General features: G+C 50.5%; 102 protein-coding genes and 2 tRNA genes (2 of these 104 running past the window's edge). 35 read left to right on the forward strand and 69 right to left on the reverse strand.

The window, feature by feature from the left end:
- Window positions 1–1559 carry the 5' portion of a TonB-dependent receptor gene (locus QWI17_RS07510; RefSeq protein WP_302721902.1) on the reverse strand. 766 nt of this gene lie to the left of the window's left edge, so the window shows 1559 of its 2325 coding nt (coding positions 1–1559); its start codon is at window positions 1557–1559; its stop codon lies off the left edge, out of view.
- 298 nt (window positions 1560–1857) lie between these two features.
- Complete coding sequence (thrH, locus tag QWI17_RS07515; RefSeq protein WP_302721903.1) at window positions 1858–2475, reverse strand: bifunctional phosphoserine phosphatase/homoserine phosphotransferase ThrH; 618 nt, start codon at window positions 2473–2475, stop codon at window positions 1858–1860.
- Window positions 2476–2884: 409 nt separating this feature from the next.
- Between thrH and QWI17_RS07520 the strand changes: the two genes are divergently transcribed.
- Entirely contained in the window at window positions 2885–3610 is a 726-nt protein-coding gene (locus QWI17_RS07520) for a phosphoadenylyl-sulfate reductase (protein WP_302721904.1), read from the forward strand.
- Window positions 3611–3620: 10 nt separating this feature from the next.
- Window positions 3621–3893 (forward strand): hypothetical protein, encoded by a 273-nt coding sequence (locus QWI17_RS07525; protein WP_302721905.1) that lies wholly within the window; start codon window positions 3621–3623, stop codon window positions 3891–3893.
- A gap of 22 nt (window positions 3894–3915) precedes the next feature.
- On the opposite strand, the gene msrA is transcribed toward QWI17_RS07525, so the two are convergent.
- From msrA to QWI17_RS07570, 9 genes are all read right to left on the reverse strand, one after another.
- Window positions 3916–4560: a peptide-methionine (S)-S-oxide reductase MsrA gene (msrA, locus tag QWI17_RS07530; protein WP_302721906.1), complete on the reverse strand. Its 645-nt coding sequence runs from the start codon at window positions 4558–4560 to the stop codon at window positions 3916–3918.
- Entirely contained in the window at window positions 4560–5558 is a 999-nt protein-coding gene (locus tag QWI17_RS07535; RefSeq protein ID WP_302721907.1) for a YhdH/YhfP family quinone oxidoreductase, read from the reverse strand. The genes msrA and QWI17_RS07535 overlap by 1 nt, the downstream gene beginning before the upstream one ends.
- 20 nt (window positions 5559–5578) lie before the next feature.
- Window positions 5579–6628, reverse strand: coding sequence for a protease SohB (gene sohB / locus QWI17_RS07540; RefSeq protein ID WP_302721908.1), 1050 nt, complete (start codon window positions 6626–6628; stop codon window positions 5579–5581).
- A 23-nt stretch (window positions 6629–6651) separates the two neighbouring features.
- Window positions 6652–7305, reverse strand: a complete 654-nt coding sequence (locus tag QWI17_RS07545; RefSeq protein WP_302721909.1) for a cation/multidrug efflux pump — start codon at window positions 7303–7305, stop codon at window positions 6652–6654.
- On the reverse strand, window positions 7295–8122 hold the full coding sequence (gene nudC, locus QWI17_RS07550) for an NAD(+) diphosphatase (protein ID WP_302721910.1): 828 nt from the start codon (window positions 8120–8122) through the stop codon (window positions 7295–7297). Before nudC ends, QWI17_RS07545 begins: the two co-directional genes overlap by 11 nt.
- Window positions 8123–8137: 15 nt before the next feature.
- Window positions 8138–9853, reverse strand: a complete 1716-nt coding sequence (locus tag QWI17_RS07555) for a FimL-related protein (protein WP_302721911.1) — start codon at window positions 9851–9853, stop codon at window positions 8138–8140.
- 147 nt (window positions 9854–10000) lie between these two features.
- Entirely contained in the window at window positions 10001–10738 is a 738-nt protein-coding gene (gene dnaQ / locus QWI17_RS07560) for a DNA polymerase III subunit epsilon (protein WP_302721912.1), read from the reverse strand.
- 29 nt (window positions 10739–10767) lie between these two features.
- The gene (gene rnhA, locus QWI17_RS07565; RefSeq protein ID WP_302721913.1) at window positions 10768–11199 is read right to left on the reverse strand and encodes a ribonuclease HI; all 432 of its coding nucleotides are present in this window, start codon (window positions 11197–11199) and stop codon (window positions 10768–10770) included.
- Between the two features lie 22 nt (window positions 11200–11221).
- Window positions 11222–12025, reverse strand: a complete 804-nt coding sequence (locus QWI17_RS07570) for a methyltransferase domain-containing protein (protein ID WP_302721914.1) — start codon at window positions 12023–12025, stop codon at window positions 11222–11224.
- 238 nt (window positions 12026–12263) lie between these two features.
- Here QWI17_RS07570 and QWI17_RS07575 point away from each other — a divergent pair, with 238 nt between their 5' ends.
- A complete protein-coding gene (locus QWI17_RS07575; RefSeq protein WP_302721915.1) occupies window positions 12264–13853 on the forward strand; it encodes a lytic transglycosylase in 1590 nt (529 codons plus the stop codon).
- On the opposite strand, the gene QWI17_RS07580 is transcribed toward QWI17_RS07575, so the two are convergent.
- The 4 genes from QWI17_RS07580 to QWI17_RS07595 all read right to left on the reverse strand — a co-directional run bounded on the left by QWI17_RS07580 (window position 13837) and on the right by QWI17_RS07595 (window position 19408).
- Window positions 13837–15444, reverse strand: a complete 1608-nt coding sequence (locus QWI17_RS07580; protein ID WP_302722039.1) for an ABC transporter ATP-binding protein — start codon at window positions 15442–15444, stop codon at window positions 13837–13839. The genes QWI17_RS07575 and QWI17_RS07580 overlap by 17 nt on opposite strands.
- A 6-nt stretch (window positions 15445–15450) precedes the next feature.
- Complete coding sequence (locus QWI17_RS07585; RefSeq protein ID WP_302721916.1) at window positions 15451–16467, reverse strand: ABC transporter permease; 1017 nt, start codon at window positions 16465–16467, stop codon at window positions 15451–15453.
- Window positions 16468–16470: 3 nt separating this feature from the next.
- A complete protein-coding gene (locus QWI17_RS07590; protein ID WP_441294586.1) occupies window positions 16471–17490 on the reverse strand; it encodes a microcin C ABC transporter permease YejB in 1020 nt (339 codons plus the stop codon).
- Between the two features lie 64 nt (window positions 17491–17554).
- Entirely contained in the window at window positions 17555–19408 is a 1854-nt protein-coding gene (locus tag QWI17_RS07595) for an extracellular solute-binding protein (RefSeq protein WP_302721918.1), read from the reverse strand.
- A gap of 261 nt (window positions 19409–19669) precedes the next feature.
- Here QWI17_RS07595 and QWI17_RS07600 point away from each other — a divergent pair, with 261 nt between their 5' ends.
- The gene (locus QWI17_RS07600; protein ID WP_302721919.1) at window positions 19670–20284 is read left to right on the forward strand and encodes a histidine kinase; all 615 of its coding nucleotides are present in this window, start codon (window positions 19670–19672) and stop codon (window positions 20282–20284) included.
- 16 nt (window positions 20285–20300) lie between these two features.
- Window positions 20301–21266, forward strand: a complete 966-nt coding sequence (locus tag QWI17_RS07605) for a GGDEF domain-containing protein (RefSeq protein ID WP_302721920.1) — start codon at window positions 20301–20303, stop codon at window positions 21264–21266.
- 67 nt (window positions 21267–21333) lie between these two features.
- Here the strand turns inward: QWI17_RS07605 and QWI17_RS07610 are convergent, their stop codons facing one another.
- The 14 genes from QWI17_RS07610 to ffh form a co-directional block, all read right to left on the reverse strand.
- Window positions 21334–23193, reverse strand: coding sequence for a SurA N-terminal domain-containing protein (locus tag QWI17_RS07610; protein ID WP_302721921.1), 1860 nt, complete (start codon window positions 23191–23193; stop codon window positions 21334–21336).
- A gap of 128 nt (window positions 23194–23321) precedes the next feature.
- The gene (gene hupB / locus QWI17_RS07615) at window positions 23322–23594 is read right to left on the reverse strand and encodes a nucleoid-associated protein HU-beta (protein WP_020209663.1); all 273 of its coding nucleotides are present in this window, start codon (window positions 23592–23594) and stop codon (window positions 23322–23324) included.
- Window positions 23595–23982: 388 nt separating this feature from the next.
- Window positions 23983–26397 (reverse strand): endopeptidase La, encoded by a 2415-nt coding sequence (gene lon / locus QWI17_RS07620; protein ID WP_302721922.1) that lies wholly within the window; start codon window positions 26395–26397, stop codon window positions 23983–23985.
- 148 nt (window positions 26398–26545) lie between these two features.
- Entirely contained in the window at window positions 26546–27844 is a 1299-nt protein-coding gene (gene clpX, locus QWI17_RS07625; RefSeq protein ID WP_302721923.1) for an ATP-dependent Clp protease ATP-binding subunit ClpX, read from the reverse strand.
- Between the two features lie 101 nt (window positions 27845–27945).
- Window positions 27946–28581 (reverse strand): ATP-dependent Clp endopeptidase proteolytic subunit ClpP, encoded by a 636-nt coding sequence (clpP, locus tag QWI17_RS07630; protein WP_302721924.1) that lies wholly within the window; start codon window positions 28579–28581, stop codon window positions 27946–27948.
- Window positions 28582–28750: 169 nt separating this feature from the next.
- On the reverse strand, window positions 28751–30067 hold the full coding sequence (gene tig / locus QWI17_RS07635) for a trigger factor (protein ID WP_302721925.1): 1317 nt from the start codon (window positions 30065–30067) through the stop codon (window positions 28751–28753).
- Between the two features lie 85 nt (window positions 30068–30152).
- Window positions 30153–30237 (reverse strand) — tRNA-Leu (locus tag QWI17_RS07640).
- A 136-nt stretch (window positions 30238–30373) separates the two neighbouring features.
- Window positions 30374–31717, reverse strand: coding sequence for a hypothetical protein (locus tag QWI17_RS07645; RefSeq protein WP_302721926.1), 1344 nt, complete (start codon window positions 31715–31717; stop codon window positions 30374–30376).
- Between the two features lie 68 nt (window positions 31718–31785).
- Window positions 31786–32961 (reverse strand): acetyl-CoA C-acyltransferase FadA, encoded by a 1176-nt coding sequence (gene fadA / locus QWI17_RS07650; RefSeq protein WP_302721927.1) that lies wholly within the window; start codon window positions 32959–32961, stop codon window positions 31786–31788.
- A gap of 4 nt (window positions 32962–32965) precedes the next feature.
- Window positions 32966–35122, reverse strand: a complete 2157-nt coding sequence (gene fadB, locus QWI17_RS07655; protein ID WP_302721928.1) for a fatty acid oxidation complex subunit alpha FadB — start codon at window positions 35120–35122, stop codon at window positions 32966–32968.
- A gap of 17 nt (window positions 35123–35139) precedes the next feature.
- Window positions 35140–35703: a helix-turn-helix domain-containing protein gene (locus tag QWI17_RS23630; RefSeq protein WP_319835077.1), complete on the reverse strand. Its 564-nt coding sequence runs from the start codon at window positions 35701–35703 to the stop codon at window positions 35140–35142.
- A gap of 12 nt (window positions 35704–35715) precedes the next feature.
- Window positions 35716–37401 carry an NAD-dependent malic enzyme gene (locus QWI17_RS07665; protein ID WP_302721929.1) on the reverse strand — a complete coding sequence of 562 codons (1686 nt, stop codon included), beginning with the start codon at window positions 37399–37401 and terminating at the stop codon, window positions 35716–35718.
- A gap of 32 nt (window positions 37402–37433) precedes the next feature.
- Entirely contained in the window at window positions 37434–37910 is a 477-nt protein-coding gene (locus tag QWI17_RS07670) for an META domain-containing protein (RefSeq protein ID WP_302721930.1), read from the reverse strand.
- Between the two features lie 97 nt (window positions 37911–38007).
- Window positions 38008–39396, reverse strand: coding sequence for a signal recognition particle protein (gene ffh, locus QWI17_RS07675; protein ID WP_302721931.1), 1389 nt, complete (start codon window positions 39394–39396; stop codon window positions 38008–38010).
- A gap of 184 nt (window positions 39397–39580) precedes the next feature.
- Between ffh and QWI17_RS07680 the strand changes: the two genes are divergently transcribed.
- On the forward strand, window positions 39581–40381 hold the full coding sequence (locus QWI17_RS07680; RefSeq protein WP_302721932.1) for a cytochrome C assembly family protein: 801 nt from the start codon (window positions 39581–39583) through the stop codon (window positions 40379–40381).
- Between the two features lie 109 nt (window positions 40382–40490).
- Complete coding sequence (locus QWI17_RS07685) at window positions 40491–41768, forward strand: HlyC/CorC family transporter (protein ID WP_302721933.1); 1278 nt, start codon at window positions 40491–40493, stop codon at window positions 41766–41768.
- Between the two features lie 29 nt (window positions 41769–41797).
- On the opposite strand, the gene QWI17_RS07690 is transcribed toward QWI17_RS07685, so the two are convergent.
- The 13 genes from QWI17_RS07690 to QWI17_RS07750 form a co-directional block, all read right to left on the reverse strand.
- On the reverse strand, window positions 41798–42001 hold the full coding sequence (locus QWI17_RS07690; RefSeq protein WP_302721934.1) for a hypothetical protein: 204 nt from the start codon (window positions 41999–42001) through the stop codon (window positions 41798–41800).
- Between the two features lie 21 nt (window positions 42002–42022).
- Window positions 42023–42370, reverse strand: a complete 348-nt coding sequence (locus tag QWI17_RS07695) for a rhodanese-like domain-containing protein (protein WP_302721935.1) — start codon at window positions 42368–42370, stop codon at window positions 42023–42025.
- A 33-nt stretch (window positions 42371–42403) separates the two neighbouring features.
- Window positions 42404–43795: a cysteine--tRNA ligase gene (gene cysS, locus QWI17_RS07700; RefSeq protein WP_302721936.1), complete on the reverse strand. Its 1392-nt coding sequence runs from the start codon at window positions 43793–43795 to the stop codon at window positions 42404–42406.
- A gap of 31 nt (window positions 43796–43826) precedes the next feature.
- Complete coding sequence (locus tag QWI17_RS07705; protein WP_302721937.1) at window positions 43827–45527, reverse strand: glutamine--tRNA ligase/YqeY domain fusion protein; 1701 nt, start codon at window positions 45525–45527, stop codon at window positions 43827–43829.
- 83 nt (window positions 45528–45610) lie between these two features.
- On the reverse strand, window positions 45611–46672 hold the full coding sequence (gene mltG / locus QWI17_RS07710; RefSeq protein ID WP_302721938.1) for an endolytic transglycosylase MltG: 1062 nt from the start codon (window positions 46670–46672) through the stop codon (window positions 45611–45613).
- Window positions 46665–47546 carry an aminodeoxychorismate lyase gene (gene pabC, locus QWI17_RS07715; RefSeq protein ID WP_302721939.1) on the reverse strand — a complete coding sequence of 294 codons (882 nt, stop codon included), beginning with the start codon at window positions 47544–47546 and terminating at the stop codon, window positions 46665–46667. The genes mltG and pabC overlap by 8 nt, the downstream gene beginning before the upstream one ends.
- A 23-nt stretch (window positions 47547–47569) precedes the next feature.
- Window positions 47570–48811 carry a beta-ketoacyl-ACP synthase II gene (fabF, locus tag QWI17_RS07720; RefSeq protein ID WP_302721940.1) on the reverse strand — a complete coding sequence of 414 codons (1242 nt, stop codon included), beginning with the start codon at window positions 48809–48811 and terminating at the stop codon, window positions 47570–47572.
- Between the two features lie 135 nt (window positions 48812–48946).
- Entirely contained in the window at window positions 48947–49183 is a 237-nt protein-coding gene (acpP, locus tag QWI17_RS07725) for an acyl carrier protein (protein ID WP_020209685.1), read from the reverse strand.
- Window positions 49184–49374: 191 nt separating this feature from the next.
- The gene (fabG, locus tag QWI17_RS07730; protein ID WP_302721941.1) at window positions 49375–50118 is read right to left on the reverse strand and encodes a 3-oxoacyl-ACP reductase FabG; all 744 of its coding nucleotides are present in this window, start codon (window positions 50116–50118) and stop codon (window positions 49375–49377) included.
- A gap of 22 nt (window positions 50119–50140) precedes the next feature.
- Window positions 50141–51082 (reverse strand): ACP S-malonyltransferase, encoded by a 942-nt coding sequence (gene fabD, locus QWI17_RS07735; protein WP_302721942.1) that lies wholly within the window; start codon window positions 51080–51082, stop codon window positions 50141–50143.
- Window positions 51083–51176: 94 nt separating this feature from the next.
- The gene (gene plsX, locus QWI17_RS07740) at window positions 51177–52169 is read right to left on the reverse strand and encodes a phosphate acyltransferase PlsX (protein WP_302721943.1); all 993 of its coding nucleotides are present in this window, start codon (window positions 52167–52169) and stop codon (window positions 51177–51179) included.
- A gap of 29 nt (window positions 52170–52198) precedes the next feature.
- A complete protein-coding gene (gene rpmF / locus QWI17_RS07745; RefSeq protein ID WP_302721944.1) occupies window positions 52199–52381 on the reverse strand; it encodes a 50S ribosomal protein L32 in 183 nt (60 codons plus the stop codon).
- A gap of 53 nt (window positions 52382–52434) precedes the next feature.
- The gene (locus QWI17_RS07750; RefSeq protein ID WP_302721945.1) at window positions 52435–52977 is read right to left on the reverse strand and encodes a YceD family protein; all 543 of its coding nucleotides are present in this window, start codon (window positions 52975–52977) and stop codon (window positions 52435–52437) included.
- 194 nt (window positions 52978–53171) lie between these two features.
- Between QWI17_RS07750 and QWI17_RS07755 the strand changes: the two genes are divergently transcribed.
- Entirely contained in the window at window positions 53172–53774 is a 603-nt protein-coding gene (locus QWI17_RS07755; protein WP_302721946.1) for a Maf family protein, read from the forward strand.
- On the opposite strand, the gene QWI17_RS07760 is transcribed toward QWI17_RS07755, so the two are convergent.
- Together QWI17_RS07760 and rluC are read right to left on the reverse strand one after the other, a co-directional pair.
- Window positions 53771–54412, reverse strand: coding sequence for an HAD-IIIA family hydrolase (locus QWI17_RS07760; RefSeq protein ID WP_302721947.1), 642 nt, complete (start codon window positions 54410–54412; stop codon window positions 53771–53773). The genes QWI17_RS07755 and QWI17_RS07760 overlap by 4 nt on opposite strands.
- A gap of 3 nt (window positions 54413–54415) precedes the next feature.
- Window positions 54416–55411, reverse strand: a complete 996-nt coding sequence (gene rluC / locus QWI17_RS07765) for a 23S rRNA pseudouridine(955/2504/2580) synthase RluC (RefSeq protein WP_302721948.1) — start codon at window positions 55409–55411, stop codon at window positions 54416–54418.
- Window positions 55412–56064: 653 nt separating this feature from the next.
- Here rluC and rne point away from each other — a divergent pair.
- The 7 genes from rne to QWI17_RS07800 all read left to right on the forward strand — a co-directional run bounded on the left by rne (window position 56065) and on the right by QWI17_RS07800 (window position 61700).
- A complete protein-coding gene (rne, locus tag QWI17_RS07770; protein ID WP_302721949.1) occupies window positions 56065–59160 on the forward strand; it encodes a ribonuclease E in 3096 nt (1031 codons plus the stop codon).
- A 146-nt stretch (window positions 59161–59306) separates the two neighbouring features.
- Window positions 59307–59397, forward strand: a tRNA-Ser gene (locus QWI17_RS07775).
- Window positions 59398–59591: 194 nt separating this feature from the next.
- Complete coding sequence (locus QWI17_RS07780; RefSeq protein WP_302721950.1) at window positions 59592–60269, forward strand: Bax inhibitor-1/YccA family protein; 678 nt, start codon at window positions 59592–59594, stop codon at window positions 60267–60269.
- Window positions 60270–60318: 49 nt separating this feature from the next.
- Complete coding sequence (gene tusD, locus QWI17_RS07785) at window positions 60319–60711, forward strand: sulfurtransferase complex subunit TusD (RefSeq protein WP_302721951.1); 393 nt, start codon at window positions 60319–60321, stop codon at window positions 60709–60711.
- 2 nt (window positions 60712–60713) lie between these two features.
- Window positions 60714–61073, forward strand: a complete 360-nt coding sequence (tusC, locus tag QWI17_RS07790; protein WP_302721952.1) for a sulfurtransferase complex subunit TusC — start codon at window positions 60714–60716, stop codon at window positions 61071–61073.
- The gene (tusB, locus tag QWI17_RS07795) at window positions 61073–61378 is read left to right on the forward strand and encodes a sulfurtransferase complex subunit TusB (protein WP_302721953.1); all 306 of its coding nucleotides are present in this window, start codon (window positions 61073–61075) and stop codon (window positions 61376–61378) included. The genes tusC and tusB overlap by 1 nt, the downstream gene beginning before the upstream one ends.
- A gap of 1 nt (window position 61379) precedes the next feature.
- Complete coding sequence (locus QWI17_RS07800) at window positions 61380–61700, forward strand: TusE/DsrC/DsvC family sulfur relay protein (RefSeq protein WP_302721954.1); 321 nt, start codon at window positions 61380–61382, stop codon at window positions 61698–61700.
- Window positions 61701–61723: 23 nt separating this feature from the next.
- Here the strand turns inward: QWI17_RS07800 and QWI17_RS07805 are convergent, their stop codons facing one another.
- The 10 genes from QWI17_RS07805 to QWI17_RS07850 form a co-directional block, all read right to left on the reverse strand.
- Window positions 61724–63058, reverse strand: coding sequence for an alanine/glycine:cation symporter family protein (locus QWI17_RS07805; protein ID WP_302721955.1), 1335 nt, complete (start codon window positions 63056–63058; stop codon window positions 61724–61726).
- 14 nt (window positions 63059–63072) lie between these two features.
- On the reverse strand, window positions 63073–64062 hold the full coding sequence (locus tag QWI17_RS07810; RefSeq protein ID WP_302721956.1) for a 1-aminocyclopropane-1-carboxylate deaminase/D-cysteine desulfhydrase: 990 nt from the start codon (window positions 64060–64062) through the stop codon (window positions 63073–63075).
- Window positions 64063–64121: 59 nt separating this feature from the next.
- Complete coding sequence (gene yajC / locus QWI17_RS07815) at window positions 64122–64454, reverse strand: preprotein translocase subunit YajC (protein ID WP_302721957.1); 333 nt, start codon at window positions 64452–64454, stop codon at window positions 64122–64124.
- Window positions 64455–64878: 424 nt separating this feature from the next.
- Window positions 64879–65316, reverse strand: a complete 438-nt coding sequence (locus QWI17_RS07820; RefSeq protein WP_302721958.1) for a helix-turn-helix domain-containing protein — start codon at window positions 65314–65316, stop codon at window positions 64879–64881.
- A gap of 353 nt (window positions 65317–65669) precedes the next feature.
- Window positions 65670–66143, reverse strand: a complete 474-nt coding sequence (gene bcp, locus QWI17_RS07825; RefSeq protein WP_302721959.1) for a thioredoxin-dependent thiol peroxidase — start codon at window positions 66141–66143, stop codon at window positions 65670–65672.
- Between the two features lie 3 nt (window positions 66144–66146).
- Window positions 66147–66851, reverse strand: a complete 705-nt coding sequence (locus QWI17_RS07830; protein WP_302721960.1) for a GGDEF domain-containing protein — start codon at window positions 66849–66851, stop codon at window positions 66147–66149.
- Window positions 66852–66857: 6 nt separating this feature from the next.
- Window positions 66858–67736: a carbon-nitrogen hydrolase gene (locus tag QWI17_RS07835; protein ID WP_319835080.1), complete on the reverse strand. Its 879-nt coding sequence runs from the start codon at window positions 67734–67736 to the stop codon at window positions 66858–66860.
- Complete coding sequence (locus QWI17_RS07840) at window positions 67723–68766, reverse strand: agmatine deiminase family protein (protein ID WP_302721961.1); 1044 nt, start codon at window positions 68764–68766, stop codon at window positions 67723–67725. Before QWI17_RS07840 ends, QWI17_RS07835 begins: the two co-directional genes overlap by 14 nt.
- A gap of 76 nt (window positions 68767–68842) precedes the next feature.
- Window positions 68843–69271 (reverse strand): hypothetical protein, encoded by a 429-nt coding sequence (locus QWI17_RS07845; protein ID WP_302721962.1) that lies wholly within the window; start codon window positions 69269–69271, stop codon window positions 68843–68845.
- A gap of 130 nt (window positions 69272–69401) precedes the next feature.
- The gene (locus QWI17_RS07850; protein WP_302721963.1) at window positions 69402–71267 is read right to left on the reverse strand and encodes a hypothetical protein; all 1866 of its coding nucleotides are present in this window, start codon (window positions 71265–71267) and stop codon (window positions 69402–69404) included.
- A gap of 217 nt (window positions 71268–71484) precedes the next feature.
- Between QWI17_RS07850 and QWI17_RS07855 the strand changes: the two genes are divergently transcribed.
- Window positions 71485–71961, forward strand: a complete 477-nt coding sequence (locus QWI17_RS07855; protein ID WP_302721964.1) for a J domain-containing protein — start codon at window positions 71485–71487, stop codon at window positions 71959–71961.
- A 3-nt stretch (window positions 71962–71964) separates the two neighbouring features.
- On the opposite strand, the gene QWI17_RS07860 is transcribed toward QWI17_RS07855, so the two are convergent.
- Window positions 71965–72765, reverse strand: a complete 801-nt coding sequence (locus tag QWI17_RS07860) for a methyltransferase domain-containing protein (protein ID WP_302721965.1) — start codon at window positions 72763–72765, stop codon at window positions 71965–71967.
- Between the two features lie 79 nt (window positions 72766–72844).
- Between QWI17_RS07860 and QWI17_RS07865 the strand changes: the two genes are divergently transcribed.
- The 5 genes from QWI17_RS07865 (at window position 72845) to QWI17_RS07885 (ending at window position 80244) form a co-directional block, all read left to right on the forward strand.
- A complete protein-coding gene (locus QWI17_RS07865) occupies window positions 72845–73147 on the forward strand; it encodes a GIY-YIG nuclease family protein (RefSeq protein ID WP_302721966.1) in 303 nt (100 codons plus the stop codon).
- Window positions 73144–73725 carry a tRNA-uridine aminocarboxypropyltransferase gene (locus tag QWI17_RS07870; protein WP_302721967.1) on the forward strand — a complete coding sequence of 194 codons (582 nt, stop codon included), beginning with the start codon at window positions 73144–73146 and terminating at the stop codon, window positions 73723–73725. The genes QWI17_RS07865 and QWI17_RS07870 overlap by 4 nt, the downstream gene beginning before the upstream one ends.
- 23 nt (window positions 73726–73748) lie before the next feature.
- Window positions 73749–76667, forward strand: a complete 2919-nt coding sequence (locus tag QWI17_RS07875; protein ID WP_302721968.1) for an insulinase family protein — start codon at window positions 73749–73751, stop codon at window positions 76665–76667.
- Between the two features lie 137 nt (window positions 76668–76804).
- On the forward strand, window positions 76805–77641 hold the full coding sequence (locus tag QWI17_RS07880; protein WP_302721969.1) for a PP2C family protein-serine/threonine phosphatase: 837 nt from the start codon (window positions 76805–76807) through the stop codon (window positions 77639–77641).
- Window positions 77642–77649: 8 nt separating this feature from the next.
- A complete protein-coding gene (locus QWI17_RS07885; RefSeq protein WP_302721970.1) occupies window positions 77650–80244 on the forward strand; it encodes a bifunctional serine/threonine-protein kinase/formylglycine-generating enzyme family protein in 2595 nt (864 codons plus the stop codon).
- A gap of 27 nt (window positions 80245–80271) precedes the next feature.
- Here QWI17_RS07885 and uvrB read toward each other — a convergent pair whose 3' ends face one another.
- Window positions 80272–82275, reverse strand: a complete 2004-nt coding sequence (gene uvrB / locus QWI17_RS07890) for an excinuclease ABC subunit UvrB (RefSeq protein ID WP_302721971.1) — start codon at window positions 82273–82275, stop codon at window positions 80272–80274.
- A 174-nt stretch (window positions 82276–82449) separates the two neighbouring features.
- The gene (locus tag QWI17_RS07895; protein ID WP_302721972.1) at window positions 82450–83340 is read right to left on the reverse strand and encodes a LysR family transcriptional regulator; all 891 of its coding nucleotides are present in this window, start codon (window positions 83338–83340) and stop codon (window positions 82450–82452) included.
- 120 nt (window positions 83341–83460) lie between these two features.
- On the opposite strand from QWI17_RS07895, the gene QWI17_RS07900 reads away from it, so the two are divergent.
- Together QWI17_RS07900 and QWI17_RS07905 are read left to right on the forward strand one after the other, a co-directional pair.
- Complete coding sequence (locus tag QWI17_RS07900) at window positions 83461–84066, forward strand: FMN-dependent NADH-azoreductase (RefSeq protein ID WP_302721973.1); 606 nt, start codon at window positions 83461–83463, stop codon at window positions 84064–84066.
- 32 nt (window positions 84067–84098) lie between these two features.
- Window positions 84099–84953, forward strand: coding sequence for a pirin family protein (locus QWI17_RS07905; RefSeq protein WP_302721974.1), 855 nt, complete (start codon window positions 84099–84101; stop codon window positions 84951–84953).
- 82 nt (window positions 84954–85035) lie between these two features.
- Here QWI17_RS07905 and QWI17_RS07910 read toward each other — a convergent pair whose 3' ends face one another.
- Together QWI17_RS07910 and QWI17_RS07915 are read right to left on the reverse strand one after the other, a co-directional pair.
- Complete coding sequence (locus QWI17_RS07910; protein ID WP_302721975.1) at window positions 85036–85566, reverse strand: hypothetical protein; 531 nt, start codon at window positions 85564–85566, stop codon at window positions 85036–85038.
- A gap of 31 nt (window positions 85567–85597) precedes the next feature.
- Window positions 85598–85987 carry a hypothetical protein gene (locus tag QWI17_RS07915; protein ID WP_302721976.1) on the reverse strand — a complete coding sequence of 130 codons (390 nt, stop codon included), beginning with the start codon at window positions 85985–85987 and terminating at the stop codon, window positions 85598–85600.
- Window positions 85988–86151: 164 nt separating this feature from the next.
- Between QWI17_RS07915 and QWI17_RS07920 the strand changes: the two genes are divergently transcribed.
- Window positions 86152–87981 carry an ABC transporter ATP-binding protein gene (locus QWI17_RS07920; protein ID WP_302721977.1) on the forward strand — a complete coding sequence of 610 codons (1830 nt, stop codon included), beginning with the start codon at window positions 86152–86154 and terminating at the stop codon, window positions 87979–87981.
- A gap of 302 nt (window positions 87982–88283) precedes the next feature.
- Here the strand turns inward: QWI17_RS07920 and rlmKL are convergent, their stop codons facing one another.
- Window positions 88284–90512: a bifunctional 23S rRNA (guanine(2069)-N(7))-methyltransferase RlmK/23S rRNA (guanine(2445)-N(2))-methyltransferase RlmL gene (gene rlmKL / locus QWI17_RS07925; RefSeq protein ID WP_302721978.1), complete on the reverse strand. Its 2229-nt coding sequence runs from the start codon at window positions 90510–90512 to the stop codon at window positions 88284–88286.
- Window positions 90513–90953: 441 nt separating this feature from the next.
- Between rlmKL and rmf the strand changes: the two genes are divergently transcribed.
- Window positions 90954–91175 carry a ribosome modulation factor gene (rmf, locus tag QWI17_RS07930; RefSeq protein WP_302722041.1) on the forward strand — a complete coding sequence of 74 codons (222 nt, stop codon included), beginning with the start codon at window positions 90954–90956 and terminating at the stop codon, window positions 91173–91175.
- 430 nt (window positions 91176–91605) lie between these two features.
- On the opposite strand, the gene QWI17_RS07935 is transcribed toward rmf, so the two are convergent.
- The 4 genes from QWI17_RS07935 to QWI17_RS07950 form a co-directional block, all read right to left on the reverse strand.
- Window positions 91606–92625 (reverse strand): quinone-dependent dihydroorotate dehydrogenase, encoded by a 1020-nt coding sequence (locus QWI17_RS07935; protein WP_302721979.1) that lies wholly within the window; start codon window positions 92623–92625, stop codon window positions 91606–91608.
- Window positions 92626–92682: 57 nt separating this feature from the next.
- Window positions 92683–92907, reverse strand: a complete 225-nt coding sequence (locus QWI17_RS07940; RefSeq protein ID WP_302721980.1) for a DUF2835 domain-containing protein — start codon at window positions 92905–92907, stop codon at window positions 92683–92685.
- 63 nt (window positions 92908–92970) lie between these two features.
- Window positions 92971–94428 (reverse strand): NAD-dependent succinate-semialdehyde dehydrogenase, encoded by a 1458-nt coding sequence (locus QWI17_RS07945; RefSeq protein WP_302721981.1) that lies wholly within the window; start codon window positions 94426–94428, stop codon window positions 92971–92973.
- 30 nt (window positions 94429–94458) lie between these two features.
- On the reverse strand, window positions 94459–99261 hold the full coding sequence (locus tag QWI17_RS07950) for an NAD-glutamate dehydrogenase (RefSeq protein WP_302721982.1): 4803 nt from the start codon (window positions 99259–99261) through the stop codon (window positions 94459–94461).
- A gap of 177 nt (window positions 99262–99438) precedes the next feature.
- Here QWI17_RS07950 and QWI17_RS07955 point away from each other — a divergent pair, with 177 nt between their 5' ends.
- From QWI17_RS07955 to QWI17_RS07980, 6 genes are read left to right on the forward strand one after another with little or no spacing between them, the layout of a single operon-like run.
- On the forward strand, window positions 99439–100398 hold the full coding sequence (locus QWI17_RS07955) for an AAA family ATPase (protein ID WP_302721983.1): 960 nt from the start codon (window positions 99439–99441) through the stop codon (window positions 100396–100398).
- Complete coding sequence (locus tag QWI17_RS07960; RefSeq protein WP_302721984.1) at window positions 100398–101354, forward strand: DUF58 domain-containing protein; 957 nt, start codon at window positions 100398–100400, stop codon at window positions 101352–101354. Before QWI17_RS07955 ends, QWI17_RS07960 begins: the two co-directional genes overlap by 1 nt.
- Before the next feature lie 3 nt (window positions 101355–101357).
- Window positions 101358–101834 carry a DUF4381 domain-containing protein gene (locus QWI17_RS07965; RefSeq protein WP_302721985.1) on the forward strand — a complete coding sequence of 159 codons (477 nt, stop codon included), beginning with the start codon at window positions 101358–101360 and terminating at the stop codon, window positions 101832–101834.
- The gene (locus tag QWI17_RS07970) at window positions 101827–102849 is read left to right on the forward strand and encodes a vWA domain-containing protein (protein ID WP_302721986.1); all 1023 of its coding nucleotides are present in this window, start codon (window positions 101827–101829) and stop codon (window positions 102847–102849) included. The genes QWI17_RS07965 and QWI17_RS07970 overlap by 8 nt, the downstream gene beginning before the upstream one ends.
- Window positions 102846–104777: a VWA domain-containing protein gene (locus tag QWI17_RS07975; protein ID WP_302721987.1), complete on the forward strand. Its 1932-nt coding sequence runs from the start codon at window positions 102846–102848 to the stop codon at window positions 104775–104777. The genes QWI17_RS07970 and QWI17_RS07975 overlap by 4 nt, the downstream gene beginning before the upstream one ends.
- A gap of 4 nt (window positions 104778–104781) precedes the next feature.
- Entirely contained in the window at window positions 104782–106494 is a 1713-nt protein-coding gene (locus QWI17_RS07980) for a BatD family protein (protein WP_302721988.1), read from the forward strand.
- Window positions 106495–106898: 404 nt separating this feature from the next.
- Here the strand turns inward: QWI17_RS07980 and QWI17_RS07985 are convergent, their stop codons facing one another.
- Complete coding sequence (locus tag QWI17_RS07985; RefSeq protein WP_302721989.1) at window positions 106899–107654, reverse strand: DUF748 domain-containing protein; 756 nt, start codon at window positions 107652–107654, stop codon at window positions 106899–106901.
- Window positions 107655–107730: 76 nt separating this feature from the next.
- Window positions 107731–108054 (reverse strand): hypothetical protein, encoded by a 324-nt coding sequence (locus tag QWI17_RS07990; protein WP_302721990.1) that lies wholly within the window; start codon window positions 108052–108054, stop codon window positions 107731–107733.
- Window positions 108055–108142: 88 nt separating this feature from the next.
- Between QWI17_RS07990 and QWI17_RS07995 the strand changes: the two genes are divergently transcribed.
- From QWI17_RS07995 to QWI17_RS08005, 3 genes are read left to right on the forward strand one after another with little or no spacing between them, the layout of a single operon-like run.
- Window positions 108143–109693, forward strand: a complete 1551-nt coding sequence (locus QWI17_RS07995) for an FMN-binding glutamate synthase family protein (RefSeq protein ID WP_302721991.1) — start codon at window positions 108143–108145, stop codon at window positions 109691–109693.
- Window positions 109686–110219, forward strand: coding sequence for a DUF3806 domain-containing protein (locus tag QWI17_RS08000; RefSeq protein ID WP_302721992.1), 534 nt, complete (start codon window positions 109686–109688; stop codon window positions 110217–110219). The genes QWI17_RS07995 and QWI17_RS08000 overlap by 8 nt, the downstream gene beginning before the upstream one ends.
- A 19-nt stretch (window positions 110220–110238) precedes the next feature.
- The gene (locus QWI17_RS08005; RefSeq protein WP_302721993.1) at window positions 110239–110811 is read left to right on the forward strand and encodes a TMEM165/GDT1 family protein; all 573 of its coding nucleotides are present in this window, start codon (window positions 110239–110241) and stop codon (window positions 110809–110811) included.
- A gap of 84 nt (window positions 110812–110895) precedes the next feature.
- Here QWI17_RS08005 and QWI17_RS08010 read toward each other — a convergent pair whose 3' ends face one another.
- Both QWI17_RS08010 and QWI17_RS08015 read right to left on the reverse strand, forming a co-directional pair.
- On the reverse strand, window positions 110896–111285 hold the full coding sequence (locus QWI17_RS08010; protein ID WP_302721994.1) for an HIT family protein: 390 nt from the start codon (window positions 111283–111285) through the stop codon (window positions 110896–110898).
- 55 nt (window positions 111286–111340) lie between these two features.
- Window positions 111341–112183, reverse strand: coding sequence for a 4-alpha-glucanotransferase (locus QWI17_RS08015; protein WP_302721995.1), 843 nt, complete (start codon window positions 112181–112183; stop codon window positions 111341–111343).
- A gap of 370 nt (window positions 112184–112553) precedes the next feature.
- Between QWI17_RS08015 and QWI17_RS08020 the strand changes: the two genes are divergently transcribed.
- Window positions 112554–114275, forward strand: a complete 1722-nt coding sequence (locus QWI17_RS08020) for a DEAD/DEAH box helicase (RefSeq protein WP_302721996.1) — start codon at window positions 112554–112556, stop codon at window positions 114273–114275.
- 178 nt (window positions 114276–114453) lie between these two features.
- On the opposite strand, the gene dnaE is transcribed toward QWI17_RS08020, so the two are convergent.
- Window positions 114454–115343: the end of a DNA polymerase III subunit alpha gene (gene dnaE, locus QWI17_RS08025; RefSeq protein WP_302721997.1), read on the reverse strand. The gene runs 2614 nt beyond the window's last position; only the last 890 of its 3504 coding nucleotides appear in the window; its start codon lies beyond the right edge, outside the window — the gene reads right to left on this strand; its stop codon occupies window positions 114454–114456.

Here is a 115343-nt window from a genome sequence, read left to right on the forward strand (position 1 = left end):
CCAATACGCCCGGAAAAGTTGTCTTCAGATATGGAGTCGTCAACAAACGTCGGAGTGTCTGTTGTTGGTGAGTTGTAGTAGCTGCGATAGCGCTCGTAACTAAAATCTCGATTTTCATCGGTATAACGGGCGCCCAATACCAGCGTCATCGTGTCGGAAAAATGCCAGTCATACTGACCAAAGACACCCATTGACTGCGTATCCAGCAACACATCTTCGCGGTGTGCAAAAGCAAATTCATCAGCCGCTTCAAACTCCACTTCGGTTGGGTTTTGCGTGCTCATATCGCGCTCGTCGTCGTAAAGATACAAGCCGGCCACCCAGCTTGACTGATCGGTGTCCTGACTTAAGCGAAACTCTTGAGTCAGCTGATCAGAGTCTGATGTGTATTGCTCATCGAAAAAAACGTCGAAAGCCGGGCCGCTGCCAACCCCGTCCCCGTCATCTTGCAGGTATTTATCCAGTGTCTCCATTGCGGTAATGGAGGTGAGTATCATATCGTTGGCGAACGTCCAGTTGAAGGTTGCGGAAACGCCGAATGTGTCAATGCGCGTGTCTAGCCCACCACTGACACTGGATGAAACATCTTCCGGGTTAAAGTCGCCACCCGCTTGCTCAATACCGGTCGTCAAAAATGTAGCGCTGGTACACTCACCGCGATGAATGCGTGCAATCGAGCAGGTCGCGCCCCCGGGGGTTTCCTGGTAGCCCATGTGGGCAAAACCGACGCTGGCCTGGTCTGCTTCGCTGCCGTGCACATCCAACAGCAGCTCACCGTCCGAACCGACATCAATTGCTAATTTAGCCCGATAGCCGAGCGAGTCGGTTTCATTTAGTTTTTGATCGAGGTTGACGTCATAGCCGTAATCGTTAACCGGGTCGGCATTATTGTTCTGCCAACCATCCGCCTGGTTAACTTTAACCGCCAGCCGGCCACGAACGCTGTCGCTGAATGGTCCGCTAACCATACCCTCGAAAATACGTTCTGAATAGCTGCCAATTTGCAAGCTGGTGGAGGCTTCAAACTCATCGGTTGGGTCGCGGGAAATGTAATTCACCAAGCCACCGGTCGCGTTTCGGCCATAGAGTGTCCCCTGGGGACCTCGCAATACTTCCACTCGCTCCAGATCAAACAATTGAATAGCAGAACCGGCCGGGTTGCCGCGATAGACGTCATCCACGTACATCGCCACCGGCGCCTCCCAGGAGTCTGAATAGTTCACCAAGCTTATGCCGCGCAAACTAATCGAGGGGCTTGAGGCCTCGCCAAAAATGGCAAAGAAGTTCATGTTGGGAACTTGCTGAGTGATGTCCAATCCCTCTTCGAAGCCCATTTTCTCCATGGCTTCGCCGGAAAAGGCGCTCACAGTCACTGATGTATCTTGAATACTTTGTTCGCGCTTTTGAGCGGTGACTAGCACCTCTTCAATGACGGATTGACTTGCCCAGGTTGGCGCCGCGGAGCAAGCCAAGATCACCGGCGACACCCCCGCAATCACCCCTAGGGTACGGCGCAGCGAAAAACGCGCGCTTGTGCGTTTACTCTTTTTTTGCAGCATTTCAGACTCCTTTCGAGTTGTGGCTGGCCTTCTCATGACTATCTCCAAGCCTGAGAAAGCTTATTTGGGATGCCAGAGAACCTGACACCCGCTTTGTTGATTAAGCGCCAAACCGACGCGCATTCAAGGCTATCACTTTGAACTCTATGCAATCTAGAGCGTCGAAGCAATTTGGCGCAATTCGCCTTAAATTACTGAATTTTATATGATTATTAACCAATATGGCGCATACAAAAAAGGGCTGTCGCACTGTTAATGTGCGGCAGCCCTTTCGGTACTCACGAATATTGTGCGTAGGTTACAACGTCAGCTCGCGGTTGCTCGCTTTAAGAAAGGCGTGTTTAAGTTCTTCATAGGTATGAGCGGCAGGAAATTGCGGGAACTCATCGATCACATTTTGCGGAGCATGGAATAAAATGCCTGCGTCGGCCTCCCCCAGCATCGTCGTGTCATTATAGGAATCCCCGGCCGCAATAATACGGTAGTACAGGGTTTTCAATGCCAGGACAGACTGACGCTTAGGGTCTTTCTGACGTAAGTGATAGTTTATAACCCGCCCTTTTTCGTCAGTTTCAAGGCGATGGCAAAACAGGGTAGGAAACCCTAATTGTTTCATCAGAGGCTGAGAGAACTCGTAGAATGTATCGGAAAGAATAATCACCTGAAAGCGTTCGCGCAGCCAGTCGATAAATTCGACAGCGCCATCGAGCGGCTCCAGTGTGGCAATCACTTCCTGAATTTCGTTTAGGCCAAGATTATTTTCTTCCAGTATTCGCAAGCGCTGACGCATCAGTACATCGTAATCTGGAATATCACGCGTGGTTGCTTTCAATTCTTCAATGCCAGTTTTTTCGGCAAATTTTATCCAAATCTCCGGTACCAGAACCCCTTCCAGGTCCAAACATGCCAGCTCCACGTCAGCCTCCAAAATTATATATAGGTGGGAAAAGACGGGAATCTTACCTGACCGGGTTAGAAAAGCAATCAGAAAGCGCTCGTTTTCACGTGGAACATATAATTATATTGGCATGATCTACCCAGCGTATAAGCCATATAGGTATAATGAATATTCCGCCAACACACTGGAGACCCGCAACAAGCGCGGACCTCTTTAGCATATCTAGTGTAAACTGATTGCATCACACACAGCATGTGTACATTATCCACCCTTTTTGAATATTTTTAGCTCAGTGTTTCACGGCTCTTTGTGTTTGGTTATAACCTAAGTGGTGAGTGTTATTGGGAACCCAAACCTCGCTCTGGTATCCTTGCGCCCATCTACGATGTTAAGCCCGCAGGCTACCCAGTGAATTAAGGAACAACGAATGAACGACGCAATCTCACTTGTGGATGTCGAACAACAACTTCAGGGCCAGAGCCCGCATCGCATTATGCGACACGCACTTGAAAACCATGATCGTATCGCTATTTCATTCAGCGGTGCCGAGGATGTCGCTTTAATCGACATGGCCAGCCGGATACGACCGGATGTAGAGGTGTTCTCGCTTGATACGGGACGTCTGCATGCCGAGACCTATCAATTCATTGAGGCGGTAAGAAAACACTACGGTATTAAGATCGATGTCATCTCAGCGGATGGAGAGGCTGTGCGCCAGCTCGTGCGCGAGAAGGGTTTATACAGCTTCTATGAAGATACGCATAAAGAGTGCTGTGGTATTCGCAAGATTGCCCCATTGCGAAAAAAGTTATTGGAGGTCGACGCATGGATAACCGGCCAGCGCAAAGACCAAAGCCCTGGCACGCGCGCCGATATTCCGGTAATTCAGGACGATAAGGGCTTTGCTCGAACAGGAGAAACCCTTACCAAGTACAACCCCCTCGCAAACTGGAGCTCAGAAGAGGTATGGGCCTATATTCGCGCCTATGAAGTTCCTTACAACTCGTTACACGACCGCGGTTTCGTCTCCATTGGTTGTGAACCTTGCACCCGCCCCATAGGCCCAGGACAGCACGAGCGCGAAGGTCGCTGGTGGTGGGAAGAGGCAACCAAAAAAGAGTGCGGCTTACACGCAAGCAATATAGACACCTAAGGCAGTGGGCATGAAAATTACACTTGTTAAAAAAGTTTTAAGCAACGGCTCACCCTGCCGCAAGTGTGCCGATGTCCTGTCAAAGCTAGAGCACGCCAACTATATGCAGCGCATCGACAAGATTATCGATGCAGACGAAGCAGACCCTACTAGTGCCGGGATGCTTCTGGCTAAAGAGTATGGTGTTGATCGGGCGCCTTTTTTTATTGTGGAATACGAAGATGGCCATGTCGACGTGTATACGGTGTACTTAAAATTTGTTATGGAAGTACTTGAAGCTTAGCCGTGCGCACCCCAAACAAGTGCTAAAGATTCACCGGCGGGCACACCACACCTGTCCCACCCAGCCCACAATAACCCCCAGGGTTTTTGGCTAAATATTGCTGGTGGTAGGTTTCGGCATAGTAAAAATCAGGGGCGGCAATAACTTCTGTGGTTATCTCAGTAAATCCTGCGCGATGCATTTCCAATTGGTAGAGGTCTTTGCTTTTAGTGGCGAGCCTGCCCTGCTCTTGCGTGGAATAATAGATACCCGAGCGGTACTGAGTGCCACGGTCATTTCCCTGACGCATTCCTTGGGTTGGATTATGCGCCTGCCAAAATACCTGCAGCAGTTGCGTAAATTCGATACGCTTCGGATCAAAAACGACCAAGACTACTTCATTGTGTCCCGTTAAACCCGTACACACTTCTTCGTAAGTTGGGTTGCGGGTATAGCCTCCCGCATAACCTACGGCGGTCGTGATAACCCCTTGTTGCTGCCAGAAAACACGTTCGGCACCCCAAAAACAACCGAGGCCAACATAGAACCACTCGCTGTGCGCAGGATAAGGCGGCTTTATGGAATTTTTATTGACAAAATGAGTAGCTTCAACCTGCAGCGGCGTTTCTCGCCCGGGCAGAGCTTCCTCCGGGGTAGGCATTTTATTCTTGTTTTCTTCAAAAAACATTAGCTCTCCTCCTCGGCGATACGCACGACCTTTCTGCCACGGCCTTTGCCAACCTGCATATCGCGCAACAATGCGGGCACTTGCCTGAGAGAAACTTGTTCGGCGACATCGTCAAATTTGAGGTTGAGATCCGCCAGAGACTGCCAAAGCGAAGCTTTCTCAGACAAAGCAATTTCAGCGGAATCAACGCCCAATAATGACACGCCACGCAAAATAAAAGGAAAAACCGTGGAGCAAAAATTAGCAGACAGCGCCATTCCGCAACAAGCTAAAGCGCCTTCGGGGGCAATAGCTTTTAGCAAATTTACAAGAACGGGACCACCCACCGTGTCGAGCCCTGCCGTGAACTCTGGCTTGAGCAGTGGCTTTTCACTGTTGCTCGACCATTCACTTGCCAAAACACACTGCCGGGCGCCAAGCTTTTGCAATCGCTGAAATTCATTCTCACGGGACGTGATAGCCGTTACAGAATAGCCATGAGCACTAGCAATTTTTATGGCCATACTTCCAACACCACCGGAGGCCCCGGATACGACGAATTTTGTATTATCACAATTTATTGGTAATTGACGGTCTATTTTCTGCAATGCTAAAGCTACCGTAATGCCCGCGGTACCCAGAGCCATGCTGTCATAAAAAGACAAGTTGTCGGGACATGGGCAAACCCACTCAACGGGAGCTTTGCAGTATTCCGCCAAACCTCCGTCGCTATTCATCCCGAAGTCGAAGCCGCTCACAATCACACGGGCACCGGGTTCAAAGCGACCGCTTAAATCTTCAACGACAATACCTGCTGCGTCTATCCCAGGCGTATGTGGCAGAGCACGGGTTACCCCCTTATGCCCAGAGGCACTGAGCGCATCCTTGTAGTTTAGTGACGAACACACAACTTTGATCAGCACTTGCGAAGCTGGTAGTTGGTCACTATTTATAGTTTCCAACTGGCATTTAATGTCTGTGCCGTCAGTTGCAACTCGAATGGCTCTAAACTCTTTCATCACTTCACCCCGCAAGCCTATTAAAACCAGCGGCTAGCCTGCAGCCGCCCGAGCCAACGCAAGGCCAAACGATCGATCGTTGACTCAGCGGCAAACCCCAGCTTTTCTGGCAGGGATTTTTTGTGGGTAAATTCAACAGAAAACACATCAGCCTCTTGGGCTTGTTCGAGCAAGTAGCCATCACTGGTTTTTAGCTCATCGATAAGCTTCTCTTCCAGAGCTCGGCGCCCATACCAAACCTCGCCCGTAGCAACCTTGGCGATGTCTACGACAGGGCGGTGCTCCTGCACATAATCTTTAAACAAGTCATGAGTTTGCTCAATATCTTCGAGAAACTTGGCGCGACCTTTATCGGTGTTCTCGCCAAACATCGTCACGGTGCGCTTAAACTCACCGGCCGTATAAAGCTCAAAGTCAATATCGTTCTTTTTTAGCAAACGATGGAAATTCGGAAGCTGTGCGACGACACCGATGGAACCCACAATAGCAAACGGAGCCGCAACAATTTTATTTGCCACACATGCCATCATATACCCGCCACTGGCTGCCACCTTGTCGACACAAACGGTCAAAGGAATACTTTTCTCCGTGATTCGGGTCAATTGACTCGCCGCAAGACCGTAGCCATGCACCATTCCACCGCCACTTTCGAGCCTAACAACGACTTCATCCTGCGGCTCTGCCAAACCTAACACAGCGGTAATCTCCTCCCTGAGACTACCGTTAGCGCTTGCCTTAATATCACCATCAAAATTCAGTACATATACGCGCTTGCGCCTTGCCTTATCGCCCTGCTCTTGTGCTTTTTTCTGCGCTTTACGCTCCAGTTTTTGTTGTTTTTTTTCATCTTTTTGCTGCTGTTTAAGGTCGCTGTCATCAAATACGACCTCTTTCAGAGTATCGGTGTATTCGTCGTAGGTTTCGTTTAGTTTTTTTACTTCAATATGACCTTTATTTTGGTTGTTGACTCGTTGCTTGGAGCTCGCAATTAACGCGAGTATTACAGCGATGACCACTAAAATGGTTACCGCTTTAGCAAAGAACAGTCCGTACTCAACTAGAAATTCCAAAGAAAACTCCTGATTATTTTATATTATTCCCAAAGACCAACTGCATCTCGGGCAAAATCGTTCAAGGGGCGCGTCACTAATCCGGTGCCAGACAAGCTTACTTCAAATAGTGCGCCATCAGCCATAGGTAGGTAGGTGGCCGAGCCATAGATGGCATCAATGATGGGTAAAGTTTCTTTTATCTGACGCAGCCACTGCCACACATCAACCCCAAATTTACTTTCGTTAAAAGAATAAATGGAGCGCTCAGATTGCCGTTCCTTTTCCAGAGAGAAATAGCGCCCTGAAATGCGGTCCAGCCGGTAGCCGGGTTGTACCCCTAACTTTGTCACAGGCCCCTTCCATTTAATAATACGGGCATCAAGTTGCCACTGATCGCCCCGCAGTCGGTATTCTTGCTCGTTCCCTGCGTTGTCGGCAAGCACAGCTTTAAATTCTTGTTCGGCAATTTTTTCAAAGCTGATTGTTGCGATAACCTGTTCTTTGACAATTTGTCGATAACTGAAAATATCAAGCGCAACAAATGCAAAAATGACGGCAAGTGCCAACAACGCCAAACCAAACATGCCACGCAACCATCCTAGAATCCAACTGTTCTTAAACAACAATTTGGCTGACATATAGGCGACGATCAGACACAAACCAGCCGCTGCGAGGGCTAATGCACTATAAAGCACGGTGGCGTCTCTCCTTATCTTCAATTGCGGTCTGCTTGGAGACCTGTTTGTCTATAAATCCATCGATCAACTTGCGTGCTATCGTGCCTTTAGGTGGCACCTTCGGAAGATGTTCGGCTCTATACCAGCCAGCATCTTGTATTTCATCTTGCTGTAGCGCGAGCTCCCCGGAGCTGTAGTCTGCATAAAACCCAAGCATAAGCTGGCCTGGAAATGGCCAACTTTGACTGCACTGATAAGCCAGATTAGTCACCTCAATGCCAACCTCTTCTGCCACTTCCCGGTGTACCGCCGATTCAATACTTTCGCCCGGTTCAACAAAGCCTGCAAGAGTTGTATAAGTCGCAGTTTTGGATCGTGTATGCTTAGCCAGTAGACAGAGTTCACCGCGCGTGACCAAAACTATAATACAGGGGTTTATGCGAGGATAGTACGGCACATTGCATACACCACAGAATCGTTGAAACTCTAAAGCTAATACCTGATCATCGGTTGGCCCTGACAGCGCCGTGGCACAGCGCGAACAAAACTGATGCGACTCCCACCAATGTGCAACCTGCAAAGCAACACCGGCCCTGGTAAATTCTGACTCGGAAAAGGAGCTCATGCACTGCCGGAGGTTTAACCATTCATAGCCATCGGGCAAATCAACATCACGATGAATACACAGCCGATCATTGTTATTGCCGGGCAGAGGCAAGCAAATGGCGCTTGCGCAATGAGCGTGTAAATCTTGAGTTGTCGCGGCTTTACTTGAGCTATGCTCGACAGCTACTCGCTCGCCGCAAACATGCCAAGTGTAACTTAAGCTAGCCACATTAAACCGCCACGACTATGATGCTGCGGGAAAACCAAGTGCCTGCAAACTCTCTTCAGCTACCAATAGCACGTTGGTGTCAGCGTTTTTGTCCGACTTAAGCGCGTCTAAATAGTACTCCAGACTAATAATCGCATCGGCAAATGTCTCTAATAAATGTTGCACTGCCGCCAGTGGCTCCGACCCCAAAAGCGCTTCATTCACAAAGCGTTCACTCGCGGCCACAACCGCGGCGGCTCTGGGCAGGTTAAGAACGAGCATGCCGCCTCTGACGGAAGTCAGAGTAGAGGCGACGTTTTTAATATGACCAATGTCGTAATTTGATTCAGCATAGGAGCTTAGGCCTCGCTTAATGAGTGCCAGCCCTGCCTCAGCTTCTTCAATAACCAGGGCTTCGGCCTCCATGATCTGACTGGAAGACAGAGCCTCTTCACGCGACAGCGCATTCAGTGCAGCCAGCTTTTCTTCTGATAAGCTCATTTTCGACAAGCCTGACACTGTGCTTTCTATGTAGAGCATTGTGTCCGCCACACCCAATAGGTCATCGGTATTGGCTTCTACTTCGCCCTTTTGCCAGCTGACTATACGGTCAATTTCCTCTTTAAGTGACTTGCTCGGTGCCGCTAAACCAACCACCGCCAGTATGTCCGAGACTTTCTTAAGAGTCTCCACAAGTTCAGGGCTATCTCTCAGTAACTCGATCCCCCCTTGTGCAGCTCGCTCCAGAATATTTTTAGTACTGCGCAACTCGTCCTGAAGGACGGCTGTCATTGAACTGACTGTATTGGCACTGGGGCCTTTTAAGTACTCTTGTTCACGCACAAGCTCCATTTCGTTGTACGGCAACACAGGCGCCGAAAACGCCTCTATAATAGCCTGCGATCGCGCACTCTGTGTACGTGCCAGCACAACCTGAAACACCAACTCCTTTAGGACTTCGGGTGCTGGCGCTCTATTGAGGGCCTCCTCTCCTTCGAACATAAGCCGCTTTAGCTCGCGGTCTAAGACGCTAAACATCAGTTTACGTTCTTTCGTTAACAGCAACTGTTCGGATTGCAAAGATGACATAAACTCCGCGGCAACCCACCAAAGCACACCAAGCGGCCTATTTGCCGACAGTTTGTCGAGCCGTTGCATTGAACGCTCCATCATGCCGAGCGAAGGCTTGACTTGTTTACCCTGCAGTACATTCAACATGGCGACTTGATACATGTGTCGCAATCTTTTGATGACCTGACGTAAATCTTCGGGAATTTCCACCTCTTCAATTTCAGGGCGCTGGTGCTGATTGGCATCGAGGGGGTAATAATGCCCTAGAGTGATAGGTTTGGCTCGGCGTGCAATGCGTAAATCATTAATGTGTGGAATGAGTAACACGGCCATACTGCGGCCTGTCTGAGTACAATATTCCAGGTACCGGGGCAAAATAAAGAAGACGGATGTGATTTTTTCCAGTTTGGGAATACAGGTTGAGGCTTCTCCCAGCGGTATGTCGGTAATATGCTCTACCAATTCGTCCGCCAGCAAATCGACCCCACGCAGTTGCAACAGACTCAATGTGCCGCGAATCTGTTTGATATCGTCAATACAGTGCTGGAGCAGTTCGCCGTTATTCAGGTCCGCCGCGAACTGTTCCAAACGGCCAGCGGCGCTTTCGATTGTGGCGACTAATTCGTCGTGTACCAGCTTTAGTGATGACGGATTAAAACGCTCAGCCGTTTCAGTTGTCACAATAGTGTCCTGTGTCCGGTCACTGCCCTACCAAGCTCGCTATGGTTTATTTTGGCTTTGCTGGCAATGAGTTATTGGTGAATCTTAGAATCAACATTAAACCGCTTTAGTCGCCCTGTTGGCAAGCCTAAGCATATGAACTGGCTCTCATTGTAGCCACAGGCAATTCCCACCACTGGCTTTATTGATTGACTCCATTTTTTCCGAATGCTTGGCCATCTCTTGCGCATTTGCCCGCAACACTGGCAGCGGCTTGCGATCGCGGGGCAAGCGTTGAATCTCCGCCGATTGATTGGAGTCTCCTTCACTACCGGTGCCAGAACTGCCTAAACTGAGTGCCGTTTGCCCACCTGTCATCAACAGATAGACATCGGCTAAAATCTCTGCGTCGAGTAATGCGCCATGCAGTTCACGCTGAGAGTTATCGACGCCATATCGCTTACAGAGCGCATCAAGGTTATTCTTTTGCCCTGGATGCTTTCCGCGTGCTAAGAGCAGCGAATCGACAATGCTATTATTGAGTGCAATGGTCTGGTGACGACTATCGAGAAGGCGTAACTCGTGGTCAATAAAACCCACGTCAAACGGCGCATTGTGAATGACCAGTTCTGCCCCTGCGATAAAAGCCATAAACTCGGCGCGGATTTGGTCAAATGTGGGCTTGTTATCCAACATTTCATTGGTAATGCCATGCACTTCCATTGCACCGGCATCAATCTCACGCAGCGGATTAATATATTGGTGATAGTGATTACCGGTCAATTTGCGATTAATTAACTCAACGCAACCAATCTCAATGATTTTATGCCCCTGCTGCGGATCAAGACCCGTAGTCTCGGTATCTAAAACGATTTGGCGGTGTTCGGTTATATTGGGTTGCGACATAGCTAAATTCTTAACAGTAATGGGCTGAGTTAAAGTGAATCGATACCTAAATTGGCCAGTTGATCGGCGCGCTCGTTTTCTGGGTGACCGCTGTGCCCTTTGACCCAGCGCCACGATACCTGATGCCTGGCATTTTGTTCATCCAGCTGACGCCAAAGGTCATCATTTTTTACGGGCTTTTTGGCGGCTGTTTTCCAGCCATTACGTTTCCAGCCGGCCAGCCAGTCGGTGATCCCCTGGCGCACGTATTGTGAGTCGGTGGTTAAGACAACATCACAGGGCTCACTCAACGCTTTTAGAGCCTCGATCGCTGCGAGTAATTCCATCCGGTTATTGGTGGTGTGCTCCTCCCCGCCATAGAGCTCTTTCTCGTGATCATTGTAGCGCAGTAGAGCGCCCCAACCACCGGGGCCAGGGTTGCCACGGCACGCCCCATCCGTATAAATTTCGATCGATTTCAACGTAATATTCCAACCAATAAATTCACTGTTTTTTCGACTCGCTGCAACTGGCTTGCCGCCCGCTGAGTTCACGCGAAACACCAGCCAGCGGGACAAGTTTAGCTTCGTGCCATTGAGGTTTAAGCGGTATGGCGCCCAAAACATCTTTGCGTACAGTCACAATATAATAATCGCCCCAAGGGGCCTGATATCGCCGCATCATTCGCTCAAGCTTGCCCGACGTTGCGGTTGCAGGACTTTCTTGAGTGAACGGCCAAAAATGCCCCCGCTTGACGTCGACTACATCCAGCTCAAGCAGTGCAAACCAATCGTACAAACGTCCTAAACGCAGGTGCTGCTGCCGCCAAAGTACTTTGCCGCTAAAGACTCTTTTTAGTGCCCGCCAAGCGCCGCCAATACTCCAGGGGTTAAACCCAACAATTATGATATGACCCCGGGGAATGGTTGCTTTCACAGCCTCTACAAGCAGTTGATGCGGTGTCGAGCTGTAATCCAGCGTGTGATGCAATAAAAACACGTCCACGGATTCCGGCGCCAGCGGCAGACGGTGAAAATCGCAACACGCTGCATCTTTGCTGTCGGGGCCACAGGCATTGGGGTTTAACGAAAATGCGTGGGCAATACGACTGGTCTGGGTCAGGTCCATATCCCTACAGATGCTGATCTGACACAGATGGTAGCCGAAAAGGCAATTGAGCGCTTCCTCAATATCGTGCCTTTCACGCTCTAGCAGTATCCGGCCATGCCCCTGACGAAACCACTCAGATGCAGCCGTTACGCAGGCGCTAAGCTCTACTTTTCGCTTTACCCGTCGCCCTACCTTCACACAGTGCCCTCAACCAATAGACTCAGCCAAATTCTACACCCGAAAGGCACATTGCTACAGCGATTTGATATCACCGGGCCCATCACAGCATGATACGCCGTGTTTTGGTCGATCTGTGTACGGCACCAGAATAAAACACAACCGCGGTCACAACGGGGGCGGCAAGGTTTGACCCCTAGTTGGCAAACCCATAGAATCGACGCCTCTTTGTCTTAATATCCGCCAAGTTGAAGGTTTCATGAAGCCAGTTTTTCTCGTTAGCGCCTCTGTTTTACTCCTATCCACGTATGGTTGTGCCAGCTTAACATCGTCTACGGACAGTCAAACTGCAGTGTCTGAAGACCCGATCCAGCCGCCGCCAGTAGTGGCCGTGCCGCTGCCGCAAAAGCCAAAAACAGCGGAAACCCCACAAGAACCGGTGCTTGAGGCTGACCTTTGGCACAGAATACGGGCCGGTTTTGAGCTACAAGATTACGCGCATCCTAAAATGGACCAATATGTGCGCTGGTACAGTTCACACCCTGAATATATTGAGCGAGTATTCAATCGGGGCGAGCGCTATCTTTACCATATTGTCGGGCGCATAGAAGCCGAAGGATTACCACTGGAAATTGCGTTAATGCCTGTTGTTGAGAGTGCATTTGACCCGTTCGCATACTCGCACGCCACCGCGACCGGCATGTGGCAATTCATGGCGGGCACAGGTTCAGATTACGGGCTAAAGCAAAATTGGTGGTATGACGGACGCCGGGATGTCATAGATTCCACAGATGCCGCCATTACACACCTCAAAAGGCTACATGCTTTGTTTGATGGTGACTGGCTTCTCGCTTTGGCGGCTTACAACACGGGCCAAGGCCGTTTAATGCGCTCAATAAAACGCAATAAACGAGCGGGAAAACCCACGGACTTCTGGTCGCTGGAGTTACCGCGTGAAACAAGAGCCTACGTTCCTCAGCTTCTGGCGCTGTCTAAGGTTATCAATGAGCCCTCGGCCTACAACATTGCCCTTCCTGAATTGGCAAATGCCCCCTACTTCGTATCCGTCGATATCGATTCCCAGCTAGACTTGGCTCAAGCCGCTGAGCTGGCTGGCATCAGCATGGACGAACTGTATTTACTGAACCCCGGCTTTAATCGTTGGGCTACAGACCCTGAGGGTCCCCACCGCTTAAACATCCCTGTAGCGAAACAAGCGGACTTCAACCAAGGTTTAGCGGCAATTCCCACGGAAAGTCGAATTAGCTGGCAACGCTACACCATACGCTCCGGAGACTCACTTATTAAAATAGCGCGACAATTTAATACCAGTGCCGAAGCCTTGCAGACGGCAAATAATCTTCGAAGCAGTCGTATTCGCGCCGGCGACACGTTGCTAATCCCCAAGGCCAGTGCAAATGGAGCTCACTACGCATTCAGCGCTCCGCAGCGGCTGGCAAAAACACAAGAAAAGTCAAAAGGTGCAGCGGGCAGCCAAAAAATCATGTACACCGTGCGCAAAGGCGACAGCTTTTGGCGCATTGCCAATCAGCATAAGGTAAGTGTAAGTTCGCTCACTCGCTGGAATGGAATGGCACCAAGAGAAACGTTAAAGCCCGGGCAGCAACTGGTCATTTGGACCAAAACCGCAAAGGCTCAAACGACCAATCAAGGCGTCACTCGAAAACTGTCATACCGTGTTCGCCAGGGTGATTCATTGGCACGTATCGCCGACAAGTTTAATATCAGCATTCGAGATATTACGCGCTGGAACTCGGTTTCAACTAACCAATATATCCATCCGGGGCAGTCATTAACGCTGTTTGTTGATGTTACAAAGGCGAATTAACCGACGCCAGCAGCGTTTTTGTATACTCGTGCGTCGGGCGGGTGAACAAGTCCTCGGCTGAGCCGGCTTCGACCACGACACCGCGGTACATTACGAGTATTTTATGACTCATGGCCCGCACCACCTCAAGGTCGTGACTGATAAAAATATAAGCGAGCCCATATTCGCTCTGCAAACTCTTTAGCAGTTCAATAACATCCTTTTGTACGGAGCGATCGAGCGCCGAGGTGGGCTCATCTAGCACCAGTAGTTTCGGTTTTAAGATGAGCGCTCGGGCAATCGCTATACGCTGGCGCTGCCCGCCGGAAAATTCGTTCGGGTAACGGTGCCTTGCGTCCGGGTCAATCCGAACCTTTTCTAACACCGCCACAACACGTTCGTCAATTTCACTGGCAGTGAGCCGCTCATGTACGCGCAAACCCTCGGCAACAATGTCTGACACTGACATACGCGGACTCAGACTTCCGTATGGATCCTGAAAAATTATCTGAATTTCACGCCGCAATGTTTTGAGTGCTTTTCGGTCTAGCTCAAACAGATTGCTCTGCTCTCTACCATAGCCAGCGAAGCCCCGGCTTTCAATTAATCGTAAAATAGATCGACCCAGTGTCGTTTTGCCTGAACCGCTCTCTCCCACAACGCCCAACGTTTCGCCGTGCCTGAGCTCGAAGGCAACGTTATTCACCGCTTTAACATGATCAACTGTACGCTTAAAAATACCGGCTTTAATTGGAAACCAGGTGTTAAGCTCCTCAACCTTGAGTAGAACGTCACTTTGGTCACTGATATGTGGCGGCGGCTCGCCGGGACTTGAGCTCAACAGCATGCCTGTGTAGTCATGTTGGGGGGATGCAAAAACTTGCGTTTGATCACCTACTTCGAGTAATTTTCCGCTCTGCATTATGGCTACGCGGTCAGCCAAACTCCTAACAATGTTAAGGTCGTGCGTAATGAACAAAACCGTCATATTAAAATCGTGCTGCAATTGTTTGAGAAGCCGCAAAATTTGGGCTTGAACCGTCACATCAAGAGCGGTAGTCGGCTCATCGGCAATCAGCACATCGGGCTCGTTAACCAACGCCATCGCGATCATGACTCGTTGACGCTCCCCGCCACTCAACTCGTGAGGCAAAGATGACAAGCGCCGTTGCGGATCTTGAATGCCGACTCTTTGCAGCCACTGTACAATTTTGGGGCGAGCTCGCTCGCGCTGCGTTGCTTTGCCGTGCAGCATCAAAGATTCGAACAGTTGCTTTTCAATGGTTTGCAGGGGGTTGAGCGATGTCATTGGCTCCTGAAAGATCATTGAGATTTTGTTGCCACGTACCCTTTGTAAGGCACGTTCGCTACTGGCAAGGAGGTTCTCCCCGCCAAACTCGATGCTACCGCTTTGATACACCGCAGAGTGCTCAGGCAACAATTTAAGAATAGACTGAGCCGTGACTGACTTTCCAGAGCCACTTTCACCCACCAGAGCCAGCGTCTCACCTCGCAATAAGTCAAAGCTCAGGTCTTCGACAACCGTTCGCAAGGCTTGCTCTTGCCGAAACGCTACACTTAGGTTTTTTATGGATAGCACAACATCTGACATAGACAATTAACGAGTCCGGTTGGGGTCGACAGCATCGCGCACAGCTTCACCTATAAAGACTAATAAACTCAGCAGTAACGCCAGAGCCACAAAGACGGAAATGCCAATCCAGGGGGCATACAAGTTGTTTTTCCCTTGACTCACCATCTCTCCCAGTGAGGCTGATCCGGGTGGCAAACCAAATCCAAGAAAGTCCAGTGCGGTCAAACTTGTAATCGCGCTCACCATAACAAAAGGCACAAAGGTAATTGTCGCGACCATAGCGTTGGGCAACAAATGCCGAAATATAAGTGTGCGATCAGCGACACCGAGTGCCCTGGCCGCCATAACATAGTCCAGGTTTCGTGCGCGCAAAAATTCGGCACGAACCACACCGACCAATGCCATCCAGCCAAACAGCAGCAGAATCACGAGTAGAATCCAAAAAGATGGGGTGACCATACTGGCAATAATAATAAGGACAAACAAAGTGGGGACACTAGACCATACTTCCAACAACCTTTGCCCGATAAGATCGATTTTCCCGCCGTAAAAGCCTTGCACCGCTCCGGCCGCCACGCCAATTATCGAGGTGGCAATGGTTAACATTAAGCCAAACAGGACCGATACCCGAAAACCGTATATCAACCTGGCCAGAACGTCCCGACCCTGATCATCCGTACCCAGCCAATTAACATCGCTGGGGGGGCTGGGCGCCGGCTGTGTCAAATTGCTATTTCTAGTGCTGTAATCAAAGGGTATCGGCGGCCACAGCATCCAACCTTTTTCATTAATTAGGCCGGCCAAATAGGGGTCGGTATACTCTGCTGAAATATCAAAATCTCCACCAAATTCCAACTCTGAATATTCCTTTACAACAGGGAAATAAAAATCTCCATCATAGCGAATCATCAAAGGTGCATCATTGGCGAGAAACTCCGCCGGAAGCGTCATCAAGAACAAGCACAGGAATAGCCAGAGGCTAATGTAGCCTCGGCGATTCTTCTTAAATCGATGCCAGCGTTCTTTGTTGAGTGGGCTCATTACTTATCGGCTCGCAAAATCAATTCTCGGATCCACCCAGCTATAGGCCAAATCGCTCACAATACCAATCAGCAACCCCATCAAACCAAAAATATAGAGTGTGCCAAACATGACGGGGTAGTCTCTTTGTACCGTCGCCTCAAACCCCAAAAGGCCGAGCCCTTCAAGAGAAAAAATTACCTCGATTAATAATGAGCCGGTAAAAAACAAACTAATAAAGGTTGCCGGGAAGCCGGCGATTATAATCAACATGGCGTTGCGAAATACATGTTTGTACAAAACGCGCGCTTCAGTCGCCCCCTTGGCTTTTGCCGTCATGACATACTGTTTGTTTATTTCATCTAAAAAGGAATTTTTAGTAAGCATAGTTAGGGTGGCAAAACCTCCAACAACCATTGCGGTAACGGGCAGCACCATATGCCACGCATAATCTTTAATTTTACCAAACCAACTCAATGTGTCGAATTCATCAGACACTAAACCACGCAACGGGAACACATCAAAATACGAGCCGCCGGCAAAAAGGATAATCAGTAAAATAGCAAACAAAAATGCAGGAATAGCGTTGCCGATTATAACCACCCAACTGGTCCAGACATCGAACGTACTGTGATGGCGAACGGCTTTGCGTATACCTAAAGGAATCGACACCAAGTAGATGATTAATGTGCTCCAAAGCCCTAATGATATGGACACTGGCATACGATCAACAATAAGACCGGTAACACTGTTTGCTTTAAACAGGCTATCGCCAAAATCAAATGTTGTGTAATCGTACAGCATACTAAAATAGCGCTCATGCACAGGCCTATCAAAGCCAAACTGTTCTTTGATTTGCTGAATCACCTCTGGATCCAAACCTCGACTTGCCTGCGACCCTTGCTGCGTGGTGGCCACACCGTCGCCACCAGAGGCTCCTACTTGTATATTGGCCATTCCCTGCATACGGGCAATAGCCTGGTCGACAGGGCCGCCGGGAGCGGCCTGCACGATAAAAAAATTTAGGGTAATGATTGCCAGCATGGTAGGCACCACGAGCAACAATCGCCTAAAGGTATAAGCGAGCAAAGGCAATACCTCTTAATGTCTACTTGGCAATAGTGCTGGCTTTAGCTGTGTCATACCACCAGGTATCCATCCCAATTTCAAGAATCGGGGCTTTCTCAGGGCGCGAAAACTTATTCCAATGAGCAATGCGGTAATAAGGTGAATGCCACAGTGGAATGCCGTAAAAATTCCAAAGCGCAACCCGATCAAAAGCACGACCTAATGCCAATAATCGCTCTTCATTTCCTTGACTTGCAAGTATGTCCTCTACCAGTGCATCAATGACCGGGTTGTCAATGTTGGCTGTATTCCAGCTCGATTCGACATTCTTGGAATGCCAGGTGAGTTCCATATCTGTGGATGGATAGGGTATTTCCGTAAAGTACAGAGAGAGCATCTGGTAATCACCTTCTTGCATTCTTTTAGAATACTGCGAGGTGTCCACTTTGCGGATGTTCAAGGTAACACCTATACGCTCCAAGTTCTTTTTGAAGCTATTGGCATACTTCTCAGTACTTGAGTCGTAGATAAGCAACTCGAATTCCATAGGCTCGCCGGTGTTTGCATTCACCAGCTGACGGTCTTTCAATTCCCAACCGGCCTCTTTAAGTAACGACAGTGCCTGTCGCATAGCACCGCGGATATTGCCTGAACCATCCGTTTTACTGGGGCGCCAAACGGGGCCAAATACTTCCGCTGGTAGCTGATCTTTGTACTGATTCAAAATTTCAAGCTCTAAACCTTTTGGTTCGCCTTGTGCTTTATACGGCGTATTTTCCATAAAGCTCTCATGACGGGTATAAGCGCCGTAGAACAATGTTTTATTCAACGACTCGAAATCCAATAGATAGCTTAACGCCTGGCGAACCAGTCTGTCGGTAAAAGGAGCCGCCTGGGTGTTGTACATCAAAGCGGTGAGAGGTTTAGGTGCACGATTGGGGATTTCCGCTTTAATAATATCACCTCGCTCTACCGCGGGAATATCGTATGCCTCTTTCCAGTTGGCAATTTGCGATTCTGGACGCAAATCATACTCGCCTGCTTTGAACGCCTCCAGAGTTACTGAGCGGTCAAGGAAATACTCGAACGTCACCTTGTCGAAGTTAAAATGTCCTTTACGACTCGGCAGATCTTTAGCCCAGTAGTCCTTTACCCGCTCATAGGTCACATAGCTGCCCATTTTGTAGTCGCCCACCACATAAGGCCCCCCACCAACAACTGGCTCGCTTAAAGGCTCTGATAAATCTTTATCTTTCCAGATATGCTCCGGCAAAATCGTTAGTCCGGCCAGGTCGGTGATAAAGGTTTTTTTGGGCACGCTAAATTCAAACCGAACCTTGTGGGAATTTACCGCAATCGCCTTACTGACATCTTTATAAAGGACGCCTATCTGGGCCAGCCCCTCTTCGATAAATTTATTGAAACTAAAAACTACATCCGATGCGGTGACAGGCTTGCCATCATTAAAGCGTGCCTTTGGGTTTAAGTTATATTCAACCCACATATAATTATCGGGATAGGTCACAGATTCAGCCACCAATGGGTAAAGAACACCGTATTCCTCATCGTTGCTTACCATCAATTGGTCATAAATAAATCGTTGGTAAGGCTTTAAACCCTCTGTTACGGAATCGCCACGTCGCGCGTAGCGGTTAAAGCTGTCAAATGTGCCCAGTGCCGCCAGTCGAATCTCTCCCCCCTTTGGCGCATCGGGATTGACATAATCAAAATGCGGGAAGTCTTTTGGGTATTTGGGAGTCAGGTGGGAAGAAACAGCAAAAACTGTATGAATTTTAACCTCTTCAGGCTCAGGGCTCGCGTCGGATACCACTCCAACGCTTAGCAATCCGATAAATATGATCATCTGGCGACCAAATTTCCCCATCAAACTCATACAAAACTCCCGTTAATGGATAAAAACTAAGGTGGGTAGCGCACAGCTAAAGCAAACCCCCTTAGAGCGACACATCTTTTGAAGATTCAATTATCAGACTATTTAGCCCAGAAACAAGCCCTAAGTGTCGACCTAGACAGTTTTTTCCTCTAAATCCAGACAACTCCAGACGACAGTGCTAGTATAAAGACGTACGCCATAGGTTCGATTTGAACACTTTAAATTACCCACTGATCAAGAGCACAAGCCAAGATAACAGCAATGACGGCCCTCCTTCTCAACGAAGACCAGCGAGACTGCCTACAGGAAATAGCCAACGTCGCTATGGGGCAATCCGCCGACCGCCTAGCCCGGCTGCTTGATGTATTTGTCGTGCTGTCGATTCCCAACGTCAGTATTTTAAACCCCAACGATATTGTCATGACCCTACAGTCATTGCAAAGTCTGGATGAAGGGCAAGACAAGCTCACCGGTGTATGCCAGGGCTTTATCGGGGACGGGATCGCCGGTGAGGCCCTGCTCATCTTTAATGGCACCGATTACCGCGATTTAGCACAGCTGCTGAAATACGATGACACCAAAGAAAATCGCAGTGAAATCCTGATGGACACCACCAATGTTCTGGGTGGGGCTTGCCTGCATAGCCTGGCGCAACAATTGGATACGCATTTTAGTTTAGGGCCCCCAACATTACTGGGGGAACACTACGACATACCGGAATTGCTGAAAAAGCGGGAAATTAGTTGGAATAGCGCACTTGTCGTCGAAATCAACTACACTATTGAGGATCACAGGGTAAACTGTGACTTGCTGCTGGTCATCAGTGAAAACTGTATTAACGGGCTCGTGCAGAAACTCAATTACCTACTGGACTGATTCGCATTCCTACGCTATGTCGCAAGACTCTGATTTAACCCACTTTCTAAAAGATGTCCATTGGCTAATGGACATCCTGCAGAATATTGACGTTGGGCTTGTTGTGCTCGACCACAACTACCAGGTTTCCCTGTGGAACCAATTTATGCAGAACCACAGCGGCAAAGCGCCCGAGCGAGTGCTCAACCAAAGCTTGTTTGAGGTGTTTCCCGACCTTGCCGAAGACTGGTTTCGTCGTAAGGCCGAGCCCGCATTTATCTTGAAAAGTGCCGCCTTCACCACCTGGGAACAGCGCCCCTACCTTTTTCACTTTCCGCACTACCGGCCCATTACCGGCACGGCCCGGTTTATGTATCAAAACACCACAATTATTCCGCTGATTGATACAAAGAATGAGGTATCACACATCTGCTTAATTGTTTACGATGTGACCGATACGGCAATGAATAAGCTCGCCCAAATTGAGGCCAATGACCGCCTTAAGAGCTTGAGTCGCGTCGACCACCTCACTCAACTGTACAATCGTGGACATTGGGAGCACTGCCTGGATCAAGAGTTTAAACGGTTTGCCCGCTACCAGACCCCCTGCTCTCTCATAATGTTTGATATTGATCATTTTAAGGCCGTCAATGATACCCACGGCCATCCTGCAGGTGATGAAGTGATTAGGATGGTCAGCCAGAGTTTACGCCAGCAACTGCGCGATACCGATATTGGTGGCCGTTATGGAGGCGAGGAGTTTGGCGTCATATTAACCAACACAGACTCATCCGGCGCGCTCGAGTTTGCGGAACGCTTACGACAGCAGGTAGAAGCTACCGAAGTGCCTAATGGGAGTGAGTCGATTAAGGTTACGATCAGTCTAGGTGTCTGTGAGTTAAGCGCGCTTATCACCAATTACCACGAATGGCTGGCAGCGGCTGATACGGCGCTTTATCACTGCAAAGAGAACGGGCGCAATCAAAGCTTCGCCTGTACTTAGACCAACCTTGTGATTACAAAAAAGCCCGCTTTTAGTACAGCGGGCTTTTTTGTGGATTGAGTGAAAGCTACTCGATCTCAGCGGTTTCTCGCAAGAAACGAGAGTAGGATTCAAAGTCTGAGGCACCGAACATGCCAGCCAGAGCCTGCTGCATTGACGCTTTTTGCTCTTGCTCCATTTCCCCAGCAGGAACGTCCACCTCCGTTAACTGAACGATCATATACTCGCCGGAACGGCCTTTACCGGACACAATAGGCTGATCGGAACTTGGCACAGGCAGCGAGAAAGCAAATTCAACCACACCGCGTGGCTGATCCATGTTGCTGCGTTGAACGAGGTTGGCACTGTTTGCCTCAAGGTCAAACTCCGCAGCCAAATCGGCGAAACTGGTACCGCCTCGGATACGCTCCACCATTGATTGCCCGCGCTCAGCCAGCAGTGCCATAGCTTGCTCTTGTTTGAGCTTGGCAACGATGTCGTCGCGCACTTCCGCAAGTTCTTTCACAAAGCTCGATTGATGATCGATTTTTTTAACAACGACCACTCGCTCAGCTGTCAACTCAATCAGTTCGCTGGCGTTGCCGTACTCTAAAACTTCCTCACCAAACGCCGCGCGAGCCACTTGTCCAGAAGCCGCAATACCCTGCCCCCCCTCACGTGAGAACAGATCGGTTCTACCCACCTCCAGATCCAGCTCGGTCGCTACATTCGCAAGACTTTCAGCGTTGTAAGACAGATCTTCTAAGCTCGAAAGTAACTCAACGAAGCGGGCTTCTGCTTGTGCTCGTTTTAGCTGGTTAGCGATCTTATCTTTTTGTTCCGAGAAGGGCGCAGGCTCTCCGCCGCTCACCGATAGTAGCTTGATGAAATGCGTACCAGCATCGGTTTCAACAGGTCCCGACACCTCTCCTTCAGCCATCGCCGCAATAGCTTCCTCAAACTCATCGGGAAAGGCACCTTCGGTCGTAATGCCGAGGTCGCCACCCATATCTTTAGAGCCTAGATCATCGGAGTACTCTGCGGCAATCGTTGCGAAATCATCGCCACCATCAATCGCAGCGCGCACTTCGGTGAGTTCTTCGGGAGTGGGTTCTTCTAGCAATATGTGCGCAACATGACGCTCAACACTCGGAGTGAAGCTGTCGATATTCTGCTCGTACTGGCGCTTTAAAGCCTCCTCAGTCACCTCTTGCGATTCTTGCAGTTTTTCAACGCTCAGCTCAATGTACTCTACAGCTACTTTTTCCGGCACTGTGAACTCATCAGTATTACTCGCATAATACTCTGAAATCTGCTCTTCTTTCGGCTCCACCTCGTCGAGAAGACCGTTCACATCCATCGTCAAATAATCGAAGCTGCGCAATTGATTGTTTAACTCTGCAACGTACTTCACTTCTGTTGCCGTGGCGAAATTTGACTGACGCAAACCCGTTACAAGCTGGTTGACTGACATGTCGCGAATAAGCTCGGCTTTGTAGTTTGCCGGTGTATAGGCCAAACGAGCGAGCGACATCCTGTATTGCTCAGGATCAAATTGACCCGCAGCGTTTTGGAACGCGGGGATAGACGCAATCGTACTGGCAATACGCTCTGGTGCAATCGTCATATCGCCCTCCTCTGCCACTTGCGATAACAAGATACGGTCGATCAGTTGATCTAACGCTGGAGAGCGTAAATTCTCGTCACTGAGAAAGTCTTCGGGCACGGCCTCGCCAAAACGATTTCGCATTTGCGCACGCTGTTGCTCGATCGCCCGTAAAACTTCGGTCTCTGAAATTTCTTCGCCGTTAACCTCTGCCGCTACATCCGCCTGATTGCGGGTATTGAACAGCGCTTCCGCCCCTGAAAGTGCGAAAATAATGACCAACAGGCCCACTAATATACCGGCAACAAGTCCTTTGGAATTGTCCCGCATGGATTGCAACATGATTGGCTCCTGCAACCTGAAAGTTGATCGCTATAAATTTTGAATTACACAAAAAAGGCGCATCCGGGATGCGCCTTTCGTTCATCGCATGGGGTAAGCCATCGATGACTTTTGCAAGCTAAGAGGGCTTAGTTTACGGCGTCTTTCAGCGCCTTACCAGCTTTAAAGCTTGGCACATTGGCCGCTGCAATTTGAATCTCAGCACCAGTTTGTGGATTGCGTCCGGTACGGGCGGCGCGTTCTTTTACAGAGAAAGTACCAAAACCAACGAGTACTACTTGGTCCCCTTTCTTCAAAGAATCGGTGATACCGTCGACAACGGCGTCCAGTGCACGTCCAGCAGCAGCTTTGGATATATCCGCAGATGCGGCGATGGCTTCGATCAGCTCAGTTTTGTTCACGTTTAACCCCTTAAAAATAGATTTACCAGAACACGTTTTATAGTTGTGCAGTGTTTTTATTGATTCGGTGACATCAACGGCCAACCTTGCGAGGTCCAGCACCACCACTCACTATTGAACTGCGATTTATACCAAGCGGCTGGTTGCGGGTCAAGGCTGGCGTGACTAAATACTGAATTGGATTCGCTTTTGGATAGTAAATGTACGATCAAGCGCAACCCCAGTGTTGCCGCCGCTGTTACGGTAACACATGCCGGTAACAAATCACCCTAAAAATGAGTAACAGCTCGGCGCAGTTGACAGCAAAAATATGGATTGATCAACCCACAGGTAATTTAATTCGGGCCACGGACTCGTGATGATCTATCCGAGTGTGACCCGCCTTACTTTAATGTGTGTTGATTCTGGCCGCAGCATCTTCAGCTTTAGAGTTTTTTTCCAGTGCCTGAAACTCTTCATCAGTCAGTGGTTTGGGTGTATGTTGCAGGGCAACCTCTAAAACCTCATCTACCCAGCGTACCGGGCGAATATCCAGATCGGCCCGAATGTTTTCCGGAATTTCTTTCAGGTCGCGCTCATTGTCTGCAGGGATTAGCACCGTTTTTATACCCCCACGGTGTGCAGCCAACAGCTTCTCCTTAAGCCCGCCAATTTTTAATACCTCACCACGCAACGTGATTTCACCCGTCATAGCGACTTCAGCTTTCACTGGAATACCGGTCAACACAGACACCAATGCCGTGCACATGGCAATACCGGCACTGGGACCATCTTTTGGGGTCGCACCTTCGGGCACATGAATATGAACATCAACCTGCTCGTGATAATCAGGTGCAATACCAAGCACTTGCGCGCGGGATCGAACGACGGTCAATGCCGCCTGAATTGATTCCTGCATAACATCGCCCAGTGAACCGGTCTTTACGATCCGCCCTTTACCTTTAACCGCGGACGATTCGATGGTGAGCAGCTCGCCCCCTACCTGGGTCCATGCAAGCCCTGTCACTTGACCTATTTGATCGTCATTCTCTGCCCGACCAAAGTCAAATTTTCGCACGCCGAGAAGATCCTCTAACTGTTCCGGTCCGATATTATCGGTTGCGGTTGTTTTATTGCGTATATGCTTGGTTACAACCTTGCGTGAGAGCTTGGCTATTTCGCGGTCAAGTCCTCGCACACCCGCCTCACGCGAGTAGTATCGAATAATATCCCGGATGGCATCATCATCCAGTGCAAGCTCAGATTCTTTCAGTCCGTTCGCCTTTATTTGCTTTGGAATCAAATACTTGCGCGCAATATTAACTTTTTCGTCCTCAGTGTAACCCGGAATTCTAATGACCTCCAAACGATCCAACAAAGGACCGGGTATGTTCATCGAATTTGAGGTACAAACGAACATTACATCGGATAGGTCATAATCCACTTCGAGATAGTGGTCGTTAAAATTTTTGTTCTGTTCCGGATCGAGGACCTCAAGCAACGCACTGGCAGGATCACCGCGATTATCCATGCCCATTTTGTCGACTTCATCAAGTAAAAACAGTGGGTTTTTTACTCCAGCCTTGGCCATCTTTTGCACGAGTTTACCGGGCAGCGAACCGATATAGGTACGCCGGTGTCCGCGAATTTCGGCCTCATCGCGCACCCCGCCCAACGCCATGCGAACAAATTTGCGGTTCGTGGCTCGTGCGATGGACTCCCCCAAAGATGTTTTACCGACACCCGGAGGGCCGACCAAACACAGAATGGGACCGCGCACTTTTTTAACGCGTTTTTGTACCGCCAGGTACTCCAGAATACGTTCTTTTACCTCTTCAAGGCCATAGTGGTCTTTTTCGAGAACCTTTTCAGCTCTTTCGAGGTCATGACGGACTTTGCTCCGTTTCTTCCAGGGCACCTTGACCATCCAGTCGATATAGGCGCGCAAAACCGATGCCTCTGCTGACATCGGTGACATCATTTTCAGCTTTGCGAGCTCGGCCTGCGTTTTTTCCATCGCCTCTTCGGGCATACCACAGTCCGCAATTTTCTGCTCGAGCTCGTCAATCTCATTGACCTCTTCGCCCATATCGCCGAGTTCTTTTTGAATGGCTTTCATTTGCTCATTCAGGTAGTACTCGCGCTGGCTTTTTTCCATTTGCTTTTTAACGCGGCCACGAATCTTTTTCTCAACTTGCAGGAGGTCCATTTGACCATCCATCAAGCCCAGCAACGTCTGGATCCGCTCGCGGATACTGGTCAGCTCCAGAACGGCCTGCTTCTGATCCAATTCCAGCGCCATATGAGCGGCAATGGTATCGGCAAGCCGACCAGGTTCATCAATCCCGCTGAGCGAGCTCATCACCTCAGAGGCAACTTTACGCGACAGACTGACGTACTGTTCAAACTGGTCTCTGGCTGATTTTACGAGCTTCTCGGCCTCTTCGTCTTCAATCTGCTCCTCTTCGAACACCCGAACGGCCACTCGATAGTGACCATCGACTTCGTCGCTACTTTCGATAAAGACGCGCTCCCCGCCTTCTACCAACACTTTTACCGTACCGTCAGGTAACTTCAGCAGCTGGAGAATCGTTGCCAGAGTGCCAATTTCGTAGAGGTCATCAGCTCTGGGGTCGTCATCCGCAGGGTTCTTTTGCGCCACCAATACAATTTGCTTGTCGGCGCGCATCGCACTCTCAAGAGCCTCTATCGACTTCTGACGGCCGACAAATAGGGGAATGACCATATGGGGATACACGACTACATCGCGCAATGGGAGAAGCGGTAAATCTGTATTCATTAAATCTTGCTCGTCTTGTTGCATGTGTGACCCCTCTCAGGTCATGGGTGTCGGCGACACCGCCCGATACTGTTAGATTGGGGACTGTCTTAAGAAATTACAAGATAGTCACATTAAAAAACGCAAAAAGGGTGCCAGAGGCACCCTTTTCATCAGCAAAAGCCAGAAAGTATCAGTCTTCTTTAGCAACTTTACTCTGCGCGGGCTCAGCATTTTCATAGACGAGAATCGGGTCGGACTCGCCTTTAACGACGGTGTCATCCACCACCACTTTTTTGACGTTTTCCTCGGATGGGATTTTATACATGGTATCAAGCAACATGGATTCCATGATTGAGCGTAACCCCCTGGCTCCGGTTTTGCGCTCCATAGCCTTCTGCGCTACCGCTTCGAGGGCATCCCGGCGGAAATCAAGTTCCACACCTTCCATATCAAACAAACGCTGATACTGCTTGGTTAAGGCGTTTTTAGGCTCTGCAAGAATTTCGACCAATGCATCCTGATCGAGCTCGTCGAGCGTAGCGATAACCGGCAGGCGCCCAACAAATTCGGGGATCAAGCCGTAACGTACCAAGTCTTCCGGCTCAAGCTCATGCAACGTGTCGCCAAAGCTCTTATCTTCTTCCTTACTTTTTACTTGCGCCGAAAAGCCTATACCGCCTTTTTCTGAGCGCTCGCGAATAACTTTATCAAGCCCCGCAAAAGCGCCACCGCAGATAAACAGAATATTCTTGGTGTCAACTTGTAAAAATTCTTGTTGTGGGTGCTTGCGCCCGCCCTGAGGCGGTACCGAGGCAACCGTTCCCTCAATAAGCTTAAGTAAGGCCTGCTGCACACCCTCACCCGATACATCCCGGGTAATTGAAGGATTGTCGGATTTGCGCGAGATTTTGTCGATTTCGTCAATATAAACAATACCCTGCTGCGCTTTCTCGACGTCGTAGTCGCACTTTTGCAGTAACTTTTGGATAATGTTTTCAACGTCTTCACCCACATAACCTGCTTCGGTGAGTGTGGTGGCGTCGGCAATGGTAAAGGGCACGTTAAGCAGGCGAGCGAGTGTTTCCGCCAACAGCGTTTTACCGCTACCGGTGGGACCTACCAGCAATATATTGCTTTTACCCAGCTCTACCGCTTCTTTATCCTTGCTTTTGTTGCCCACGCGCAGGCGCTTGTAGTGGTTGTATACCGCAACCGCCAGTACCTTTTTGGCCCTTTTTTGGCCGATAACGTACTGATCCAATATGCCTGATATTTCAGCAGGCACAGGCAACTTGTCCGACTGGCCTTCGGTGGCACTTTCCTGTATCTCTTCGCGAATTATGTCGTTACACAGATCAACGCACTCATCGCAAATAAACACCGAGGGGCCCGCAATCAGTTTGCGCACCTCGTGCTGGCTTTTACCGCAAAACGAGCAATACAGTAGCTTGCCGTTTTTTTCGCCGTTATCTCCGGTGTGATCGGTCATTAAACCCACTCCCAATTCTTCTCTCAGAGTTAAAGATGACCCCTTTAACCCAATTTTTCAAGCCCCGTTTGTAACTTGTACGAGGCCATGCTCTCAATAGATTAAGACTCAGTTCGTGTTTGCACCACTGAATCGACGATTCCGTACTCCTTGGCCTCGTCAGCTGACATAAATTTGTCACGCTCTGTATCCAGCTCTACCTGCTCTAGAGATTGGCCCGTGTGATTGGCCAGCAATTCGTTAAGGCGGCGGCGAATCTTCAGTATTTCCTGCGCGTGAATATTAATATCAGAGGCTTGTCCCTGCGCACCACCGCTCGGTTGGTGAATCATAACCCGCGAATTTGGCAGGCAGTGGCGCTTGCCTTCGGCGCCCGAAGCGAGCAGGAACGCGCCCATAGAACAGGCCTGGCCCATGCACATGGTGCTAACATCTGGCTTAATAAACTGCATGGTGTCGTAGATTGACATACCTGCCGTGACCGAACCACCCGGTGAATTAATGTACAAATGAATGTCTTTGTCAGGGTTTTCCGCCTCCAAAAACAACAACTGAGCACACACCAGGTTCGCCATATGGTCTTCTACCTGACCGGTCAAGAAGATCACGCGCTCTTTTAATAGCCGGGAATAAATATCGTAAGAGCGTTCTCCGCGAGCGGTTTGCTCAACTACGATGGGCACCAGGCCGCTGGCGGTGATTTCCTGCGACTTGCGATCTTCAAACTGATAGGACATTGGTTACACACCCTTTTTTCATACATTCAAAAGACGATCCGATTGTCTTCGGACTACGTGTTAATGGGGAGCTTAACCTGTGCTGAGAGGATTGGCCAGAGGTGGCAACAAATTGGCGGGAGAAGTGGCCGCGAAACAAACGTTTCGCGGCATTTTTGCTCAAAAAGCCTTATTTTTCAGCCTTTTGAGGCTGCATAATTTCATCGTAAGTGGCCGTCTCTTCTTTGACGTCCGCTTTTGCGAGGATATGCTCTACCACTTGATCTTCTAATACGGCCGACTCAACACCGGCAAGCAGCTCACGCTGACTGTAGTAGTACTCTACCACCTCGGCTGGGTCTTCATAGGTTGTGGCGATTTCTTCCACCATCTTCTTGACAGCTTTTGCATCCGCTTTCAGTTGCGCCGATTTAACGACCTCACCGACGATCAGGCCCAGCGAAACGCGACGCTTGGCGTCTTCTTCAAACATGCTGTCCGGCAGCAAAGATTTGGCGTCAAAGCCTTCTGGCTGCTGACCAAAACGCTGCATCATTTGATTGCGAAGCACGTTTACTTCGTTGGCAACCAGCGCCTTAGGCAGATCAACCTCGTGGGACTCAATCAGCTTGTCCATCACCTGAGATTTCACTTTCGCTTTCAGAGCGTTTTTCAGTTCGCGCTCCATGTTGGCCTTAACTTCTTTCTGGAAGGCTTTAATGCCGCCTTTCTCCAGACCGTACTGCTGGAAGAACGCCTTTTTCAGCTCTGGCAACGTCTGCTCAGCAACGGAATTTACCTTGATCAAGAACTCAGCTTCAGCGCCTTTGAGCTCGTCAGACTGATAGTCCTCCGGGAAGGTAACCTTAATGGTCTTTTCTTCGCCCGCCTTCATTCCGACAATACCAGCCTCAAAGCCTGGAATCATTGAATTGGACCCGAGCACCAGGTTGTGACCACTGGCCTTGCCGCCGTCAAATTCAACGCCATCTTTAGTGCCGGTGAAATCGATATTCACCTGATCACCATCGGCACTCGCGCGCTCAACCTGCTCCCAAGTTGCGGCTTGCTTGCGCAATATTTCGATCATGTTGTCGATGTCTTCATCGGTAATAACAGCTGTATACCGAGTTACATCAAAACCTTCGATATTTTTCAGCTCTACCTCTGGGTACACCTCAAATGTGGCGACAAACTCCAGATCTTTACCTTCAGACAACTCTTTTGGCTGAATGCTAGGTTGGCCAGCAGGCTTAACATCTTCTTTACGCGCGGCTTCATAGAAGGAGCGGCTGATCAGCTCGCCGACTACTTCCTGACGAACGCCTGCACCATAACGCTGCTTGACCACTTTCATCGGAACCTTGCCCTTGCGGAAACCGTTCAGACGGATGTTTTTAGCGGCCTCTTTCAAGCGCTTTTCAATTTCGCCTTCAACAGTATCAGCGGGAACGCCGATCGTCAGGCGACGCTCTAAGCCAGAAGTCGTTTCGATTGAAACCTGCATAGTGTCCTCATGAATTACATCGATGCGTCGGCATCGGTTTGTGACATCGTTCCCCGTACGGGAGAACAACGCCCTCGCTAATTAATGGTGCGGTCGGAGAGACTTGAACTCTCACACCTTGCGGCACCAGAACCTAAATCTGGCGTGTCTACCAATTCCACCACGACCGCAGAGCCATAATAGGCCTTACGTGCACTCAGCTTTTCAACTCCTTGATTTTTAATGATATTTCTCAATAATCAAGTAGCTGGATGCGAGAAGGGTGCAGATTTTGCCACACTCCACCCTTCGGTTCAACAAACCTTTTTAAGAAATCTTTGATTTAGGTGCCGCAATAAGCGCAACCGCGCCTTTTTCGAGCTTTAAAACCTGGTCTGGGCGCGCAAGTGCGGGGCACAAAACCGCCTGCTCCGCCGTTAAAACACGCCCTCGAAGGCTGACCCCTCCCGTTATCGCCATCACCAACCGATAAGCGGAGAGCTTTGCCAGAGACATTTCACTGTGCTTGTGCGCCCTCAGGCGCCAAACGGCAAAATCATCAAAGTCGACCACCTGCTGACACAAAATCCCCGCAACAGCTTCCTCGCCCTCGTCCAATGCCGGCATTTCGGCGTCAAGAACGACTTTTTCCAGCGCCTCCCGGGTATCCCAATGCGGCTGAGTCAGCACTTTTTGCGCAAACGCGAGGATCTTGCGCTCATACACCGGCGTTTGAAACTCCACCGTGCGCACACCGTGCTGTAAGGAATGAGGGGTATAACAAGGAACCTTCACTACATCGCCAATTTTTAACGGCAACACTTTGGAGAAGCTCTCCATTGTGTGCCGCAGGCTCTCCTCCTGGGCCAGTAATTTGGCATCGATTTGCTGCAACCAGGCTATTTGCGTTGAGGGTGGCACAGGTTCATTCACATCAATGCCTACCCCCAATTTGATCGTATCTATACGAGCGTCGATATCCCTGCGAACGGCCTCGTACCTTGCAACAGCCTGCTCAAACGCATCTTTAAAAGCCTGATCGCTGCCATATTGGGCTCTTAGCTGGTCAGAAAAACCGAAGCGAATACCGCCGATGCCATCGGGCCAGGCGCGCTGGTCAACATGCGTGACAACATAAACTTCTTGCTTGCGCTCGTGCATTTCAAAGTAAAGGTCGCCAAAGACTTCGTCCGCCAAAGGATCCAACACCTTAAGTAAAATCATAGCTTCAGGGTTGCCGTCTGCGTATGCGCCGGGCATCACTTCAAGCAACCATGGCAACGGAATACTTCGATCGGTGGTGCCTACCCCAGATTGACCACGCACCTCCATCCCGGTGTACCAAATTTCGCGGCCCCACGGTTTTAATATCACCACAGGCACCAAGCTTATGGCACAACCGAGCTCCAGGACGGGCACCGCCAGCGTATCAGCGAGGGAATGTAGGCAACCGGAATCAGACCACTCGTCAAGGGTATGACGCGCTTCGGGACAATCTGCGGACAGCACAAGTTCAGCGTTAGTCGGATCGCATACCGCCAATAACACTTTGGTCGGCGCCTCATCCAAGTAGAAGGCGCGATGGGAAAAACTGAAAGCCGACAAGGATCCGCTTCCTGCCAAAAGATTCTGCAGGTGCTGCTCGGGTTTACTCACTGACCGGATCTGCAAGAGATCACTCCTGGCTGGAAAATAAGGAGGAGAATTTTAACAGATACTTTCCGAGACCCAAATCAACTTTAGCAGCGTTCAACAATCGTCGTAATCCCCTGCCCTAACCCGATACACATGGTCGCCAATCCAAGTGTTGCCCCCTTGCGCTCCAGGGCATTGAGTAATGAGCCGGTAATGCGCGTCCCCGAACAACCAAATGGATGCCCAAGCGCGATAGCGCCACCGTGTAAGTTCACCTTGGACTCCAGATCATCCAGCAGTGCCAAATCTTTTAATACCGGAAGGGCCTGCGCAGCGAACGCCTCATTTAGCTCAACACATTCAATATCATCAATATCTAAGTTGGCCCGGGCTAACGCCTTTTGTGTTGAAGGTACGGGGCCATAGCCCATGATGGATGGGTCGACGCCCGCCACGGCCATAGAGACAATCTTCGCGATAGGTTCAAGCCCGAGATCATTTGCTCGTTGCGCCGACATCACGATCATCGCTGAGGCACCGTCCGACAATTGCGAAGATGACCCCGCGGTCACGGTTCCATTTTTAGGATCGAACACGGGGCGCAACTCAGCCAGCGCCTCTAAAGTTGTTTCTGCCCGAATGGTTTCATCGGTACTAATCATCGCCAAACTACCGTCACTCGTGTGCCCGACAACCGGAATGATTTCGCGATCAAAGTAACCCAAACTTTGGGCTCTTGCCGCCAGTTGATGCGAACGGTACGAAAACTGATCCATCTGCTCTCGCGTGATTGCGTGAATACGAGCCAAGTACTCTGCCGTTACCCCCATATTACCAGCAGCTTTAGCCGCATAGAGACCAAGCTTAGGGTTGGGATCGATCGCCTCATACATCGGCAAGTGCCCCAGGTGCTCAACCCCACCGACCAAATAGGCATCGCCTAGCCCCGCCCATATATTAGCTGTAGCTGAGTGCAACGCGGCCATGGAAGATCCGCAAAGACGATTGATTGTTTGCGCCGGCACACAGTGTGGCAATCCTGCCAACAACCAACTGTTGCGCGCGACATTAAAGGCTTGTTCCTCGCGTTGCAGTACGCAGCCCCATAAAACATCATCGAGCTCAGACGGATCAATCGCCGCATTTCTTCGAAGTATGCCGCGCATTAGTTCAGCTGAAATATCATCGGCCCGGCTGTGACGAAAGCACCCATTTTTAGAGCGCCCCATTGCGCTGCGCGCATAGTCAACGATCACCGCTTCTGTTGGTTGAATACTCACGTCATCAATCTCCTACGCTCGCAGCAGCTGGATAAAACGATGCCTGTTTTGTGGCGAGTGATTGTAAAAGCTTTGCCGGTTGATACAGCGGACCTAGTGCTGCAAAGGCCTGCATATCGTCAACAAATTGCGAAACACCGTAATGATCAACCCAGAACAGAACACCGCCTCGATGAGGTGGGAAGCCTGTGCCGTACAGCATCGCCATGTCAGCTTCCGCGGCTGTTGCAACCACCTCTTCATCCAGACATCGAGCCAGTTCGTTGACCATGGGAATCATCATGCGCATTACTATATCGTCATCGGTAATATCGGAGTTGTCCGGCGCGCCGAGTAAATCGAGTGCACTGTCATTGACCTCTTTCACCGGCCGCCCCTTTGCATCGGTTGCATACCGGTAAAAACCCGCCTGTGTTTTTTGCCCATACATACCCTTTTCGAAGAGCGTTTGTGCCGCTGATGTATAGTCACGACTTAGCCGATCAGGGAAGCCATCGGCCATCACCGCCTCGGCATGAATGGCCGTGTCCAACCCAACCACATCCAACAGGTAGGCCGGCCCCATCGGCCAACCCCAGCCCTCCATCACTTTATCGATACGCTGATAATCTACTCCATCGCGAACCAACTGAGCAAAACCGGCAAAATAGGGAAACAGCACGCGATTTACTAAAAAGCCCGGGCAATCGTTAACCACAACTGGCTTTTTCCCAAGCGCCAAAGCCAGAGCCGTCACTGTGGCAATAGTCTGATTTGATGTTTTTTCACCCCGAATCACCTCAACCAAAGGCATTGCGTGCACGGGATTAAAAAAGTGCATGCCGCAAAACTTATCCGGCGATTTTAATTGGGATGCGAGTGCCGTTATAGAAATTGTCGAGGTGTTCGAAACCAGCACTGCGTCGGCATCGATAACCGCCTCTGCTTCGGCAAGAACACTTTGTTTCACTTTAACGTTCTCAACGACCGCTTCGATAACAACATCGGCAGCGGCGATATCGGGATAGTGAAGGGTAGGATCAATGCGGTTGAGGGCTTGTGCCATTTCGCCTGTACTAAGTCGACCTTTTTCAACGCGCTTTTGCAGCAGCTTCGCGGCCTCTGCCAAGCCGAGCTCAATGCCTGTACTATTGATGTCTTTAAGCGTCACCGGTATTTTTTTTACCGCGCATTGATAGGCAATTCCTCCGCCCATAATGCCAGCCCCTAACACTGCCGCTGACTCGGCCGGGTCCTCTGCCCCTTGCGCGAGCTTTTTGGCTTTCTTGGTGAGCGCCTGGTCACTCGTAAAAACATTGACCAGTGAGCGCGCCACGCTGGATACCGCCACCTCCAGAAAATATTTTAGCTCGACTTCCAGCGCCTGTTCCCGTGCCATTGTTGTCGCTGCTTGCATGGCTTTAATCGCCTGCACAGGTGCGCGATAGTGACGTCCTGCGGCTGCCCCAACTACGCCCTTGCTCGACTCGAACACCATGGGCGACTCCACGGCATTGAGCGCTAACGGTTGAACTTTTCTCTGCCGGCGCGATTGATAATCTATTGCACCGCTGGCTGCCTCGCGGACTAAGCCCATCGCGGATTCCTGCAAACCGCCAACTTCCACAATAGCGTCGATCACCCCAGCCTTGAGCGCTTGCTTTGCACTGTGCTCCCGGCCAGAACAAATCCACTCGATAGCCGTGTCGGCGCCTGCGACCCGAGGCAGGCGAACGGTGCCCCCCCAGCCAGGAATAATGCCTAATTTGGTTTCAGGAAGGCCCATTTTCAAACTTGCATCGGCAATACGAAAGTCACAAGCCAATGCCAGCTCCATGCCACCGCCTAGCGTAAAAGAGTTTAAACAGGCTACGCTAGGAAATGGCAAATCTTCAATGCGGTTAAAATTATCAATGTTTTTAGACAAGTGTTTGGCTATAGCGGCTTCGCCCAGCTGAAACACAGGCGCAAACTCATGAACGTCTGCGCCCACCATAAAGCTTGACTTGGCACTGCGCAAAACAAGCCCCTGAACATCAGAGTGTTCAAGTTTAGTCAGCGCCAGATCTAATTCGGCCACCGTCTGACGATTAAATGTGTTTACGCTATTTGCTTGAGCGTCAAACGACAATATCGCAATATTATTTTCAACGCTAACACTCAGGCGCTCGCCTTGGAACATACGCAACCTCTGTAATCTTATTCGGGTCCAGGTGAAGCAACAATAATTTCTGCCGGTTCGGTTAGTGACTCGTTGCAGGCACGAAAAGGCGTATACGCCTGCAAATAAAAGCCTTCGCCAGCCTTCATTTTTCGCACATTCGATCCAGCTGATAGTAGTATATTGCCCGAAAAAATCCACCCAGCCTGGTCAAAAAAGCCCGTGAGCGGCGCATCACCGGTACTGGAATTCGGCCTAAAATAGAAACGCTTGAAAGTAATTGATCGCCCGGGTAAGTGTTCGCCAATAATCTGCATATAGCCATACGGTTTCTCATGCTTCTGCATATCCGTTTCGGCATAGAAAACCTCTTCTCCCAAGCCTTCACCACAGGCAAAAAAATGCGACAAAGACATGGGTATGCCAGACAGAACCTTTTCCAAGGATTGTACGCTTGGGCTAACCTGGCCTTGCTCAATCATTGAGATACTGCTGTTAGTAACCCCTGCACGCTTGGCCAATTCCCGCTGAGAGAGGCCATTCGCCTCGCGAATCGCTTTTAGCTTAATCCCAAGCGCAACGCCCGACTCAGTCACTGCCATGTCGACCTCCGTTTAGAATGATGTTCTACGGTACGTCCGGTACCGGGGATACCAAAAGTTTGCTTCCACTTTTTGCACCATCAAATCGTCTGGTACCGCGACGGCAACCCCATCGGCTATTGCCTGTCGATAGACCGCCAGCGCAATGGTCTTGCTAACGCTGCGAATATTTTCCAGATCGGGGAGCAAAGGGCCCGAACCTTCATTCGCTAGCGGCGATAATTTTGCCAGAGAACGCGAGGCTGCCAACATCATGCCATCGGTGATTTTGCTGGCTTTTGCACTCAGCACTCCCAGGCCAACGCCAGGAAAAATATAGCTGTTGTTACACTGAGCGATTTCGTGAATTGTTCCGCCTATATCAACCGGGGCAAATGGGCTACCGGTCGCAACGATGGCCCTACCGCCCGTCCATCGTAAAATATCTACAGGTTGCCCTTCGACACGGGAGGTAGGATTCGACAAAGGCAATATGATGGGGCGCTCGCAATGAACTTGCATCGTTTCGACAATGGATTTATTGAATAAGCCAGGCTGGCCCGACACACCAACCAACACGGTTGGCCGCACATTGCGAACCACATCCGCCAGACCGACCACTCCCGGCTTGTCCAGCAACCATTCAACAAGTAAACTTTCAGGTTTGCGAAAGCGCTCCTGAAAGGCAAGTAAATCATTGGATCGACTGGTCAACAACCCGTCGCGATTCACCAGATAGACCTTGTCCTGCGCTTGCTCGGGTGTCAGCCCCTCTTCAATCATCGCCGCAATTATTTGATCTGCGATCCCACAGCCAGCGGAGCCCGCCCCGGCAAACACAATGGTTTGATCGCACAAAGACTCATGCTTTGCCCGGCAAGCCGCCAACAGCGTTCCGACGGTGACGGAGGCCGTGCCTTGCACATCATCATTAAAACAGCATAGGTCGTCGCGGTATTTTTCCAATAGAGGTGTTGCGTGATTTTGTGCAAAATCTTCGAACTGTAACAGCGCGTTTGGCCAGCGAACTTTTACTGCCTGAATGAATTGATCAACAAATTCATAATAGGCTTCGTCATCGATTCGCTCGTGGCGCCAGCCCATATACATTGGATCGTTAACCAGTTGTCGATTGTTGCACCCTACATCCAAGACAACGGGTAAAGTATATGCTGGGCTGATACCGCCACAAGCGGTATAAAGTGCTAACTTTCCAATGGGAATGCCCATCCCCCCAATACCTTGATCGCCAAGCCCTAGGATTCGCTCCCCATCCGTTACCACAATAACTTTGACGTTGTGTTTGGTCGCGTTTTGCAAAATGTCATCGAGGCGGTCGCGATCTGGGTAGGAGACAAAAAGACCACGCTTGCGTCGATAAATTTTCGAAAAGAGCTCGCAAGCCTTACCCACGGTCGGGGTATAGATCAGCGGCATCACTTCGCTTAAGTGCTCTGTCACTAAACGAAAATAAAGCGTTTCGTTGGTGTCTTGTATATTGCGCAAATAGATGTGCTTATCGATGTCTGTTTTAAAGGAGCACAACTGTTCGTAGGCGCGCGCCTTCTGCTCTTCTATGGTTTCAATGCTATAGGGCAACAAGCCTTCCAAATTAAACGCCTGACGCTCCTGGCGGCTGAACGCACTACCCTTATTCAGTAATGGCGCTTCCAACAAGGCTGGACCTGCGAACGGTATGTATATGGGTCTGGTATTCACGAAATTTCCTGTTTGTCGCCCTAACTAGGCCATTAAAGTTTATTAACAAGCGTTGCTTCCAAAACGACTGCGCCGTTCTGGTCTTGTAATTGAAGGGAACTCTGGTCGACGGTGACACTGAGTGCCTGACTGAGAACACGGGTGAAGTGCTGTTCCTGTTGCATAATGGCCGGCAAACACATTTTTCGTGTGCTGGCTAAGTCCTTGGCCAGTGTCAACTGCGTATCGGTATAGTGATATTCTCCGAAAAATTGGTTGCAGCCGCTGTTACCTGAAAGCCGGTTTGCATCTTCAAACCGCAAATAGGATTTTGACTCAGCGCCAACGGACTCTCCCATAACGGTTTTTACGCGCCAACTACCGGTTATTGAGGGTTGCACTTGGGCGCTGCTGGCTTCTTGTTCCGAATCCGTTACTTGGCAGGCGCTTATTGCTATACAGGCGGTCAAAACCATCATACGTACCATCAGATGTACTCCATTTAACCAATGACAGATCAGCGTAGGCATCACAGATCCTTATATTATGATCTTAGCCAGTTTTAAACCGATGTACACCCCCTGGAATCAAAACGCCGGGCAGTGCCCGGCGTTTTGATTCTATAAGCTAGCGCCCCATACCCGGAGGTAAGCCGCCACCGGGAGCGCCGCCACCGGGCATCATTCCACCCAGGCCACGCATCATTTTGGACATGCCGCCACCTTTCATTTTTTTCATCATTTTTGCCATCTGCTTGTGCTGTTTAAGCAAACGGTTTAGATCCTGAATTTGTGTGCCAGAGCCCGCGGTAATCCGGCGCTTGCGGGAACTGGTTAAACCGTCGGGGTGTTTGCGTTCCCAAGGCGTCATGGAGTTAATCAGGGCCTCCATCACCTTAAACTGCCCACCCATGTCTGCCTGCTGCACCATCTGCCCCATATTTCCCATTCCGGGGAGCTTATCCATCAAGCTGCCTAGGCCGCCCATGTCTTGCATTTGTTGCAATTGATCGCGCAAGTCCTCAAGGTCAAAACTCTTACCTTTTGATACTTTTTTAACCAGCCGCTGCGCTTTATCTTTGTCTATTTTTCGTTCTGCTTGTTCGATAAGCGACATTATGTCGCCCATACCCAAGATACGCGACGCAATTCGATCTGGATGAAAAGGCTCAAGAGCGTCAACTTTTTCACCCATGCCGAGAAATTTAATGGGCTTGCCAGTCACGTGACGAACAGACAGAGCGGCACCGCCGCGAGCATCACCATCCGCCTTGGTAAGCACCACACCGGTAAGCGGCAACGCTTCATCAAAGGCCTTGGCCGTGTTCACTGCGTCCTGACCGATCATGGCATCAATCACAAACAGTGTTTCAACCGGATTTAATTGTTGGTGTAAACCCTGAATTTCTTGCATCAAGGTTTCGTCAATATGCAGGCGGCCGGCGGTATCGACGATCAACACATCAAAAAACTGTCGCTTGGCGTGGTCAAGAGCCGCAGCGGCAATCGCCTGTGGTTTGTCAGCGTCTGTGGATGGAAAGCACTCTACCTCTACTTCCCCTGCCAAGGTTTTAAGCTGCTCGATGGCCGCAGGGCGGTAAACATCAGCGCTCACCACCAAGACTTTTTTCTTCTCACGCTCGGTCAAAAATTTGGCGAGCTTCGCAACCGATGTTGTTTTACCCGCCCCTTGCAGGCCGGCCATCAATATAACCGCGGGTGGCTGAGCGGCCAGATTGAGAGACTCATTGGCTTCGCCCATAACGGCGACCATTTCGCTCTCAACGATTTTTAGGAATTGCTGACCGGGGTTGAGCGCTTTTCCGACCTGCGTCCCAAGCGCCCGCGAACGAATGCGGCCGACAAAATCTTTAACCACAGGCAAGGCGACATCAGCTTCCAGTAATGCTTTGCGCACCTCGCGAAGGGTTGCCTGAATATTATCGTCGGTGAGACGAGCCTTACCGGTAACCTTCTTGAAAGTTACCGATAATCGATCCTGAAGATTTTCAAACATAACTAACTGACACCTGATCTTGGGCGTAATGCAAAAGTAGCCCAATTATAACGTGTTAAACACCCATTCGTCTTGTGCTCTCCCACAAAGATGATAGCCATTCTCATATAAGACTTCTCAACCCGCCCCGCTTGTGACACACTCTGCGCTCTGTGATGGGTTTAGTAAGGAAAATGTCGACCTAATGTCAGCGCATACAGCCAACATCTTCGCCATTGGCCTCTATTTATTGGCGGGTAGCTACCTGTTTGCTGCCGTTCTCCGCCTTAGAAAAGCGCCTCGTGGTATCTTGCTGCCGTTAATGTGCACTGCAATAGTGGCTCATGGCTACGCCTGTATGGAGCTTATCGTGACCCCCGAGGGGCTCAATTTACAGCTATTTTCCATGCTCTCTTTGGTCTTCTTTTCGGTAAACGCCATTGTTTTGCTGAGCTCCTTTAAAAAGCCCGTACAAAATTTATTCATATTGCTGATCCCACTCACGCTGCTTGCTATGGCGGGTTCGCTGGCAATCAGTGGCTCGAGCACGGTAACACCGCTAACTTTAGGTCTTGCCAGTCATGTTCTACTATCTATTACGGCCTATAGCCTGCTGACAATTGCGACGCTGCAGGCATTGTTTATCACCTTTCAAAATTACCGCTTAAAGCACAAGCGCGCCCTGCCGCCAGCGGGCTTGCTACCGCCCCTACAAACAATGGAATCTCTGTTGTTTGAGATGCTTTGGGCAGGTCAGATTTTACTCACCGCGGCGATAGTTTCAGGAATCATATTTTTAGACGATCTATTTGCCCAGCATGTCGTGCATAAAACCGTCTTTACCCTACTGGCCTGGTGCATATATTCGGTTTTGCTCTGGGGGCGCTACAAACTGGGCTGGCGAGGCTATACCGCCATACGCTGGACACTGGTGGGTTTCGCCTGCCTGATGCTGGCCTATTTCGGCAGCAAACTCGTGCTTGAATTCATACTCAATATTCGTTAACCACAAAATACCAAGCCCTAATCAACAACCAAACCACCCTGTCTATTGCGCATTTTGCGAAACTACTTCAAGATACTGGGCCGGTTTGTAGAACAGGTGTTACACCTCCTTGAACGATATACCCATAGAGCTGTTATTTGGCATTCTGGCAGCGCTGCTGGTCACGTCTGCCTTTTTCTCAGGCTCCGAGACGGCCATGATGGCCATTAACCGTTATCGGCTAAAACACCTCAGTAAGAAGGGACACCATGGCGCCATTCGGGTCGAGCAGCTTTTGCAGCGGCCAGACCGGCTCATTGGTCTGATTCTAATTGGCAACAATCTCGCCAATAACTTTGCCGCCATTATCACCGGCATAATCGCCGCCCGCTTGATCGGTGGGGATACCGGCCCAATTATTGGCGGCGTTATATTGACACTTTTTATGCTGGTTTTCGCCGAGGTCACGCCAAAAACATTGGCCACTTTATACTCTGAGCGAATTTCATTTTGGGCGAGCCTGATACTAAAACCCCTTTCCTACCTGCTTATGCCGGCGGTAATGCTGGTGAACGGCATCTCCAATGGCCTAACCAAAATGCTCGGCATCCACAAGGCTCACAGCACCATTGAGCACCTGGACCCGGAAGAGCTGCGCACGGTGGTAGATGAAGCCGGAGAGCTTATTCCCGACCAGCATCAGGGTATGCTACTTAACATTCTGGATTTGGAAAAATCCACAGCCGAAGACATCATGATCCCGCGCAATGAAGTAGCGGGCCTCGACCTGGAAGATGATGTCGACACCTTGCTAGAGAAAATCCGCACCAGCGAATACACTCGACTGCCCGTCTACACTAACGATCTAAATAATGTGGTCGGCATTCTACATTTGCGCAACGTGGCTCGCTTTTTACATGGCGATGACACGCTTGTTACCAAGGATAACATTCTGTCTTTTTCGGATGACCCCTACTTTGTTCCAGAATCAACGCCGCTTCACACTCAACTGCTAAATTTCCAGACCCAAAAAAGCCGTATGGCGCTTGTCGTCAATGAGTATGGTGAAGTACAGGGCATCGTAACCATGGAAGATTTACTAGAGGAAATTGTCGGCGACTTCACGACCAATATCGCTGAGGAAAGCGAGGAAGACATTATTGAGCAGGATGATGGCACCTACAAAATTCACGGTGGCACCTTCATTAGGGACATTAATCGCAACCTGGATTGGGCGCTGCCGACCGACGGACCGAAAACCTTAAATGGATTGGCAATGGAGTATATGGAGCGAATACCGGATGCAAACGTGAGCTTTACCATTGACCAGTACATCTTTGAAACGGAAGAGATTACCGACAAAATGATTGGCTGGTTTCGGGTGCATATGGATGAAACTATTCAGTAACAAACTGCCAACCCGACGTGCCGGCAATGTTAGTTGCGCAGCTTATGTAAAATCCACCCCGCACCAGCGGCCACTAACAAGAGGGCAACTAACAAAAAGCCACTGATCAACAGGTACGACCCCGCCTCGCGCAAAGACAGACCCCAGCCAAATATTGCCAGAGCCACAAAACAGCCAGAGGCTAAAAAGCACGTACCTGCGAGCCTGCGATAACGGCCCAAACCTCGAAACATCAAGCTACCTCGGAGCAATAGTTAGTGTGCGTGTTCGCTACGCTCGTGATACAGAGCTTCGGCGCCGTCTTGATCTCTGGCATTAACAACATTGCTATAGCCTAATTCGTTCAGAGCCTGCTTCGCCAGTTCAGCGCGTCGGCCGCTGCGGCAATAAAGCACAATCTCAGTCGCAGTATCAGCCTCCACCTCAGAAATAGCAGCTGTAATTTGATCGTGAGGTATATTGATTGCTTCTTTAAGATGCCCCTCGTCATATTCCTGCGCAGTGCGAACATCTATCCAGACAGTATCGCCACCATGAGCAGCAACCAGCCCACTGAACCACAAAACAGAACAACATCCCAACAAACGCAACCATTGTTTCATGCTATACACCTCAAGGTTTGCCGCATCTAACGATTAAGACTCGCGCCGCCATTTTGTGCCTTCAGCAGAGTCTTCCAGCATAATTCCCGCATCAGTCAGTTGAGCTCTAATCTCATCAGCGCGCGCGAAGTTCTTATCGAGTTTGGCTTGAACACGTTCAGCAATTAGGGCTTCAATGTCGCGGGCCTGCATACCCTCACCGCTATCGGCTTGTAAAAAAGCATCGGGAACGTCCTGCAAAATACCCAACACCTGCCCCATGGTTTTAATGGAAACAGCCAGTGATTGGGCCTCCGCCGTACCTTTTGCAGTGTTTAGTGCGCGCACCGCATCAAACATGGCGGCAAGAGCAACACTGGTATTAAAGTCGTCCTCCATTGCCGCTATAAAGCGAGCACTATAATCATCACTCAACTCGGCAAGCGCTACGACCTCTACATTTTCGTACCCGCGCAATGCGCTGTAGAAACGTTCCAGGCCCGATCGCGCCTCGATCAAGTTATCTTCAGAGTAATTAATGGGGCTGCGGTAGTGACTACCCAGCAAAACATAGCGAACTGTTTCTGGGTGATACTTCTTGAGTACTTCGCGAATCGTGAAAAAGTTGCCAAGCGATTTTGACATTTTTTCACCGTCTAAACGTACAGCCCCCGCATGCATCCAATAGTTTGCATAGGTGCAACCATTCGCCGCTTCACTTTGCGCGATTTCGTTTTCATGATGAGGAAAAGGTAAATCCGGCCCGCCACCATGGATGTCAAAGTTCGCTCCGAGGCAATGCTTACTCATCGCAGAACACTCAATATGCCAACCTGGGCGCCCTTTCCCCCAAGGCGACGGCCAACCTACCTCGCGGTCTTCTGCGTGCTTCCAGAGCGCGAAATCGCGCGGATCTTCTTTAGCTTCATCCACCTCAACCCGGGCGCCCGCCAATAAGTCCTCCGGATTTTTGTTGGTCAGCTTGCCGTACTCAGCGAAACTGCTAACGCGGTAGTAAACATCACCATTGCTGGCCGCATAGGCATGTCCTTTCGCAATCAGCTCGCCAACCATTTGAACAATGTCTTTAATGTGAGCTGTGGCCCTGGGTTCCTGGCTAGGCTGTACAACCCCTAACGCTCGCTCGTCTTCATGCATAAAGTCAATAAAACGGGATGTGAGGTCAGTGTAATCCTCACCATTTTCATCCGCCCGCTTAATTATCTTGTCGTCGATATCGGTGATATTGCGCACATAGTGAACATCCCAACCGCGGGCGCGTAAAAAGCGTGTAATTACATCAAACGCAACCAGCACTCGTGCATGACCGATATGACAGTAGTCGTACACGGTAATACCGCACACATACATGCTAATTTTGCCGGCCTGATTAGGCTTAAACTCTTCTTTATTGCGCGTAAGCGTGCTGTATATCTTCAGGGACATGCCACTTCCTGTATAACGGAAAAACTGGGGTTTATTGGTTGGAAATTTTCGCCCAACTATCACGCAAGCCGATGGTGCGATTGAAAACGGGCTTACCCGAAGCTTCTGTGTAGGTCGCATCGAGACAGAAATAGCCTTCGCGTTCAAACTGGTACGGCGTTTCTGCTACCGCACTGGCAAGCGACGGTTCAGCTTTACAGCCTGTTAAAACCTCGAGATTAGCTGGATTTATACCCTGTAAAAAGTCACTGCCGCCAGCACCTGGGTTTTCATCCTGAAACAGACGGTCATACAAACGCACATCACAGTCAATATGATTGTGATCGCTCACCCAGTGAATCACCCCTTTGGGCTTAACGCCGTCGGCGGGATCCTTGCCAATGGTGTCTTCAATCACCCGGGCTTTAACTTCAACGATATTGCCGGCCTCGTCTTTGACACACTCATCGGCTTCGATTACGTAGGCGTTGCGCAAACGAACTCGCTTGCCAATGACTAACCGTTTGTATTTTTTATTGGCCTCTTCACGAAAATCTTCCACATCAATAAAGATTGTGTTGCTGAATGACAACTCACGCTCTGCCAAATCGGCTCGGTTGGGATGACCGGGCGCCGTTACTGTTTCTACTTTCCCGGCATCGTAATTCGTCAGTGTAACTTTCAGTGGACGAAGCACACACATCGCGCGCGGGGCATTTTTGTCTAAATCATCGCGCACACAAAACTCCAACATGCCGACGTCGACCACGCTGTCGGAACGTGTAACGCCAATACGCTCACAGAAGTTGCGCAACGACGCAGGGGTATAACCGCGTCGGCGCATACCCGATATCGTCGGCATGCGCGGATCGTCCCAGCCGTCAACATGCCCTTCTGTCACCAATTGCAGTAACTTGCGCTTACTGGTGACAGTATAGTTGAGGTTTAAACGCGCAAACTCATACTGTTTTGGCGTCGCCGGTACCGATAAATTCTCCACAAACCATTCGTACAGGGGTCTGTGATCCTCAAATTCGAGGGTGCAAATTGAGTGAGTAACACCTTCGATGGCATCACTTTGTCCATGCGCAAAATCATAGGAGGGATAGATGCACCATTTGTCGCCCGTATGATGATGCGCAACGTGTTTAATACGATAGATGATAGGGTCGCGCAAATTAATATTTGGGGCGGCCATATCAATTTTTGCTCGTAGCGAACAACTGCCTTCTGCTAACTCACCAGAACGCATTTTCTCGAACAGTGCCAAATTTTCCTCGACACTGCGGTCGCGAAAAGGGCTGTTTTTACCCGGTTCTTTGAGTGTCCCCCGATGCTCACGCGCTTGATCTGGCGAAAGGTCACACACGTAAGCTTTGCCAGCCTTAATCAACTCCAAAGCCCACGCATAAAGCTGATCAAAATAGTCAGAGGTAAAACGAATATCACCGGCCCACTCAAACCCTAACCACGTAACATCACGCTTGATTGCCTGAACGTATTCTTCACTTTCTTTTTCCGGATTCGTGTCGTCAAAACGCAAATTACACTGACCACCAAACTCCTTGGCAAGCCCGAAATTTAGGCAAATAGATTTCGCATGGCCAATATGCAGATAGCCGTTTGGCTCTGGTGGGAATCGCGTGACAATGGCGCCGGTTTGTCCAGCACTCAGATCCGCCTTGATGATATTTTGCAAAAAGTGTGCGGGCTTCTCAGCCGCTGATTTTTCCGCTACGGGGGTATCGCTCATACTGCTCTCAATCCAGATTCAGGGGTGGCGCCAAGTGGTGCGCAGGCCAAGCCCGTTATTGTATAACCTAGCGGGCTGTTTTCCTACTGTGTCGAGCGTTCAGGAGGTGGTGTAGAACGATAATCGCTGGAGCGCTGCAATTGATAGCGTCGCACCGCCGCATTATGCTCCTCGAGAGTCGTAGAAAAGCTGTGAGTGCCGTCACCTCTGGCGACAAAGTAGACTTCACTGCCTTGCTCCGGGTGTAGACTGGCAAAAATTGCCTCTCGTCCCGGCAAGGCGATAGGCGTAGGCGGTAAGCCGTCGATAACATAAGTGTTATAGGGAGTAGGACGCCTTAAATCCGCCCGACTAATACGCCCCTGGTACCTCGCCCCCATTCCATAAATTACCGTGGGGTCTGTTTGCAAGCGCATCCCCTGATTCAGGCGACGCACAAAAACTCCGGCTATTTTTTGTCGCTCCCAGGCGGCTCCGGTTTCGCGCTCAACGATGGACGCCATGATCAACGCCTCATAAGGCGAATCATAAGGTAAGCTTAGCGCCCGCGCCTGCCAAAGCTCATCCAGCGTATCTCGCATCTTTCGATACGCACGATGCAGAATCTCAATATCGGTAGTGCCGGCGGTGTAATAATAGGTATCGGGGAAAAACCAGCCCTCGGGGTGCTCAATGGGCAAGTCCAACATGGATAACTGTGTGTTTAGATCCTCCCCCTGCAACAACGGCTTTAACTTTGGCGCCTCTGACAAGGCGGCAATGGCCTGCGCAAACGTCCAACCCTCGATCAAAGTGATGCTATGCTCGACGACATCCCCGCGGTGAAGTAACTCCAGCAATTGCGCAGGCGTCGTCCCACTGACGATTTTATATTCGCCCGCCTTTACCGCTGACCGACCGGTGACCTTCGCAACATAGAGCAGTATCCTGGGGTGACTCAAAACTTGTTTTGCACTTAAGTCAGTAACGGCTCCACTGAGGCTGCCGCCACGCTTGAGCTCGTACGTGAGCTCAGACGGCCCGATTGCCATAGGGGCATGAAACCACTGGGTGAAGTACTGATAGGCTCCAAACGCCGCAGCGGCTCCAGCGAGGGCACCAAGCAATAAAAACTTACGCAGCAAACTCAACGCGACTCTACCCATTATCGCCTCGCATTTCGCCGGCCCGGCTTTGCTGCTCAACGTAGCTGGTTAACTTTCGCTGCAATTTTTCGGCGACCGCGGCGGCAGAATACTGCGCGATCGTGGCACCAGCAGGGCTCAATAGTTCTGTAACCGCCACTACTCCTACATTACTGTTGCAAAAAAACACTTCACTCGCGCTCATGACATCATCAACCTGCAGCTTCGCCTCTCTCACAGAAATATCTAATGCGGGAGCAAGCTGTTCACATATCAATTGACGCATTACGCCGCGCACACCTGACTCATTTAGAGTCGGCGTCACCAGCTCGCCATTCGTTATGACAAACACGTTATGTGCCGTCCCCTCAATTACGTAACCATCGCGATCCAACATCAGGCCTTCGTGGATGGTTTCGTCAGACCACTCGGAGCGAGCAAGCACATTTTCGAGCCGACAGAGATGCTTCATACCCGCGATAGTACTATTTTGCGAGACGTGTGAATTGCAAATCCGGATTCGATAATGTTTAGGCTGATTTCGGCTATGTGGATAAAGCATAACCACCACCGTTGCCGCGCTGTTACCGGCGGCTTGATAGCCTCGCCCACTCGCCGCTCGCGTCACCACAATTTTAACAATGCCAGCGCCATTTGAGTCGGCAAGCGCTAACCGCACCAGTCGCTCTAACTCTGCCCGGGACACATCAATGTTGAGGCGAGCAAGGTCGCGACAAAGTCGCGCCAGGTGCCAGGACCAAAGGGGAATACAGCCGTCTGCAATCCGGCAAGTTTCAAACAGGCCGTCGCCGTATGCGAATCCACGATCGAGGGGGCTAAGGCGCTCACCCATTACCCCGTCGACCCAAATTTTAGGACTCTGGTTAGTGGTCACAGCAAGCGCCCGGAAAGCGTAACTTAATTGATTTTAGAAAAGATCAGCGAGCCGTTGGTGCCGCCAAACCCGAAAGAATTGCTCAGCACCGCTTGAATGGCTCGCTCTTGAGCCGTATTGGGCACTAAGTTGATATCACAACCATCATCTGGATTATCAAGGTTGATCGTAGGTGGAGCCACCTGATCACGTATTGCCAATACACTGAATATTGCCTCCACAGCGCCTGCGGCTCCCAACAAATGTCCAATCATCGATTTAGTTGAACTAACAGCCACTTGATCGACAGCAGATTGCATCACAGTTTTAACCGCGTGACACTCGGCTTTATCACCGGCGGGGGTAGACGTTCCGTGAGCGTTAATATAATTGATACGCGACAGCTCAATACCGGCATCTTTAACGGCATTTTGCATGGACAGGGCGGCGCCCGCGCCGTCTTCTGGGGGGGAAGTCATGTGATAGGCATCACCACTCATACCAAAACCAATAAGTTCGGCATAGATTTTCGCGCCGCGCGCCTTGGCATGTTCGTACTCTTCTAGCACCATAACACCTGCACCATCGCCAAGAACAAACCCATCACGGTCTTTATCCCAAGGCCTGCTTGCCGCCGAGGGATCATCATTGCGGGTAGAGAGCGCACGTGCCGCGGCAAAACCACCTAAACCTACCGGTGTCGTTGCCATTTCCGCGCCGCCGGCAAGCATAACATCGGCATCACCGTACATGATTGAACGCGCCGCGAGACCAATACAGTGGGTGCCCGTGGTACATGCCGTAGTCACAGCGATGTTGGGTCCACGCAATCCATAATGGATTGACAGGTTTCCGGCAATCATATTAATAATGGCGCCAGGCACAAAGAACGGCGACATGCGTCGAGGCCCTTTGTGCTCGACCACTAAGGTGCCATTTTCTATGGTACCGATACCGCCAATTCCTGAGCCAATGGAAACACCGATTCGATTGCCATTTTCATCGTTAACGTCCAGACCACTGTCGCGCATAGCCTGAATACCCGCCACCATACCAAATTGGATAAACGGATCCATTTTTCTGGCGTCTTTGGTCGGGAAGTATCCGTCGACGGAAAAGTCTTTAACGGAAGCGGAGAACTGGGTGGTAAAAGCCGATGCATCAAATGCAGAAATCGGCGCCACACCGCTTTTTCCGTTCAGAATACCGGACCAAGTGTCCTCTACGGTATTGCCAAGGGGGCTGACCATGCCAAGGCCGGTAATGACAACTCTTTTGCGCGACACGAAACTCTATCTCCCTAAACAGGAAACTTACGTACATCCACCCACCTTGAAGGCGGACAGCGATGAAAAGAAAAAGCCGTACTATTTTTCAATAATACGGCTTTCGTATAAATCTGGAATCAATAAATTCGCAGATTACGCCAGGTTGGCATTGATGTAATCGATGGCCAGCTGAACGGTGGTGATTTTTTCGGCTTCTTCATCTGGAATTTCGGTTTCGAACTCTTCTTCCAAAGCCATTACCAGTTCTACTGTATCCAGTGAGTCCGCGCCTAAATCTTCAACGAAAGAAGCCTCGGCTTTCACTTCATCTTCTTTAACGCCCAGTTGCTCAGCAACGATTTTTTTTACGCGTTCTTCAATGCTGCTCATGATCTAATTCAACTCCTAATAGGTAGTATCGACGAAACCGTCACATTCAGAACCACTGTGGCGGTTCCATTATATCTCCGGCGAAATCGACGCGCATTTTACATCTATTTTCACCTTGTTGTAACGCATAGGGGGAAAAAACTTTACCCCCAATCACTTTTTTCTTTAAAATCAATCAGTTAAAAAACCAATTAACACATGTACATGCCGCCATTTACCTGAATAGTCTCACCTGACACGTAACCACCGGCATCTGAAGCTAAGAATCCTACCACAGCTGCGATCTCTTCTGGTTTACCGAGACGCCCCAGAGGGATACGGGTGAGCAACTCGGCTTTCTGCTCCTCAGGCAAGACTTTCGTCATGTCGGTGTCAATAAAGCCCGGGGCTACGGTGTTGACGGTAATACCACGCGACCCCACCTCTGCGGCCAGAGACCGCGCAAACCCGGCAACGGCTGCCTTAGTGGCTGCATAATTGGACTGGCCCGGGTTACCCATGGAGCCTACCACAGAGCCCACATTGATAATGCGTCCCCAACGGTTTTTCATCATGCCTCGTAATACCGCCTTACTCAATCGATAAATGGCACTGAGGTTGGTATTAATCACGTCAAACCACTGCTCATCGGTCATACGCATCAGCAGGTTGTCTTTGGTAATACCCGCGTTGTTGACCAGCACCACCGGCGCTCCATACTGCTCGGTGACCGCAGCCAGTAAGCTCTGCACAGAGTCCGCATCCGTTACGTTTAGCACCATACCACAGCCTTGATGGCCGGCCGCTTTAATTGTTTCCGAAATCGCTGCAGCCCCCTTTTCTGAGGTGGCTGTACCGATGACAATAGCACCTGCCTGTCCCAGATGATCAGCGATAGCTGCGCCAATTCCACGGCTTGCACCGGTCACCAATGCTACTTTGTTTTCTAAACTCATAGTAAAAATTCTCTGTTAATCCTTATGCTACTGTCGACAAGCCGCTGTCAAAATCTTGCGGCGATTCTAAGCCACTGGCCGTCAATGACCGATCAATACGCTTTGCGAGTCCCGCTAAAACCTTACCGGGCCCACATTCCAGCAACAGGTTAACACCTGCATCTTTCATGGTATTAACACAGTCCACCCAAAGCACCGGCGCGTAAATTTGCTCTATCATAAGCGCTTTGATTCGGGCTGGGTCAGATTCGGTTTGCGCATTTACGTTGTGCACAACCGGCACTTGCGGGGCATTGAATGTCGTCGCCTCCACCAGTTCGGCCAAACGATCGGCGGCAGGCTTCATCAAGCTGGTGTGAAACGGAGCACTTACCGGCAATGGCAAGGCGCGTTTTGCCCCCGCCTCTTTACACAGTGCCATAGCGCGCTCAACGGCGTCGGTGGTACCGGCAATAACAACCTGCCCTGGTGAGTTAAAGTTAACCGGACACACAACATCTGCGCCTGCCGCTGCCTCGCAAGCGCAAACAATCGCAGCGTCATCGAGGCCAATAATTGCAGCCATAGCACCCTGCCCCGCCGGGACAGCTTCTTGCATGAACTTGCCGCGCTGACGTACCAAATTCACCGCATCAGCAAACGCAACGACACCGGCACACACAAGCGCAGACCATTCCCCCAGACTATGCCCCGCCATAAACGCGGGTTCAGCTCCGTCACGCTCAGACCACACACGCCAGCAGGCGACGCTTGCGGTTAGCAATAAGGGCTGCGTGCACTCGGTCATATTAATTTCTTCCTGGGAGCCACTCTGTACGCGCTCCCATAGATCGTAACCCAACACGTCACTGGCTTCGGCAAAAGTTTGCTGCACCACAGGATACTCGGCCGCCAACTCACTGAGCATACCGATTTTTTGTGAACCTTGACCGGGAAAAACGAAGGCCAAATTTGCAATCGTCATAACTTATCTCTTTTGATTATCCAAACTTTTAAAACTTTTCGAGCCGTACACCCAACCCACTCTCTCTACAACGTCATACCGACTCACGAGTCAACTATTGACGCAGAGCGCAACGAATTTTTTCAGGCGCATCATAGCTCGCCTGATCGAGCGCCAATTTTAATGCATGGCAAGTGGCCTCTACACCAGCAGCACCGTGGCTTTTTATCACGGTACTGTTAAGGCCAACCAAGGTAGCGCCATTATACGCATCTGGATTCAATTCGCGGCGCCAATGCCGCAAAATTGGCCATATAATCAAACCCGCCAATTTTCCAGGCCAACGGCTAAAGCTCTCTTCAATACGCCGTGCAATAAGTCTTGCAACACCTTCGCTCGCTTTGAGCGCTACATTGCCATTAAACCCATCACAAACTATGACGGCGACCTTGCCCGAGAAAATGTCGTCCGCCTCGATAAATCCAACATAATTTATATCGTCAAGTTGCTCTAGCTGATCAGCGCACTCGCGGATCAGAGCCGTACCTTTACCTGACTCAGTACCAATATTTAACAGGGCAACCTTAGGCTGCGCACCGGAATTGTCCATTGCCAACACGCTGCCCATGCGAGCGAATTGAATCAACTGCGCAACGCTACTTTGAATATTTCCACCCAAATCCAACATGACAGTCGCGCCTCGCTCTACCGGCATCGACTTACAAAATGCCGGCCACGCGACGCCGTCCAACATGCCCAGATGACGCTTCGCGAGCAACATTAGCGCACCGCTGTTACCCGCGCTCACACAGGCTTGCGCGCGTTTTTCGGCAACCGCCTTGAGCGCTTCGGCCATCGAGGATCCATTGCCATTGCGCAGGGCCAGTTTCGGCGCTGTGTCCATAGCAATTACCCCCTCACAATCGACGACTGAAACATTGATCGGTGGCTTAGCAGGCAGGTATTCGGATATAGCGTCAGCCTTGCCGTACAACTGCAAGTGCGCATTGGGGAAGGCCTCGGCAAAAGCGAGCGCAGCGGGGATAGTAATACGGGGACCGAAGTCCCCGCTCATCGCATCTAATGCCAATCGAATAGATTCAGCCAAGGTTGAATCGTCTCATCGGCTAGACGAACTTACTCGTCTGATGCTTTTTCGATCACTTTGCGACCACGGTAGAAACCGTCAGCGGTCACATGGTGACGCAAGTGCTTCTCACCACTGGTTGGATCAACAGACAGGGTTTGTCCGGTTAACGCATCGTGAGAGCGACGCATTCCGCGCTTGGAACGGGTCTTTTTACTTTTTTGAACTGCCATGATTAACTCCTATATAACAAAAAACTGAAGCTGGGGCGCCTCTTGTAGCCAAGCTACTTTTTCGGCGTTCCTTTAAGTTGCTCCAGAACTTGAAACGGGTTTGGCCTGGACTCTTCAGCCCCGACACCTTCGGTAGACTCACTAACGAAACGCTCCCTGGGGACACATTGCTCGTCGTGATAAACCACCTGCGGCAAGTCCAGCAACAGCTCTTCTTCGACAATGTCGTAAAAGTCTGCCTGGCCTTCGCCTACAATCCAAGGATCCATTGAGCGCGGCAAAGCCTTCGCCTGATCCTCATTCCACACTATCCCCACATGGATTCTGCAGTCGATTACGTGTTCAACGGGTTCTAGGCAGCGCTGACAAATTAAGCTAACACTGCCCTGAACATGCCCATTGAGCACGCGCTTGCCTTCTTCGCTAAAACCAAAAGACAACTCTGCAGAAACATCTCCACTGCCCTCAACCACCGCCTCTTTTAACCGAGGCAAGGAGTCAAGCGCCAGATTACCGCTTAATTTAACGCCCTGTTGAGCGTATTTTCGGGGATCTCCCCGCTGCGGTAACGACTTAGTTGTAGGTGCTTGAGACATAAGCGCGCAATAATAGGGATACAACCCCCCGCTGTCAAAGGAAAATAGCCCTAAACACGCAAATTGAGCCAGGTTTTTCCTTTTTAGGGCTCGGGGCGGGCACCAAGCACTCGGATTCACTCCCACAAAACCGCAACCGGCCGTATTTGGTAGACTTGCCGACCATAAACTCTCAACGGAAGACGACCACTTTTATGTCCCAGCCGCATATTGTTCTCGCCTCTAGCTCCCCTTATCGGGCTCAACTTCTCGAGCGCCTTGGGATCCCCTTCGTCACTCAATCTCCCAACATAGACGAGTCGCCACAACAACAGGAGTTACCCGAAAGGCTCGCCTTGCGTCTGGCCTCAAACAAAGCTCGCGCAATTGCTGCCAGTTTCCCCAAATCGCTGATCATCGGGTCGGACCAAGTGGCAAGCCTTGACGGCGGCACTATCGGCAAACCGGGCGGCTACGACCAAGCATTTAAGCAGTTATCGAGCGCGCGCGGCCAGTGGCTGACGTTCCACACCGGGCTAAGCGTTTACAACGCTGCAACCAATCAAGAATACCGAACCGTTGAGCGCTACCGGGTAAAGTTCAGATCCCTAAGCGACCAGCAAATAGACGGCTACCTAAGGCACGACCAACCCTACGATTGTGCCGGCAGCTTCAAATGCGAAAAACTAGGGATTGCACTTTTTGAACAAATGGATGGCCGCGACCCCAACAGCCTGATTGGCCTTCCCCTGATCGCCCTGGTAGAACTATTGGCGCAAGCAGGCCTAGACGTTCTGCTGCACGCACGCCCTGCCTAAAGCCTATCCCACGCCAAGAGCCCGGAGAAGCAGTCTAGGCAAAGCGCCGGGTCATAAGGCGTTAACCGGCCGGGCTCGTGCGCACCGTAAGATACGGCGATACGGTCCATGCCCGCGCGACGCCCCATTTCCATATCGTACTCAGTATCGCCAACCATAACCGAGTCTTGCGGCCCCACCGCCATCTCGGTCATGAGCTGGGCCAGCATTAACGGGTCGGGCTTGGACGCGGTTTCATCCGCGCACCGGCTCGCGTGAAAAAAATCTTCGAGCTGCAGCGACTTCAGCACGCGATCTAGCCCTCGCCGACTCTTACCCGTAGCCACAGCAAGTATATGCCCCTCACTTTTTAAGTGCTGCAGCGTCTCTAATACCTTGGGGTAAAATGCCGCAGGCTTCATCTTGTCCAGCGCCAAATAATGCTTGCGATAACCATCTCGCAAACCAACGAAGTCACTTTGCTCGATTCCGGGGTACATCACCTCAATCGCCTCAGGCAAGCCCAAGCCAATAATGTTGCGCACCTTATCCGACGCAGGCCGCTCCCAGCCAAGATCCTCGGCCGCGCGCTGCATCGCCAGCACGATAGTGCCGGTCGAGTCACTCAAAGTGCCGTCCCAATCAAATATAAAGAACAAAGGTTAAATCTCCTGCAGCTGCTCAACCACACACTGAAGGTCATCCGCCAAGGGCGCCTCAACGGTAATAACCCCTCGGTCATGCGGTAGAGCAAACGTCAACGAACTCGCATGTAGAAACAAGCGTTTAGCTCCGCACCGGCGCATCCGCTCATTGACATCGTCACGTCCGTACTTTTCATCCCCCAGCAGTGGACACTGCTTGTATTGTGCGTGGACCCGAATTTGGTGAGTGCGACCAGTAACAGGACGCGCCTCTAACAGGGTGAACCCATCGAACCGCTGCAGCACTTTAAAGCGCGTCAGGCTGCGCTTGCCTTCAGGGTGTACCTTGACTATACGCTCACGCCCGGCGGCCAGCTCCATTTTGAGCAAGGGGGCTTTCACCTCAAATGCGCTCTTAGGCCAACTTCCGACCGCCAACGCCTGGTACACTTTAGTAATAGAGTCAGCCCCCGCTGTTTTATCACGCAAGCATTGCTGCAAGTGACGCAAGTAACTGCGCTTTTTCGCCACCATGATGCACCCTGACGTATCCCGATCCAACCGATGCACCAACTCCAGATAACGGGCATCTGGCCGCAACTGACGCAGCGCCTCGATCAACCCCAAATCGACACCACTACCACCATGCACAGCGATGCCGGATGGCTTGTTAACCACCAACATACCGTCATCCTCATAGAGAATCGCCTCATTGAGAACGCGCCCTAAACCATGACTCAAGCGCTTAGGCGGAGCCTTTTTTGCCACTTTCATCGGGGGAACGCGAACAGTATCACCCGCTTTAAGGCGATAGCCGGCCTTAATGCGCCCCTTGTTGACCCGCACTTCGCCTTTTCGGAGTAACTTGTAGACGTGAGTTCGCGGCACGCCTTTAAGGCGAGCAACCAAAAAATTGTCAATACGTTGCCCCGCCAACTCATCGTCTACGGGCAAATACTGGACTCTGGAGAACCGCTCATCGAGTTCGGCGGTGATTTTAGGCTGGCTTGTCATAAGCGGTAGTTTACCAGCAAACCCAGACGTGCCGGAACTTCTAATGGAATAAAGATTTGCCGGCGCTTGTGTTAACTGATATATTCGAGCCAGCTGGGACAGGCAGGTTTCCGGACATTGCGTGAATAGGCATGTCGCGAGGAAATACCGCTGCCAGCTACCTGATACCCCCTTCTCAACCGAAGAGGGTATCCCAAGAAAGCAATTGAGCAGGTGCGACGCGCGCCCCACCCCTAGCAAAACGGGAGCAGGTGCAGCGCGAACACCCAAACCATTGCGCAGCTGGCGCAATGCGATTGATCCGCTATTTGTGTTTTGTGAAAGTACCAAGCCGGACGCTTGCAGATAAATGTAAACGAGAGATATTAGACTCTCCAGAGACAAAATATGTCGGCCCCATTGGCCAACTGCACCGAAAAGGCTAAGAGTTACGTACCGGAAATAACCGGTCAAATGGTTAAAACGGGTTATAACCTACAGAATATTGACATTTCAGCCAGAAGAGCCCATTTGCCTCTGCCTGACGACGAAGTTCAATAACAATCCGACCGTCGCTGGCCGCCCCTATAAAGGCTGGCCAGAGACGACACAAAACACGCTAGCGTTGATGAGTCGCTGGGCTGCTGCGCCCAACAAGTAAGACTAGGAAACGCATGAAAAGAATGCTTATAAATGCAACTCAGCCAGAAGAGTTGCGAGTTGCACTGGTAGACGGCCAGTGGTTATACGATCTCGACATTGAAAATCGCAATCGCGAGCAAAAAAAGGCCAATATTTACAAAGGCCGAATCACCCGGGTTGAACCCAGCTTAGAAGCTGCTTTTGTCGACTATGGCGCTGAGCGTCACGGCTTTTTGCCCCTAAAAGAAATCTCACGCGAGTACTTCTCTAAGCCTTCCGGCGACTCTGACGGCCGTATTAAAATCAAAGAGGTTGTTAAAGAAGGCACCGAAGTTATTGTTCAGGTGGATAAAGAGGAGCGTGGCAACAAAGGTGCCGCACTGACTACTTTTATTAGTCTGGCGGGGCGCTACCTGGTATTAATGCCCAACAATCCACGTGCCGGCGGCATCTCTCGCCGTATTGAAGGTGAAGACCGCGCCGAGCTGCGCGATGCCCTCAGCCAGATCGAAATCCCCAATGGCATGGGTATCATTATCCGCACCGCCGGTGTTGGCCGCAGCGCAGAAGAATTGCAGTGGGATTTAAACTACCTACTGCAACTCTGGGAGTCGATCGACAAGGGTGCCAAAGAAGCAAAAGCGCCGGCATTTTTGTTCCAGGAAAGTAACGTCATTATTCGCGCAATACGCGATTACCTGCGTCAAGACGTTGGCGAAGTGATTGTCGACAATAAAGAGTCTTTCGATCTTGCCTCAGGGTTTATTGGTCAGGTCATGCCGAACTTTGGTAACAAAGTTAAGCTTTACGAAGACGACATCCCACTGTTCAACCGCTATCAAATAGAGAGCCAAATCGAAACCGCATTCCAGCGCGAAGTGAAACTGCCTTCGGGCGGCTCGATCGTTATCGACGTTACCGAAGCGCTGGTGTCTATTGATATCAACTCTTCGCGCGCCACTAAAGGCGGCGACATCGAAGAAACGGCCGTGCAAACAAACCTGGAAGCGGCCGACGAAATTGCTCGCCAATTGCGTTTGCGCGATATGGGCGGCCTGGTTGTTATCGACTTTATTGATATGCAAGCTACGCGCAATCAGCGCGAAGTTGAAAACCGAATTCGCGACGCCCTTGCTATGGATCGGGCCCGCGTGCAAATCGGGCGCATTTCCCGCTTCGGCCTGCTGGAAATGTCTCGTCAACGACTGCGCCCGTCACTGGGTGAAGTGCACTCGAAAATCTGTCCACGCTGTAATGGTCAAGGCACCATTCGCGGTACCCGCTCACTTGCGCTGTCTATTTTGCGACTGGTTGAAGAGGAAGCACAAAAAGAACGCAGCGCAGAAATACGCGCAATTGCGCCAATGTCTGTCGCAACCTATTTGCTCAACGAAAAGCGTAAAACCATTTTCAGCATCGAGCAACGCAATAACACCCGTGTTGTGATTGTGCCGAACGGCGAAATGACCACGCCGCATTTTGAAGTGCAACGCTTACGCGACGACGACGAAGGAACCTTGGAAACAAGCTACAAAATTGTCGCCAGCGATGAGCATCACGAGCATGAATCTACCGCCGAAGAGGCACCGGTTGCACTGCCAAAACCACTGGTGCAACCCACAGCGCCCATCGAGCAAGCCCCCGCGCCTACTGTAAAAGCACAGCCGGGATTAGTGGCTCGCATGATTTCTTGGCTGCAAGAACTTTTCAGTGACGAAGAGAAACAGGAAAAATCAAAACCCAAAAGCAAGGGGCACAATCGCAAGCCAAGCAATCAACGCTCGCGTCGCGGAGGCAAACAACAGAACCGCAACCGCCGTGGCAACAACAGGAATGACGATCGCGAGCAACAAAACGAAAACAAAACAAAAGAGTCGGCAAAATCCAAGCCCAGCGCGCCAGACAATGACGGCAACGACTCTCAGAACAAGCGCGAACGCAATGACAATCGCTCTAATCGTGGCCGCCGCGGTCGTGGTCGCAACCGCAATCGTGATCGCGACGAGAGCCGCAATAATGAAAATGACTCGGACACGCAGAATCAGACTGACAACCAAAGTCAAGTTGCGAGTCAACCACAAAGCAAGACTGCAGAGTCTGATGAGCAGCGTCCGGCAAAGCGTCCTTCGGGTCGCCGCAGGAATCAACGTCGCCGTCGCCGTGACGGGGACACTAACGACAATCAAAACACACAGGATCTGACCAACAATCCGGCAAGCGAAGACAAGTCACAAAGCGAAAGCAAACGTGAAGGCCAACGCAATGACAACAAACCGGAAAACAAAGGCAAGGTGCAAACTAACGTAGCACAAGCTGGCGAATCGCAACAAAAGCCGGCGGCCGCGAAACCACAAAATCAGCAGCCACGCGACAGCAACGGCGAGAAACAAGAAAACACTGCCACAAAGCCGAGCCGAGATGTTGAGCCCGCAAAAGAGAATGCACCGACAGGCGACACCCAAGAACAGGCCAAGCCTGAACTTGCAGTTAGCAGTGCCAACGCGGCGGCGCCAAGCGATTTGGCAACTGCGGTAGAGGCGGAGCCCAAAGAAGCTAAAGAGCACGTCCCCCAAACGCTGACCAGTAATCCCGACATTGTCAGCGACGCAGAAACTGCAAAGTCCGGCACGGAAAGTGGCAACACCGAGACCGAACAATCCGCGGTAAACGAGGCTCCAGAGCAAGAGCAAGTACCCGCTGCTGCAGAGGTTGAGCAAGCACCTGCCGCAGAGGTTAATGCCCCTGTCACTGCGCCGGCGCCAATCGATACAGCGGCAAACACCGGAGAAGATGGCAGCGCTTCAGTCGCCGAAACCGCTATTGAAGCGAACTCAGCGGCAGAGAAGACTGAAGAACAGCCAGTTGCGCGGGAAAGTGCCGAGGTACAGCTAGCCGACAAAAATGGCGGCAAGGCGACATCTCGTGTATTCACTCGCGCCTCCAACGATCCGCGCGTATCGCCCAAGCCCGTGCAGCAGACGAGAATCTTGACCGAAACTCGCAGCACACCGCAACCGCGGGCACTGGACACCAGCCAGCCCTCGCGTGTTGTGCACAACCCGCGCAAGCTTGCCCGCCCCGCCAACGACCCTCGGGCCGCCGGCGAAAACGGCGAGTTTAACCAGTAGAGCACACCACCGGGCTGGCCCAATCAGCCCGGTGGTTACTCCTTGCTCAAATATACGAAAATGTATGCAAGTATAGGAATAAACAGGTTTTTTTATTGGTTTTCACTTGCCAGTTAAAATTTCCCATGTATAATCTGCCCCACTTCGGAAGGGTGGCTGAGTGGTTGAAAGCACCGGTCTTGAAAACCGGCGTAGGTTAATAGCCTACCCAGGGTTCAAATCCCTGCCCTTCCGCCATATCCCGCTCGCAAGAGCATAAAAAAAGCGCCTTACTGGCGCTTTTTTTATGCTCGTTTTTTCTATCCTAGACACTTGATGAAACTTACCTGCGCCCCAATGTCTAAGACATGGACTAAGCGTGACAAAAGATTGCATTGCTTACCCAAGCTTGTATGATTACCCCTAACTTAAGCGTATTTGGAGCACAATCAATGGAACATATTCGCACAGCACACACAGCCGTATCGGACTCTACCGAAGTCAGTCGTGTTTTGCGCAACACCTACATGCTGTTGTCTATGACACTGGCTTTTAGTGCCCTCACCGCCGGCATTGCCATGGCAGTTAACATGCCCCACGGTGCAGGCCTGATTATGTCACTGGTCGCCATTGGCTTGGTGTGGTTTGTATTGCCTCGAACCGCCAACTCCTCTGCAGGCCTTGTGGTTGTCTTTGCCTTTACCGGACTGATTGGTGCCAGCCTTGGCCCTATGCTCAATTACTACCTGGCAACGGCTAACGGCACGTCAATTGTATTGCAAGCGCTTGGCGGCACCGCGTTTACTTTCCTGGGGTTGTCTGGTTACACACTTATGAGTCGTAAAGATTTCAGCTTCCTGCGCGGCTTCGTAGTCATGGGCGTCATGGTTATGCTCGGTGGCATGCTGCTGTTGATGGGTGCCGCCCTGTTTGGCTATCAAGTAGAAATGCTAAGCTTGGCATTCTCTGCTGGCGTCATTGTGCTCATGTCAGCCATTATTTTGTACCAAACTAGCGCCATTATTCACGGCGGCGAGCGCAACTACATTATGGCGACCACCAGTCTATATCTCGCCATCATCAACATCTTTACCAGCTTGTTGCACCTGCTGGGCGCTTCTGACGACTGATCATCATCACGCTGCAGGAAAAGCCCCGCAAGGGGCTTTTTTAATGCCTATGAAATACACTGTAGTCGTGATGGGAGCCCCCGAGGGCAGCCAAAGCAGCCGCACCGCACTGGCCTTCTGCCATGCTCTAGTCGATCAAAATCACACACTGGAACGCATATTTTTTTATGCCGACGGCGTACACAATGCCAGCATGTTAGTAACACCGCCGCAAGATGAGCAGAACCTTCCCGCTGATTGGTCAAATTTTATTCAGCAGTATGATGTTGACGCCGTCGTCTGCATTGCTGCCGCCCTTAGGCGCGGCATTATGGACACCGATGAGCAGTCGCGTTACCAGAAATCAGCGGCCAATCTTAGCGCAGCGTTTAGCCTCAGCGGTCTCGGCCAACTTATCGCCGCCACGGCCTCGAGTGATCGAACTATTACGTTTGGAGCTTAACTGTGAGCCGCATACTTTGCGTTAGTCGCCATGCCCCCTATCAAACCAGTCATGCCAATGATGCACTGGATGCCGTCCTGGCTGCAGGCGCCTTCGATCAGGACATTGGCTTGTTGCTTATAGACGAAGGTGTATGGCAGCTTGTAACCCAACAAGACGCGCCCTACGTCGGGAAAAAAGACCTCAGTAAAAAGCTCTGTGCGCTAGCGCTGTATGGAATTGAAAACATTTTTGTCCATGAGCCATCTCTACAAGGCCGACTCTTGACGCGTGACTCATTGTGCCTAGATAACGTACAATTACTGACCAACAAGGAAACGCGCCAGCTATTCGACCAATATGAGCAAATATTGAGCTTTTAATGAGCACATTGCACACTGTCAACAAATCGCCTTTTCAGGACAATTCGCTCGCCTCCTGCCTGCAACTTTGTAGTGTTGGCGACAGCGTGCTATTGATAGAAGATGGCGCCTACGGCGCGAGCCAAAGTTCGCCATGCGCAAAAGAATTGATAAGTCTGCTAAACGAGGGCACCAGGATATACGTACTGGAAAACGATGTAAGAGCCCGCGGGTTGCAGCTACTTTTGGACGGCATAGAATTGACCGATTACCAAGGCTTTGTCCAATTATCAAGCACTCACCGCTGCATACAAAGCTGGTACTAATATGGCCGATTCCCTCCCTGCCCTCGATAAGGATGGTTATCTCCTATCGCTTGGCGACTGGAGCGGCGAGGTTGCCGCTATTCTTGCGCGCAACGAAGGGATAACGCTGACAGCCCAGCACTGGGAAATCATTGAGCTTATTCAGGCATTTTATAAAGACTTCGAATTAGCGCCAGCCAATCGGGCCTTGGTTCGCTATATTCAGCAAACCCTTGGTGGCGAAAAAGGCAAAAGCATATATCTGATGCAGCTTTTCCCGCCAAATCCCGCACTGATAGCCGCGAAAATTGCGGGCCTTCCCAGGCCCGCCAATTGCTTTTAATTTTATTCAAAACCACAAGTGTGTTACTTGCCGGAGGTCTTGCGATACTCTTTGGTAAGCGCCACTACCACACCGGACAGCATAACCAACGCGATTAGATTGGGGACGGCCATCAGTCCGTTCAAAATATCAGCCACAATCCATACATAGTGCAAATCTGCAGTCGCCCCCACAAATATTGCCAATACCCAAAGGACGCGGAACGGTGTGATAATCCAGGAGCCAAATAAATACTGGGCACAGCGCTCACCATAGTAACTCCAACCCAACAGCGTCGTGAAAGCGAACAGCACAATCGCGAGGGATATAATCAGTTCACCAAATGGAATACCCGCAGCGAAAGCTGCCTGCGACATTTGCGCACCTTTGGCATCACCCGACCATACGCCGGTAGCAACTATAGCCAGACCAGTAATGCTGCATACGATGATGGTGTCCAAAAAGGTTCCCAGCATCGCCACCATGCCCTGCTGTACGGGGCTTTCGGTTTTCGCTGCGGCATGAGCAATCGGGGCACTACCAAGACCGGCTTCATTAGAAAATACACCGCGGGCCACACCGAACTGAATCGCCATCGCAATACCCGCCCCGGCAAAACCACCGGCCGCTGCCGTACCGTTAAACGCGCTATCGACAATCAATGCAAAGGCGGCTGGCACCTGGTCTGCGACCACAATCAATACAGCCAAGCCACAGGCCACATAAACAATCCCCATAATGGGTACGAGCTTACCGGCTACCTCGGCGATACGCTCGACACCACCAATCAACACAATAAATACCAACCCCATAAGCACTAATGCTGTCGCCTCCTGGGGTATTTGCCAGGCACCATTTAACGCATCGGCCACAGAATGTGCCTGCACGGTGTTGCCAATTCCAAAACCGGCAAAGCAACCAAACACCGCGAAAACGCCGCCGAGCCAAGCCCATTTTTTACCGAGCCCATTTTTAATATAATACATAGGCCCGCCGACATTGCGGCCACTCTCATCTTGCTCTCGGTAATGCACTGCACATACCGCTTCAGCGTACTTTGTCGCCATCCCCACCAGCGCCATGCACCACATCCAGAATAGTGCGCCAGGCCCACCTAAACCAATAGCCGTTGCGACTCCGACAATATTGCCGGTTCCGATTGTGGCGGAAAGTGCCGTCATTAATGCGTTGAAAGAGCTGACGTCTCCCTGACCCACACTGCGCCGGCCGCGCCAAAGCTGCGTAAAACCTGCCGGTATTTTAAGTAATGGAAAACCGCACAGGCGCACCATCAAAAATACGCCCACCAAGGGTAGAAGCCACAACAGAAACCATTTGCCCCAAATAAAACTGCTTATTGAACCTAACCATTGCTCCATTGCTACGCCCGCTGTTAAAAATTGTTCTTGTAAGGAAACAGACCAAAAACACCGCCCGTGTGCACAAAGACAATGTCTTTTTGTTTTATATTGCCTTTCTTGTGCTCTGCCAGCATACCGTAAAAGGCTTTACCGGTATAAACCGGATCGAGTACCAGTCCGTCGGCTGCGGCTAACGATGCTATAACGTCGAAAACCTCTGGGTAACCCAGAGCATAACCTGGGCCAATATAGCCCTCGAGCACTTTCACAGGCTCTACACTGGGCAACTCACCATCGGGAAATAGAGATTGTGCATGAGCAATATCCTCACTCACCCGACGCTGAAAGTACTCTGCGCTATCACACACGGCTACTCCCAGCACCTCCGCTTGAGGAGCGAACACTCGCAAGCCCGCAGCAAGGCCAGCCAGTGTTCCGCCTGAGCCTGCTGCGCAAACGACAAGGGGATTGTCAATTCCATGGCGAGCAAAATCTTCTGCCATTTCTTGCGCGGCAGCAACGTAACCCCAAATACCGACACCATCACTAGCCCCCGTTGGAATGCAGTAAGGTCGCCTGCCGCGTTTTTTCAACTCGCTCGCAGTCTCGCTGAATAGCTGGGTAAGCTCGCGTTGATACGTCTGCACAGGAAACGTCTGGATGTTCGCACCCGCTAGTTGACTCAGCAGTAAGTTTCCATCCGCAGGCGCCACCGACTCTCCACGCAATATCAAATGACATTCGAAGTCATGCATTGCGGCCACCAGAGCAGTCGCTCGACAGTGATTTGACTGCAATCCACCACAGGTAATCAGCGTATCAGCCCCTTTGCGCATGGCGTCAGCCATCACGTATTCGAGCTTTCTGATTTTATTACCGCTAAGTACCGAACCGGTAAGATCATCGCGCTTGCACCAAAGGCGTACATCAGGGCCGGCATGCAAAGAAAACGTTAGGCGCTGAAGCGGTGTTGGCCGCTGAGCGAGCGATATACGCTCTGGAAAGACTAATTGGGGGGGCATCCCGATCTCCACCGTAGACTTTCTGCCATTATAGGTGGGATCGGGTTAAAATAAGAAGATTAGATGGACTTAATAGTGCCTTTGGGCAATACCGCGTGCACTGCAACCTTCTGAAATTTCAGCTCAATGTTATTGCCGGTTTCGAGGACGATATAACTATCGTCAACCTTTACCACTTTACCCAGCATGCCACTGGTTAACAAAACCTCGTCACCTTTCTGCAGACTGCTGACCAGATTCTGGTGCTCCTTCTGGCGCTTGCGTTGTGGGCGAATTATCAACAAGTACATGAAAACAAACAAACCGCCGAACATCAGCAGGTTCACGTACATAGGCGCACCTTGTGGTGCCGCCTGGGTCTGGGCAACGGCAGACTCAAATAGAAATCCCATGGACAAACCTCTTAGGCTAAAAAAGGCGTCACTCTACCTTGTTTAAGAGGTTCAGGCAACGAAATCAAAGACTTGGGTAATATATAGCCACTAAAAAAAGCCGGCTAAGCGGCCGGCCTTCGGAATATAAAACTTATCTCGTGTTGGGTGTTGGGGGCTAGCAGGCTGTTGAAAAACCCCTTGCATGCTCAGCGAGGCCCGAAGCGTGCAGATGTCGCGCCTTGTCTCGACGGACAGGGTGGCTCCCTTTGCTAGAGGCAAGGTGCGGCAGATGTGCGCTTCAGGCCTCGCCCTGCGGGACTTCCAGGCTGCCCCGTACTCGTCGTTGCCACTTTTCGATGGGTGGGCACACACCGTCAAAGTGGCGCCTAGATTACGAACCAGCCTGAGAGTCTGAGTACGTGAGGGATTTTTCAACAGCCTGCTAGGCGTAATCCCGAAACAGCTTGCGAAACACGCTCGGAGACAGGTTGGTCCAGCGCTTAAAAGCGTTCGTAAAGCTGGTTCTGTCGGAGAAGTCGAGCGCAGAGGATACAGAGTCAACACTCATATGCTCTTCAATCAAGTACTTTATAGCGTAGTGAAACCGCAAGCTGTCCCGCAGCTGAGCAAAGCTTGACTCCTGTTGCTGTAACCGACGCTGTAAGGTGCGTTTGGAAAGGTTTAGGTCTTCGGCTATGTTCTCGATTGCCATAGGCGAATGACCTACGCGCTTTTGCAGTGCCCCAACCACTCGGGCAGCCACCCCTTCAACCATGGGCAATCGCGCTAAAACCACGTATTCGTGATAAGAGCGGATACCGGAGCGAGTAAATCCGTCTTCGTCCGTAATCTGTGGACCTAATCTTTGCAGCTGAATCATTGGGGCTCTCCTTGTGCCGGGTACTCAATTAAACCTGTTCGCCGAATTAGAGTAATTATAGAAAATATAATGCCATTTCCGGGAAGTAACAATCTAAAGTGGCGCATTTTTAAGACTTCTTTCGCCGCAGACCTTAGCCTAATAGATGGTCTGGTCATAACGGAGCCATTCCACTGCCGCTCGTATATCACTAGCACAATCTTCCCGTGGTATTGATTATAGGCTAAGTGGCGTATTTATTTTAATAGACTACATGCTTTTCTGCGAATTTTTGCGCCGGATCACATTTGAGTTCATCGCGAGATAACATAATGTTTAATAGGACGCCAATTGACGCCCCGAACCGTATCCAATCACAACAGCTCATCAAGCTCGGCCAACAGGTCCTCATGATGCGTCTTGGTTTTAAATTTGTCCATAACTTTCAATAACTTGCCATCTTTTCCAATAATAAATGTGGTACGTATCAAACCCATAAATTCCTTTCCCATAAACTTTTTGAGCCCCCAACAGCCGTATTTGTCAGCAATGGCGTGATCCTCGTCAGACAAAAGGTCGAAATTTAGCTGATGCTTCTCAATGAATTTAGGCAATCTCGCTACCGGGTCCGGACTGATGCCAAATACCACTACATCGCGCACGGCCAATTCCTTTGCAACATCTCGAATGCCGCAAGCCTGAGTCGTGCAGCCAGGCGTAAGCGCTTTAGGATAGAAAAACAACACAACATTTTTCTTACCGCGAAAATCTTTGAGTGCGACGCTCTGACCATCTTGATCCTTTAGGGTGAACGCTGGGGCCAAATTACCGATTTTAGGATACGTCATTCATTACTCCTCACTGTCTGCTTTGGGCTCGTCGGCGTTTAGCAACGCGAATAGTGCCGCTTTTTCTTCTTGGGTAACCGGTGTCGAGGTCACTTTTTCTAGCTTCTCAACACAAGAGCGGTTTCGCCCAGCCTCTTTAGCCTGATACAACTGCGCATCTGCAGATGCTACTAATTGTTCCGGGGTGCAGTTACGCTCACTGCTGAATACACTAACCCCTAGACTCATGGTGACATGAAGCTCGTCACCGTCATTACAGTGGATAGTGTCCTGCTCAATAGCTTGACGAACTCGCTCGGCGATACGCTCAGCTTGCCGGATATTTGTACCAGGCAATATCAACGCGAACTCTTCTCCACCGTAGCGGCAAGCGATATCCAGCTTACGCAAATTCCGGTCGATACACTTGGCAACTTGCTTCAACACTACATTGCCAAGCTCATGGCCGTAGCGATCATTGAAACTTTTAAAATGGTCGACATCACCAATAACAAGACCCATCGGCTGATTACTACGCCGCACGCGCTCTATTTCGTTTGCCAATGTTTCTTTAAAGTGTCGATAGTTAAAAAGCTCTGTTAGCGCGTCGGTGCGAGCCAGCATCTTTAGAGCTTCTAACTCATTGCGTAAACACAGAACTTCGTCCTTGTACGGACATTCTGGGCCACAAGCCGGACACTCTCTGTGATTCGCGTCTTTTTCCGTCATAGAGCTCTAATCGCGGTAACGTTTGGTAAGATCCTGATAATCGTCAATACGGCGGTCGCGTAGAAACGGCCATATTCGGCGGACATTTTCGGAACGCTGTTTATCTATAGTGACTACTACAGCGGCCTCGGCGGCGTCCAGTTGTACCAAAAACTCGCCTTGCGGGCCCGCCACAAATGAATTGCCCCAAAAGTCGATTCCTTCGCCGCCACCAGGATCAACTTCGTGACCAACTCGGTTAACACTAATAACCGGCACTCCATTGGCAACAGCATGCGCGCGCTGCACGGTTACCCAAGCATCTTTCTGGCGTTGCTTTTCGTCAGGCTCATCGGAGGGACACCAACCAATTGCAGTAGGATAAATCAGGAATTCCGCCCCTGCCATAGCCATCAGTCTGGCCGCTTCCGGAAACCATTGATCCCAACATACCAGCACTCCCAAGCGGCCTACCGATGTAGCGATAGGTTCAAACCCCAAATCTCCCGGTGTAAAATAAAATTTTTCGTAAAAGCCGGGGTCATCTGGGATGTGCATTTTCCGATACTTGCCGGCGATGGTTCCATCACGCTCAATCACCACCGCCGTATTATGGTAAAGGCCAGTAGCACGCTTTTCAAACAGTGAAGCGACTATGACAATGCCCAACTCGCGCGCTACCGCTCCCAATGTAGTCGTTGTTGGGCCGGGAATGGTTTCTGCCTGATCAAACTCATTAACGTCTTCTTGCTGGCAAAAATACAGTCCCCGGTGTAACTCCTGCAGTACAACAAGCTGGGCCCCCTGTTTGGCAAGCTCACGAATTCTAGTGATAGATTTCTCAATATTGTCTTCAAGATTCTCGCTACAACTTTGCTGCACCAAACCCACATTAAGACTTTTCACGGTTTACCACTCCTTCAGGTAACTGCATAGTGACACAATGTAAACTGCCGTGTTGCTCGATTAAAGGCAAACAATCTATGCCAATGATGTCGTAACCCGAGAAGGCAGCACCGATAACGTCTAGTGCGTGAGCGTCGTTAGGGTCGGAGTAAAGGGGAACCAGTACTGCGCCATTCAGAATCAGAAAATTTGCATAAGTGGCCGGCAACCGATCGCCCGTCTCACTGTAAACTGCACTTGGCAAGGGTAAACGAAACAAACGATAGGGCTCGTACGCAGCATTGGTGAATGTCTCGATTTGCGCCTGCATTTTAGCAAGCTCCTCAAAGTGTTCATCTTGGGGATCATCGCACCCTACGTACAACAGTATTCTATTTGGCCCCAAGCGGGCCAGGGTATCTATATGACTGTCAGTATCGTCGCCCGCCAAATAACCGTATTCCAACCAATTTACTTTAATAGCACCTAGAGTTTCACGTAAATGCGCTTCGATAGCATCTTTGGACAGCTGCGGATTGCGGTTCGGATTGAGTAGGCACTGCGCAGTTGTCAGTAGCGCTCCCGTTTCATCGATCTCTAAAGCGCCTCCCTCGAGGACCGTATCGATAGGCTTTACGGGTGCGTTGAACGCGCCCAAAGAGGCCAAATTGCCGGTTATGCAATTATCCAGCTCAGACTCAAACTTTGCCCCCCAACCGTTGAATGTAAAATCCAACAATGTGCGCTGTGCACCCACAGCGACGGTGAGTGGACCGTGATCTCGCGCCCAGGTGTCGTTCGTTTGGCTAGCATAGATTTTATAGCAATCGGGAGCAATTGAGGCGGCAGAAAGTTTCTGATGAATGTGCTCGTGGCACCAAGCAGGAGCGGCTACAATTAAACGTGCACGTGAGCAGATTGCCTTGGCCAACTCACAATAAACAGCTTCAGCGCGCTCCAGTATCGGCCGCCAATCGGTATCGGCATGGGGCCAGGTCAGTAATACCGCATCTTGCTTGGCCCATTCGGGCAATAATTGCATGCGCGCCATGAACACCTACCTTCATATACACTGGAGCCGATGATTTTGGCGCGAATACTAAGGCCATACACGGCCACTGGCAATACTAATTAACAACTTCTTGTGCAGGCAACACAACTTGCTGCGGACGCTCATTGGCCTTCTTGAGTACAGCCTCTGTCTTGCCACCTACCCATATGACAGCCTTTATTACTTTCTGTGGAAAGGCAATATCTTCTCCTGCGTGCGAAAGCCTTAAAGTCAGGTAGTATTTACCTGCGCCGCTAGACTGTAGAGTCACAGCAAGTGGTAGCTCACCTCCCGAGACCGAGGAAAAACGATAAACACTACCGTCGATGACGTCCAAGCCAACATCACCCTCAACGTTAACTTCAACCTGCCCCCTTTGTAGACCACTTAACAATACCAGGTCCAATACCGAAACACTCTCTACAGGCACCACATATTCAGAGTGCTTTAAGCCGACCGCCATTGATGGCTTGCCGATAGGGCCATACTTGGCTCCCTCATTCACAATAGGCAGTCCCCTTTCCAGCCCAGTTACTTTATTTGTTTCAGTCTGCGTGTCGCTACTGCAAGCAATTACCCCTGTGAGGCAACAAGCACAAATCAATACTTTCCGAAAATAATTCATATCAACATCCCTAAGGCGATGGCGCCACTGTTAAATCAAAACATGACGCTTCACTGGTGGTGTGCAATGCCCAGTCCTGTACAGAAATAATGTAAGTGTCCCCGCTGCTTAAAGTTACGTTAGTGGTTTCTGAGTCCACCGCCCCAGAGAAACCAGTAGCTATGGTTGTTTTGGTTCGCGTTACAGTAAAGTCGGGGTCCGCTTCTCTCTCAGCTGGGCTGGTTTTGACCATAGACACTTCATAAAGCCCGCTAACCGTAGGAACAACTTTAAAGAAGACCCAAGATCCCAACTTGTTCGAGCCTGCCTCAAAACCATTGGCTTGCGTACTGCAGACATTAACTGCAGAGCCGTCAGCGGTTATCGATTTATACACCGGCAACACCGCAGCTGTCCCACCATCATTTGCCTCACCTACAGCAAACGCATCAACAGAATTTATAGTTTGGTCAGTATACAAACTTTGAAATACAGAGAAGCTCGCGGGAGCCAGATCCTGCAAGCGATCGGCAAAAGTAAAAATACTAAGTAGGGCTTCGGAGTTGGTGTAACTGCTATCTGTCAGCACTTCATATATTGCTGCAAAGCCACTGCTGGTAATGGCAAAGTTGTACAAAATCGACTGAACCGACGATTCGTTAAACCACCCTTCGTTTGCGAAGCTAGGGCCGCTACCAATATCGAAACCACCGGCTCCCGACTGCTGAGTCCCGAAAGTATCCAAATATAAAGGATCATCTAGCACATGACCTGCGACCGCATTCCCAAACCCTTCTGAGAAGGCGACACGCATGTCGAGCTTATCATCACCACCATGTGGGCCTCCGATTGAATCCTGACGCTCTCCGAGACTGTCCTCTAGGTAATGGGCCCACTCGTGTGCGACAACATGCTCGTCATATTCGTCCGTGTCGAAATTCTCTTCCCCCAAAATGTATATATTTGAGGACGAATAAAAACTTGTACCAATATTACCTCCGGCTAAATCACCGCTGGCGGTATTATTAAGGGGCGACCAGCGAAACCGCGAAACCGGCAAAATCAAGTTCTCATCCACCGCCACCAACTGTTGCAATATATTATATGTTGTATCCAAAATCGCGAACGGCGCTGCTGCTCTGGGCGCGCCATAGGCACTTCCCGTCCAGCCCGAGGCTGCGTGTAAATCACGACTAGAGTCGCTGACACCTGAGCTGGCCAAAGCGCCCTCTAATACGTAGAGCGCATTGCCATTGGTGTTATCCTCGACCCGCAAATGCCAACCAGGCGTTCCGCTTTTTTGTGACCGGGCTTCCACTTGCACTTTCACTAAGGTGTTTGAATCTACGCTAAAACTGTAACTCCCGGTCTCGGAAGTCACGGTGGAGAGCAACACCTGATTAGAGCTATCGAGCAGATTAACGGCTGCTCCGCGCACCGGCATGGGCAAAGTTGCATCGTAGTCCAGGCCAAAGTTTGTTACCGGTACACGATCATAGGTCACATTTCCGCTTAGCAATACCGTAGCAGGTTCGGAGCTGGAGGACTCACTGCTCGAGGCGCTAGACAAGCTCGAAGACTCACTGCTTGATGAGCTGGATTCTGAGCTTATACTGCTACTGGATTCTGATGACTGAGAGCTGCTTGAACTGCTCGATTCACTTGAACTACTGGATTCGCTTGAACTACTGGATTCGCTTGAGCTTGAAGACGATTCGCTGCTAGCACTTGAGGCATCTGATGAGGCGCTACTGGATTCTGACGAGCTGGATGAACTTACCGATCCCGTTGAGGAGGAACCACCTCCTCCACCGCCTCCGCCACAGGCCGACAGCGTCAATACAGCGCTCACCGTCAACGCCTTTACAATCATCCATGAACCATAAAACTGAGGCATATTATTATCCCACGCAATATTCAAACATCCACGTACCGGTCTTAGTACGATTACTACACCAACAAGGTCATTGTGATCTGCTGCGAGTATAGCCAATTGTGCCCTATTCTGCTCAAAATTCTGACAGGTAGCGGATTGCAGCATATGGACAATCAATGACCTAGCTTGCCCATAGTGCTAAAGTAACATCATTCAACCTCCCTGGAGTATTTTGCACGTGTTTCGCCTCCTCCCTATTTTACTGTTTATTGCGCTTATATTCTTTGGCTTTAATTGGCTTAAACGTCAACCGCCGGGGAAAAAGCGTCGGGCAATTTTGCAGGCACTGGTTGCGGTCTCGATGGCGCTATTGATATTTTTGGTGATTACGGGGCGCATTCACTGGCTCGGAGCAGCGTTAGCCGCCCTTATTCCTCTGGCAAAATTTGGCCTCGGCCTGGTGGCACAGGTCCTACCTTTTCTCAAACACAGATCGTCACAATCACCCAGCCCGGCCCCCGCAGCAATGACACCTGATGAAGCGGCGGAAACTTTGGGGCTTCACCAGGCGTTTCGGGACAACAACCTCAACAAAGAAGTCGTCTTAAAAGCGCATAAGTCATTGATGCAAAAAGTACACCCTGACCGAGGCGGCAACGACTATTTAGCCGCTCGTGTAAACCAAGCAAAAGACATCTTATTGAAGAATCTGTAACCCTCACACATGGGTTTTTTCTAACAACAAATGCACATAGCGCCCCAAATCCCGAAACGGTGGCTGGCGCGAAAGTGACAATTCCAGGCTCATGACTTGCTCCGGAGATTTTTGCCTGTTAGCAGCATCTAAAATATAATCATGAAAAACCCGAATACCGCTGTGACATAGCAAATTTGCCTCTAGCTGCTCGCACCAATTCAGCACTTGCTCGGGCCTCAGAGGGTTAATTGGCGTTAGACTGCCGGCAAACGCTGAATAATCGTCTGCCAACACTTTCTTGTAATTCGTTCGCAATAAATTTTTATACACTAGCGAATGATGATTATAGAAAATAATTGATACGTGGCCACCTGGCTTAACCATTTGCCACAAATGCAGCAATACGGCCTTGGGCTCAACCACCCATTCCAGTACCGCGTGGCACAACACAAGGTCAAACTGAGTTTTTATCTGTAGCGACTGAATTGACGAATGCTTTAAAAGTACGTTTTGCAAACCCATTTCTGAGGCTCTTGCCCGGGCTTTTCCCAGCATTTTTTGCGAAAGATCGCACAGGGTGAGCTCATGTCCTGCAGCCGCTAGCGGAATGGAGAATTGACCTTGGCCACCACCGGCATCCAGTATCGACAAGGTTTTATCAGGCGTAAGCGGCACATAGGGCGCGATAGGAAGGTAATCAGAAAAATCTCGATTCAATATAGCCAGACGAATTTGTCCTTTTAGACCGCCGTAAATATTGCGGTCAAATCGGTCGGCCAGATCATCAAAGTTGCGGTCGGCGTCTACAGCTTGCTTTGGCATCGTTCAAGAATACTCGAATTAGGGTAGCAGGGGTTAAAATTCGCTCGCGGCTAACCACGCGGCAAAGTATTATAGCCCCATGTGGTTTACTTACATTATCGAAAACGCCAAAGGGCAACTGTACACCGGCATTACCACGGACATCGAGCGCCGCTGGCACGAGCACTGCTCCGGTAAGAAAGGGGCACGCTTTTTCCACAGCGCAAGCCCCAAGGCACTGCTGTGGCTCGAACCACAACCTGACAGGTCTGCGGCGAGCCGACGCGAGGCCGCCATTAAAAAGTTAAACCGCGCCGCCAAACTAGAACTGGTGAGCCAAGCCTCGCCTCTCGCCCTGCCCAATTTACCTTCCCCGGAACTCATCAGGTCAACGCAAGCATGAGCAACAAACGAGCTGTGTGCTCCGATTGTCAGCGGCCACTGGCACGTTGTATGTGCCGCTACATAGTGCCGACAGCCAATCACTGCAGGGTTCTGTTACTTCAGCACCCGAAAGAGAATGGGCACCCGAAAAACACCGGTGAGTTGCTTTGGCGCAGCTTGCAACATTGTGAGCTGAAAGTTGCCGAGCAGTTCTCACTCAGTGAATTAAGCCCCTGGCTGCCCGGAGCGACACTACTCTACCCAACTGAAAAATCGGACAAGCCAGCTTACAGTGACGGTCTGAGTCAGAGTCACGCCCCGGATAAGCTCATTGTAATAGACGCGACTTGGCGTAAAAGCCTTAAAATGCTCCATCTAAATCCCGCTTTACTGGATTTGCCCAGAATACAGCTAGCGGACCACCTCTGCGGCAACTATCGAGTACGTACAGCGAAAAAACATCATCAACTTTCCACACTGGAGGCAAGTTGTTACGCTCTACAACAAATAGAGAGTAATCAGTCGCTATACGAGCCTTTACTTGAGCAGTTTGATCACTATATGACCCATTTGGCCAACTTTGACCCAAACCGTTGATTGGCCAGCCAACTGAGAATGTTATGAGCACACACCACAGCGCGTTTGACTTAATTCGCAGCGAGCGCAATGACGCTCTAAATCTAACTATTGAAGAGTATGTCCACAGCGCTACAGGGGCTCAACATATCCACCTGGCGAGCGACAACGACGAAAATGTATTTTTGGTGGCGCTGCGCACGGTACCAGAGGATTCAACCGGGGTGGCTCATATTCTTGAACATACGGCACTGTGCGGCAGTAAACGATTTCCGGTACGGGATCCATTTTTTATGATGACCCGGCGTTCACTCAACACTTTTATGAACGCATTTACCAGCTCAGACTGGACCGCTTACCCTTTTGCCAGTCAAAACAAAAAAGACTTTAACAATCTGCTGGATGTCTACCTCGACGCGGTGTTCTTCGCCACACTTGATCCTCTCGACTTCGCACAAGAAGGCCACCGTCTTGATTTTCAAGAACCCGGGAACCCTGAATCGCCACTGGTATTCAAAGGGGTGGTTTTTAATGAAATGAAAGGTGCTATGAGCTCTGTGCCCTCGCAATTATGGCAAAAGCTTTCAAGTCACTTGTTTCCCAGCTCGACTTATCACCATAACAGTGGCGGGGACCCGGAACATATTCCGGACTTAAGTTACGAAGATTTACAAGCATTTTACCGAGAGCATTATCACCCAACGAATGCGACGTTTATGACCTTCGGTAATATTGCGGCCAGCGAACATCAACGCAGCTTTGAAGAAAAAGTGCTCCGGCACTTTTCTAAACTGGACAAAAAAATACAGGTTCAGCCAGAAAAACGTCTACACAGTCCGGTGCGGATCGAAGACGCCTACCCGCTGGAGGCCGATGGTGAAGGGCTAAAAAATAAAACTCATATTGTAATTGGCTGGTTACTGGGAAAAGCCACCGACTTGGACGCCGCACTTGAGGCGCACTTGCTGTCGATGGTGTTGCTCGATAACAGCGCGTCTCCCTTACTGCGAGCGCTAGAGCAGTCCGACCTCGGACAGGCCCCCTCGCCTCTGTGCGGACTGGAGGACAGCCAGTACGAAATGAGTTTCGTGTGCGGTCTTGAGGGGTGTGATGAGAGCGCGACCGCAGACGTCGAGCACCTAATATTTAAAACACTGGAGGAGATTGCACAACATGGCGTCCCCCGGGAACATATCGAATCTGCATTACATCAACTGGAATTATCACAGCGAGAAATTGGCGGCGACGGCTTTCCTTACGGCCTGCAGCTGATTATGGTTGCGCTCACGGCGGCAACCCACAGAGGCGACACCATTGCACAAATGGACCTAGAGGGCGCCCTTAAAAATCTTAGAAAAAAAGTAGAGTCTGCCGATTTTGTAAAAACTCGAGTAAGACACTTACTGGTGGACAATACCCACCGCGCTACCCTAACTTTGCGCCCAGACGCTCATATGGCTGAGCGAGCACATAAGGCGGAAGTCGCTCGGTTAGCCGATTTGAAAGCGACACTCACCGATACTGACTGCCAAAAAATTATCGAACAGGCTGAAGCACTCGATGCACGCCAGCAACAAAAGGACGACGAGAGTATTTTACCCAAGGTAGAGCTATCAGATGTCCCTACAAGCATGGCATACAGCTCAGGCAGTCAAGAGCTGGTTGGCAACTACCCGCTGCGCTGCTATGGCGCGGGAACCAATGGCCTAGTTTACCATCAATTGGTGATTCGCCTGCCCAACCTAACCTCGGAACAGCTGCAAACGCTATCCATGTACTGTTTGTGTCTCACTGAGGTTGGTCACGGCGAACTCGACTATTTAGCGGCGCAGCAGCGCCAGGCTAAAACCGTAGGTTCACTATCGGCTCGCATGAGCATTCGCAGTAATGGCGAAGACGCCCAGTTTACCGACGGCTACCTTATTATCTCCGCCAAAGCCCTGGCCAGAAACTCCCAGGCCAGTGTTGAGCTTATGCGCGACACCTTTGAGACCGCCCGGTTTGACGAGCTTTCCCGCATTAAGGAGTTAATTTCACAGTATCGGGCGCGCCGCGAGCAATCAGTCACAGGCAACGGTCATGCACTGGCTATGTCAGCCGCCAGTGCCGGGATATCTCCCACGGCCAGGGTCAGCCATATGCTGGGCGGCCTGGCCGGTATAGAGCGCACCATTGTGTTAGATAACGCCAATCAGTCGCAGGATCAGCTGGCAGCTTTTGCCAACAATTTGCGGGAACTTCACGAATTACTGTGCAGAGCCCCCCGTCAATTACTGCTCGTGGGCGAGCAGGATTATTTAACCGAATACAAGGAGCATCTCGCTCAGTATTGGCAAGGTGAAAGTTACTCCGGTGCCGCAAAACTCTTACTTGAGCCCGTCAACGAGCGTATTCAGGAGGGTTGGCTCACCAACACCCAAGTGAACTTCTGCGCCAAAGTGTTTCCAACGGTCGTGTCTGATCACCCCGACGCCGCCCCCCTGACCGTTCTGGGCGGAGTTTTACGCAATGGTTTCCTCCACAGAACTATTCGCGAGCAAGGTGGGGCCTATGGCGGTGGCGCCAGTCAGGACAATAATATTGGCGCCTTTCGCTTTTATTCCTACCGAGACCCGCGACTTGCTGAGACCTTGGATGATTTTGATGCCGCAATTGAGTGGCTGTTAGCCACCGAGCTCGAGCTCAGTGAAATCGAGGAGGCCATACTCGGGGTAGTGAGTAGCATTGATAAACCCGCCTCGCCCGCTGGCGAAGCCAAACAAACGTTTCAGGCAGAACTGTTTGGGCGCAGTAGGGAAAAACGCGAGCAGTTTCGGCGCCGGGTGCTCGAGGTGACCGACAAGGACCTCAAGCGCGTTACCCAACATTATTTGCAAAACGCCAAGCCGAGTATCGCTGTTGTTGCACCCAAAACGGCAAGGGAGACGCTTGAGCAGCTAGGGCTAGAAGTGAAAACCCTGTAAACTGTCAAAAAAAAGCGTTGGGGCATGCTAATCTATAAAAAAATGGTATATCCACTCGCGCTTTGGCCAGTGGATCGACAGGGTTTGGCGCCCCTAAGGCGTACTGGCCAACAGAACCATCAGGACGGAAGCCATACATGCAGGGTTTGGAATCGAGCTCTCTGACCAATCCAGGGCGTAAACGTAGCAACAATGAAGACTGCTTTCTAAGTCTGCCAAGCCACGACCTGTGGATGGTCGCTGACGGTATGGGCGGCCACGAGGCGGGCGAAGTCGCCAGCGATATTGTCCGCACGACTTTGCGAGAAGACAGCGGTGATTCTCTGCCAGCCACCATCCAGCGCGCTCACAAACAAGTGTTATCCGCGGCCGACAACGGTATCGGGGCCGAGGGTATGGGCTCTACCGTAGTCGCCTTAAAAAACCTTGGAGACCGCTTCGAAATCGCCTGGGTTGGCGACAGCAGGGCGTACTCTTTCTTACCCAGCGGCGAATTGGAACAGCTCACCACCGACCACTCCTACGTACAAATGTTACTTGAGAGCGGCGCGATAGAGCCGGCCGAAGCACATTCCCACCCAGACAAGAACATTATTACCCAATGTCTGGGCTCACAAGAGCTGGAAGAGGTGAAGGTCGACACCCTCACTCAGCCGTGGCAAGACGGACAGTGGATCATTCTTTGCAGTGACGGTCTCACCGATGAACTCGAATTCAACGAAATGAGCCGAATACTCCAGCAGTGCCAGGATGTAGAAAGTGCGACCAAAGAGCTGGTTAGGGCTGCCCTGCAGGCCGGCGGGCGGGACAATGTCACCGTTCAAGTCATTGCAGCTCCCACCGCCGCAAGACCTCTACTGCCGACGTTATCACAGTGGATTCCGGTGTTCACTCACAGCCGAAAAGTCGATGCGGCCATATACGCATCTGCGGTGCTGCTATTGGTCGCCCTACTTTATTGGATATTTAACTAAGCCATCCTATGCACATCCCCGGCTATCGATTTATAAGAAAAATTAACCACGGTGGTATGTCCACTGTGTACTTGGCTATACAGGAGAGTGTTGGGCGTGTTGTAGCTCTTAAGGTCATGTCGCCCGCCCTCAATAGTGACCCGAGTTACAGCGAAAGATTTCAGCGCGAAGCGAATATTGTAGGGCAACTATCGCATCCGCACATTGTGTCAATTTATGACATAGGGCGTCACGAAAACTTTAACTACATCGCCATGGATTACCTTCCCGGCGGTTCAATACACGACATGATGCTCGAGGGCATTGATGCCCCTCAAGCCTTAAAAATACTTAAAGAGATTGGCTCCGCGCTCGATCACGCTCACGAAAGGGGCTACATACACCGGGACATAAAACCGGAAAACATTCTGTTCCGTGACGACGGCTCTGCAGTATTAACCGACTTTGGCGTCGCCCGGGCACAAGCGATCGGATCACGGGCAACTCATGCCGGCACTGTGGTGGGCACCCCCCACTATATGAGCCCAGAGCAAACTCGCGGAAAAACCCTGGATGGCCGCTCAGATCTGTACAGTTTAGGCATTGTGTTCTACGAAATGCTTACCGGTTCTTTACCCTACCAAGGTGAAGAGGCGGTCGCGATCGCGTTAAAACACCTGGCTTCGCCACTGCCTACCCTACCCGCGCAATACATTCGCTTTCAGCCTATTTTAGATAGACTGCTCGATAAAGAAGCCAGCAAGCGTTATCAAAGTGGTCGTGAATTAGTCAGTGACATTGAATTACTGCAACTGCAAATGCGCGAGCAAGGCGACGACTACCTCTCGAGCGGTAATAGCCTAAGCCGGCAATTTGTGAGTCTTTTTAATGTCCTGTTGCGCAAAACCCGATCAGTTATTAGGGAAAAGTCGGCTCAAAGCTGGCAGTATCTTCGCTCGCTACGCTACTCTAAAGAACGTGGAGTTTATCGCGAGACTTCGAGTAAACACGATCTTAGCGAGCAACTTACTCAGCAAAATACTCTGGTCGCGACACGAGTTAATCGACAAATTAACGGCGGTGGCTGGCTCTACAACTGGCAACAAATTCCCGCCAACTATCGCATGATACTGACAGGTGCAAGTTTGGTGTTTGTGCTGGCCTTATTGCTGCTGTTTTTACAGTCATCTGACCCTGCAGCGGTAAAGAAAACGGAAATATCGGCAGACCTGTCATCTGCAAGTTCATCACTCAGTAGCTCGGCGGTCGTGGACACACCCGAGGGCGTCGAACCCCTGTCGCGAGACATTGAGCGGCATAACGCCGTACCAAATACCGCGCAACAACAAGCCGGTGAGCCAGAAACTAACTCGCCTAAAATTGACGCGACGAGTGCCCCCAAAACGCTGACAAGCATGACCGAGTCTCAGACGACGGCAACCGTTGCTGCGACCGCCGCCGACAATGTACCGGCCCCAGATACGGTAAGTTCGACCGCGCTTGCGCAACAGAGCTTGAGTACAGAGCATACAGATACCGCTCCACAGGAGCGCGCCGACTCGAGCGAGGCTATAACCCAAGCCGCCAGCGAGTCCAGCAATGCCAGTGCTTCAGTCAGGGCGCCGGAAGCACAAACACCAAGGGAGAAGGTCTCGCCCCCAAGCAAACCAACTCTATACGCACTGTCTGTCGTTACCGAGCCTGTCACCGCACGCGTTCGTATTATGAACATTAAAGAAAAGTATAGAGACGGAATAACGCTCGCACCGGGACGCTACCATATAGAGGCATCCGCTCCAGGGTATAAAAAATACTTAAAGTGGGTTTCGCTAGAAGATGCAGATTTAGTGCACCGAATTGCACTGAGCCCCCAGCGTAACGACGGTAGCGAGTTTTCCGACCGCCTCAGCGCGGGAGGAGAAGCTCCACTTATGGTCGTAATACCAGCAGGCTCTTTTAAGCTAGGCGGCCCCGATGCAAACAGCCAGCCCTATACCGACGTGACTTTCAATAAACCGTTTGCCATGAGTAAGCACGAGGTTACTTTTGCGCAGTACGAGAAATTTGCACAACGCGAGTCCCTCCCCCTGCCGGGAGACAACAAATGGGGCCGGGGTGACCGGCCGGTTATTAATGTAAGCTGGGAAGAAGCCTCGGAGTACGCGCGCTGGTTGAGTCAACAGACCGGAGCAACATACCGAATTCCGACCGAGGCCGAATGGGAGTACGTTGCCAAGTCTGCAAGTAACAACGCTTTTTGGTGGGGTAACGACGTTCGCAGTGCCAGTAAAAAAGCGAACTGCCGGCGCCATTGTGACAGTGATTTCACAGGGATATTCAAAAGCCAAACCGCACCGGTGGGGAGCTTCACCGCCAGCCCATTAGGCGTGCATGACCTCGCCGGCAACGTCGCAGAATGGACCGCTGACTGCTACAAAGACAACTACCAAGGCGCGTCAAATTCCGGCCAAGCATACGATCAGGAAAACTGCCCTGCCCGCGTAATCCGGGGCGGGTCAATGAAAGACAACGCAGAAGAAATAACGGCCTTCCAGCGTCGCTATCAACCACAGCATACCCTTCATGAAGATGTAGGCATACGATTAGTACGCGAACTAAACTAAATCAGTCAGCCGCTATTTTGAATAGAACTAAATCGCTGTTTGCTTTAAACGGTTAATTTGATCGCGAATAGCGGCGGCTTTTTCAAACTCAAGATCTTTCGCTGCCTTCATCATTTCAGTTTCCAATAGTTCAACCTGCTTAAACACATCGCCACCAATAGGCAGCTCAATGACATCGACATCGTTGCTGCGCGCTCCCTTGCGCTTAGAGCGACCACCGGCGCCTGGAACTTGTGCGCCCTCCAGGATATCCGCAATATTTTTCTTTATGCCCTTAGGCGTAATACCGTGTTTTTCGTTATGCTCTACTTGCTTGATTCGGCGACGCTCGGTTTCATCTATGGCGCGCTCCATAGAGCCTGTCATGCGATCTGCGTATAAAATCGCCCTACCGTTTACGTTACGTGCAGCCCGCCCAATGGTCTGAATCAAAGAGCGTTCAGAACGCAAAAAACCTTCCTTATCCGCGTCAAAAATGGCGACTAAGGAAACCTCAGGCATATCCAGCCCTTCACGCAATAGGTTAATACCCACCAGCACATCAAATTCACCCAAGCGTAAATCACGAATAATTTCGACACGCTCTACCGTATCGATATCAGAGTGCAAATAGCGTACACGGACCCCCTGCTCTGACAGAAAATCTGTTAGATCTTCCGCCATACGTTTGGTGAGCACCGTGATAAGAATTCTTTCTTCTACCTCAACCCGCTTATGTATTTCCGACAACACATCGTCCACTTGCGTTGAGGCAGGACGAATTTCAATCTCAGGATCCACCAGCCCAGTAGGCCGAACCACCTGCTCCACCACCTGCCCTGCATGCTCGTGCTCATAGGGGCCTGGCGTGGCCGATACAAAAATCATTTGCGGGGCGCGGCGCTCCCACTCATCAAAACGCATAGGTCGGTTGTCGAGCGCTGAAGGCAACCGAAAACCGTACTCCACCAATGTTTCTTTGCGCGACCGGTCTCCTTTGTACATAGCGCCAATTTGCGGAATCGTTACGTGAGACTCGTCAATAACCAGCAGCGCTTCGGCGGGCAAATAATCGAATAAGGTTGGCGGTGCTTCGCCAGGGTCGCGACCTGAGAGGTATCGCGAATAGTTTTCAATGCCATTGCAGTAGCCAAGCTCCTGCATCATTTCTAAATCGTAGCGGGTGCGCTGCTCTAGCCGCTGCGCTTCTACCAGTTTTTCATTATCGCGCAGTTGTTTAAGGCGCTCCTCCAACTCCACTTTGATGTGGTCAATGGCTTCCAGAATCTTTTCTCTGGGGGTGACATAGTGCGATTTGGGGTAAATGGTCATCCGCGGGACCTTGTTAAGCACTTCTCCTGTCAGGGGGTCAAAAATGGATAACTGTTCAATTTCATCGTCAAACAGCTCAATGCGAACAGCCTCGAATTCCGAGTCGGCGGGAAATACATCGATAACATCGCCGCGTACACGGTAGGTCGCCCGGTGAAAGTCGGCGTCATTGCGGGTGTACTGCAGCTCGGCAAGGCGGCGCAATATTTTGCGCTGGTCGATTCTATCGCCCCGCACTAGGTGCAAAATCATTTTTAAGTAAGAGTCAGGATCACCCAAGCCATAAATGGCCGATACCGTTGCCACGACAATGGCGTCTTTGCGCTCCATAAGCGCTTTGGTCGCCGACAAGCGCATTTGCTCAATGTGTTCATTGACCGAGGCATCTTTCTCGATAAAGGTATCGGACGACGGCACGTAGGCTTCAGGCTGGTAGTAATCGTAGTAAGAGACAAAATATTCTACTGAATTACCCGGAAAGAACTCTTTAAACTCACCGTACAACTGCGCCGCCAAGGTTTTGTTGTGCGCCATTACTAAGGTGGGTCGCTGCGTCTGAGCGATTACATGGGCAATAGAGAAGGTTTTACCAGAGCCTGTAACTCCCAGCAGCGTCTGATGCGCCAAGCCAGACTCAATACCGTCAACTAGCCCAGCAATTGCGGTTGGCTGATCCCCCGCGGGTGAATAATTGCTGACTACTTCAAATTCTTCGCTCATCGCGTACCTAGCTTGTATAACGTGCAAACCGTGTATTGTAGCCCATTCGATGGGTCAGTCTCGACGGCTTTAACCCGACTTGCCGATAACACCCCGGCAGCCCTCATCTAGCAGCAACTGTGTTCTAGATTATAATGGGCTTATATGGCTCCCCCGATCTGCACACAGTTGCTGCTAGTCCCTTATGTTACGTCGCAATATTTCAGCCAACGCCCTGGTGGCCGGCCCGGCAATATCCTGGTCAGACAACACCAGATAGAGCGGCACTTTACGCTCTCCGCCCTCGGCAATGGGCAGTCGCTTGAGTTCACCGCGAGCCAGGGCTTGCCCAATGTAACCCTCTGGCATCCAGGCAAAACCAAGCCCTTGCTTTACCGCGAGCAAGGAGGTTGTTAGGTGAGCGAACGTCCAGCGCTGCTCCGCCTCAAGCCAGCCGGCGTTGTAGCGGCGGTGAACACCCGTGTCCCGAACTATCAGTTGCCGATGATGGCGCAAATCCTCCTGAGTCACGCATCGGCCCAGATGGTGCAGTGGATGCTGGGGAGCCGCGACGCCAAACATGGAAACAGAGCATAGATAGTCGCCCATAAAACCTGCGGGAACACGGGCCGTAATGGCCAAATCAACTTGTTTTTGCACCAGAGCATCTTCGGTGCCGCTCAATGCGGATTCCAAAACGTCTACCCGGGTAGCCGGGAAAGCCTTGGCAAATTCATCGAGACATTGCAACCACTGCATGGACGGCACCAACAAATCGGCGGCAAGACCAATTTCCGGTTCAATTTTGTCCCCCAGTCTTTGCGCGGCCCCCTCCAAAGACCCAGCCTCAGCCAATAGGTGCTTAGCTCTTTGATACAGCGCTTTACCCGCAGCCGTCGCGTTGGCCTTTCTTCCTTCAAGCCTAAATACCGCAACGTTAAGAGCCTGTTCTAACTGACTGACAGCATAGGAAACCGTAGATTGACTCTTTCCCAAAGCCTCCGCCGCTTTCGCATAACCACCGTGCTCAATCACCGCAATCAACGCTCGCCACTGATCCAACGTAACCTTGATTTCCTTCCCCATAAGCATATTCCGACCCGAGAATTCGATATTTTCGATCAATTAGAGCTAATTTAGGGGATTTATTATCTGATTGCCAGATATTTAAATAGACCCATAGACAAACACCTTAGGAGAAGAGCCATGAAAACCCTGCTACAAATCAAAAGCAGCCTAAACGGCGACAACGGGCAGTCGTCATTTCTTAGCAACCAGTTCGCCAACAAGTGGCTGGCCGAAAACCCCGACGGCCGGATTATTGAAAGAGACTTGTCGACCACGCCTGTGCCACACCTCGACGGTGAACGTTTTAATGCGTTTTTGACCAGTCCCGACAAACGCACGCCGAGGGAGCAAGCCATCGTCGATTTTTCTGATGAGCTAATCAACGAAATTAAATCAGCAACGGTTGTCTCTATTGGCTTGCCTATGTACAACTTTGGCATTCCCTCGACTTTAAAAGCCTACTTTGACCATATTGCCCGATCAGGCATTACCTTTCGCTACACTTCCGAAGGACCAGTAGGGTTAATTGAAGATAAGCCGGTACACATTCTTGCGGCGCGCGGCGGTCACTATGCAGGCACTCAGGCCGACTCACAAACAGGCTACATGAATGCATTTTTAGGTTTTATCGGTCTGCACGATGTCAATTTCATCTATGCTGAGGGCTTGGCCACCGGCGGCGACGAACGCGAATTGGCACTCAATAAAGCGCAGGATCAAATCACCAAAGCGGTAGCGGCATAACCTGAGGGGCGTCGCAACGTCAGGAGAAAACTATGACAAGTAACCGGCAGTTACGCCAAGTCATTCCCGCAGTTGCTACCAGCGACGGCGCCGGCGTTAAGATAAAACGTAGCCTTGGCCAATCTGCAGGCGCGAGGCTCGATCCAATTTTAATGCTGGATGAATTTAATTCAGAAGAAGCATCAGATTATATAGCGGGCTTTCCATCGCATCCTCACCGTGGATTCGAAACGGTGACCTATATGCTGGACGGTCACATGCTGCACGAAGACCATATGGGCAACCGAGGCGATTTGCGCTCCGGCGATGTACAGTGGATGACAGCAGGGCGCGGTATCATCCACTCTGAGATGCCACAACAACTCGAAGGGAGAATGCGAGGCTTTCAGCTCTGGATCAATTTACCAGCAGCAGAAAAATTAAAACCTGCCGCCTATCGCGATATTGCCGCGCAGGATATCCCAGGTGTGGCATTAAGCAGCGGGGGGTACATCAAAGTAATCGCCGGCAGTGTGGAGCGTGCCGGTATAAAAACTATGAGCGCCATTAACGGAGTTTCCACCGAGCCCTTGTACTGGGATATATCGCTACCGGCGGGCAAACAGGAACGCTTCCATGTGCCACTGGGGCACCAACTTTTTGTGTACCCGTATCAAGGCAGCATTTGGGTAGGGGATGAACCACGCCGGTTAGAGAACTCGCAAGCCGGCGTACTCAGTGATGGAGAATTACTCGACATAAAAGCAGAGTCAGAAGCGAGGCTGCTGGTTATTGGTGGCAAACCGATTGGCGAGCCTATTGCGCAATATGGTCCATTTGTTATGAACACTGCAGATGAGATCGAGCAGGCTATTAATGACTATCGTAGTGGTCAGCTTACCGCCTAAAACTTGCGCGGAAATTTTCAAGCAGCGGTGAAACAGACGCGGCCATCAACCATGGAGGTGAGGGCCGCATCGGGCTCCAGACCTACTTAGGCGCTTGCATGTATTTACCCATAAACTGGGACACTTTATCCCAGTTACTTTCAACTAAGGCTACGTCGGCGGGGTTAGCATTCACCGGCCCAGACATTTCCTCCATCATTTGGCGTTGCTCAGCCGGTAAACTTTTCATCATTTGGTCGCGCATGCGTGCAGCTATTGCCATGCCAATTCGCGAACTTACCCGCATATATTCGCCGGCACTCGGCCATTCATATTCGTTTAGTACAGCGTAGATTTGATCGTAGGCGCCCTGCTCTTTAAGCATGTCATCCATGACCTCATCCTGCTTTTCTATACTCAACGCTTTGAACTCTTCCTCTGTGTACTCATCAGCGATTGTCGAGCCTTGCCCCATTTTCTCGAAAACATCCTGCATCGGCATCAACTGTTCGGTAGTCGCCAACCAGGCGTCAACGTCACCTGCGTTAAGTTCTCGTTCCGCCATAACAATACTCGACAGCAATGCCAAAACCACAATGGTCATCCCTTTTACCCATAACAGACTGAACTTCATAACATGACTCCTAATCAAAAAATGTTCGTATTCAAATTAAGCGCGATATGGCTACGGCGATTAACGCCCAACACCAAAACACGGAAAACACAATCAGTGGCGTTACAATACCAAGTGATAAACCGGCGAATCCATACCCAGTCATTACCGGATAAATGATCAAAAGCTGCACCAAAGTAGGCACTAACGCAATAATAACCGACCGCATCAACCACCGACCTGCGGCTAAAGGCAGTAACAGTAGCCACCCCGCTACACCGCCCCAAACCAACTTGGGGTACAAACCCCTGGCGCCAATCGAGGGAGCAAAATCCGCACCTAGTTCGTAGCTAAATCCATAGCGGGCGAGCACCCAATGCAATACCGCCGCAATGAGGGCAGCAGCACTACCTACACCGTACATCAATAACCATTTTTTCATTGTTTAACACATGCCATTGTTTGAATTTGCTACAATCTTTGCCCACTTCACTAGCTGAGTCGTTTGTTTTGCCTGCCTGCCGTACGGCGCAGCCCGGAAAACTCAACGCTCGTCGAGCCTATCGCTCGGCTACTATAGACAGGTTAAAAGGTTAACGAAAGCCCATGTTCAGCTTTTTCGAACGACTTCTCAAACCCTTCCCAAACGAAGGTGTAGAGCAACCCCCTGCCACATTGCTGGCCTTTTGCCTTTACTACGCGAAAGGTGCGAAACGCTATTTGCTGCTGATGGCGTTAATATCCGCCACAATCGCAATAGTCGAGGTTACGTTGTTTGGCGCTTTGGGTAGCCTCGTCGACTGGCTTAACGCTACCACGCCTGATCGCTTGTGGCTGGATCACGGCACAAAATTAATGGCCATCGGCCTCATGCTATTGGTAGGGCTGCCCGTTATAATTGCCGTTCATTCAATGCTGATACACCAAACTATGTTGGGCAACTTTCCAATGGCAATACGCTGGAAGGCTCACCGTTACCTGCTTCAGCAAAGCGTGGGCTTTTTTCAGGACGAATTTTCAGGTCGGCTAGCAACCCGCTTAATGCAGACTTCGCTAGCGGTACGCGAAACCGTTATGAAATTGCTTGATGTGGCCGTCTATATTTGCGTGTACTTTGGCAGCATGATTGTGCTGATGGCGACGCTGGATGCACGCCTGGCGGTTCCTATGCTCTTTTGGGTAGCGGGCTACGTTGCTATTCTCAGCTATTTTTTACCTAAACTTCGCAGTATATCCTCCAGACAAGCAGACGCGCGAGCTGAAATGACGGGCCGGATTGTCGACACTTATACCAATATTCACACAGTAAAGCTCTTCTCTCACGCCGGACGCGAAGAGAATTATGCACGCGATGGAATGGATCAATTCCTCAAAACTGTTCACCCGCAAATGCGTCTGGCAACCGCACTCAACATTTCGGTGTGGACACTCAATGCAATATTAATATTCTCACTTGCTTCTTTGGGCATCTTGCTGTGGATACAGGGGGCTATCAGTACCGGAGCAATCGCAGCAGCTCTCGCCATGGTGCTTCGCATTAACGGTATGTCGCAATGGATTATGTGGGAGATCTCCGCACTCTTTGAGAACATCGGTACCGCCCAAGACGGAGCCAATACCTTATCAAAAACACTTAGTGTTACCGATGCAGCAGGAGCAGAACCACTGAGCGTTGCCCGTGGCGAAATTGACTTTCATAAGGTGTCTTTTGACTATGGCAAAGAGAAAAATGTTATAGATAACTTCTCATTGCATATTAAACCCGGGGAAAAAATTGGCTTAGTGGGTCGTTCCGGCGCAGGAAAATCCACTTTGGTAAATTTACTGCTGCGCTTCTACGATATAGAAAACGGCAAACTTACGATTGACCAACAAAATATTTGTGAGGTCACGCAACAGAGCCTGCGTCAACACATTGGCATGGTCACTCAAGACACCTCCCTCCTACACCGATCGATACGAGACAACTTGCTGTATGGCAGGCCAAAAGCAACCGAACAGGAAATGCTAGCGGCAGCGCAAAAAGCGCAGGCACACGAGTTCATCCTGGGCCTGCAAGACAGCGAGGGGCGAACTGGATACGACGCCCATGTTGGTGAGCGCGGGGTTAAACTATCCGGCGGGCAACGCCAGCGTATAGCCATTGCCCGCGTACTGCTTAAAGATGCCCCAATTTTAATTCTGGATGAAGCCACCTCAGCGCTTGACTCGGAGGTTGAGTCAATAATTCAGAGTAATCTTTCGCACTTAATGGCCGACAAAACTGTTATTGCGATTGCCCATAGACTTTCTACAATTGCAGCACTTGATCGCCTAATTGTTTTAGAGCAAGGTAAAATAGCCGAGCAAGGCACACATTCCGAGCTTATAAACAAAGGCGGGATTTATGCACAGTTATGGCAGCATCAATCTGGCGGATTTTTGGGAGAAAGTTAATGGCGACTATAGTGCTCAATTAGTAGACCGGTCAACCCTACTACAAACCCCAAATTGGCGAAAACGGCGCCAAATGAAAATACATAGTAGCAAAAACTTGGGACCAAAACCTGCGGCAGAAAGACCCTATAAATTAGCAATGGAATGCTGACGGCAATAAGTAAAATTAGACTAAGCGCTATTAGCTTAATTCCCCAGTGTGCTTTAGCATAAACAACCCGAGTAATCGGATTGTGCTTCCAGGCCCAATTCAACCATCGATTTATCATATTAAACGATCTACTTGCCTCACCTCCGACCACCTAAAGGCAGTGTCGTATTTCCCAACAGTGATGAATCTTCCTATTGCGAGAAAAGTCTTCGTCAATCGTGCTTTTGGTAATATTCTCAACCGAAAAGCTGGCAAACAAACTTTGATCGATTTCGAAGCCGCGCAGGTTATTTGAAAAGTACAATACGCCGTCGTTCGTCAATAACGCCATAGCCTGCTGAATCAACTTAACGTGATCGCGCTGTACATCGAGTACATCAAGCATACGTTTGGAGTTCGAAAAGGTGGGTGGATCTAGCATTATAATATCGTACTCACCTTTAGCCGTTTCTAGCCACTTCACACAATCTGCTTGTTCCAAACGGTTTTTAGATTCAGACAAGCCATTAAGGGCCAGGTTGCTTCGGGCCCAGTTGAGATAAGTTTGCGACATATCAACGCTGGTAGTGAATTTGGCACCTGCAACAGCGGCCTGTACACTGGCCGTCGCGGTATAGCAAAAGAGGTTCAAAAACCGCTTACCTCGTACCTGCTCCGCAATTTTTAGGCGTAACGGCCTGTGATCGAGAAAAATGCCGGTATCCAGATAAGGCCAGGGATTGACAAGCAGCTTCGCCTGCCCTTCGGTCAGCACGATTGACTCGCCAGTTTCCCTGTCGGTTTGCTTTTCGTACTGGTCACTGCCTTTGTTACGCCGCCGCTGCTTGTAACACACCTGTGAAACTGGAACATCCAAAGCCACCGGCACCGCCGCCTGGACCTCCTGGAATCGCTGAGCAGCCCTGTCTTCATCCACCGACTTCGGTGCCTGGTATTCTTGCACATGAACAAGCCGCAACGGTTTTCCGGTACTTTGACTGACACCTTCGTAGATATCTATGGCACAGGCATACTCTGGCATGTCAGCATCGTAAAGCCGGTAACCGGACGCTTTAGTTCGCTGTAAAAAACGCTTTAATGCTTTCTGGTTTTTCTTAATTCGATTGACCAACATTTGCGCACCATTACTTAATGGTTGTACGTCAGCGCCGCCCTCTGATTCAGTCTTTACGGCTGACTCAATAGAATCTGAATTAGACGTTTCTCTAAAAAATTGCTCGCTGGCAATATCAAACAAAAGTAGTTCACTGGCAATGGAGCCATTAAAAAACTTGTACTTTCGAGAGGAGCGCATACCCAGCTTTTTACCGAGCTCTGGATTGCCGGTAAATATCCCAGCGCGCCATCCGTTAAATTCAACTCGCAGACGCTCACCTAGGTGTGCATAGAGTATTTTCATGGACTCAACCTCACCCAAACGCTCGCCGTAAGGTGGATTTGTCACAACAAGTCCGGAGCTCAACTCTTTATGCGTTGGGCGCTTGAGTTCACGCAATTCTTTTCGGCTGACACGCAACCAATCGTCCAGCCCTGCTCTAATAATATTTTGTTCTGCGGCACGAATCACCTGAAGGTTCGCGTCATAGCCGCGAATTTCCGGCAAATCCGCTCGCGCCAAACCGGACAGGCGACGTGAGCGAGCATCTTCGAGAAGCATCTGCCATGCTTCGGCATCGTGCCCAAGCCAATTTTCAAATGAATAGCGAGAGCGAGTAAGACCGGGCGCAATATCGGCGGCGATCATCGCCGCCTCAATCAAAAACGTACCCGAGCCACACATAGGATCAATGAGTGCCACCTCCGCTTCGTCCTGACACCATCCGGTTCGCAATAAAATGGCGGCGGCAAGATTTTCTTTCAGAGGCGCCTGACCTTGTTGCTGACGATAGCCGCGGCGGTGCAGGCTTTCTCCACACAAGTCCAGACTGACCACAAGCTTGCCTTTGCTCAGACGAGCATTGACACGTATATCAGGCTGTACTTTATCAACCGATGGGCGAGAACCACTGTGTTGGCGCAATTTATCGACAATTGCATCTTTAATTTTTACAGCGCCAAACTGGGTATTGCGTATTGTTCTACTCTGACCGCTAAAATCAACCAACAAAGTGCCGTCAGACTTTAAGTGATCTTCCCAGGGCAGAGTAAATACCAACTCGTAAAGGTCTTCTGCGCTATCAATCGTGCCCGATGCAAGAGGAAGCAATACTTTGTTCGCAAGGCGGCTCCACAAGCAGACACGGTAAGCATCGCTCAACTCACCATCAAAATACACACCCGCTACCGTCTCGCGGCAATCTACTGCACCCAAGGACTCTATTTCAGTTTTTAGAAGCCCTTCCAGCCCTTTGGGACAGGTGGCAAAAAATTGCTTTGTCATATCTACACAACCCGAGCAAACTCAATAAATACTTAAATATCAGTATATTAGAGCAAAACTACTCAATTATTGATCAATTTTAAGAGCCTGCTGATCTATTAGGCAGTCTCGCTATAAGAATAAATTCGTTCACAGAGCCACTACAATTTGGTGTACTGAATGTCCCCGCTAAACAAATTGTACAGTGCGCCGGAAAAAATTACTCGGCCTTCTGCGGGGTTATCAAAAGTAAGTCAGTGGCCCATTGGCCAGCTACGGGATACCTACATCTAGGTAAACTGCGGCTTTGTTCGCTCTGAATTTGGCACAAGCTGACCATCGCAAACAAACCAATGGAGGCAAAGCTTTACGCAATCTCGGTGAAAAGTGGTGCTGGTAAGTCACCTACAAATCGGTTGGCTTACCGCACAAGTTAACGTCAATATAGAGGTATTGCTAAGCATGAAACGCCAAAAACGTGATCAATCTGAAAGAGCTTATGGTAAAGGGTACCAAGCCGGTATCGACGGACGTTCGAGAAGTTTATGTCCCCACGAAACTGGTAAAGTCCGGGAACAGTGGCTTAGCGGCTGGCGCGAAGCGCGAACCGACCACTGGGACGGCTTCAATCGAATGGCACAGGTGCAAAAGCTCAGCAACCTTTCCTACGGAGGTATGCATTAAACAAACAGTGGGCAAACACCGCCTTTACATTTAGGTGTTTCTCATTGCAAGTGTTTAATAGTTAACAGTTATATTTTTACGAGTATCGTATTAGTTTTTACCACACCATGACCTGCCACCCGCAGGCCCGGCCCGCTAACAGCGGGCTTTTTACTAACTGGCCTAGCAGGCTGTTGACAAACCCCAAGCGTACTCAGGCTTTCAGGCTGGTTCGTAATCTAGGTGGCCTTTTGACCGTGTGTGTCCACTCATCGAAAAAGGGCAACGACGAGTGGGGCCAGCCTGAAAGCCCCGGAGGGCGTGGCCTGAAGCGCACATCTACTGCGCCTTGCCTCTAGCAAAGGGAACCACCCTGTCCGTCGAGACAAGGCACAACATCTGCACACTTCAGGCTACGCTGAGCATGCATGGGGGTTAGTATCTCAGCTCGTCATCCCAACTCTGCTAACACATCGGCACATTCTTTAACCAGACTTGGGCCGCGATAGATAAACCCCGAATAGACTTGTATCAGACTGGCGCCGGCATCGATTTTTTCCATAGCGGCGGCACCGCTATCAATTCCACCCACGCCGATAATAGGAAGCCGGCCCTGTAAAACCTCGGCAAGTTGCTTAATTACCTGGGTGCTTTTATCCCGCACTGGAGATCCACTCAAGCCTCCAGCTTCTTCGTGCTGCGCATCGGCCTCAACGCCTTCTCGTCCGATGGTTGTATTGGTTGCGATAACACCATCCAAACCTATAGCAACCAGTGTTTCAGCTACCTCCTTGATGGCATTTTCATCCATGTCGGGAGCAATTTTCACCACAACCGGCACGTATTTACCATGCATCTCAGCGAGGTCTTTCTGTTGTTTTTTTATACCGCTTAACAGAGCGGTTAAACTTTCGCCAAATTGTAGGTTACGCAACCCAGGAGTGTTGGGCGAAGACACATTGACGGTAATGTAATCGGCGTACAAGTACACCTTTTGCATACAGATACGGTAATCTTCCAGGGCGTTCTCGACCGGCGTTTTAGCATTTTTACCAATATTAATCCCCAAAATACCGTTGTAGGTGCGTTTTTTAACCTGTTCGACAAGATGCTCCACGCCTTTATTATTAAATCCCATGCGGTTAATGATGGCATTATGCCCCTCCAAGCGAAAAAGGCGCGGCTTTGGATTACCCGGCTGTGCGACCGGTGTGATTGTGCCTATTTCTACGAACCCAAACCCCAGCGAGCCCAGCGCGTTAAAATAGTCACCGTTCTTATCGAGACCAGCCGCCAACCCCACCGGGTTGGGAAACTTCAAACCCATTACCTCCACCGGATTATCTTGTACCGACTTAGCCAATAAGCCGGTCACTTTCAATCTGTGCGCGGCCCCCAGACATTCAAGACTGATCTCATGAGAGGATTCAGGGTTTAGGGCAAACAGTACTTTTCTTATGGCTGAATACATAAATTGGCTCAACAATGGGAGATAAATAATCAGCCGTAAAGGATACTGAAAATAGCGTTAAAGGTCGATCCGATCAATACGGCAAAAGCGATTCTCGTCGTCGAATAGGATGCGAAAACGTCCCTTTATACCTGTGCGACTCACATAGGGTCTCAGTATGCTGGCGGGAAAGCGAACTCTACGGCCATCTATGGTCTGCGCTATCACGTTAGCAGCACTACCCTGATACCAAAGCTCAAATTTGTCCGCTGCAATGGTTAAATCGACAATAACCGCTTTCAACGTAATTACCTTGATGTAACGAATCTAAAGGCAATATATCAAAAATACTTTGCCAACAGGCTGTCATTGACTGTGGCATATGTACTTGATTGCCTGGTATTCGGCTATGCCCTGACGACCACCCTCCCGACCAAAGCCAGAGTGACCTATACCCCCAAACGGTGCCATCGCATTGGAAATAGCGCCTTCGTTCACACCGACCATGCCAGCGCGCAAGGCCTTACTCACTCTCAACACCCGACTGGCGTCAGTGCTGTAGAAATAACTGGCAAGACCGTATGCCGTATTATTTGCAAGCTCGATTGCCTCCGCCTCTGAGTCAAAGGTCTTGATCGCCACAAATGGCCCAAAGGTTTCTTCCTGCCAGCACTTCATGTCCGTTGAAATACCCGTAACTATGACCGGCGCAACCCGGTTGTCTGCTAAGCATCCTGGTCGCTCTCCAAGCACACACTGACCACCTTTTTGCAGAGCATCATCGAAGTGCTGCCGAACCTTCGCTACTGCGTTATCGTTAATCAAAGAGCAAAGCTGTACACCTTCAGCGAACCCATCTCCTATTTTTAACCTATTCAATGCCTCACTTAACAAATCGGCAAACTTATTATGGACACCAGATTGGATTAGAAATCGATTAGGGCAAATACACGTTTGCCCTGCGTTGCGAAACTTAGAAGCAATGGCGCCCTCTACGGCTTTTTGCAAATCCGCATCATCAAAGACGATAAAAGGGGCGTTACCGCCCAGCTCTAGTGAAAGCTTTTGCAAGTTTGCACTACACTGCGCCATAAGCTTACGCCCAACACCCGTTGAGCCGGTAAAACTGAGTTTTTTCACCAGTGGAGAACCGGCTACGGCCTCACCTATCATGGAGGAATCCCCAGTAATGACACTAAAAACTCCACTCGGCACTCCCGCTTGCTGTGCGAGCACACCGAGTGCAAGCGCACTAAACGGCGTTAAGCCGGACGGTTTAACAACCATCGAGCAGCCAGCTGCTAAGGCCGCACCGGCTTTACGCGTAATCATGGCCGCTGGAAAGTTCCAGGGAGTGATTGCAACACTGACACCAACAGGCTCCGGAACTGCCAGCAACTGCTGATGCTGACGCTGCGCGGGTATAACTTCGCCGTGACAGCGGCGGGCTTCTTCCGAGAACCATGCGACAAACGAAGCCGCATAATCGACCTCAGCGCGCGCCTCAGCCAGTGGCTTTCCCTGCTCTAAGGTCATAATCGTGGCCAGATCTTCCTTATTAGCCAACATCAAATCATACCAACGGCGCAAAATTGAGGATCTTTCATCTGGAGAACGCAAACGCCAATCCTCAAAGCCCGCCTGAGCACCGATCAACGCAGCCTCAACTTGCTCTGGCTCTAATGATGGAACGCTTCCAACAACATCCCCGGTGGCGGGGTTATGAACAATAATTGTATTTTCACCTGACACGCCAACCCAGCGACCAGACAATAAACATTTATCAGTCCACAAGGTAGGATTTTTCAAATTGATCTTTCGCATAAAAAACCTGACAATCCGAACAGTTAATCTCTATGAGGTTACTTGAGCATGGCGGGTTACCTGCGCGAGATCGAGCAGTTCTCGCAACGCAACCGAAAACATTGCGTAGTCGGTCGTGGTCGTCGTCTGAGCCTGATTCACCATACTTAACCAGCGGTTCAGCAGCAGTGACTGCTCTTGCGCCCATGTTTCGATCGTATCATCTATTGTCTTCGACACGAGACCTGCGCTCAAAGATTGAGTAATACTGCGCACCTGCGACTCCAGATCATCCATATACGCCTCGCGAGCCATCGCCTGCCAATAGTTTTCAACGCGGGCATCACTCAGTTGCACAGCGAACCCGCTTAAGTTCAGGCGGTTCACGAGACCTGCGTATAGCTTTGCCACGGTCATGACAGAGACTCCGGTCTGTACCGACACATCAACTACTCCTAAACCTGAATATAGGTACCCAGGAGAAACAACTTTTTGACAAAGCTGTTCCGGCACGCCCTGCTCGACGAACACCTGCAAATGACTGTGCCAATCTTGCACACTTTGACCACTTAAATTTTCCGCGAATACTTGCTGAATATCCTCAAGAGGCTCGCAAAATCGATTTAACTCGAGGGACAAATCAAGCTCTCCCCGTCTGTTTCGCAAAAACCACCGCGTCATCCTCCGCACCCGCCGCATAAGATGCTGCATTAATTCTTGCTGAAGACCTTCTTCGACTGAAAAACTAAGGGCCTCGATAGCCGACCAAAGCGAAGCGATATTCCCGACTCGCTTTGCCAAATAATACGCCTTTGCGACAGTAACCACACTGACGCCGGCAGCGTCTTGCATACGCTGCACAAAAGTACAGCCCTGTGTGTTTACAATATCGTTTGCCAGTTGAGTAGCAATTATTTCTTTGCGTAACGCATGCTTGCGCAAAACATCGGGGTAGCGCGCGCGCATTGTTTCTGGAAATGCCAGCAAGCACAGCTCAGACAGCTCGACATCGCCACTGATCTCCTCTTTCGCCAGGTCCTCTTTCAAACCTACCTTTGCATAGGACAGAAGAACGGAAAGCTCTGGCCTGGTCAGCCCTGTGCCTTGCACCTGCCGTTCAAGAATTTGTTCGTCATCCGGCAAAAACTCCAGTGTTCGATTTAAGCGACCGGAAGACTCCAGTGAATGAATAAACCGCAACGTTTCCGCAATACGTAGGTGATTATCCCGGCTGGCTAGGCTCAGTGCCTGGGACTGCCGGTAGTTATTGTGTAAAACGTCAGCAGATACTTCGTCTGTCATTTCCACCAGTAAAGCATTGCGCTGATCAGCGGTTAACTCTTCATTTTTCACCAACTGAGATAATGCAATTTTGACATTCACCTCGTGATCTGAGCAGTCGACTCCTGCCGAGTTATCAATAAAGTCCGTGTTACATGCCCCACCATTCAAACAAAATTCTACGCGCCCCATCTGGGTCATGCCGAGGTTGCCGCCTTCTCCAAACACTTTACAACGTAAATCTTGGCCATTGACGCGAAGCATATCATTGGCCTTATCGCCTACTTGGGCATGATTTTCAGTACTGGCTTTAACGTAAGTGCCAATACCTCCATTCCAAATCAAATCAACCGGCGCCATAAGCAGAAGGTGGATCAGCTCAGCCGGAGCAAGTTTGGTCTCATTAATACCTAAGGCAGATTTTGCTTCAGAAGACAAGGTAATAGATTTGGCTGAGCGCTCGTACACCCCTCCCCCCTGGCTGATCAAACCGGCGCTGTAGTCACTCCACTGCGCACCGGGCGTAGAGAACAGGCGTTTGCGCTCTGCGAAACTCTTCGCTTGATCGGGATTCGGGTCAATAAATATGTGCAGATGATTAAACGCAGCCACGAGCTTAATTGACTCCGAACAAAGCATGCCATTACCAAAAACGTCGCCCGCCATATCACCCACACCGACAACAGTAATCGGATCATTTTGTACATCTATGCCCTGCTCTTTAAAATGCCTTTGCACACAAACCCAGGCACCTTTTGCCGTAATACCCATGGCTTTATGATCGTAACCCTGACTACCGCCGGACGCGAAAGCATCCCCCAACCAAAACCCAGCCTTGAGAGCAACATCGTTGGCAATATCCGAAAAAGTTGCCGTACCCTTGTCGGCAGCGACCACAAGGTACGGATCATTGTCGTCTTTGCTAAGGACATGGACAGGGGACACGATCTCATCGTTTTCAACGTTATCCGCAACTGACAAAAGCGCATCGATAAACAGGCGGTAACATTGTTTACCTTCGGCAAACTTCTCCTCCCGCGACAAGTTAGCCGCTTGCTTACACACAAACCCACCTTTAGCACCATTGGGCACGATGACGGCATTTTTTACTTGCTGAGCTTTGACCAGCCCCAGCACTTCGGTGCGATAGTCCTGTGGTCTATCTGACCACCGAAGTCCACCTCGGGCCACCTTACCACCGCGAAGGTGCACACCTTCGAAGCGGTTAGAATACACATACATTTCAAACATTGGCTTAGGCTCGGGAATGCCAGATAGTGACCGAGGCATTAACTTCAGGGCTAAATATTCGTTAATATCCGCTTTAAAATAGTTTGTGCGAACTGTTGCCTTCATCAAGTTCAAATACTGTCTAATTATTTTATCTTCGCTCAAGCTTTGAACCGACTCCAATTCGCCTTCTATATCCTTTATGCACTGAGATTCTAAAACTTGATTCGCCTTTTCAGGCGAAAACCGAAGATGAAACAGTTCGACAAGCTTTTGCGCAAGATGCGATTGATTGATTAGCGCTTCGGCGACATACTCAAACGAATACCCAAACAGTATTTGTTGCATATAGTTAGCGTAGGCTCGCAGCGTTATCACATCGCGCCAACCAATTCCGGCAGATAGCGTCAACCGGCCAAAAATATCACTTTCTGAATACCCCTCCCAAATGGCAAAAAATGCCTGTTTGAGCGCATCCTGAACATCGTCATTCGGCAGGTCATCGAGCATCGCTGGCTGCAGTATAAAATCGTGCAACCAAACTACCTCATCATTTTTACTGATCAGCTTGTAGGGGTACTCAGACAGCACTCGCAAACCAAAATTTTCAAGCAGCGGGATAATATCTGACAACGCTAAGGGTTCCGCAAGGTTATAAAGCTTTAAGCGTAAACGACCCGACGTTTGATCTACAGATATATCCATCCATAGTGGTGTCTTGCTCATTTGCTCCAGAATGGCGATGTCCTTGCATGCATCGATTTCACTAAAGGATTCCTGATACGCCGGGCCGAACGTATCCGCATAGGAGTTCACAAGGTGACGCGACTGCTCCTCATCATACTCGCGACGCAATTCAACCAACAATTTATCTTGCCAGCTTCGCACCATCGCCTCTACTTCGCGCTCAAGAAAAACAGGCTCTACGTCTGACGGAACATTGACACCAACCCGGAAAACGAAATGAACTCTAGCCAACAGGGATTCGGAAAAGAAGGTATTAAATTCCTCATCCAGCGCACCCACCTGCTTGCCGATATACGTCTGCATACGTTGGCGCACTTGCGTCGAAAACAGTTCCCTCGGCACGTATACCAAACAACTTACAAATTTCCCAAATCGATCTTTGCGCAGGAACAGCCGAACTTTATAGCGCTCATTGATCTCTAGTATGCCGCGAACCACATCATACAGTTCTGCTGCACTGGACTGGAAAAGCTCGTCGCGCGGAAAGGTCTCGACGACCTGCTCCATCGCTTTACCTTCGTGGCTCCAGGGCGTCAGCCCCATCCTCTCATACAGGTAGGCGACCTTTTCGCGAATCAGAGGAATACTCGCTGGCGATTCACTGTACACCGATGACGTATAAAGACCTAAAAATCGACACTCCCCAATAACTTTACCTGCATCATCATATCGTTTCACCACAACATAGTCGGGGTATGCACTGCGGTGAATTCTGGAGCGCTGAGGCGACTTCGAAAAGGCGACTGACGATGGTGACAAATAAAACCGGGCGACCCCTGGATGCGCATCATCGAGCACTTTTATTTTGATTTTTCCACCGCTGTCAAACAATCCCAGCCGCTTGTCTCTGTTTTCGACCAAGACTTCTTTTCCCTGACGACTTTCCAGATTAAATTCCGAATAACCAAGAAACGTAAAATGATCGTCAGCTAACCAGTTCAGAAACTCTCTGGCTTCATCGACATCAATGCACTCCACGCTGCTTTTCGTCGAGCCTAGCCTCTGTGCGCAATCAAGCATGGCTTGCCTTAGTGCGGGAAAGCCTGTGACCACCTTATCGATTTGCTCCAGAACTTCGGTCAGCGCCAGACTTATTTCCCGCAACTTGCGCGCGTCTCCTAACCTGCCGACCTCCATGTAGATCAGAGCCTCCGCATGATTATTACGCTTGGAGATACCCTCAATGGAAACCAGATCTCCGTCTTTGCGCACCGGAAGGTAAGGCGTACTCTTAATACTGTATATTGGAATATTACGATTAGCCAGCTCAATACGAATGGAATCGACCAAAAAAGGCATATCAGCCTGTCGCACAGCAATGACCGTAAAGGGACTTGACCACCCCAGACTGTCAACCCCGGGATTGACGACCTGCACTAATGGCAGATGTTGAGTGTTGTCCTTAATCATCCCCCACAGCCAACGCAGGCAGCCTGCAATGTCGCCCAACGGGCGGTCCACCAAATCCTCAAAGGGGAAGTGATGAAAAAATAACCTGACAAACTCTTCACTCAACGGGGCGTCTGAGCTGGGTTCTGCGGCAGCCACTTGCTCTGCGATGTAGTCGACGTCCAGTTTAAACACGGGCTTTTCCATTTCTCGCTCCAGTTACACTTACTACTTAACACTAGGAAAATCTTATAAGCCACTGTAAGCCTAGACGAATTTTGTTAAAACCGTTGAAATTCGGGGAACTGCCTCCACATCGTCAGTGTCAGAATCCGCGTTACGTTTACGGCTAAGATCGAACAAAAAACAACCAAGAGGCAACCAATGCAATTACAGGAGCAATTTCAGTCACTTAGCGCTTGGCTGAACAATCAGATTATTGGCCAGGAACACCTCGTACAACGCTTATTGATCACACTGCTCGCGGACGGACACCTCTTGGTGGAAGGCGCTCCCGGGCTTGCCAAGACAAAAGCCATTAAGACGTTGGCTGACGCCATTGAGGGCGACTACAATCGAATCCAGTTCACCCCCGACCTACTGCCCGCAGATGTGACAGGCACCGATATCTATCGCCCCGAACAGGGCGTGTTTGAGTTTCAGCCTGGGCCAGTTTTTCACAACCTAGTCCTGGCCGACGAAATCAACAGAGCGCCCGCGAAAGTCCAATCGGCACTGCTAGAAGCCATGGCCGAAAGACAGGTGAGTGTCGGCAACTCGACTTACCCTCTGCCGCCCCTGTTTATGGTCATGGCGACACAGAACCCAATTGAGCAGGAAGGCACCTATCCTCTACCCGAGGCTCAGCTGGACCGGTTTTTGATGCACGTCAATGTCGATTACCCAAGTGTGGAAGCGGAACGACGGATTCTGGCACTGGTTCGCGCAGAAGCGAAACAGGAAGCGGCCGATCAAGTGCCGCCATTGACCCAAACGGCCCTTTTCGAGGCGCGCAAAGAGATTCTCGGCCTTCACATGAGTGATGCCGTTGAAGAGTATATTGTCCAACTGATCAATGCCACACGCCGCCCGGGGCTATACAGCGAAAGTCTTGCCGGTTTACTAGAATACGGCGCCAGCCCCCGAGGCACCATTGCGTTAGAGCGCTGTGCCCGCGCGCACGCTTGGTTAAACGGCAAAGACTTTGTCAGCCCAGACGATGTCGCCGCGGTCATACACGACTGCTTGCGTCATCGCCTAATACTCAGCTTTGAAGCCGAAGCCGACGGCACGACTCGCGACCAGACCATCGACCAACTACTGAAGACGGTAGCCATAGCGTAATGTCTATCAACCAGGCTAACCAAAACGGCCACGGTGCTTATTGCTCAGTCAGTGGATTACTGCGCGAGCGATTTAACAGTCGCGACCTAAAACTGTTTGCCCCTCACCCCGTTAGAAGTGCGCAAACTGGGAGATTTAGAACGCGCTTTCGCGGCCGAGGCGTCGACTTTGAAGAGGTTAGGCTCTATCAGGCGGGAGATGATATCCGTTCTATCGACTGGCGTGTTACGGCACGAACCCAAGTACCCCACACCAAACTCTACAGTGAAGAACGTGAGCGTCCGGTGTACCTATTGTGCGATCAACGCTCTTGTCAATTCTTCGGCAGCGTTCAACATTTTAAGTCAACGCTTGCCTGCCACATTGCCAGCTGTATCGGCTGGGCGGCACTATCGTCCGGGGACCGGGTTGGCTCACTGGTGTTTGGGGACCACGATTTTCACGACAGTAGACCGAAGCGGAGTAAACATGCCGTTTTACAAATGATCCATCTACTGGAGCAATACAACCGAGCGTTGACCTCGCCAATCTCAGATGCACAATCCGTCTCCTTGGCCCAGATATTGAGCGACGGCAGGCGGATTGCCAAGCCGGGCTCCGCTTTGTTTGTCATCAGCGATTTCAGTGATTTAGACAGCGCCGCTGAAAAAGAGCTTTTTCACATGAGTCGGCACCTCGACGTTACACTCATTCAGGTGTTCGATCCACTTGAACGCCAGTTGGCAAGCCGAACCGCTCTTGCTATTAGCGACGGCGATCAACGCAAACTACTGCCCGTGCATCAAAAAAATTTCCAGCAGGCGTTCGAATCGTTGGCGCAACGCAAGCAACAACAACTCACTGACGTTTGCACCCGCCTACAAATTGAGCTACTGCCTATTTCAACGGCCGATGACTATGTAAAATTATTGCGTCAACGCTTTACCGCCTCGCCACGCATGGCAAGGAGGCGCTAAAGTATGGATCCACTCGCTCAACTCAATGACATTCATATCCCCGAACCTGTCAGCTGGTGGCCACTGGCGCCTTTGTGGTGGGTTATTATCACTGTGATTGTCGGTTTATGTGTTCTGGCTGCGTGGTTAGCGTTGCGACTCTATCGACGCAACGCCTATCGTCGTCAAGCATTACAGCAACTCAACCAGTTGGCAGGCGAATCAGTCACCCCAGGCGATATCAACCGAATATTGAAATCCGTCGCTATCACCGCGTATGGTAAGCGCGCCTGCGCCAGCCTGTACGGCCAAGCGTGGTTGGATTTTTTAGTCAGTAAAGCGCCCAGAATACAACCTCATCTGGCAACTCCAGCGGGTCAGGTTTTGGGAGGGGACAGCTACCGAGCCCATCCCCATTGCGACCCGCAGGTGTTACTTATCGCGGCCAGACTTTGGATTAAACAGCATAAATCATCCACCTCGGAGTTAGCCTATGTTTGAGCTAGCTTACCCCTGGTTACTGTTGTTACTGCCTGTCCCTCTCGCAATGCGTTGGATAAAGCCCGCAGCATCGGCCATCAGCGCGATTAAAGTACCCTTTTTTCAACAGCTCAGCCAATTGCCAATAGCAAAGCAGACTGGGCATAAATCGAACGCTACATTAGGCGTATTATGGTGTCTTTGGGCGTTGCTCGTAATCGCCGCCAGTGATCCTCTTTGGGTGGGCAAACCCACCGGAGTGCCATACTCAGGGCGTGATATGGTCTTGGCCGTCGACCTATCGCAAAGCATGCTGACGCCAGATATGCAGCCACCGGGCGTGGTCACGATGCAGTTTCAAAACAGCGAAAACTACAACCGGCTCGACGCGGTCAAAGCCGTTGTCGGCGATTTCATCGAACGCCGCACCGGCGACCGCATGGGGCTTATTCTGTTTGCCGACCAAGCGTACTTGCAGGCCCCCCTCAGTCACGACATGGTCACTGTTAATCAACTGCTACAGGAGGCTGAAGTAGGTTTTGCTGGCAGAGCCACAGCCATTGGCGATGCGCTGGGCCTTGCGATTAAGCGCTTGCAGGAACGCCCCGAAGGCAGTCGGCGTATAATTTTGCTCAGCGATGGCGCCAACACGGCCGGCGAAACTAACCCATTAGACGCGGCTAGCGTCGCCGCCAACATGGGCGTTAAAATCTATACCATCGCTTTCGGCTCAACCGAAAATATTCGCGGCACGACACGGCAAAGAGTTACCAATGAAGTTGACACCGAGACCCTGCAGCGTATTGCCAGTACCACCGATGGTGAATTTTTTCGCGCCGAATCTACCAAGGAGCTGGAACAGGTACATGAGCAACTCGATCAGCTAGAACCACTGGAGCTAGACGAACTAACCGTGCGCCCCGTTTTGCGTTTATTCTTTTGGCCGCTGGGCTTGGCACTTATATTATCGTGGGGCCTAGCCCTTAGCAAAATACATTGGCAAAGCCTCTTGGAACGAAAGGAGAAAGAAGTTTGAACCTTCTCGCTGACTTTCACTTGCTGCGTCCCTTGGCATTGCTCGCCCTGTTACCGCTGCTTTTGGCATTTATTGGTGTCTGGCTCAGTAAGCGTACAGGAAGTGGCTGGCAGCATTTCATTGCGGCCAACCTTTTACCTTATTTAAGCGAAAACAAAATCAATACAGGCTCCCGGGTGATGTTGTCTAGCCTGGGACTATTTTGGCTGTTGGGCTGTATCGCGTTAGCCGGGCCAACATGGCAACAAGCACCCAGTGAGGTCCACCAGAACACGGACGCGCTCGTGGTAATGCTCGATTTATCCCCCTCCATGGTAGGCAATGATGTAAAACCTTCGCGGCTCATACGAGCGCGGTTAAAAATTGCGGAACTGTTGAAACAACGCAACGAAGGAGATACTGCGCTCATAGCCTATGCCGACCAGGCACATGTCGTTACGCCGCTTACCGAGGACACAGAAACGATTGCTGCACTGTTACCGGCCCTGCACCCCCGAATGATGCCGGCAGCAGGCAGCCGGGTTGAAACAGCGATAGACCGCGCCGTAAAAATGCTTAGCGATGCCGGCTACAGCGCGGGCAGCTTACTACTGATTACCGATGGAGTTGCGCAGACAGCCGAAACGGCTATAACCAATTCTCTGGCAAACGAAAACTACCGTCTGTCCATTCTCGGCATCGGCTCCGATAAACCCGTGCCGATTCCGGCGGGCAACGGTGGTTTCATGCGGGACAGCCAAGGCAATGTCATTACTACATCGCTACACAGTGGTCGCTTACAACGCTTAGCACGAACCACAGGCGGCCGCTATGCAACGGCAACCTTTAACACCTCGGACCTGGAATACTTGCTTGCACCCAAACTGGATTTATCACTCGATCAGCACCGGCTCTCCGACAATAAAATGGATACCTGGCTCGACCGAGGACCGTGGTTAGTTTTGGCCATGTTACCTCTGGCTTTGTTGGCATTTCGTAGGGGTGTTCTGGTTTTGCTGCTGATTACAACGACCTGTTTGCTCGAGGTCCCGACCGTACAGGCGGCCCCTTCTCTGGCCGACAATTTATTGTTAACCCCAAACCAGCGGGGCGCAAAAGCTTTGGCCAACGATCAGGCAGAACGAGCTGCGCAAGAGTTTACTGACCCGGCTTGGCGCGGAACCGCACAGTATCGAGCCGGCCAGTACGAACAAGCAGCACAAACCTTTGCCACGCTCGATACCGCCCAAGCGCACTACAACCGGGGCAACGCTTTAGCACAACAAGGCAAGCTCGACGAGGCATCTGCCGCGTACGATAAAGCACTGCAATTGCAACCCGATATGCAAGACGCGGCCGCGAACAAAGCACTTGTCGAGCAACTCAAACAGCAGCAACAGCAGCAGAATAACCAAGAGTCTTCCGAACAGAACGACAGTGATCAGGCAGATCAAGATAAAAAACAGCAACAAAACCAGCCGTCAACCGGCCAGAGCTCTAGCGGCAATGAGGAGACGGAAAACAATCAGAATCAGGGGCAACAAAACAGCAGCAGTGCTGCTGGCAACCAGCCACAAGATGACAACCAGCCCAGCGCCAGCCAGCAAGAACAAGGACAAAGTTCTAGCAGCTCGGGAAACCAACAAGAGCGAGCCCAGGCAAGCGACGCGTCATCGAGCGAGGCACAAACCGCCGAGCAACAACAGGCTTCGCTTGACAGAGAAAAAGAAAACGATCAAACCCAAGAGCAGCAGCTCGCTGAGCTCGAGCAACCAATGACAGCAGAAGAACAAGAAAAGCGTCAAGCACAAGAACAATGGTTGAGAAAAATCCCCGACGACCCCTCTGGGTTACTGCGCAATAAATTTCAACATGAATACCGAAAAAACCGCATTGAGCGTCAATTTCAAGGGCTTAATGATTTTGGCAATGAGGAACAACGCTGGTAAGGCTATGATAAAACAAGAGCTAATCACATGGGCACGGGCCTTTATTCGACTCGCAGGTTGTGGACTGGCAGGGTTGACGCTTGTACTTTTTGCCGCAACAGCACATTCGGCGAACTTTACCGCTGAAGCCGCCCGTACCAACATAAATATCAATGACCAACTGGAAGTCACCTTTCGGCTTGAAAATGGCCCTGTCGATTCTGGCATCGATTTATCACCTGCACAGTCTGACTTTGAAATTTTAAACATTGAACGTCATGTCGAATCCTACACAGTAAACTGGGAAAAGAGTACATTTGTCGTCTGGCGCGCCACCTTGGCACCGAAGCGTTTAGGTCAGCTAACAATACCCGCTATAAATGTAGCAGGACAGCAATCAAACCCCATTACAATTAATGTGGCTGAACCACCTACGTCGGCAGCAGACCCCAACGCGGAAACTTTTCTCGAAGTAACAGCGGACAAAACAAGTGTTTATGTACAACAACAAATTTTACTGACCGCCAGGCTCTATTCGAAATACGCCTGGACGGGCAAAGAAATTAAAGATTTTGCACTCAATAATGCTTTAATTGAAGCGGTCAGTGAAGACGAATATATTACGGAGCTAGACGGAACCAAGCATCTGGTGTACGAAGTGACTTTCGCGCTCTATCCACAATCAAGCGGCACATTTGAAATACCAGGCTTTGACTACGCAGTCCAGCTTCGCTCCGGTTCATCACGCAGCTTGCTGAACCTTAACAATGGGCCTATTCGCCGGGGTAAAAGCCAACCGCTTTCTATTGAGGTAAAAAGTATTCCCGCCAGTAACGGCACTGGCGCATGGCTCCCTGCCAGCAAGGTTGAACTGAGCCAACACTTCAGTCGTTCGCCTGACGACTTAGTTGCGGGTGAGCCCGTTACCCGCCGCATAACCATTAACGCCCAAGGACTACACCCGACACAAATACCCCCCATTGAATTTGACGATATAGAAGGTTTTAGTGTCTACCGTGACAAAGCCCAGACCGACGAAACAAGAAGCGGTAGCGGTATTAATGCCAGCCGTATTGAAACTCTCGCCATGGTTCCCAATCAAGCGGGTAGATCTCGCCTGCCACCACTCACCTTGCGCTGGTACAACACATTAACCAACAGCTATGAGACAGCGACTTTGCCCGCCGTAGACGTTGTCGCAACGGCCCCCACAGGGAGTACGGCCACCTCAAACGACATAGCTGCGCCACCGCCTCAGCAAATTATAGATGCAGCAGGTAGCAAGGTTCGAATTGAGGAGAAAATCCCACTTTGGCTCATAGTCAGCCAAGTCTGCACACTCTTACTGGTCGCCGTTCTTTTACCATTGGCCTTACGCAAAAACTCACCGAAAGCGAACACCCAGGTAAGCGCTGACTCGGCGACAACCAAAGCGACATGGCAGACGCTAAAATCCGCCGCTACGCAAGATGATTTACGAGCACTGAGACAGGCAATTATCGCTTGGGCAAATGAAAAATTGCAGCATCCGATTAATAGCTTGAGTGGTATAAAACCCTATTTGTCCACCACTGAAGCCGAAGATCAACTAGACCTTCTTGAGCGCGCCTTATACAGCAAACAAACAACCAAGGTCGATACCACACTGTTGCTTAGGGATTTAAAGGCGTTACCAGACAAGGGCGCCACATCAAAGAATCTGAGCGGTTTACAAACTCTATACCCTAAAGAAAGCTAAGGAATCTCTGATTAGGTCTCTAGCTGGCTGTTGAAAAACCCTTACGTACTCAGACTCTCAGGCTGGTTCGTAATCTAGGCGTCCTTTTGACCGTGTGTGTCCACCCATCGAAAAAGGGCAACGACGAGTACGGGCCAGCCTGAAAGTCCCGCAGGGCGTGGCCTGATACGCACATCTGCTGCGCCTTGCCTCTAGCAAAGGGAACCACCCTGTCCGTCGAGACAAGACACAACATCTGCACGCTTCAGACTACGCTGAGCATGCATGGGGTTTTTCAACAGACTGCTAGGGGGAGATTGGGCCGTGCCCGCCCAGCGGGGTTTACAGAGGCCGCTGGAGACTTGATCTGAGGTTCCTAAAACCCCTAATGCCGAACAAGCAAGCATTAGGGGTGAACTTCACAGCTATTGTCGCTCTAACAGTTGTTGAACATCTTTCAACTGTTCCGCGTCTTCTTCTGATAGGTTATCTTGCAACAAATTGTTTATTTCGCTACCCGCTTTTTCGCGCAGCAAGTTCGTCACGTGATCCGCAACAGGCTGGAATATCTCAGCGGCGAGCTCTTTAGCCGTCACCCCACCTTCTCGATCGCCCAGGTTCTCCCGAACAATATCGTTCAGCTGATAGGTCTTTTGCTCCATCAGAGGAGAAATGATTTCGGTGGTAACATTAGTAAACGCCAAACGTCGAATAACGAATTTTGGCTCAGCGCCAGCGCCTTGCGCAGGTTCGGTACTGTTTGCGCCATCAACTTTATGCACAGCCAAACGTTCATGCAACTCCTGCAAATTGGTATGGCCATCGGCCAACTGCTCCATGGTCAGTTGTAGTCCGTCAATCAAGATTTCATCGAATACGATGATGTTTGATTCAAGGCTCGAGGGGTCAATATCGACCGCCACTTGATTCAAAGTGAAAAGCGTAGGCTCGCTAAACCCAGAAAAATTCTCAATGCTAAAGCCGTGTAATTCCGCCCTTGCTTCACTCAGGGTGAAGTTAGCGCTGTCTAGTGTAACTGGCGTTTGTAACAGTTCAGTCCCGACAGATTCAATGGTTGTTGCTACAAAGCCGTCTATATTCTTGTAAACCCAGTAAGAACAGCCACCGATTATTAAAACCAGCACTAATAATATAATCAGTAAAACCTTTAGTACCTTCATCTTATAACTCCATGTTTAAACAAAGTTTTTGACGCTACGTGCCAACTCGCATCCAGGCCGATTAATCCGTGAGAATTTATTGCTTTGCTTCAGTATCTTCATTAAGGTCCTTTAACGCATGGCGGGCTTTCTCAAGCTCCGATTCCACCGATGTGGCGATTGCATCCCAGCCTTCAACGATAACCGCATTGGCCTTCTTGACCATTGCTCCGACGGAATCTTCCTCGAGTGAGGCGATTAGCTCGTTTTGCACAGCCAACTGTTGCTGCAGCTGAATTATCTGATTTTGCTGTGAAACCAGCTGCCCTTGCATAACCTTTTGTCGCTCATACCCCAGATACAGAGCCCCGGCCTCGGCAAACAACAGAACCAGCATAACAAACACTAACAGTTTACCCATGATTCAAATGCCCCCAGTACATGCTTTTCAATCCAAAAACGCCTATCATAGCGTGACAATCGACAACGCACTACCGGCGCTACGTTTTATGGATAACAGCATCACCTTGCAAATTCTCAGCTTTTTCGCTCTCATCCTTACTCTAGCAATTCTGGGCCTTATTGTTACGGTTATTGTGCTTTACTTTATCGATATTAATCAAAGCACCCACACAATTCGACGTAACTACCCTGTTATTGGCCGGTTTCGGTACCTATTTGAGCACTTAGGCGAATTCTTCCGCCAATATTTCTTTGCTATGGATCGTGAGGAGATGCCCTTCAATCGAGCTGAACGCTCGTGGGTATACCGCTCGGCTAAAAATATCGACGCCAACATCGCATTCGGCTCTACCCGCGACCTTTCTTCCGCCGGTACGGTTATGTTTCTGAACGCTGCATTCCCCACCCTGGAAAAAGACGCGGCATTACCTGCCGAGGTCACCATAGGGCCTTATTGCCGCCAGCCTTACACCACTAAATCCCTTTTTAACATTAGCGCCATGAGTTATGGCGCGCTATCGGCACCTGCCGTACGCGCTCTTTCCGCTGGAGCCAAACAGGCTGGCTGCTGGCTGAACACCGGCGAAGGTGGGTTATCTCCTTTCCACCTGGAAGGTGGCTGCGACCTGGTGTTTCAGGTTGGTACGGCCAAATATGGCGTGCGCAATCAAGAGGGCAAGCTAAGCGATGACAAGCTGCGTAACATCGCCAATCGCGATCAGGTCAAAATGTTCGAGGTAAAACTGAGCCAGGGAGCGAAGCCCGGTAAAGGTGGCATACTGCCGGCCGAAAAAGTCTCTAAAGAAATTGCAGAAATTCGCGGCATTACTGAAGGTCATGCTTCCATCAGCCCCAATGGGCACCCAGATATTCGTTCAGTCGATGAACTGCTCGACTTGCTGGAGCATATTCGCGAGATAACCGGCAAGCCGGTTGGTTTTAAATCAGTCATCGGCGACCGTCAATGGTTAACCGACCTCGTTAACGCTATAAAGGTGCGCGGAATTGACCGGGCACCGGACTTTATTACCATTGACAGCTGTGACGGTGGCACAGGTGCTGCACCGCAACCGCTTATGGATTATGTTGGTCTGCCGCTCAAGGAAAGCTTGCCCTGGGTTTGTGATCTATTGACCCAAAACGGCCTGCGTGAACGTATCCGGGTCATTGCTTCTGGCAAGTTGATCACTCCGTCAAAAGTGGCTTGGGCAATCGCTTGTGGTGCCGACTTTACCGTCAGTGCTCGCGGTTTTATGTTTGCATTGGGCTGCATACAAGCCATGCAGTGCCACAAAAATACCTGCCCAACTGGGGTAACCACTCACGACCCAAAACTCCAACGCGGCCTTGTCCCCACAGACAAAGCGAAGCGCGTGGCCCATTATCAGCAAAATATGACTTATGGCGTTGGCATGCTAGCCCATGCCTGCGGAGTAGCTGAGCCGAGGCAGCTCAAACGCCAACACGTACACATCGTAACCCAGAGCGGAATGTCGGCCCCTATGAGTCAAATCCACCCGGAGCCGGTACGCCTCATTGACGACGCCAAGGAATCAACCGCCATTCTCGATAATTCGATGGAAATCAACAATGAATAGATACATGACCACTGCATTATTGGCCCTTGTTCTACTGCCCTCTATCCTGAGCGCTCAACCACCGCAAGGGGCCAGCCCAATCATTCGCGACCTAAGCTGGACCGATGAAAGTTTTCTCAATACCCAGCGCAAACGCATAACCCGCATTGCCAGTGAACAAATTGGCGTACCCATACGGGGCACCAGTGAAGATTTGGCGACACTGCAACGTATCATTGACCGGGAGTTAATAAGCCAAGATGACATATCCATGCAACAAGCACTTGGCGTCGTTATGGGCGATGCGATGCTGGCCGCCGAATCACAGTTGCGCTGGAAAGTATATGAAGACAACAGAGGCAACTCGCGCGCCCTGTGCGCCGCAAGCGTTAACGAATGCCTATTCCCTGTCACTATGCTGTCCCGACGCATGCGAGTGGGCTTAAAGCCTGATGTTAAAAAAATCTATTTAGATGCACTCTATTTAATCGCTGAAGATCTGCCACAACTACCCTATGGCGGTAAGCGCGAATACTCAATCTACTAGTTTAGCCGGTTTCAGGTTTATGGAAGCACTGTTTAACTCTACACTCGCCGTAACCATTGCAGAGATTGGCGACAAAACGCAATTACTGGCGCTGCTGCTTGTGGGGCGATTTGGCAAACCTTTAACCGTTTGTGTCGGCGTTTTCGTAGCGACTATTATCAACCATGGCATTAGCGCCTATTTAGGCGCGGAATTATCGCATTGGATTCCCAACAACTGGCTGCCCTGGATCATTGGCACCGGTTTTGCGGCTGTCGCAATCTGGACATTGATACCTGACAGTGTCGATGATGAAACGCCGCGCTATGACAAACTTGGCGCCTTCGGCGCAACCTGCCTACTGTTTTTTATCGCAGAAATTGGTGATAAAACTCAGATAGCGACGGTGGTATTAGCAGCGCATTATTCTGACGCTATTGTTGCGGTGGTGCTAGGCACCACGCTCGGGATGTTGTTGGCAAACATACCAGCCATTTACGGTGGCGCCTGGCTTTTAAAACGCATACCGATCACGATTATTCATCGTATTGCATTTGTTATATTTGCCAGTTTCGCTTTGCTCAGTTTCTACCAGGGCTATACGGCACTCTAAATACTGTCTTTTGCATCGGCAAATTTTTACAACGAGCGCCTTGTCGCAACATCCATGCTGCACCGCTGATACCACGGTAGAACATTATAGGTGAGCTCGGATGGCCTCAGCCTGCCTCGCCAACTCGTCACCATCAGTGGCTGTCACATTGGCGAAATCCAACTCTTGCATCTCGTCCATTGGCACCAAGTGAAGATGCGTATGCGGCACCTCAAGGCCCGCAATAATGACCGCCACTCTGGTCGCCGGAAAAGCTTTTTGCAAAGCTCTTGCAACCTTCTGACTAACGACGGTCAAATGTGCCATGGTGGCTTCGGGTAAATCGTACCAGTGATCGACTTCCTCTTTGGGAATCACCAATACATGACCAGGCTTAAGCGGCCCTATTGTCATAATCGCCACAGCCAGTTCGTCTTCGTAAACAAAATGTCCCGGTATTTCTCTGGCAATAATCTTTGAGAATATACTCGACATAATCACCTCTTCACCTGAAATCAATGAATTAAATCTTAAATGCTTCGAACCGCCCTTAATACACCGCCACACCAATCTTCATAAATGCTTTGGTCAATACATCATCGAGTTCTTCGAGCTGATGCTGTTCAATTTCTATAATTGAGCAATGTAAGTGTTTTAATTGTTCGCGCCGTGACAAATTAGCAGCGAGCTCTGCGGGACGTGGCGACTGCGGCCAAAACACAATGGCAACATCGATGCCCGGCAGATAAAAATCAACTTGCACAGGATTCTCCGCGCCACTTTCGCCGTTGGCCGTAAAAGAATAGCCTACCGCATGCACTAACCCCACACTGTACAGCCAATTATCAATCTGCGCCAAGCCGCCAACATGACAGACATGCCCATCCAAACACTGTTTAGCGTCGGGCTTCAGTGCTGCAACCGCTTGCTGCAAGCAAAGATTTTCCAATAGAGATTCCGGCCAGGTCGCGAATGGAATCGCTGTCGACTCACTTTCATGCTGCTGGCCCCCAACTTCAAGCCCGCGCTGAGTTACCTGCCAGCCATGTACATAGGGCTTCAGCCAGCCGAGAGTTGCCAGTAGACGATTCACTAAGCGTGCCGACAAGCCCAATTTTTGCGCAAGGTTGCGTGCTGTTAACGGAGCATCGGGCAGTAACCCCATCACACGATGGTGGCTTAGAGTCTCGGGCCAAACAATGTACTCTCCGTATTTGGGGTGACTGGCATAAGTGCCCCCCTCAAAACGGCCTTTAGCCGTGAGATGCCACTGGCCTTCCACTTTGACGATCCAACCACTCCTCGCCAATAAAACAAATAGCTCCTTACTCTCCTTGCCGATTGTTCTAGCCAAAGCCGTTGTCGAAAGGTGCTTAGGGTGATTGTCCGTCATCTTATTCCTCGCTTGAATGGGGCCAGATTACCATAAAGGTGAAAATATAGCTGGTCAAACCCTAACCAATACCTTATACTCCGCCCCCTTCAGTAAAGCCTCACCATCGTTCGGCCATAGCGCCGCTCCCTGTGAAGATCGCATCCTGCGACTTGAGTAGTGTAACGAGGTACTACTGATTGGAGAAAGAAGCTCCAGGATGTCTACCTTGAGATGTACTTACAGTCCATCCGGCAGGTAATACCTGCATCTGTTATGTGCGAAGGCGTTTGCCTTCAGGAATGACACGCAAGGCGCCCTCGCTCCGTAACATGCCCATTAGCGGCTGATTCACTAATACTGGCTCTCTCTGCCAGACTGGAACTATTGAATGCAAAATGAAAATGTAACATTTGCCGATTTGGGTTTAACTCAATCGGTGCTCGAAGCCGTGCAAAAAATTGGCTACGAAACCCCCTCTCCTATTCAAGCACAAGCGATCCCTGCACTCTTATCTGGCCAAGATATTGTTGGCCTGGCGCAAACCGGCACAGGTAAAACCGCCGCTTTTGCTCTGCCTATGCTGTGTCAAATTGACCCGACCAACAAAAGCACACAAGCTCTTGTATTGGCGCCAACCCGCGAGCTCGCCATTCAGGTGGCCGAAGCTTTAACCAGTTACGCCAAGGGCCTCAATGGCTTCCAGGTATTGCCCCTGTACGGCGGCCAGGACATGCGCGGACAACTGCGCCAGCTTAAACGCGGCGCTCAAGTCGTGGTGGGCACGCCAGGACGTGTGATGGATCACCTGCGTCGCGGTAGCCTCGACTTGTCCGGCCTGCGCAATCTGGTTCTGGATGAAGCCGATGAAATGCTGCGTATGGGTTTTATCGACGATGTATCGTGGATTCTGGAGCACACACCTGACACTCGCCAAACGGCACTTTTCTCAGCCACAATGCCAAAAGAAATTCGCCGTGTCGCCAGCACTTACTTGAAAGATCCACAAGAGATCAAGGTAGCCCGTGAAAGCAGTACCGGCTCCAATATTAATCAATCTTATTGGACAGTGAGCGGCACCAATAAACTGGACGCTCTAACCCGCATCCTCGAAGTTGAAGAGTTTGACGGCGTCATTATTTTCGTTCGCACCAAAACCGCAACGGTAGAACTGGCCGAAAAACTAGAGGCTCGAGGCTACAGCGCGGCAGCTATTAATGGTGATATGAATCAAGCCCTACGAGAGCGAGCCATCGACCGCCTCAAAACCAATAAGTTGGATATTCTGATTGCAACCGACGTGGCCGCGCGCGGCATTGATGTTGATCGCGTCAGTCACGTTGTAAACTACGACATTCCCTATGACAGTGAGGCTTACGTACACCGTATTGGCCGCACCGGTCGCGCCGGCCGCTCGGGCAAAGCAATCCTGTTCGTAGCCCCACGCGAAAAGCGCCTGCTGTACGCCATTGAAAAAATGACTGGCCAGCGCATTGAGCCTATGACTCTACCCAGTGGTAGTGCCGTCACCGACGCGCGCACCGGCCAGTTTATGCAAAAGATTACCGATGTATTGCAAGGTGAAGAAGACCTGACCTTTATCGACGAGCTACTGGCAAACTACTCTAACGAAACAGGAGAAAGCCCAGAGCGCATCGCAACAGCTTTAGCCTACATGCTGCAAAAAGATCGCCCACTGCAGGTTAAGTTTGCCGATATTAAACCATCGCGCGAGCGCGAAGGTGGCCAGCGCGGTGATCGTGGTGAACGAGGCGCTGACCGTGGTGGCGAACGTCGTCGTCGCAGTTCAGCTCCGGAAGAAGGCATGAAGCGCTTTCGCATTGAGGTTGGCCGTACTCACGGTGCACGCCCTGGCGATATTGTTGGCGCCATTGCTAACGAAGCGGGTTTAAGCAGCAAACAGATTGGCCAGATCAAGTTGTTCGACAACTTCTCGACGCTGGATTTACCGTCGGATCTGTCAGGTTCACAAGAGCAAAAAATTGCCCGTATCCATGTGCGCGGCCAAGTGTTGTCACTGAGTGCCGACCGGGGCCCAGGTGCCCCACGCAAAGGCAAACCGAAGTTCAAAGGCAAGAAAAAACAAGCGTAAGCTCAATAACAAAAAGGCCCGGGATTCCCGGGCCTTTTTCATTACAAAACATTTATACATTCAAGTCACTGCCAATCCGATTAACATCGTGCTAGCACACAGAACTTACTGATTGACTCAACTCCAATGGCAACAATATTCGACTAACCGTAACCGACGCTTTAAGTTGCGTGATAAGTTAGGCGTATTGTAGCTTAACCGAACCCGCGCCAAAGTCATCTCGCAACCGCTGCAGCAACTCGTCTTCCGGGCGCACACTCCACTCGCCGCCCAATACGATCTGACACTTTGCATCTGAGCGATGATAATCAATAATTATTGGACAACGCCCATCGCGATAAGGCTCTAAACACTGCTGCAAGGTTTGCCCCAGTGAGTTATTAAGGTCACCCGCGTTGAGGACAAGCTTTAACGCCCTCGCCTTATCTTGCCGAACCTCAGCAAGAGGCTTAACCGAATCGGCTGACATCTTTAATGCATTGCTGTAATCATCGAATTTAGCCTGGCCTTCAATTACCAATAAGGCATCCTTCACCAATAGTTCGCGACATTCATTGAAAGTATCGGAGAACACGGCAATCTCAATACGACCGGTGCGATCGTCGAGTGTGATAAATGCCATAGTGTCGCCGCGCTTGGTTTTCATGGTGCGCGTCGCCACCACCAATCCACCCACTCTCTGTGCGTTCTTATCGGCGGCAAGGTTGCTTATTCTGGTTGAGACAAGGTGATTGATTTCCTGCTCGTACTCATCAATCGGGTGGCCTGTCAGGTAAAGTCCTAGAGTCTCGTTTTCTGCCTGTAGTCGCTCTTTCATCGACCAGGGACGCACACGGGTAAACTCGCTGTAAGTATCTTCCAGACTCTGAGAAGTCGGAATAACTTCACCGAACAAGTCGGTCATACCGGCATTTGCATTAGCCGCGCTTTGCTCCGCTGTTTTTACCGCTTCGGTAATCGCTGCAAACATTACGGCGCGATCCTGATCAAGACCGCGTCCCGGCCCCAGGTTATCGGCCGCACCTGAACGTATCACAGCCTCAAGCGCACGCTTATTGACCTTGCGTG

It is taken from the genome of Gilvimarinus gilvus (assembly GCF_030518155.1).
Taxonomy (GTDB): domain Bacteria; phylum Pseudomonadota; class Gammaproteobacteria; order Pseudomonadales; family Cellvibrionaceae; genus Gilvimarinus; species Gilvimarinus gilvus.

Excerpts from the sequence above, each read along its gene's own strand:
- QWI17_RS07520 (WP_302721904.1), top strand. The coding sequence starts at position 2,885 with ATGAACGACGCAATCTCACTTGTGGATGTCGAACAACAACTTCAGGGC.
- QWI17_RS07525 (WP_302721905.1), top strand. The coding sequence starts at position 3,621 with ATGAAAATTACACTTGTTAAAAAAGTTTTAAGCAACGGCTCACCCTGC.
- msrA (WP_302721906.1), bottom strand. The coding sequence starts at position 4,560 with ATGTTTTTTGAAGAAAACAAGAATAAAATGCCTACCCCGGAGGAAGCT.
- QWI17_RS07535 (WP_302721907.1), bottom strand. The coding sequence starts at position 5,558 with ATGAAAGAGTTTAGAGCCATTCGAGTTGCAACTGACGGCACAGACATT.
- dnaQ (WP_302721912.1), bottom strand. The coding sequence starts at position 10,738 with ATGTCGCAACCCAATATAACCGAACACCGCCAAATCGTTTTAGATACC.
- QWI17_RS07575 (WP_302721915.1), top strand. The coding sequence starts at position 12,264 with ATGAAGCCAGTTTTTCTCGTTAGCGCCTCTGTTTTACTCCTATCCACG.
- QWI17_RS07580 (WP_302722039.1), bottom strand. The coding sequence starts at position 15,444 with ATGTCAGATGTTGTGCTATCCATAAAAAACCTAAGTGTAGCGTTTCGG.
- QWI17_RS07585 (WP_302721916.1), bottom strand. The coding sequence starts at position 16,467 with ATGAGCCCACTCAACAAAGAACGCTGGCATCGATTTAAGAAGAATCGC.
- QWI17_RS07590 (WP_441294586.1), bottom strand. The coding sequence starts at position 17,490 with ATGCTGGCAATCATTACCCTAAATTTTTTTATCGTGCAGGCCGCTCCC.
- QWI17_RS07595 (WP_302721918.1), bottom strand. The coding sequence starts at position 19,408 with ATGAGTTTGATGGGGAAATTTGGTCGCCAGATGATCATATTTATCGGA.
- QWI17_RS07600 (WP_302721919.1), top strand. The coding sequence starts at position 19,670 with ATGACGGCCCTCCTTCTCAACGAAGACCAGCGAGACTGCCTACAGGAA.
- QWI17_RS07605 (WP_302721920.1), top strand. The coding sequence starts at position 20,301 with ATGTCGCAAGACTCTGATTTAACCCACTTTCTAAAAGATGTCCATTGG.
- QWI17_RS07610 (WP_302721921.1), bottom strand. The coding sequence starts at position 23,193 with ATGTTGCAATCCATGCGGGACAATTCCAAAGGACTTGTTGCCGGTATA.
- lon (WP_302721922.1), bottom strand. The coding sequence starts at position 26,397 with ATGCAACAAGACGAGCAAGATTTAATGAATACAGATTTACCGCTTCTC.
- clpX (WP_302721923.1), bottom strand. The coding sequence starts at position 27,844 with ATGACCGATCACACCGGAGATAACGGCGAAAAAAACGGCAAGCTACTG.
- clpP (WP_302721924.1), bottom strand. The coding sequence starts at position 28,581 with ATGTCCTATCAGTTTGAAGATCGCAAGTCGCAGGAAATCACCGCCAGC.
- tig (WP_302721925.1), bottom strand. The coding sequence starts at position 30,067 with ATGCAGGTTTCAATCGAAACGACTTCTGGCTTAGAGCGTCGCCTGACG.
- fadB (WP_302721928.1), bottom strand. The coding sequence starts at position 35,122 with ATGTTCCAAGGCGAGCGCCTGAGTGTTAGCGTTGAAAATAATATTGCG.
- QWI17_RS23630 (WP_319835077.1), bottom strand. The coding sequence starts at position 35,703 with ATGGCAGTGACTGAGTCGGGCGTTGCGCTTGGGATTAAGCTAAAAGCG.
- QWI17_RS07670 (WP_302721930.1), bottom strand. The coding sequence starts at position 37,910 with ATGCCTACGCTGATCTGTCATTGGTTAAATGGAGTACATCTGATGGTA.
- ffh (WP_302721931.1), bottom strand. The coding sequence starts at position 39,396 with ATGTTTGAAAATCTTCAGGATCGATTATCGGTAACTTTCAAGAAGGTT.
- QWI17_RS07680 (WP_302721932.1), top strand. The coding sequence starts at position 39,581 with ATGTCAGCGCATACAGCCAACATCTTCGCCATTGGCCTCTATTTATTG.
- QWI17_RS07690 (WP_302721934.1), bottom strand. The coding sequence starts at position 42,001 with ATGTTTCGAGGTTTGGGCCGTTATCGCAGGCTCGCAGGTACGTGCTTT.
- QWI17_RS07695 (WP_302721935.1), bottom strand. The coding sequence starts at position 42,370 with ATGAAACAATGGTTGCGTTTGTTGGGATGTTGTTCTGTTTTGTGGTTC.
- cysS (WP_302721936.1), bottom strand. The coding sequence starts at position 43,795 with ATGTCCCTGAAGATATACAGCACGCTTACGCGCAATAAAGAAGAGTTT.
- QWI17_RS07705 (WP_302721937.1), bottom strand. The coding sequence starts at position 45,527 with ATGAGCGATACCCCCGTAGCGGAAAAATCAGCGGCTGAGAAGCCCGCA.
- mltG (WP_302721938.1), bottom strand. The coding sequence starts at position 46,672 with ATGGGTAGAGTCGCGTTGAGTTTGCTGCGTAAGTTTTTATTGCTTGGT.
- acpP (WP_020209685.1), bottom strand. The coding sequence starts at position 49,183 with ATGAGCAGCATTGAAGAACGCGTAAAAAAAATCGTTGCTGAGCAACTG.
- fabG (WP_302721941.1), bottom strand. The coding sequence starts at position 50,118 with ATGAGTTTAGAAAACAAAGTAGCATTGGTGACCGGTGCAAGCCGTGGA.
- fabD (WP_302721942.1), bottom strand. The coding sequence starts at position 51,082 with ATGACGATTGCAAATTTGGCCTTCGTTTTTCCCGGTCAAGGTTCACAA.
- rpmF (WP_302721944.1), bottom strand. The coding sequence starts at position 52,381 with ATGGCAGTTCAAAAAAGTAAAAAGACCCGTTCCAAGCGCGGAATGCGT.
- QWI17_RS07750 (WP_302721945.1), bottom strand. The coding sequence starts at position 52,977 with ATGTCTCAAGCACCTACAACTAAGTCGTTACCGCAGCGGGGAGATCCC.
- QWI17_RS07755 (WP_302721946.1), top strand. The coding sequence starts at position 53,172 with ATGTCCCAGCCGCATATTGTTCTCGCCTCTAGCTCCCCTTATCGGGCT.
- rluC (WP_302721948.1), bottom strand. The coding sequence starts at position 55,411 with ATGACAAGCCAGCCTAAAATCACCGCCGAACTCGATGAGCGGTTCTCC.
- rne (WP_302721949.1), top strand. The coding sequence starts at position 56,065 with ATGAAAAGAATGCTTATAAATGCAACTCAGCCAGAAGAGTTGCGAGTT.
- QWI17_RS07780 (WP_302721950.1), top strand. The coding sequence starts at position 59,592 with ATGGAACATATTCGCACAGCACACACAGCCGTATCGGACTCTACCGAA.
- tusD (WP_302721951.1), top strand. The coding sequence starts at position 60,319 with ATGAAATACACTGTAGTCGTGATGGGAGCCCCCGAGGGCAGCCAAAGC.
- tusB (WP_302721953.1), top strand. The coding sequence starts at position 61,073 with ATGAGCACATTGCACACTGTCAACAAATCGCCTTTTCAGGACAATTCG.
- QWI17_RS07800 (WP_302721954.1), top strand. The coding sequence starts at position 61,380 with ATGGCCGATTCCCTCCCTGCCCTCGATAAGGATGGTTATCTCCTATCG.
- QWI17_RS07805 (WP_302721955.1), bottom strand. The coding sequence starts at position 63,058 with ATGGAGCAATGGTTAGGTTCAATAAGCAGTTTTATTTGGGGCAAATGG.
- QWI17_RS07810 (WP_302721956.1), bottom strand. The coding sequence starts at position 64,062 with ATGCCCCCCCAATTAGTCTTTCCAGAGCGTATATCGCTCGCTCAGCGG.
- yajC (WP_302721957.1), bottom strand. The coding sequence starts at position 64,454 with ATGGGATTTCTATTTGAGTCTGCCGTTGCCCAGACCCAGGCGGCACCA.
- QWI17_RS07820 (WP_302721958.1), bottom strand. The coding sequence starts at position 65,316 with ATGATTCAGCTGCAAAGATTAGGTCCACAGATTACGGACGAAGACGGA.
- bcp (WP_302721959.1), bottom strand. The coding sequence starts at position 66,143 with ATGACGTATCCTAAAATCGGTAATTTGGCCCCAGCGTTCACCCTAAAG.
- QWI17_RS07830 (WP_302721960.1), bottom strand. The coding sequence starts at position 66,851 with ATGACGGAAAAAGACGCGAATCACAGAGAGTGTCCGGCTTGTGGCCCA.
- QWI17_RS07840 (WP_302721961.1), bottom strand. The coding sequence starts at position 68,766 with ATGGCGCGCATGCAATTATTGCCCGAATGGGCCAAGCAAGATGCGGTA.
- QWI17_RS07850 (WP_302721963.1), bottom strand. The coding sequence starts at position 71,267 with ATGCCTCAGTTTTATGGTTCATGGATGATTGTAAAGGCGTTGACGGTG.
- QWI17_RS07860 (WP_302721965.1), bottom strand. The coding sequence starts at position 72,765 with ATGCCAAAGCAAGCTGTAGACGCCGACCGCAACTTTGATGATCTGGCC.
- QWI17_RS07865 (WP_302721966.1), top strand. The coding sequence starts at position 72,845 with ATGTGGTTTACTTACATTATCGAAAACGCCAAAGGGCAACTGTACACC.
- QWI17_RS07870 (WP_302721967.1), top strand. The coding sequence starts at position 73,144 with ATGAGCAACAAACGAGCTGTGTGCTCCGATTGTCAGCGGCCACTGGCA.
- QWI17_RS07875 (WP_302721968.1), top strand. The coding sequence starts at position 73,749 with ATGAGCACACACCACAGCGCGTTTGACTTAATTCGCAGCGAGCGCAAT.
- QWI17_RS07880 (WP_302721969.1), top strand. The coding sequence starts at position 76,805 with ATGCAGGGTTTGGAATCGAGCTCTCTGACCAATCCAGGGCGTAAACGT.
- QWI17_RS07885 (WP_302721970.1), top strand. The coding sequence starts at position 77,650 with ATGCACATCCCCGGCTATCGATTTATAAGAAAAATTAACCACGGTGGT.
- uvrB (WP_302721971.1), bottom strand. The coding sequence starts at position 82,275 with ATGAGCGAAGAATTTGAAGTAGTCAGCAATTATTCACCCGCGGGGGAT.
- QWI17_RS07895 (WP_302721972.1), bottom strand. The coding sequence starts at position 83,340 with ATGGGGAAGGAAATCAAGGTTACGTTGGATCAGTGGCGAGCGTTGATT.
- QWI17_RS07900 (WP_302721973.1), top strand. The coding sequence starts at position 83,461 with ATGAAAACCCTGCTACAAATCAAAAGCAGCCTAAACGGCGACAACGGG.
- QWI17_RS07905 (WP_302721974.1), top strand. The coding sequence starts at position 84,099 with ATGACAAGTAACCGGCAGTTACGCCAAGTCATTCCCGCAGTTGCTACC.
- QWI17_RS07910 (WP_302721975.1), bottom strand. The coding sequence starts at position 85,566 with ATGAAGTTCAGTCTGTTATGGGTAAAAGGGATGACCATTGTGGTTTTG.
- QWI17_RS07915 (WP_302721976.1), bottom strand. The coding sequence starts at position 85,987 with ATGAAAAAATGGTTATTGATGTACGGTGTAGGTAGTGCTGCTGCCCTC.
- QWI17_RS07920 (WP_302721977.1), top strand. The coding sequence starts at position 86,152 with ATGTTCAGCTTTTTCGAACGACTTCTCAAACCCTTCCCAAACGAAGGT.
- rlmKL (WP_302721978.1), bottom strand. The coding sequence starts at position 90,512 with ATGACAAAGCAATTTTTTGCCACCTGTCCCAAAGGGCTGGAAGGGCTT.
- rmf (WP_302722041.1), top strand. The coding sequence starts at position 90,954 with ATGAAACGCCAAAAACGTGATCAATCTGAAAGAGCTTATGGTAAAGGG.
- QWI17_RS07935 (WP_302721979.1), bottom strand. The coding sequence starts at position 92,625 with ATGTATTCAGCCATAAGAAAAGTACTGTTTGCCCTAAACCCTGAATCC.
- QWI17_RS07945 (WP_302721981.1), bottom strand. The coding sequence starts at position 94,428 with ATGCGAAAGATCAATTTGAAAAATCCTACCTTGTGGACTGATAAATGT.
- QWI17_RS07950 (WP_302721982.1), bottom strand. The coding sequence starts at position 99,261 with ATGGAAAAGCCCGTGTTTAAACTGGACGTCGACTACATCGCAGAGCAA.
- QWI17_RS07955 (WP_302721983.1), top strand. The coding sequence starts at position 99,439 with ATGCAATTACAGGAGCAATTTCAGTCACTTAGCGCTTGGCTGAACAAT.
- QWI17_RS07960 (WP_302721984.1), top strand. The coding sequence starts at position 100,398 with ATGTCTATCAACCAGGCTAACCAAAACGGCCACGGTGCTTATTGCTCA.
- QWI17_RS07965 (WP_302721985.1), top strand. The coding sequence starts at position 101,358 with ATGGATCCACTCGCTCAACTCAATGACATTCATATCCCCGAACCTGTC.
- QWI17_RS07970 (WP_302721986.1), top strand. The coding sequence starts at position 101,827 with ATGTTTGAGCTAGCTTACCCCTGGTTACTGTTGTTACTGCCTGTCCCT.
- QWI17_RS07980 (WP_302721988.1), top strand. The coding sequence starts at position 104,782 with ATGATAAAACAAGAGCTAATCACATGGGCACGGGCCTTTATTCGACTC.
- QWI17_RS07985 (WP_302721989.1), bottom strand. The coding sequence starts at position 107,654 with ATGAAGGTACTAAAGGTTTTACTGATTATATTATTAGTGCTGGTTTTA.
- QWI17_RS07990 (WP_302721990.1), bottom strand. The coding sequence starts at position 108,054 with ATGGGTAAACTGTTAGTGTTTGTTATGCTGGTTCTGTTGTTTGCCGAG.
- QWI17_RS07995 (WP_302721991.1), top strand. The coding sequence starts at position 108,143 with ATGGATAACAGCATCACCTTGCAAATTCTCAGCTTTTTCGCTCTCATC.
- QWI17_RS08000 (WP_302721992.1), top strand. The coding sequence starts at position 109,686 with ATGAATAGATACATGACCACTGCATTATTGGCCCTTGTTCTACTGCCC.
- QWI17_RS08005 (WP_302721993.1), top strand. The coding sequence starts at position 110,239 with ATGGAAGCACTGTTTAACTCTACACTCGCCGTAACCATTGCAGAGATT.
- QWI17_RS08010 (WP_302721994.1), bottom strand. The coding sequence starts at position 111,285 with ATGTCGAGTATATTCTCAAAGATTATTGCCAGAGAAATACCGGGACAT.
- QWI17_RS08015 (WP_302721995.1), bottom strand. The coding sequence starts at position 112,183 with ATGACGGACAATCACCCTAAGCACCTTTCGACAACGGCTTTGGCTAGA.
- QWI17_RS08020 (WP_302721996.1), top strand. The coding sequence starts at position 112,554 with ATGCAAAATGAAAATGTAACATTTGCCGATTTGGGTTTAACTCAATCG.